General features: G+C 60.7%; 109 protein-coding genes, 6 tRNA genes and 1 other RNA gene (2 of these 116 running past the window's edge). 55 read left to right on the forward strand and 61 right to left on the reverse strand.

Annotated elements, in window-relative coordinates; genetic code table 11:
• A protein-coding gene (locus J0F90_RS17360) for a GNAT family N-acetyltransferase (RefSeq protein ID WP_033639723.1) crosses the window boundary here: on the reverse strand, positions 1-119 show its 5' end (the start). The gene continues 421 nt to the left of window position 1, outside the view; the window shows 119 of its 540 coding nt (coding positions 1-119); the start codon lies at positions 117-119; its stop codon lies off the left edge, out of view.
• 168 nt (positions 120-287) lie between these two features.
• Here J0F90_RS17360 and J0F90_RS17365 point away from each other — a divergent pair, with 168 nt between their 5' ends.
• From J0F90_RS17365 to J0F90_RS17375, 3 genes are all read left to right on the forward strand, one after another.
• Positions 288-1,532: a DUF1479 domain-containing protein gene (locus J0F90_RS17365; protein WP_016926816.1), complete on the forward strand. Its 1,245-nt coding sequence runs from the start codon at positions 288-290 to the stop codon at positions 1,530-1,532.
• A 91-nt stretch (positions 1,533-1,623) separates the two neighbouring features.
• Complete coding sequence (locus J0F90_RS17370; protein ID WP_033632451.1) at positions 1,624-3,315, forward strand: sensor histidine kinase; 1,692 nt, start codon at positions 1,624-1,626, stop codon at positions 3,313-3,315.
• Positions 3,312-4,046 carry a LytR/AlgR family response regulator transcription factor gene (locus J0F90_RS17375; RefSeq protein WP_004936341.1) on the forward strand — a complete coding sequence of 245 codons (735 nt, stop codon included), beginning with the start codon at positions 3,312-3,314 and terminating at the stop codon, positions 4,044-4,046. The genes J0F90_RS17370 and J0F90_RS17375 overlap by 4 nt, the downstream gene beginning before the upstream one ends.
• A gap of 4 nt (positions 4,047-4,050) precedes the next feature.
• Here the strand turns inward: J0F90_RS17375 and J0F90_RS17380 are convergent, their stop codons facing one another.
• A complete protein-coding gene (locus tag J0F90_RS17380) occupies positions 4,051-4,377 on the reverse strand; it encodes a DUF2502 domain-containing protein (protein ID WP_033639722.1) in 327 nt (108 codons plus the stop codon).
• Between the two features lie 397 nt (positions 4,378-4,774).
• Here J0F90_RS17380 and J0F90_RS17385 point away from each other — a divergent pair, with 397 nt between their 5' ends.
• On the forward strand, positions 4,775-6,004 hold the full coding sequence (locus J0F90_RS17385; RefSeq protein ID WP_016926813.1) for an L-lactate MFS transporter: 1,230 nt from the start codon (positions 4,775-4,777) through the stop codon (positions 6,002-6,004).
• A gap of 69 nt (positions 6,005-6,073) precedes the next feature.
• Here the strand turns inward: J0F90_RS17385 and glk are convergent, their stop codons facing one another.
• Complete coding sequence (gene glk, locus J0F90_RS17390; protein WP_033639721.1) at positions 6,074-7,036, reverse strand: glucokinase; 963 nt, start codon at positions 7,034-7,036, stop codon at positions 6,074-6,076.
• Between the two features lie 310 nt (positions 7,037-7,346).
• Here glk and J0F90_RS17395 point away from each other — a divergent pair, with 310 nt between their 5' ends.
• Positions 7,347-8,594, forward strand: coding sequence for an ion channel protein (locus tag J0F90_RS17395; protein WP_033639720.1), 1,248 nt, complete (start codon positions 7,347-7,349; stop codon positions 8,592-8,594).
• Here J0F90_RS17395 and J0F90_RS17400 read toward each other — a convergent pair.
• Together J0F90_RS17400 and J0F90_RS17405 are read right to left on the reverse strand one after the other, a co-directional pair.
• Positions 8,591-9,283, reverse strand: coding sequence for an aspartate/glutamate racemase family protein (locus J0F90_RS17400; protein ID WP_033639719.1), 693 nt, complete (start codon positions 9,281-9,283; stop codon positions 8,591-8,593). The two genes, J0F90_RS17395 and J0F90_RS17400, sit on opposite strands and share 4 nt — an antisense overlap.
• 66 nt (positions 9,284-9,349) lie before the next feature.
• Entirely contained in the window at positions 9,350-9,802 is a 453-nt protein-coding gene (locus J0F90_RS17405) for a multidrug/biocide efflux PACE transporter (protein ID WP_016926809.1), read from the reverse strand.
• Positions 9,803-9,901: 99 nt separating this feature from the next.
• Between J0F90_RS17405 and J0F90_RS17410 the strand changes: the two genes are divergently transcribed.
• Entirely contained in the window at positions 9,902-10,771 is an 870-nt protein-coding gene (locus J0F90_RS17410; protein ID WP_033639718.1) for a LysR family transcriptional regulator, read from the forward strand.
• Here the strand turns inward: J0F90_RS17410 and J0F90_RS17415 are convergent.
• The gene (locus J0F90_RS17415) at positions 10,768-12,429 is read right to left on the reverse strand and encodes an alpha-keto acid decarboxylase family protein (RefSeq protein ID WP_033641379.1); all 1,662 of its coding nucleotides are present in this window, start codon (positions 12,427-12,429) and stop codon (positions 10,768-10,770) included. The two genes, J0F90_RS17410 and J0F90_RS17415, sit on opposite strands and share 4 nt — an antisense overlap.
• A gap of 188 nt (positions 12,430-12,617) precedes the next feature.
• Between J0F90_RS17415 and mgrA the strand changes: the two genes are divergently transcribed.
• A complete protein-coding gene (gene mgrA / locus J0F90_RS17420; protein WP_016926806.1) occupies positions 12,618-13,607 on the forward strand; it encodes an L-glyceraldehyde 3-phosphate reductase in 990 nt (329 codons plus the stop codon).
• A gap of 222 nt (positions 13,608-13,829) precedes the next feature.
• A complete protein-coding gene (locus J0F90_RS17425; RefSeq protein WP_004936369.1) occupies positions 13,830-14,240 on the forward strand; it encodes a DUF2502 domain-containing protein in 411 nt (136 codons plus the stop codon).
• 41 nt (positions 14,241-14,281) lie between these two features.
• Here the strand turns inward: J0F90_RS17425 and J0F90_RS17430 are convergent, their stop codons facing one another.
• Positions 14,282-15,517: an Nramp family divalent metal transporter gene (locus J0F90_RS17430; RefSeq protein WP_004936371.1), complete on the reverse strand. Its 1,236-nt coding sequence runs from the start codon at positions 15,515-15,517 to the stop codon at positions 14,282-14,284.
• Between the two features lie 377 nt (positions 15,518-15,894).
• Here J0F90_RS17430 and J0F90_RS17435 point away from each other — a divergent pair, with 377 nt between their 5' ends.
• A complete protein-coding gene (locus tag J0F90_RS17435; RefSeq protein WP_004936373.1) occupies positions 15,895-17,082 on the forward strand; it encodes a NupC/NupG family nucleoside CNT transporter in 1,188 nt (395 codons plus the stop codon).
• A 118-nt stretch (positions 17,083-17,200) separates the two neighbouring features.
• Here the strand turns inward: J0F90_RS17435 and J0F90_RS17440 are convergent.
• A tRNA-Ala gene (locus tag J0F90_RS17440) sits at positions 17,201-17,276 on the reverse strand.
• Between the two features lie 60 nt (positions 17,277-17,336).
• Positions 17,337-17,412, reverse strand: a tRNA-Ala gene (locus J0F90_RS17445).
• 308 nt (positions 17,413-17,720) lie between these two features.
• On the opposite strand from J0F90_RS17445, the gene J0F90_RS17450 reads away from it, so the two are divergent.
• Entirely contained in the window at positions 17,721-18,506 is a 786-nt protein-coding gene (locus tag J0F90_RS17450) for a formate/nitrite transporter family protein (RefSeq protein ID WP_016926804.1), read from the forward strand.
• A 68-nt stretch (positions 18,507-18,574) separates the two neighbouring features.
• Here J0F90_RS17450 and gltX read toward each other — a convergent pair whose 3' ends face one another.
• Positions 18,575-19,990: a glutamate--tRNA ligase gene (gene gltX, locus J0F90_RS17455; RefSeq protein ID WP_033639717.1), complete on the reverse strand. Its 1,416-nt coding sequence runs from the start codon at positions 19,988-19,990 to the stop codon at positions 18,575-18,577.
• 294 nt (positions 19,991-20,284) lie between these two features.
• On the opposite strand from gltX, the gene J0F90_RS17460 reads away from it, so the two are divergent.
• The 9 genes from J0F90_RS17460 (at position 20,285) to J0F90_RS17500 (ending at position 25,205) form a co-directional block, all read left to right on the forward strand.
• Positions 20,285-20,360 (forward strand) — tRNA-Val (locus tag J0F90_RS17460).
• Between the two features lie 28 nt (positions 20,361-20,388).
• Positions 20,389-20,464 (forward strand) — tRNA-Val (locus J0F90_RS17465).
• A gap of 38 nt (positions 20,465-20,502) precedes the next feature.
• Positions 20,503-20,578 (forward strand) — tRNA-Val (locus J0F90_RS17470).
• A 7-nt stretch (positions 20,579-20,585) separates the two neighbouring features.
• Positions 20,586-20,661, forward strand: a tRNA-Lys gene (locus J0F90_RS17475).
• Positions 20,662-20,735: 74 nt separating this feature from the next.
• A non-coding RNA gene (locus J0F90_RS17480) (RtT sRNA) lies at positions 20,736-20,859 on the forward strand.
• A gap of 207 nt (positions 20,860-21,066) precedes the next feature.
• On the forward strand, positions 21,067-22,074 hold the full coding sequence (fepB, locus tag J0F90_RS17485) for a Fe2+-enterobactin ABC transporter substrate-binding protein (RefSeq protein ID WP_033639716.1): 1,008 nt from the start codon (positions 21,067-21,069) through the stop codon (positions 22,072-22,074).
• Between the two features lie 214 nt (positions 22,075-22,288).
• Positions 22,289-23,344 carry a Fe(3+)-siderophore ABC transporter permease gene (fepD, locus tag J0F90_RS17490; RefSeq protein ID WP_016926801.1) on the forward strand — a complete coding sequence of 352 codons (1,056 nt, stop codon included), beginning with the start codon at positions 22,289-22,291 and terminating at the stop codon, positions 23,342-23,344.
• Entirely contained in the window at positions 23,344-24,381 is a 1,038-nt protein-coding gene (fepG, locus tag J0F90_RS17495; protein ID WP_016926800.1) for an iron-enterobactin ABC transporter permease, read from the forward strand. Before fepD ends, fepG begins: the two co-directional genes overlap by 1 nt.
• Positions 24,382-24,398: 17 nt before the next feature.
• Positions 24,399-25,205: an ABC transporter ATP-binding protein gene (locus J0F90_RS17500; RefSeq protein WP_033639715.1), complete on the forward strand. Its 807-nt coding sequence runs from the start codon at positions 24,399-24,401 to the stop codon at positions 25,203-25,205.
• A gap of 28 nt (positions 25,206-25,233) precedes the next feature.
• Here J0F90_RS17500 and J0F90_RS17505 read toward each other — a convergent pair whose 3' ends face one another.
• The 3 genes from J0F90_RS17505 to budA form a co-directional block, all read right to left on the reverse strand.
• Entirely contained in the window at positions 25,234-26,820 is a 1,587-nt protein-coding gene (locus J0F90_RS17505; RefSeq protein WP_033639714.1) for an ABC transporter substrate-binding protein, read from the reverse strand.
• Positions 26,821-26,960: 140 nt separating this feature from the next.
• Positions 26,961-28,646, reverse strand: a complete 1,686-nt coding sequence (gene alsS / locus J0F90_RS17510) for an acetolactate synthase AlsS (protein WP_016926797.1) — start codon at positions 28,644-28,646, stop codon at positions 26,961-26,963.
• 32 nt (positions 28,647-28,678) lie between these two features.
• Complete coding sequence (gene budA, locus J0F90_RS17515) at positions 28,679-29,458, reverse strand: acetolactate decarboxylase (RefSeq protein WP_004936416.1); 780 nt, start codon at positions 29,456-29,458, stop codon at positions 28,679-28,681.
• Between the two features lie 450 nt (positions 29,459-29,908).
• Between budA and J0F90_RS17520 the strand changes: the two genes are divergently transcribed.
• Positions 29,909-30,811 (forward strand): LysR family transcriptional regulator, encoded by a 903-nt coding sequence (locus J0F90_RS17520; RefSeq protein WP_033639713.1) that lies wholly within the window; start codon positions 29,909-29,911, stop codon positions 30,809-30,811.
• On the opposite strand, the gene eutC is transcribed toward J0F90_RS17520, so the two are convergent.
• Together eutC and J0F90_RS17530 are read right to left on the reverse strand one after the other, a co-directional pair.
• Positions 30,790-31,581: an ethanolamine ammonia-lyase subunit EutC gene (gene eutC, locus J0F90_RS17525; protein ID WP_033639712.1), complete on the reverse strand. Its 792-nt coding sequence runs from the start codon at positions 31,579-31,581 to the stop codon at positions 30,790-30,792. The two genes, J0F90_RS17520 and eutC, sit on opposite strands and share 22 nt — an antisense overlap.
• Positions 31,578-32,963 carry an ethanolamine ammonia-lyase subunit EutB gene (locus tag J0F90_RS17530; RefSeq protein WP_033639710.1) on the reverse strand — a complete coding sequence of 462 codons (1,386 nt, stop codon included), beginning with the start codon at positions 32,961-32,963 and terminating at the stop codon, positions 31,578-31,580. Before J0F90_RS17530 ends, eutC begins: the two co-directional genes overlap by 4 nt.
• A gap of 159 nt (positions 32,964-33,122) precedes the next feature.
• On the opposite strand from J0F90_RS17530, the gene J0F90_RS17535 reads away from it, so the two are divergent.
• Together J0F90_RS17535 and J0F90_RS17540 are read left to right on the forward strand one after the other, a co-directional pair.
• Positions 33,123-33,671, forward strand: coding sequence for a nucleotidyltransferase family protein (locus tag J0F90_RS17535; protein WP_033639709.1), 549 nt, complete (start codon positions 33,123-33,125; stop codon positions 33,669-33,671).
• A 52-nt stretch (positions 33,672-33,723) separates the two neighbouring features.
• On the forward strand, positions 33,724-34,191 hold the full coding sequence (locus J0F90_RS17540) for a FlxA-like family protein (protein WP_016926792.1): 468 nt from the start codon (positions 33,724-33,726) through the stop codon (positions 34,189-34,191).
• A gap of 1 nt (position 34,192) precedes the next feature.
• On the opposite strand, the gene J0F90_RS17545 is transcribed toward J0F90_RS17540, so the two are convergent.
• Positions 34,193-35,113, reverse strand: a complete 921-nt coding sequence (locus J0F90_RS17545) for a LysR family transcriptional regulator (RefSeq protein ID WP_033639707.1) — start codon at positions 35,111-35,113, stop codon at positions 34,193-34,195.
• A 96-nt stretch (positions 35,114-35,209) separates the two neighbouring features.
• On the opposite strand from J0F90_RS17545, the gene J0F90_RS17550 reads away from it, so the two are divergent.
• A complete protein-coding gene (locus J0F90_RS17550) occupies positions 35,210-36,211 on the forward strand; it encodes a bile acid:sodium symporter family protein (RefSeq protein ID WP_033639706.1) in 1,002 nt (333 codons plus the stop codon).
• A gap of 26 nt (positions 36,212-36,237) precedes the next feature.
• Here the strand turns inward: J0F90_RS17550 and J0F90_RS17555 are convergent, their stop codons facing one another.
• The 3 genes from J0F90_RS17555 to zipA all read right to left on the reverse strand — a co-directional run bounded on the left by J0F90_RS17555 (position 36,238) and on the right by zipA (position 39,579).
• On the reverse strand, positions 36,238-36,453 hold the full coding sequence (locus J0F90_RS17555) for a DUF3820 family protein (protein WP_004936441.1): 216 nt from the start codon (positions 36,451-36,453) through the stop codon (positions 36,238-36,240).
• Positions 36,453-38,474: an NAD-dependent DNA ligase LigA gene (gene ligA / locus J0F90_RS17560; protein ID WP_004936443.1), complete on the reverse strand. Its 2,022-nt coding sequence runs from the start codon at positions 38,472-38,474 to the stop codon at positions 36,453-36,455. Before ligA ends, J0F90_RS17555 begins: the two co-directional genes overlap by 1 nt.
• A 79-nt stretch (positions 38,475-38,553) precedes the next feature.
• Positions 38,554-39,579, reverse strand: coding sequence for a cell division protein ZipA (gene zipA / locus J0F90_RS17565; RefSeq protein ID WP_033639705.1), 1,026 nt, complete (start codon positions 39,577-39,579; stop codon positions 38,554-38,556).
• A gap of 221 nt (positions 39,580-39,800) precedes the next feature.
• On the opposite strand from zipA, the gene cysZ reads away from it, so the two are divergent.
• From cysZ to crr, 5 genes are all read left to right on the forward strand, one after another.
• On the forward strand, positions 39,801-40,559 hold the full coding sequence (cysZ, locus tag J0F90_RS17570) for a sulfate transporter CysZ (protein ID WP_033639704.1): 759 nt from the start codon (positions 39,801-39,803) through the stop codon (positions 40,557-40,559).
• 185 nt (positions 40,560-40,744) lie between these two features.
• A complete protein-coding gene (gene cysK / locus J0F90_RS17575) occupies positions 40,745-41,713 on the forward strand; it encodes a cysteine synthase A (RefSeq protein WP_016926786.1) in 969 nt (322 codons plus the stop codon).
• A 399-nt stretch (positions 41,714-42,112) separates the two neighbouring features.
• The gene (gene ptsH / locus J0F90_RS17580) at positions 42,113-42,370 is read left to right on the forward strand and encodes a phosphocarrier protein Hpr (RefSeq protein WP_004936458.1); all 258 of its coding nucleotides are present in this window, start codon (positions 42,113-42,115) and stop codon (positions 42,368-42,370) included.
• Positions 42,371-42,416: 46 nt separating this feature from the next.
• Positions 42,417-44,144 carry a phosphoenolpyruvate-protein phosphotransferase PtsI gene (gene ptsI / locus J0F90_RS17585; RefSeq protein WP_015378671.1) on the forward strand — a complete coding sequence of 576 codons (1,728 nt, stop codon included), beginning with the start codon at positions 42,417-42,419 and terminating at the stop codon, positions 44,142-44,144.
• 49 nt (positions 44,145-44,193) lie between these two features.
• Positions 44,194-44,703 carry a PTS glucose transporter subunit IIA gene (crr, locus tag J0F90_RS17590; protein ID WP_004936467.1) on the forward strand — a complete coding sequence of 170 codons (510 nt, stop codon included), beginning with the start codon at positions 44,194-44,196 and terminating at the stop codon, positions 44,701-44,703.
• Between the two features lie 299 nt (positions 44,704-45,002).
• On the opposite strand, the gene J0F90_RS17595 is transcribed toward crr, so the two are convergent.
• The 10 genes from J0F90_RS17595 to J0F90_RS17640 form a co-directional block, all read right to left on the reverse strand.
• The gene (locus J0F90_RS17595) at positions 45,003-46,322 is read right to left on the reverse strand and encodes an ATP-binding protein (protein ID WP_033639703.1); all 1,320 of its coding nucleotides are present in this window, start codon (positions 46,320-46,322) and stop codon (positions 45,003-45,005) included.
• A 6-nt stretch (positions 46,323-46,328) separates the two neighbouring features.
• Entirely contained in the window at positions 46,329-47,009 is a 681-nt protein-coding gene (locus J0F90_RS17600; protein ID WP_033639702.1) for a response regulator transcription factor, read from the reverse strand.
• A 252-nt stretch (positions 47,010-47,261) separates the two neighbouring features.
• Entirely contained in the window at positions 47,262-48,143 is an 882-nt protein-coding gene (gene cysM / locus J0F90_RS17605) for a cysteine synthase CysM (protein ID WP_033641378.1), read from the reverse strand.
• 82 nt (positions 48,144-48,225) lie between these two features.
• Positions 48,226-49,314, reverse strand: coding sequence for a sulfate/thiosulfate ABC transporter ATP-binding protein CysA (gene cysA, locus J0F90_RS17610; RefSeq protein ID WP_025303786.1), 1,089 nt, complete (start codon positions 49,312-49,314; stop codon positions 48,226-48,228).
• Positions 49,304-50,179, reverse strand: coding sequence for a sulfate/thiosulfate ABC transporter permease CysW (gene cysW, locus J0F90_RS17615; protein WP_025303787.1), 876 nt, complete (start codon positions 50,177-50,179; stop codon positions 49,304-49,306). Before cysW ends, cysA begins: the two co-directional genes overlap by 11 nt.
• A complete protein-coding gene (cysT, locus tag J0F90_RS17620) occupies positions 50,179-51,018 on the reverse strand; it encodes a sulfate/thiosulfate ABC transporter permease CysT (protein WP_019453852.1) in 840 nt (279 codons plus the stop codon). The genes cysW and cysT overlap by 1 nt, the downstream gene beginning before the upstream one ends.
• Positions 51,019-52,041, reverse strand: a complete 1,023-nt coding sequence (locus tag J0F90_RS17625) for a sulfate ABC transporter substrate-binding protein (protein ID WP_033639701.1) — start codon at positions 52,039-52,041, stop codon at positions 51,019-51,021. It lies immediately after the preceding gene.
• A gap of 201 nt (positions 52,042-52,242) precedes the next feature.
• On the reverse strand, positions 52,243-53,142 hold the full coding sequence (locus J0F90_RS17630) for a Dyp-type peroxidase (RefSeq protein ID WP_004936493.1): 900 nt from the start codon (positions 53,140-53,142) through the stop codon (positions 52,243-52,245).
• Between the two features lie 177 nt (positions 53,143-53,319).
• Positions 53,320-53,907: an RpoE-regulated lipoprotein gene (locus J0F90_RS17635; RefSeq protein ID WP_004936494.1), complete on the reverse strand. Its 588-nt coding sequence runs from the start codon at positions 53,905-53,907 to the stop codon at positions 53,320-53,322.
• Positions 53,908-54,063: 156 nt separating this feature from the next.
• On the reverse strand, positions 54,064-54,528 hold the full coding sequence (locus J0F90_RS17640; protein WP_033639700.1) for a DUF2919 domain-containing protein: 465 nt from the start codon (positions 54,526-54,528) through the stop codon (positions 54,064-54,066).
• Positions 54,529-54,702: 174 nt separating this feature from the next.
• Between J0F90_RS17640 and J0F90_RS17645 the strand changes: the two genes are divergently transcribed.
• Positions 54,703-55,101 carry a YgiW/YdeI family stress tolerance OB fold protein gene (locus J0F90_RS17645; protein WP_019453857.1) on the forward strand — a complete coding sequence of 133 codons (399 nt, stop codon included), beginning with the start codon at positions 54,703-54,705 and terminating at the stop codon, positions 55,099-55,101.
• Positions 55,102-55,142: 41 nt separating this feature from the next.
• On the opposite strand, the gene J0F90_RS17650 is transcribed toward J0F90_RS17645, so the two are convergent.
• Positions 55,143-55,568: a GNAT family acetyltransferase gene (locus tag J0F90_RS17650; protein ID WP_004936504.1), complete on the reverse strand. Its 426-nt coding sequence runs from the start codon at positions 55,566-55,568 to the stop codon at positions 55,143-55,145.
• Positions 55,569-55,773: 205 nt separating this feature from the next.
• Here J0F90_RS17650 and amiA point away from each other — a divergent pair, with 205 nt between their 5' ends.
• The 3 genes from amiA to J0F90_RS17665 all read left to right on the forward strand — a co-directional run bounded on the left by amiA (position 55,774) and on the right by J0F90_RS17665 (position 58,096).
• A complete protein-coding gene (gene amiA, locus J0F90_RS17655) occupies positions 55,774-56,655 on the forward strand; it encodes an N-acetylmuramoyl-L-alanine amidase AmiA (protein ID WP_016926775.1) in 882 nt (293 codons plus the stop codon).
• A gap of 65 nt (positions 56,656-56,720) precedes the next feature.
• On the forward strand, positions 56,721-57,641 hold the full coding sequence (gene hemF / locus J0F90_RS17660) for an oxygen-dependent coproporphyrinogen oxidase (RefSeq protein ID WP_016926774.1): 921 nt from the start codon (positions 56,721-56,723) through the stop codon (positions 57,639-57,641).
• Positions 57,641-58,096 carry a YaiI/YqxD family protein gene (locus tag J0F90_RS17665; protein WP_028127767.1) on the forward strand — a complete coding sequence of 152 codons (456 nt, stop codon included), beginning with the start codon at positions 57,641-57,643 and terminating at the stop codon, positions 58,094-58,096. The genes hemF and J0F90_RS17665 overlap by 1 nt, the downstream gene beginning before the upstream one ends.
• 22 nt (positions 58,097-58,118) lie before the next feature.
• Here the strand turns inward: J0F90_RS17665 and J0F90_RS17670 are convergent, their stop codons facing one another.
• From J0F90_RS17670 to J0F90_RS17685, 4 genes are all read right to left on the reverse strand, one after another.
• Positions 58,119-60,359, reverse strand: a complete 2,241-nt coding sequence (locus J0F90_RS17670; RefSeq protein WP_033639699.1) for a TonB-dependent receptor domain-containing protein — start codon at positions 60,357-60,359, stop codon at positions 58,119-58,121.
• A 122-nt stretch (positions 60,360-60,481) separates the two neighbouring features.
• Positions 60,482-62,608 carry a S9 family peptidase gene (locus J0F90_RS17675; RefSeq protein ID WP_080286912.1) on the reverse strand — a complete coding sequence of 709 codons (2,127 nt, stop codon included), beginning with the start codon at positions 62,606-62,608 and terminating at the stop codon, positions 60,482-60,484.
• Between the two features lie 54 nt (positions 62,609-62,662).
• On the reverse strand, positions 62,663-63,460 hold the full coding sequence (locus tag J0F90_RS17680) for a TonB family protein (protein WP_033639698.1): 798 nt from the start codon (positions 63,458-63,460) through the stop codon (positions 62,663-62,665).
• Between the two features lie 102 nt (positions 63,461-63,562).
• On the reverse strand, positions 63,563-64,402 hold the full coding sequence (locus tag J0F90_RS17685; RefSeq protein WP_033639697.1) for a ChaN family lipoprotein: 840 nt from the start codon (positions 64,400-64,402) through the stop codon (positions 63,563-63,565).
• 177 nt (positions 64,403-64,579) lie between these two features.
• Between J0F90_RS17685 and mmuP the strand changes: the two genes are divergently transcribed.
• On the forward strand, positions 64,580-65,989 hold the full coding sequence (gene mmuP, locus J0F90_RS17690) for an S-methylmethionine permease (protein ID WP_033639696.1): 1,410 nt from the start codon (positions 64,580-64,582) through the stop codon (positions 65,987-65,989).
• Complete coding sequence (gene mmuM, locus J0F90_RS17695; RefSeq protein WP_033639695.1) at positions 65,979-66,917, forward strand: homocysteine S-methyltransferase; 939 nt, start codon at positions 65,979-65,981, stop codon at positions 66,915-66,917. The genes mmuP and mmuM overlap by 11 nt, the downstream gene beginning before the upstream one ends.
• 49 nt (positions 66,918-66,966) lie before the next feature.
• Here the strand turns inward: mmuM and maeB are convergent, their stop codons facing one another.
• From maeB to J0F90_RS17720, 5 genes are all read right to left on the reverse strand, one after another.
• Entirely contained in the window at positions 66,967-69,246 is a 2,280-nt protein-coding gene (gene maeB / locus J0F90_RS17700) for an NADP-dependent oxaloacetate-decarboxylating malate dehydrogenase (RefSeq protein ID WP_033639694.1), read from the reverse strand.
• Positions 69,247-69,460: 214 nt separating this feature from the next.
• Positions 69,461-69,634 (reverse strand): Rz1-like lysis system protein LysC, encoded by a 174-nt coding sequence (gene lysC / locus J0F90_RS17705; RefSeq protein ID WP_004936544.1) that lies wholly within the window; start codon positions 69,632-69,634, stop codon positions 69,461-69,463.
• A complete protein-coding gene (locus tag J0F90_RS17710; protein ID WP_033639693.1) occupies positions 69,615-70,004 on the reverse strand; it encodes a DUF2570 family protein in 390 nt (129 codons plus the stop codon). Before J0F90_RS17710 ends, lysC begins: the two co-directional genes overlap by 20 nt.
• Positions 70,001-70,381 (reverse strand): L-Ala D-Glu endopeptidase ChiX, encoded by a 381-nt coding sequence (gene chiX / locus J0F90_RS17715; protein WP_459076059.1) that lies wholly within the window; start codon positions 70,379-70,381, stop codon positions 70,001-70,003. The genes J0F90_RS17710 and chiX overlap by 4 nt, the downstream gene beginning before the upstream one ends.
• Before the next feature lie 10 nt (positions 70,382-70,391).
• Complete coding sequence (locus J0F90_RS17720; RefSeq protein WP_033639689.1) at positions 70,392-70,718, reverse strand: phage holin, lambda family; 327 nt, start codon at positions 70,716-70,718, stop codon at positions 70,392-70,394.
• 292 nt (positions 70,719-71,010) lie between these two features.
• Here J0F90_RS17720 and chiB point away from each other — a divergent pair, with 292 nt between their 5' ends.
• On the forward strand, positions 71,011-72,510 hold the full coding sequence (gene chiB / locus J0F90_RS17725) for a chitinase ChiB (RefSeq protein ID WP_016926761.1): 1,500 nt from the start codon (positions 71,011-71,013) through the stop codon (positions 72,508-72,510).
• Positions 72,511-72,595: 85 nt separating this feature from the next.
• Here the strand turns inward: chiB and J0F90_RS17730 are convergent, their stop codons facing one another.
• Positions 72,596-73,537, reverse strand: coding sequence for a LysR family transcriptional regulator (locus J0F90_RS17730; protein ID WP_033639688.1), 942 nt, complete (start codon positions 73,535-73,537; stop codon positions 72,596-72,598).
• A 404-nt stretch (positions 73,538-73,941) separates the two neighbouring features.
• Between J0F90_RS17730 and cbp21 the strand changes: the two genes are divergently transcribed.
• The gene (cbp21, locus tag J0F90_RS17735; protein ID WP_004936574.1) at positions 73,942-74,535 is read left to right on the forward strand and encodes a chitin-binding protein/chitosanase CBP21; all 594 of its coding nucleotides are present in this window, start codon (positions 73,942-73,944) and stop codon (positions 74,533-74,535) included.
• Positions 74,536-74,601: 66 nt separating this feature from the next.
• Here cbp21 and J0F90_RS17740 read toward each other — a convergent pair whose 3' ends face one another.
• The 6 genes from J0F90_RS17740 to J0F90_RS17765 form a co-directional block, all read right to left on the reverse strand.
• Complete coding sequence (locus J0F90_RS17740; protein ID WP_004936575.1) at positions 74,602-75,564, reverse strand: sugar-binding transcriptional regulator; 963 nt, start codon at positions 75,562-75,564, stop codon at positions 74,602-74,604.
• Positions 75,565-75,659: 95 nt separating this feature from the next.
• Positions 75,660-76,316 (reverse strand): dihydroxyacetone kinase subunit DhaL, encoded by a 657-nt coding sequence (gene dhaL, locus J0F90_RS17745; protein ID WP_033639687.1) that lies wholly within the window; start codon positions 76,314-76,316, stop codon positions 75,660-75,662.
• Positions 76,317-76,319: 3 nt separating this feature from the next.
• Positions 76,320-77,321, reverse strand: coding sequence for a dihydroxyacetone kinase subunit DhaK (locus tag J0F90_RS17750; protein WP_033639686.1), 1,002 nt, complete (start codon positions 77,319-77,321; stop codon positions 76,320-76,322).
• A 29-nt stretch (positions 77,322-77,350) separates the two neighbouring features.
• Positions 77,351-78,121, reverse strand: coding sequence for an SDR family oxidoreductase (locus tag J0F90_RS17755; protein ID WP_042705973.1), 771 nt, complete (start codon positions 78,119-78,121; stop codon positions 77,351-77,353).
• Between the two features lie 35 nt (positions 78,122-78,156).
• Positions 78,157-79,425, reverse strand: a complete 1,269-nt coding sequence (locus J0F90_RS17760) for an MFS transporter (protein ID WP_033639685.1) — start codon at positions 79,423-79,425, stop codon at positions 78,157-78,159.
• 66 nt (positions 79,426-79,491) lie between these two features.
• Complete coding sequence (locus tag J0F90_RS17765) at positions 79,492-80,604, reverse strand: MDR/zinc-dependent alcohol dehydrogenase-like family protein (protein WP_028127773.1); 1,113 nt, start codon at positions 80,602-80,604, stop codon at positions 79,492-79,494.
• A gap of 318 nt (positions 80,605-80,922) precedes the next feature.
• On the opposite strand from J0F90_RS17765, the gene rpiB reads away from it, so the two are divergent.
• From rpiB to tkt, 3 genes are all read left to right on the forward strand, one after another.
• A complete protein-coding gene (gene rpiB / locus J0F90_RS17770; protein WP_004936593.1) occupies positions 80,923-81,381 on the forward strand; it encodes a ribose 5-phosphate isomerase B in 459 nt (152 codons plus the stop codon).
• A 193-nt stretch (positions 81,382-81,574) separates the two neighbouring features.
• Positions 81,575-82,525 (forward strand): transaldolase, encoded by a 951-nt coding sequence (gene tal, locus J0F90_RS17775; RefSeq protein ID WP_016926754.1) that lies wholly within the window; start codon positions 81,575-81,577, stop codon positions 82,523-82,525.
• An 18-nt stretch (positions 82,526-82,543) separates the two neighbouring features.
• Positions 82,544-84,538: a transketolase gene (gene tkt / locus J0F90_RS17780; RefSeq protein WP_033639684.1), complete on the forward strand. Its 1,995-nt coding sequence runs from the start codon at positions 82,544-82,546 to the stop codon at positions 84,536-84,538.
• Between the two features lie 50 nt (positions 84,539-84,588).
• On the opposite strand, the gene nudK is transcribed toward tkt, so the two are convergent.
• Complete coding sequence (gene nudK, locus J0F90_RS17785) at positions 84,589-85,164, reverse strand: GDP-mannose pyrophosphatase NudK (protein ID WP_033639683.1); 576 nt, start codon at positions 85,162-85,164, stop codon at positions 84,589-84,591.
• A 358-nt stretch (positions 85,165-85,522) separates the two neighbouring features.
• Here nudK and narQ point away from each other — a divergent pair, with 358 nt between their 5' ends.
• Together narQ and J0F90_RS17795 are read left to right on the forward strand one after the other, a co-directional pair.
• Positions 85,523-87,199 carry a nitrate/nitrite two-component system sensor histidine kinase NarQ gene (narQ, locus tag J0F90_RS17790; RefSeq protein ID WP_033639682.1) on the forward strand — a complete coding sequence of 559 codons (1,677 nt, stop codon included), beginning with the start codon at positions 85,523-85,525 and terminating at the stop codon, positions 87,197-87,199.
• 161 nt (positions 87,200-87,360) lie between these two features.
• Positions 87,361-87,993, forward strand: coding sequence for a response regulator (locus J0F90_RS17795; RefSeq protein WP_004941753.1), 633 nt, complete (start codon positions 87,361-87,363; stop codon positions 87,991-87,993).
• Between the two features lie 32 nt (positions 87,994-88,025).
• Here J0F90_RS17795 and J0F90_RS17800 read toward each other — a convergent pair whose 3' ends face one another.
• Entirely contained in the window at positions 88,026-88,304 is a 279-nt protein-coding gene (locus J0F90_RS17800; RefSeq protein ID WP_016926751.1) for a winged helix-turn-helix domain-containing protein, read from the reverse strand.
• A 292-nt stretch (positions 88,305-88,596) separates the two neighbouring features.
• Between J0F90_RS17800 and acrD the strand changes: the two genes are divergently transcribed.
• Positions 88,597-91,734: a multidrug efflux RND transporter permease AcrD gene (gene acrD, locus J0F90_RS17805; protein WP_033639681.1), complete on the forward strand. Its 3,138-nt coding sequence runs from the start codon at positions 88,597-88,599 to the stop codon at positions 91,732-91,734.
• A 129-nt stretch (positions 91,735-91,863) separates the two neighbouring features.
• Here the strand turns inward: acrD and ypfM are convergent, their stop codons facing one another.
• Positions 91,864-91,923 (reverse strand): protein YpfM, encoded by a 60-nt coding sequence (gene ypfM / locus J0F90_RS24905; RefSeq protein WP_100396732.1) that lies wholly within the window; start codon positions 91,921-91,923, stop codon positions 91,864-91,866.
• Positions 91,924-92,139: 216 nt separating this feature from the next.
• Here ypfM and J0F90_RS17815 point away from each other — a divergent pair, with 216 nt between their 5' ends.
• Together J0F90_RS17815 and J0F90_RS17820 are read left to right on the forward strand one after the other, a co-directional pair.
• A complete protein-coding gene (locus tag J0F90_RS17815; RefSeq protein WP_033639680.1) occupies positions 92,140-92,619 on the forward strand; it encodes a tetratricopeptide repeat protein in 480 nt (159 codons plus the stop codon).
• Positions 92,620-92,628: 9 nt separating this feature from the next.
• A complete protein-coding gene (locus J0F90_RS17820) occupies positions 92,629-93,060 on the forward strand; it encodes a GNAT family N-acetyltransferase (protein ID WP_033639678.1) in 432 nt (143 codons plus the stop codon).
• A 7-nt stretch (positions 93,061-93,067) separates the two neighbouring features.
• Here J0F90_RS17820 and J0F90_RS17825 read toward each other — a convergent pair whose 3' ends face one another.
• Entirely contained in the window at positions 93,068-93,493 is a 426-nt protein-coding gene (locus J0F90_RS17825; protein ID WP_004941737.1) for a GNAT family N-acetyltransferase, read from the reverse strand.
• Positions 93,494-94,024: 531 nt separating this feature from the next.
• On the opposite strand from J0F90_RS17825, the gene J0F90_RS17830 reads away from it, so the two are divergent.
• From J0F90_RS17830 to J0F90_RS17850, 5 genes are all read left to right on the forward strand, one after another.
• Positions 94,025-94,576, forward strand: a complete 552-nt coding sequence (locus tag J0F90_RS17830) for a LuxR C-terminal-related transcriptional regulator (protein ID WP_033639677.1) — start codon at positions 94,025-94,027, stop codon at positions 94,574-94,576.
• Between the two features lie 252 nt (positions 94,577-94,828).
• A complete protein-coding gene (locus J0F90_RS17835; protein WP_033639676.1) occupies positions 94,829-95,215 on the forward strand; it encodes an ArsC family reductase in 387 nt (128 codons plus the stop codon).
• The gene (dapE, locus tag J0F90_RS17840) at positions 95,212-96,339 is read left to right on the forward strand and encodes a succinyl-diaminopimelate desuccinylase (RefSeq protein WP_016926745.1); all 1,128 of its coding nucleotides are present in this window, start codon (positions 95,212-95,214) and stop codon (positions 96,337-96,339) included. The genes J0F90_RS17835 and dapE overlap by 4 nt, the downstream gene beginning before the upstream one ends.
• Positions 96,336-97,010: a M15 family metallopeptidase gene (locus tag J0F90_RS17845; protein ID WP_033639675.1), complete on the forward strand. Its 675-nt coding sequence runs from the start codon at positions 96,336-96,338 to the stop codon at positions 97,008-97,010. The genes dapE and J0F90_RS17845 overlap by 4 nt, the downstream gene beginning before the upstream one ends.
• A 2-nt stretch (positions 97,011-97,012) precedes the next feature.
• On the forward strand, positions 97,013-97,198 hold the full coding sequence (locus J0F90_RS17850) for a YpfN family protein (protein WP_004941720.1): 186 nt from the start codon (positions 97,013-97,015) through the stop codon (positions 97,196-97,198).
• A gap of 30 nt (positions 97,199-97,228) precedes the next feature.
• Here J0F90_RS17850 and ypfH read toward each other — a convergent pair whose 3' ends face one another.
• From ypfH to dapA, 6 genes are all read right to left on the reverse strand, one after another.
• Positions 97,229-97,918 (reverse strand): esterase, encoded by a 690-nt coding sequence (gene ypfH, locus J0F90_RS17855; RefSeq protein WP_033639673.1) that lies wholly within the window; start codon positions 97,916-97,918, stop codon positions 97,229-97,231.
• A 120-nt stretch (positions 97,919-98,038) separates the two neighbouring features.
• Complete coding sequence (locus tag J0F90_RS17860; RefSeq protein WP_033639672.1) at positions 98,039-100,051, reverse strand: tRNA(Met) cytidine acetyltransferase TmcA; 2,013 nt, start codon at positions 100,049-100,051, stop codon at positions 98,039-98,041.
• 56 nt (positions 100,052-100,107) lie between these two features.
• Positions 100,108-100,977 (reverse strand): KPN_02809 family neutral zinc metallopeptidase, encoded by an 870-nt coding sequence (ypfJ, locus tag J0F90_RS17865; RefSeq protein WP_033639671.1) that lies wholly within the window; start codon positions 100,975-100,977, stop codon positions 100,108-100,110.
• 209 nt (positions 100,978-101,186) lie between these two features.
• Complete coding sequence (gene purC / locus J0F90_RS17870; RefSeq protein ID WP_004941708.1) at positions 101,187-101,900, reverse strand: phosphoribosylaminoimidazolesuccinocarboxamide synthase; 714 nt, start codon at positions 101,898-101,900, stop codon at positions 101,187-101,189.
• Between the two features lie 170 nt (positions 101,901-102,070).
• The gene (bamC, locus tag J0F90_RS17875; RefSeq protein WP_015378707.1) at positions 102,071-103,123 is read right to left on the reverse strand and encodes an outer membrane protein assembly factor BamC; all 1,053 of its coding nucleotides are present in this window, start codon (positions 103,121-103,123) and stop codon (positions 102,071-102,073) included.
• A gap of 16 nt (positions 103,124-103,139) precedes the next feature.
• Entirely contained in the window at positions 103,140-104,021 is an 882-nt protein-coding gene (gene dapA / locus J0F90_RS17880) for a 4-hydroxy-tetrahydrodipicolinate synthase (RefSeq protein WP_004941701.1), read from the reverse strand.
• A 110-nt stretch (positions 104,022-104,131) separates the two neighbouring features.
• On the opposite strand from dapA, the gene J0F90_RS17885 reads away from it, so the two are divergent.
• Together J0F90_RS17885 and bcp are read left to right on the forward strand one after the other, a co-directional pair.
• Positions 104,132-104,737, forward strand: a complete 606-nt coding sequence (locus J0F90_RS17885) for a glycine cleavage system transcriptional repressor (RefSeq protein ID WP_369783268.1) — start codon at positions 104,132-104,134, stop codon at positions 104,735-104,737.
• Between the two features lie 2 nt (positions 104,738-104,739).
• Positions 104,740-105,204, forward strand: a complete 465-nt coding sequence (gene bcp, locus J0F90_RS17890) for a thioredoxin-dependent thiol peroxidase (protein WP_015378709.1) — start codon at positions 104,740-104,742, stop codon at positions 105,202-105,204.
• Between the two features lie 44 nt (positions 105,205-105,248).
• Here bcp and J0F90_RS17895 read toward each other — a convergent pair whose 3' ends face one another.
• Positions 105,249-106,325, reverse strand: a complete 1,077-nt coding sequence (locus tag J0F90_RS17895) for an AI-2E family transporter (RefSeq protein ID WP_016926738.1) — start codon at positions 106,323-106,325, stop codon at positions 105,249-105,251.
• Positions 106,326-107,180: 855 nt separating this feature from the next.
• Here J0F90_RS17895 and J0F90_RS17900 point away from each other — a divergent pair.
• Positions 107,181-107,396, forward strand: coding sequence for a hypothetical protein (locus J0F90_RS17900; protein WP_016926736.1), 216 nt, complete (start codon positions 107,181-107,183; stop codon positions 107,394-107,396).
• 6 nt (positions 107,397-107,402) lie between these two features.
• Here the strand turns inward: J0F90_RS17900 and J0F90_RS17905 are convergent, their stop codons facing one another.
• On the reverse strand, positions 107,403-108,095 hold the full coding sequence (locus tag J0F90_RS17905) for a B3/B4 domain-containing protein (protein ID WP_033639670.1): 693 nt from the start codon (positions 108,093-108,095) through the stop codon (positions 107,403-107,405).
• 43 nt (positions 108,096-108,138) lie between these two features.
• Between J0F90_RS17905 and J0F90_RS17910 the strand changes: the two genes are divergently transcribed.
• Complete coding sequence (locus tag J0F90_RS17910) at positions 108,139-108,741, forward strand: XRE family transcriptional regulator (protein ID WP_016926734.1); 603 nt, start codon at positions 108,139-108,141, stop codon at positions 108,739-108,741.
• 43 nt (positions 108,742-108,784) lie between these two features.
• Complete coding sequence (locus tag J0F90_RS17915; protein ID WP_016926733.1) at positions 108,785-109,237, forward strand: GNAT family N-acetyltransferase; 453 nt, start codon at positions 108,785-108,787, stop codon at positions 109,235-109,237.
• A 2-nt stretch (positions 109,238-109,239) separates the two neighbouring features.
• Here J0F90_RS17915 and J0F90_RS17920 read toward each other — a convergent pair whose 3' ends face one another.
• Complete coding sequence (locus J0F90_RS17920; RefSeq protein ID WP_033639669.1) at positions 109,240-109,857, reverse strand: LysE family translocator; 618 nt, start codon at positions 109,855-109,857, stop codon at positions 109,240-109,242.
• Between the two features lie 193 nt (positions 109,858-110,050).
• Here J0F90_RS17920 and J0F90_RS17925 point away from each other — a divergent pair, with 193 nt between their 5' ends.
• Complete coding sequence (locus J0F90_RS17925; protein WP_004941672.1) at positions 110,051-110,512, forward strand: Lrp/AsnC family transcriptional regulator; 462 nt, start codon at positions 110,051-110,053, stop codon at positions 110,510-110,512.
• A gap of 34 nt (positions 110,513-110,546) precedes the next feature.
• Here the strand turns inward: J0F90_RS17925 and J0F90_RS17930 are convergent, their stop codons facing one another.
• Positions 110,547-111,755: an NAD(P)/FAD-dependent oxidoreductase gene (locus tag J0F90_RS17930; protein ID WP_033639668.1), complete on the reverse strand. Its 1,209-nt coding sequence runs from the start codon at positions 111,753-111,755 to the stop codon at positions 110,547-110,549.
• 162 nt (positions 111,756-111,917) lie between these two features.
• Positions 111,918-112,226, reverse strand: the 3' portion of a protein-coding gene (locus J0F90_RS17935; RefSeq protein WP_004941666.1) for an RrF2 family transcriptional regulator. 231 nt of this gene lie beyond the right edge of the window; only the last 309 of its 540 coding nucleotides appear in the window; its start codon lies off the right edge, out of view; the stop codon is at positions 111,918-111,920.

Here is a 112,226-nt window from a genome sequence, read left to right on the forward strand (position 1 = left end):
TCGCTGCGCGGATCGGAGATGTAACGGATCACCTCGGGATCTTGGTACAGGCGCAGAAACAGCGGCCAATCCTCGGCGGTTATCGACTGTAAGTACAAGCGTTCAGTGACCAGCTTCATGAAATCTCCGAAAAACGAAAAAGAGGAACTTACGAATGAAAGATATCTCTTTATTTTCCCCGATTGGTTGCCGATAATCATTTACGTTAAAACCACAAAACCATAACGTCTTGCCCGTTTCCCTACAACCGTCCGCCGCCGTGACTCACGCGGCATCAGGAGAACACCATGGCCTCTTTAGTCATCGACGATATTCCGCAGACGATCGTTAACGTCAAGCGCCAGCTGCGCCAGGCATTGCCGAACTACCGCGACGTTTTTCTGGCGCTGGAGGAGAACATCCGCGGCCAGGTCGACCAGATCCGCCGCGAACTGGCCGCCGGCCATAATCCGGTGCCGCAGATCGACGCGGAAGATATCCTGCAGCAACGCGTCAGCGATCAACAGATAGCGCTGATCAAACAGCGCGGCGCCTGCGCCATTCGCGGTGTGTTTCCCCGCGCCAAGGCCGAAGGCTGGAACCGGGAAATCGGCGACTATCTCGAGCGCAACAACTTCGTCGAGCGGTTGAAAAACGCCGCCGAAGACAACTATTTCGGCAAGCTGGCCGCCAGCAAGCCGCAGATTTACGGCATCTATTGGTCAAAACCACAGGTTGAAGCGCGGCAGGATGCGCGCATGCATGCGGTGCAGGTGTTCCTCAACAGCCTGTGGGCCACCGAAAGCAACGGCAAGCAGCATTTCGATCCGACCCGCGTCGCCACCTACGCCGATCGCACCCGCCGCCGCCCGCCGAACTCCTCATCGCTGGGCCTGTCACCGCACGTCGACAGCGGCACCATCGAGCGCTGGCTGGACGAGAATTTCCGCTATGTGTATCGCCACGTCTTCTCCGGCGACTGGCGGCAGTACGATCCCTTTGCCGCCGACGGCCGCACCGAGGTGCGTGAAATAGCCTCCCCGGCGGTCTGCTCGATGTTCCGCACCTTCCAGGGCTGGACGGCGCTGACGCCGCAGCGCACCAACGCCGGCACGCTGAACCTGGTGCCGATCGCCAACGCCATGGCCTATGTGTTGCTGCGCGCGCTGCAGGACGACGTCGCCGACGACGATCTGTGCGATGCGGCGCCGGGCCGCGCGCTGTCGATCTCGGAAAAATGGCATCCCCTTTTATTAAGCGGGATTTCCCCTATTCCCGATCTGGAGCCGGGCGACACGGTATTTTGGCATTGCGACGTGATCCACGCGGTGGAGAACGAACATAACGGCGAGTTCGACAGCAACGTGATGTACATCGCCGCCGCGCCGGGCTGCGAGAAAAACGACGCCTATCTGCAGCGCCAACTGCCGAGCTTTATCGACGGCAGAACGCCGCCGGACTTCGCCCCCGACGATTTCGAAGTGGATTTCGAGGGCCGCGCCACCGTCGAGCTGCTGACGCCGCTGGGCAAAGCGCAGCTCGGCATGCGCTGACCGCCGCCCCAGCCACGGGCCTCTCTCGCTGTGGTATACTGCCGTCATCCGTAGGCCGCAGCGAGAACCCGTCGTGCACCCTTTTTTTGAAATGCTGTTGGCGGTGTTTGATCGCGCCGCGCTGATGTTGATCTGTCTGTTTTTCCTGACCCGCACCCGGCTGTTCCGCCAACTGCTGCAAAAAGAAGACCATACGCCGCTTGAGCTCGGCATCGTCACGGCAATCTTCTCGCTGTTCGCGCTGTTCAGCACCTACTCCGGCATCAACGTTGAGGGATCGCTGGTCAACGTGCGCGTCATCGCCATCATGGCCGGCGGCATCCTGTTCGGCCCCTGGGTGGGGATCGTCACCGGCATCATCGCCGGGGTGCACCGCTATCTGATCGACATCGGCGGCATCACCTCGGTGCCCTGCCTCATCACCAGCATCATCGCCGGCATCAGCGCCGGCTACATCAACCTCAAGGTGAGAAAAGAGCAGCGCTGGCGCGCCGGCATCGTCGGCGGCATGCTGTGCGAATCCCTCACCATGCTGCTGATCGTGCTGTGGGCCAAGCCGACCGAGCTTGGGCTCGACATCGTGTCGCAGATCGCGCTGCCGATGATCCTCGGCACGGTGTGCATCGGCCTGATCGTGCTGCTGGTGCAGAGCGTCGAAGATGAAAAAGAGGTGATCGCCGCGCGCCAGGCCAAGCTGGCGCTGGATATCGCCCACAAGACGCTGCCCTATTTTCGCAACATCAACAGCGAATCGCTGGCCACCATTTGCGATATCATCCGCCAGGACATCCGCGCCGACGCGGTGGCGATCACCGATACCCATCAGGTGCTGGCTTACGTCGGCGTGGGGCGCGAAGCCTACCCGATCGGCCGCGAAGGGCTGAGCCGCGTTACCCGCGAAAGTATTCGCCACGGCAAAATCATCATCAAAAACAACCTGGAAAACCCGGCCGCGCCGCAGATCCATTCGCAGCTGGTGGTGCCGCTGTGGGAAAAGGGCGAAGTGACCGGCGCGCTGAAAATTTACTACTGCCACGCTCACCAGATCACCAACACGCTGAAGGTGATGGCGGTCGGGCTGTCGCAGATCATCTCCACCCAGATGGAGGTTTCGCGCATCGAGCATCTGCGCCAGATGGCGGATAAAGCCGAAATGCGCGCGCTGCAGAGCAAGATTAACCCGCACTTCCTGTTCAACGCGCTGAACGCCATCTCTTCCTCCATCCGCCTGAATCCGGACACCGCGCGCCAGCTGATCATCAATCTGTCGCGCTACCTGCGCTACAACCTGGAGCTGAACGACGAACTGATCGATATCCGCAAGGAGCTGCATCAGATCCAGGATTACATCGCCATCGAACAGGCGCGCTTCGGCGCCAAGCTGACGGTGATTTACGACATCGACGACGACGTCTCGGTGCGCATTCCGAGCCTGCTGATCCAGCCGCTGGTGGAGAACGCCATCGTGCACGGCATCCAGCCCTGCAAGGGCAAAGGGGTGGTGGTGATCGCGGTGAAAGATCAGGGCGATCGGGTGAAAATATCGGTGAAGGATACCGGCCACGGCATCAATCAGGAAACCATCGATCGGGTGGCGCGCAACGAGATGCCGGGCCACAATATCGGCCTGCTCAACGTACACCACCGCGTGTCGCTGCTGTACGGTGAAGGGCTGCATATCCGCCGCCTGGAGCCGGGCACCGAAATCGCGTTCTACATCAGCAAAAACGGCGGCAAGCTGCATCAGGAACCGAGCGCGCCGCCGGTCGGGGAGGCCTCATGAAAGCCATCATCGTGGAAGACGAATTCCTCGCGCAGGAAGAACTCAGCTACCTGATCAAGAAACACAGCAATATCGATATCGTCGCCACTTTCGAGGATGGCCTCGACGTCCTCAAATACCTGCAGACCCACCAGGTCGACGCCATTTTCCTCGACATCAACATCCCGTCGCTGGACGGCGTGTTACTGGCGCAAAACATCAGCAAATTCGCGCATCGCCCGTCTATCGTGTTCATCACCGCCTATAAAGAGCACGCGGTGGAAGCGTTCGAGATCGAAGCGTTCGACTATATCCTCAAGCCCTATCACGAGGCGCGCATCGTCACCATGCTGCAAAAGCTGGAGGCGCTGCATCATCGCCCCGCCGGCGCGGCGGAACCGACCAGCGCGCCGAGCCGCGGCAGCCACAGCATCAACCTGATCAAAGACGAGCGGATCATCGTTACCGACATCAACGACATCTATTACGCCGCCGCCGATGAAAAGGTGACGCGGGTCTACACTCGCCGGGAAGAATTCGTGATGCCGATGAACCTCACCGAGTTTTACGGCCGGCTGCCGGAAGAACATTTCTTCCGCTGCCACCGCTCTTACTGCGTTAACCTGGCCAAGATCCGCGAGATCGTGCCCTGGTTCAACAATACCTACATTCTGCGGCTGAGCGATCTTGAGTTTGAAGTGCCGGTCAGCCGCAGCAAGGTGAAAGAGTTTCGCAAGCTGATGCGCCTGTAAGCGCTTACCAGCGCGGGCCCGGACGGTAGTAATAGCCGGGCGGTGGCGGCATGCGGTAATGCGGCCGATCTCGCCAGTCGCGCCGCGGCGGCCCGTAGTAAATCACCCGTGGCGGCGGGCCGTAATAGTACCCGCGCGGGCGTTCATACCGGTGATGATCGGCCCACCAACGCGGATCGCGCCAGCGATAGCCGTCCCAGTAGTGGCCGCGATGATCGCGATCGCCGATATGCAACGACAGGCCCGGCACGTTCACGCCGATGGACACGTCGGCCTGGCTCGCCAGCGGCAGCGCCAGCAGCGCGGCCAGTAACAACAGCGTTTTTTTCATTTCATGGACTCCTGCAGAGCGGACCTCGTCCGATCGCAGATAACATAGTCCCGCGCTCGCCGCCGCTCTATAGGCGCAATGCCGATTTACGCCTTGCAGACGCATCCTTCACAATTTCACCACAATCATTCACCGGCGATTAACAATAAATCGTTGATATCTTTGATGTAGATCACGTGTCACCCCCGGCATTTCACGCGCTTTTCGGCGCAAAAACGGCAACTCACGCCGTATAAAATGCATTTCATTCCTTCCATCGTGCAACTCATTCCCGATCCGCCGCCCGCCGGGGGCGCCGGCCATATAATAAGCCCATACCGCGGGAACACAGATTCACCCCGCAAATTTCAGCCAACGGCTCACGCCCGGCAACGCACACACAGGAAGGAGACCGGCCATGAACACCAAACCGGCAAATCGCAGCTTAATCGTTCTCGGCACCATCATCTGTCAGATGGGTCTGGGCACCATCTACACCTGGAGCCTGTTCAACCAGCCGCTGGTCGACAAGTTCCACTGGGGGCTGGCGGACGTCGCCACCACCTTCTCCATCACCAGCTTCTTCCTGGCCTTCGCCACGCTGTTCGCCGGCAAGCTGCAAGAACGCTTCGGCATCCGCAATCTGACGCTGTGTTCCGGCATCCTGGTCGGCCTGGGTCTCATCGCCAGCGCCCACGTCAGCTCGCTTGACATGATTTACCTGCTGGCCGGCGTGGTGGTGGGCTTTGCGGTCGGTATCGCCTACATCTCCACCCTGTCCAACCTGATTAAGTGGTTCCCCGCCAACAAAGGCCTGATTTCCGGCATCTCGGTCGGCGCCTTCGGCAGCGGCAGCCTGCTGTTCAAATACGTCAACGCCGCCCTGATCGCTGACGTCGGCGTTTCCGGCGCCTTCTTCTACTGGGGTGCCATCGTGATGGGCCTGATCGTCGTCGGTTCCCTGTTGCTGAAAGAGCCGGTGCTGGCGGCCAACGCCGCACAGCAAGGCGCCAATGGTCTGGGCAACGACTTCAGCGTGCGCCAGATGCTGGCCACCAAAGAAGCCTACCTGCTGTTCACCATCTTCTTCGCTGCCTGCATGAGCGGTCTGTACCTGATTGGCATCGTGAAAGACATGGGCGTGCAGCTGGCCGGGATGGACTTGGCTACCGCCGCCAACACCGTGTCCGCCGTCGCCATCTTCAACACCGCCGGCCGCATCATCCTGGGTACGCTGTCCGATAAAGTAGGCCGCATGCGCGTCATCAGCTTCACCATGCTGGTTACCGTGCTGGCGATTGTCGCCCTGAGCTTCATGACCCTGAACCACACGCTGTTCTTCATCTGCGTCGGCGCGGTGGCCTTCTGCTTCGGCGGCAACATCACCGTGTTCCCGGCGATTGTCGGCGACTTCTTCGGCCTGAAAAACCACAGCAAAAACTACGGCATCATCTACCAGGGCTTCGGCCTGGGCGCGCTGGCCGGTTCGTTCGTCGCCAAATACTTCGGCGGCTTCCACGCCACCTTCATGGTGATTGGCGTCCTGTCCGCCGCTTCTTTGCTGATTACGCTGTTCATCAAAGCGCCGAAGGCGGTGGAAATGGAAAGCGAAGAAACCGCACAGGCGGCGGAGCTGGCCAAAGCCTGATACCCCGCGAAAACGACAAGGGGCGCAACCTGCGGGTTGCGCCCCTTTTTTATTGCCCTGCCGCGCGGCTTACAGCCGCATGCCCAGCGTCTGGCGCAGATGCGCGCCGGCCCCCAACAGGCCCGGTTGACCATGGGTTATCATGAACACCGGAATGTCGCGCACATAGTCGCGGAAGCGCCCCTTGTCTTCGAAGGCGGCGCGGAAGCCCGAGGCCTTGAAGAATTCCATAAAGCGCGGCACGATGCCGCCGGCGATGTACACGCCGCCAAAGGTGCCCAGATTCAGCGCCAGGTTGCCGCCGAAGCGCCCCATGATCACGCAAAACAGCGACAGCGCACGGCGGCAGTCGATGCAGCTGTCGGCCAGCGCCCGCTCGGTAATGTCCTTCGGCGCCAGTTTCTCCGGCAGGCGGTTGTCCGCCTTGACGATGGCGCGATACAGGTTGACCAGGCCCGGCCCGGACAGCACGCGCTCGGCGGAAACGTGCCCCACTTCACCGCGTAGCACCTCCAGAATAATGTCTTCTTCTTCGCTGTTCGGTGCGAAATCGACATGGCCGCCCTCGCCCGGCAGGCTGACCCAGCGGCGATCGACCTGCACCAGGTGGGCAACACCCAGCCCGGTGCCGGCGCCGTACACCGCGATCGGTTTGCCCGGCTGCGCATCGCCGCCGCCAAACTGCAGCACGTCGTCCGGCGAGAGCATCGGGATCGCCATCGAGACGGCGGTGAAATCGTTGATCACTTCCAGGTGACTCAGCCCCAGGCTGGCCTTCATTTCTTTGATCGAGAACGCCCAGCTGTGGTTGGTCATCGCGACCCAGTCTTCCGTCACCGGGCAGGCGATCGCGATGCAGGCGTCCTGCACCTCGATATCGCACGCTTTCAGATAGTGGCGGATCACCGCCTCCAGGCTGTCGAACTCCAGGCCGGAATAGGTTTTCGCCTGGGTAATCTCACCCGTCGCAACAGTGCACAACGCCAGGCGGGCATTGGTGCCGCCAACATCACCCACGAGGGCATAGGTCATTGATTTCGTCTCCGCAAAATGAAAAATAACACGCTGCCCACACTGTAAAATCCTGCTGCGAAAACAACAATCACCCGCCTCGGATCTGCACCTCAATAGCGATCCGGATCACAAAAAACGTTTCAGCTTGCCCGCTATGCCGCGATTTGAAACAAATTGCGGCAAAAAATGCCCCCCGGCGACTGTTAACCGCCATCGCAGCCGGGCAATATCAATGCGTGCCTGCGCGCCGATAGTCTGGCAAGCTGTGGCCACTGCCCAACCACCCGCTCTCCCTGCCCCGCAGGGAGGCATCGACAAGGGATTATTCATGCTGCATCCGCGCGCCAATGCCATGTTGGCCTTTGCTTTGCCTGCGCTGATTATCGGTTCCGCTTCCAGTATGGTGCTGCTGTTGGTGATGAAAATTGCCGCCGCATTGCAGCAATTACTGTGGGTGACGCTGCCCGATGCGCTAAGCCTGGACGCCCAGTCGCCCTGGTGGCCGGTTGCGATGCTGACGCTGACCGGCGTGGCGGTCGGCCTGATCGTGCGTTATATGCCGGGTCACGCCGGGCCGGATCCGGCGACGGAATCGCTGATCGGCATGCCGCTGCCGCTCTCCGCCCTGCCGGGGTTGGGGTTGGCGCTGATCGTCGGCCTGGCCGGCGGCGTCAGTCTGGGGCCGGAGAACCCGATCACCGCTATCAACATCGCACTGGCGGCGGCGGCCGGCGCGCGCCTGCTGCCGAAAGTGCCGCGCATGGACTGGATCATCCTGGCCGCGGCAGGCACCATCGGCGCAATGTTCGGCACACCGGTCGCCGCCGCGCTGATCTTTTCGCAAACCCTGGCCGGCAATAACGAAACGCCGCTGTGGGATCGGCTGTTCGCCCCGCTGGTGGCCGCCGCCGCCGGCGCGGTCACCACCCAGATGTTCTTCGTGCCCAATTTCGCCCTGCAGCTCGACGCCTACGACGTGACGCGGCTGCCGGACATCTTCAGCGGCGCCATCGTGGCGCTGATCGCCATCGCGCTCGGCATGGTGGCGCTGTGGTGTTTCCCGCACGTTCACCGCCTGTTCCATTCAATGAAGAATCCGGTGTTGATGTTAGGGCTGGGCGGCTTTGTGCTGGGGCTGCTGGCGCTGTTGGGCGGAGAGATTACCCTGTTCAAGGGGCTGGATGAGATGAAACGCCTGGCGGTGGACGACAGCTATTCGGTGCCGGCGCTGTTGACCATTACCCTGACCAAGCTGGCGGCGCTGGTGATCGCCGCCGCCTGCGGTTTTCGCGGCGGGCGCATCTTCCCGGCGGTGTTCGTCGGCGCGGCGCTGGGCCTGATGCTGCATCAGCACGTTCCGGCGGTGCCGGCGGCGATCACCGTCTCCTGCGCCATCATGGGGCTGGTGCTGGTGGTGACCCGCGACGGCTGGCTGAGCCTGTTTATGGCGGTGGCGGTAGTGCCGGATCTGCACCTGCTGCCGGTCTTGTGCATCGTGATGCTGCCCGCCTGGCTGGCGCTGGCGGGCAAACCGCTGATGCTGGTAAACCGCCGGCAACCGCCGCACGACGATTAGGCCAGCGCGAACGCCGCGGCGGCGCGGGCGTGGATCGCGGTGGTGTCGAACACCGGCACCGACGCATCCCGCTCGCTCACCAGCAAGCCTATTTCGGTGCAGCCGAAAATAATCCCCTGCGCCCCCTGCTGTTCCAGATCGCTGATGATCCGGCGATACTCGTCGCGCGAGGCGTCGCGAATTTTGCCGAGGCACAGCTCGTCATAGATGATGCGGTGCACAATGTCACGATCGGCGCTGACCGGCGTCACCACGTCGATGCCGTGCAATTCCTGCAGGCGGCCGCGGTAGAAGGTCTGATCCATGGTAAAACGCGTGCCCAGCAGCCCGACGCGGCGAATGTTTTTCTCCCGCACCTGCAGCGCCGTGGCATCGGCGATGTGAATCAGCGGCAGGCCGCTGGCCTGCTCGACCGCCTCCGCCACCTTGTGCATGGTGTTGGTGCAGATCACGATGGCTTCGGCGCCGGCGGCGCGCAACGCCACCGCGGCCTCGGCCAACAGCCGGCCGGCGCCGTCCCAATCGCCCTGGTGCTGCAAGCGCTCAATCTCCTGGAAATCGACGCTGTAGAGCACGATTTTGGCCGAATGCAGCCCGCCGAGGCGCGCCTTTACCTGCTCGTTGATGGTGCGGTAATACGGAATGGTGGATTCCCAGCTCATGCCGCCCAGCAGACCCAACACTTTCATCCTTCGATCCTCAGCATTTCCGACGATCCTCTGACCTTACCTGAGAATCGTCAGTCTGACGACGCCTTATTTGGCGCCGGAATTGATCGGCTGGCGCGCCTCGAACCAGCGCTGGCGCAGCGTGTCGTACAGCCAGTTATAGGCCATGGTGTACGGCAGGAAGAACAGGAAGAAACCGATTTCCAGCATAAACGCCTGCGCCCAGGAGATACTCAGCATCCAGGCGGCGATCGGCACGCCGATCAGGATAAAACCGGCTTCAAAGCCGACGGCGTGCAGCGCGCGCACCTTCAGGTTACGCACCACCCGGCTGACCGGCCACAGGCGGTCGAACACCGTGTTGTAAACCATGTTCCACAGCATCGCGACGGTGGACAGCATCACCGCCAACGCGCCGACCTGCACCATTGAGCGGTTCAGCAGCCACGCGCCCAGCGGGGCGCAAACCATCACGGCGATGGCCTCGAAACCGACGGCGTGGACGATACGTTCAATGAGAGACTTGTTTTGCAGTTGCATACATCACCTTTTTTTCAACAGTTGTTGCGAAAGCCTGGTGATTATCATCGCTTTTTTGGGTAGATTAAAAATAGGTTCCATCGATAAAGTAGATATATCATGCATTATTCCCCGGAAGCGTTGCAGGCGTTCGTGGAAGCCGCCGCCCTCGGCTCATTTTCCGCCGCCGCGCGCAAACTGCGCAAAAGCCAATCCACCGTCAGCACCGCCATCGCCAATCTGGAGGCCGACCTGGCATTGACGCTGTTCGATCGCAGCGCGCGCCAGCCGGTGCTCACCGCCGCCGGCCGCAAAGTGCTGGGGCACGTACAGGCTATCCTCGCGGCCAGCGAACGGCTCGACGCCCTGAGCATTCAGCTGGCGGGCGAGGTTGAACCGCGCCTGAGCATGGTGTTTTCCGATACCTACCAGCCCAAGCATCACGATCGGTTGATGCAGCTGTTCGAACAGCGCTACCCGGAAATTGAGCTGGAATGGATGATCGCCGAGGAAGGCGACGTTATCGATCTGCTGCAAAGCGGCCGCGCGCATTTGGGCATGGTGGAAGTGCAAAAAAGTTATCCGCCGGATATCGCCTTCTCCCGGCTGCCTGAGCAGACCGAAATGGGGCTGTTCGTCGCCCATCAGCATCCGCTGGCCCAGGTCGCCGCGCCGACGCCGGAGCAGTTGTCCAGCACCCGCCAGCTGATCCTGAATACCTACACCGGCGCCGAGGCGGCCAGACAGGGTGGACTGGTCTGGTCGGCGCCCAGCTATCTGCTGTTGCTGGAGATGGCGGAACAAGGATTCGGTTGGGCGGTGTTGCCGCACTGGCTGGTACAGCAATACGGCCACGGCAGACTCACCCAGCTGCGGCCGCGCGGCTGGCCAAAACTGATTTCGGTGGATGCGGTATGGTCCAAACTGACCCCGCCGGGCCCGGCGGGGTTCTGGATGCTGGAGCGCCTGCTGGGCGACACCCAGCCCTAAGCGGCGGCGTTGCGCGCCTGAATAGCGCGAGAGACGGTATCGAGGAGTTCCGGAATGTCCATCTTCGGCAGCATCACTTCGATGAAGGCCAGCCGCTCGTCGTCCGCGACCTCGCGCAGCGCCTGACGCAATCCGTCCGGATCGCAGACCCGCAACGCCTTCACCGGCCGCTCACCGGCCAGCGCCGTCGGCAACTGCGTCCAGTTCCAGCGCGCGATGTCGTTATAACTTTGCTCCGGCCCGTGGATCGCGCGCTCAACGGTATACCCCTGATTGTTCAACACGAAGATCACCGGTTTAAGCCCGTCGCGCAGCATCGATCCCAGTTCCTGCACGGTTAACTGCGCGGCGCCGTCACCGATCAGCAATACTGCCCGGCGCTGCGGTTCGGCGGTCTGCACGCCGAACGTCGCCGGCAGGGTATAGCCGATCGATCCCCAGAGCGACTGCACGATCAGGCGGCAGCCACGCGGCAACGTCAGCGCCGCCGCGCCGAAACAGGCGGTGCCCTGATCGGCCAGCACGATATCCCCCGGCCGCAGGAAATCCTGTATCTGCCGCCAGAAGGCGTGCTGATCCAGCCGTTCCCCATCGCCTTCCGGCAGCGCCGGGCGAACGATCGGCGGCAATGGCCAACGCGACGCCAGCGACAGGCTCAGGCGGTGCAATGCCTGCACCGCCTCGCGCATCGGAATGCGGCTAAAGCGCCGCCGCCCGACCCAGGCTTCGAACGGCTGAATATCGATGCATTTTTCCACCGGCAGATGATGCGTGAAACCGGCGGTAATGGTGTCGGTCAAGCGTACGCCGACGTTGATCACCACATCGGCGTTTTCGATCAATTGTTTCACCGCCGGATCGCTGGCGCCGCCGCAGTAGGTACCAACGAAACCGGCGCGGTTCTCGTCCAGCACGCCCTTGCCGAGCAGCAGCGTCGCGTGCGGCATATCGACCTCCTGCAGCCACTCGTCCAGCGCCGCTTCGGCGCCGAAGCGATCGGCCAGGAAGTCCGCCAGCAGCGACACCCGCCGCGCCGACAGCAGCTTTTCGCGCGCTGCGGCGATAAACGCCTGCAATGCGCTCTGCGACAGTTTGGCCTGACGCAACATCAACGGCGCCGGTTTATTCGGCAGCGGCGCCTGCGCGACGTCGCTGGGCAACATCAGGTAAACCGGGCGATGTTCCAGCAAGACGACGCCGATCAGGCGGTCTATCTCCACGGCGGCGTTATCGGCGGTCAGGTTAGCCTGTGCGACGGTCACCTCTTTGGCTATCCGGGCGAAGTGGGTGAAGTCGCCATCCCCCAGCGAATGGTGCAGCAAATCACCGGCGCGCTGGGCGCGCTGCGCCGGCGTGCCGACCACGTGGATCACCGGCAGGTATTCGGCGTAGCTGCCGGCCACCCCGTTCAACGCGCTCAGCTCGCCGACGCCAAAGGTGGTGAGCAGCGCGGCCGCCGGTTTGCAGCGCGCATAGCCATCGGCTGCGTAGGCGGCGTTCAACTCGTTGGCGCAGCCTACCCAGGTGATTTGCGGATGCGCGAGGACGTGATCGAGAAATTGCAGGTTGTAATCCCCCGGCACGCCGAAGAAATGACGGATGCCGATTTGGGCCAGACGATCGAGCAGATAATCGGCCACCGTATAGGTCTGAGTCATGATCATCACCTGTCTGCAACTGTAGCGATTATCTTAAGTATCGAAGATGCCGTTCAAATTTCGAACAATCACCCCTGCGTCGAACGGCAACCTGGCGTTACATGCCGGCGCCGTGATCCCTCCCGCGGCAGCGCGAGGTGAAAACGTATACACTCAAAGCACTTCACCTCTCGCCGACAAGGATAACTATGTCTTACCCAGCCTCCCCTTCGCGTTATCAAGATATGGAATACCGGCGCTGCGGCCGCAGCGGGCTGAAGCTGCCCGCCGTCTCACTCGGGCTGTGGCACAACTTCGGCGACGCCACGCTGTACGACAACGCCCGCGGCCTGATCCGCTGCGCCTTCGATCGCGGCATTACCCATTTCGATCTGGCCAATAACTACGGCCCGCCGCCCGGCGCCGCCGAGGAGAACTTTGGCCGCATTCTCAACGCCGATCTGCGGGCCTGGCGCGATGAGCTGATCGTCTCATCCAAAGCCGGTTACACCATGTGGCCCGGCCCCTACGGCGATTGGGGCTCGAAAAAGTACCTGGTCGCCAGCCTCGATCAGAGCCTGAAGCGCATGGGGTTGGAGTATGTGGATATCTTTTATCATCATCGGCCGGATCCGGACACGCCGCTGGAAGAAACCATGGCGGCGCTGGATCTGCTGGTGCGCCAGGGCAAAGCGCTGTATGTCGGCCTGTCCAACTACCCGGCCGAGCGCGCGCGACAGGCGTTCGACATTCTGCAGCGGCTCGGCACGCCGTGCGTGATCCACCAGCCGAAGTATTCGATGTTGGAACGCGGGCCGGAGACGGCGTTGCTGGATACGCTGGAGGAACATGGCGTCGGATCTATCGCCTTCTCGCCGCTGGCGGGCGGCCTGCTGACCGATCGCTACCTGCACGGCATACCGCAAGATTCTCGCGCCGCCAGCGGCAGCCGCTTCCTGCAGCCGGAGCAGCTGACCGCCGAGCGACTGGACAAGGTGCGCCGCCTCGATGCGCTGGCGCGGCAACGCGGGCAGAAGCTGTCGCAGATGGCGCTGGCCTGGGTGCTGCGCGGCGATCGCGTTACCTCAGTGCTGATCGGCGCCAGCAAGAATGCGCAGATAGAAGACGCGGTGGGCATGCTGGCCAATCGTCACTTTAGTGAAGAAGAGCTCGCGCAGATCGAGACAATATTATTGTAATCGTTTACAAATTCCGCCGTTCAATCGAGCGGCGCTACCCCAGAAAAATCTCAAATCTTAACCTCCTGCATCATTTTCAGAGTGGCTCTCAGATTCAACCCTATGCGCCGGCGCTATGATGCCGATATTGCAGCAAAAATAACGATAAGGCCGCTTTTAAACTGATGAACGCGCTTCATAAAGTGACAAACGGCCAGGCCGCGCAAGCGGGAAGGAGAAGCCATGTTTAAACCTCTGCTCTTGGCCGCCATTTTGGCGGCGACGGTACTGCCCGCCGCACAGCAGGCGCATGCCGAAGGGATCAGCATCGATCTGATGCCGGGCGTTTCATTGCGCATCGGCGATCAGGATAACCGCGGCCGCTATTGGGATGGTTACGATTGGCGGGATCGCGACTGGTGGCAAGGCCATCAGGGGCGTTATCTCGGCGACCGCAGCCGTCGCGGTTACTACTGGGACGGCTATCGCTGGCGCGATGGCGACTACTGGCGTAAACACTATTACTACCATGAAGGACGCTATCGTAAATACGACAAACACTACGATAAGCACCACTGGAAGAAAGAGAAAAAGCACCACCACGATCATGACCGCGATCGCTGGCGCCGCCACGGCGATGACGACCGCGATTAACGACGACGGGCCGGCGCAACGCCGGCCCGCACTGTTTTTGCTTACAGCACGCTGCCGATCAGCAGGTAGCCGTTCAATCCCACCACCACCAGCACGATCAGCTTGCCCAGGTTTTGCACCAGCGGGCCGTTGACCATTTCCCCCATCAGCGCCCGATTGCCGGTGAAAGCCAGCAGCGGCACCAACGCCAGCGCAATGCCGAAGCTGAGCAGCACCTGGCTCAGCACCAGAATGCGCGTCGCATCCATCCCCAACATGATGACGATAAACGACGGCAGCATGGTCACCGCGCGCCGCAGCCACAGCGGAATATGGAAACGCACGAACCCCTGCATCACCACCTGCCCCGCCAACGTGCCGACCACGGTAGAAGAGAGGCCGGCCGCCACCAGGCTCAGGCCGAACACGGTGGCGGCGGCGTGCCCGAGCAGCGGTTGCAGCGTCAGGTAAGCCACGTCGAGATCGGCGATGCCGCTGTGGCCGCTGAAATGAAACGCGGCGGCGGCGGTGGCCATCATCGCCAGATTGACGAAACCGGCGATGGTCATGGCCACGGCGACGTCGACTTTGGTGGCGGCATAGCGTTCCGCCTTGTCGTGCTCGCCGCCGATTTGGGTGAGCGACGAATGCAGATAGATCACGTGCGGCATGATGGTGGCGCCCAATACCCCGGCAGCCAGGAATACCGCATCGCCGTTAGGCAGATCGGGCAACGCCATGCCTTTCAGCAGCGGCGCAAGCTGCGGCTGGGAAAACGCCAGCTCGACGATGTAGGCGGCGGCGACGAACAACAACAGGCCGCCGATCACCAGCTCCAGCGGCTTTTGCCCGCGCTTTTGCAGCATCAGAATTAAAAAGGTGGCGATGCCGGTCAGCACTGCGCCCTGCAACAAAGAGACGCCGAGCAACAGCTTGAAACCGATCGCCGCGCCGATAAACTCGGCCAGATCGGTCGCCATGGCGATGATCTCCGCCTGTACCCAATAGGCCCACACCGCCGGCCGCGGAAAGCGATCGCGAATATGCTCGGCCAGATTTTTCCCGGTGGCGATCCCCAGCTTGGCGGACAACAGCTGGATCAGCATCGCCATCACATTGGCCCAAACCACCACCCACAGCAGGCTGTAGCCGAATGAGGCGCCGGCCTGGATGTTGGTGGCGAAGTTGCCGGGATCGATATAGCCGATAGCGGCGATGAAGGCGGGCCCCATGAGCGAGAGTTTGATTTTTCTGGCGGAGCGACCGGAGGTGGTTTCAACCACGCGACTGTTCAGCATATGTTGAACCCTTACTGAAATTACGTTTATCTCCACTCTATATAAATGATAATAATTATCAAGCGCATTTGGAGCGGTAAAACTTATCTCTGTAATAGCCAACATTAACGGTTTTATCGAAGGGTTCAGCACGAAGCTTGCCGATTTCCGTGCTTTTGGGATGGGATTTTGGCTGCAATACCCCTGAAAGACAGGTTAGCACAAGAATACGAATTTCCTATTGCTGCTTTAACATCTTGATTTTTTATGCTTTTGCGCAACACTTTAGGAGAACTCCCACTATGATTTTCCATATTTGCAATAGAAGTCTCGTTTTTAAACGTAGCGTTACATAAAATGACAGCCGAAATTCAGCCTGCCTCAAATTTGGAGCAAACATGTCCCATATTGCGCACTTTGCGTTGGCGATAGTGGTGGTGGCGATCCTGGCCCTGTTGGTGTGCCGCGATCGTAAAAGCATCCGCATTCGCTATGTTATTCAACTACTGGTTATCGAAGTACTGCTGGCCTACTTTTTCCTGCATTCGGAAGCGGGTTTGGGCTTCGTAAAAGGATTCGCCGCGCTGTTTGACAAACTGCTCGGGTTTGCGGGACAAGGGACTGATTTCGTGTTCGGCGGCATGGGCGACAAAGGCCTGGCGTTCTTCTTCCTGAAGGTGCTGTGCCCAATCGTCTTCATTTCGGCGCTGATCGGTATTCTGCAGTACATCAAGGTGCTGCCGTTCATCATCCGCATTATCGGCACCGTGCTGTCGAAAGTGAACGGCATGGGCAAGCTGGAGTCGTTTAACGCCGTCAGCTCGCTGATCCTGGGGCAATCCGAAAACTTCATCGCCTACAAGGATATCCTGGGCAAGATGTCGGAAAAGCGCATGTACACCATGGCGGCGACCGCGATGTCTACGGTTTCCATGTCCATCGTCGGCGCCTACATGACCATGCTGGACGCCAAGTTCGTGGTGGCGGCGCTGGTATTGAACATGTTCAGCACCTTTATCGTGCTGTCGCTGGTCAACCCGTACGACACCAATAAAGAAGAAGAGCTGCACCTCGGCAACCTGCACGAAGGCCAGAGCTTCTTTGAAATGCTGGGTGAATACATCCTGGCGGGCTTCAAAGTAGCGATTATCGTCGCCGCGATGCTGATTGGCTTCATCGCCCTGATCGCCGCGCTCAACGGTGTGTTCAGCGCCATTTTCGGCCTGAGCTTCCAGGAAATCCTCGGCTACTTCTTCTATCCATTCGCCTGGATCATGGGCATCCCTAAACACGAAGCCCTGCAGGTTGGCAGCATCATGGCGACCAAACTGGTTTCCAACGAATTCGTGGCCATGATGGAACTGCAGAAAGTCTCTGCCGAGCTGTCGCCGCGCAGCCTGGGGATCCTGTCGGTGTTCCTGGTGTCCTTCGCCAACTTCTCTTCCATCGGCATCGTGGCCGGTGCGATCAAGGGCCTGAACGAACACCAGGGCAACGTGGTGTCACGCTTTGGCCTGAAGCTGGTGTACGGCTCTACGCTGGTCAGCATCCTGTCCGCTTCCATCGCGGGTCTGGTGCTGGGCTAAGCCTCGAACCGGCCAGGATAACAAGGCGCCTGCGGGCGCCTTTTTTATTGGCTGGCCTTCGGCGAAGGTGGAATAATGCAAAGCAAAAAGCCGACCCTAAGGTCGGCTTTTTAAATGGTGGTGGAGCTAGACGGGATCGAACCGTCGACCTCTTGCATGCCATGCAAGCGCTCTCCCAGCTGAGCTATAGCCCCACAAAAGTGGTACGCGTTGACCGGCGTTACGGTATTCCCCAACCTCTCTGAGAAGAAGGTTGGTGGAGCTAGACGGGATCGAACCGTCGACCTCTTGCATGCCATGCAAGCGCTCTCCCAGCTGAGCTATAGCCCCGTTCCACAATCACTTTGTGCTGTGAACGGGGCGCATAATATGAAACCCGCTCAAAGCTGTCAACGGCTAAATTGAATTACTGAATCAAGCGTTGAAAAAGCCGCCAAATCAGCATCTTTGGCGCCAAAAAATCATCACTTTGCGCAGAGTTCATCCATTTTGCGCGCTACATCTCAAAATGGCGAAAGACCCTGCATATCACGTTGATTTTTAATTAACGGAATGTTAGCGAAATGCGCTTGAGTCGGACTCCCGAGCGGCATAGACTGCCCGCGCCATAAACTTCATTACTATAAACCGAGTCCGTCATGTCTTTGCATTCACCAAAAGAAATCGCCGCCCTCGCCGTTCAGGCCGGGGTAAACAAAAGCCGCGCCCCGCTCGCTAATCTGCTGATTCTGGGCTTTCTCGCCGGCGCCTTTATCGCCACCGGCTTCCTGCTGGATATTCACGTCATCGGCACCCTGCCGGCCGAATGGGGCTCTTTCGGCGCGCTGTTGGGCGCAGCGGTCTTTCCTATCGGCCTGATCCTGACCATTCTGGCCGGCGGCGAACTGTTGACCGGCAACATGATGACCTTGCCGATGGCCTGGTTTGCCCGTGAAATTCCCGCTATCGCCGTGCTGCGCAACTGGTTTTGGGTCACCCTGGCCAACCTGGCCGGCAGCGTGGCCGTCGCCTACTTTTTCGGCCACCTGCTGGGCCTGACCGAAGGCGCGTTTTTGCATAAGACGCTGGCGATCGCGCAGGCCAAAGTGGATGCGGACTTCCTGCACGCCTTCATCTCCGGCGTCGGCTGCAACTGGCTGGTGTGCCTGGCGGTGTGGTTAGCCTTCGCCAGCAAGGATGTGCCGGGCAAAGTGATCGGCATGTGGTTCCCGGTCATGGCTTTTGTCGCCATCGGCTTCCAGCACGTGGTGGCGAACATGTTCATCATCCCGGCGGCCATCTTTGCCGGCGGCATGGGCTGGGAGCAGTACCTGCCTAATTTCGTCGCGGTATTTCTCGGCAATGCGCTGGGCGGCGCCGGCTTTGTCGGGCTGATGTATTTCCTCGCCTACCGTCCGGGCTTACCGGCCGGCGAGCAAGCCTGACAGCAAGCAATAAAAAAAGCCCCGGGATTGCTCCACGGGGCTTTTTCATTTATGGCGTATCAACCTAATCAGGCTTGCGCTTCACGCTCGGCGATGTAAGCCAGCGCCATGTCGATGCGCTGCAGCGAACGCTTCTGGCCGATCGCATGCACAGTCACGTCCATGCCTGGCGACTGGCCGGCGCCGGTCACCGCGACGCGCAGCGGCATGCCGACTTTACCCATGCCGACACCCAGCTCATCCGCCGTGCCCTGAATGGCGTCATGCACATTTTCCGGCGTCCAGACGGTGATGGCGGCCAGCTTGGCGCGCACCGCTTCCAGCGGCTGACGCGCGACCGGGCGCAGGTGCTTCTTGGCGGCGTCGGCGTCAAACTCGCTGAAATCTGCGTAGAAGTAACGGCAAGACTCCGCCATCTCTTTCAGCGTTTTGCAACGCTCGCCCAGCAGCTTGACGATGTCTTTCAGTTCCGGGCCGTTGCGGGTTTCAATGCCCAGTTGCTCAACGTGCCATGCCAGATGCACCGCCACTTCTTCCGCCGGCATATGGTTGATGTAGTGGTGGTTCAGCCACTGCAGCTTCTCGGTGTTGAACGCGCTGGCGGATTTGTTGATCGCTTCCAGCGTGAAGAACTCTTTCATCTCATCGATGGAGAAGATCTCCTGATCGCCGTGGGACCAGCCCAGACGCACCAGGTAGTTCAGCAGCGCCTGCGGCAGATAGCCGTCGTCGCGATACTGCATGACGCCCACCGCGCCGTGGCGCTTGGACAGTTTTTTACCGTCGTCGCCGAGGATCATCGACACGTGCGCGTATTCCGGCACCGGCGCGCCCAGCGCTTTGAGAATGTTGATCTGGCGCGGGGTGTTGTTGATGTGGTCTTCACCGCGGATCACATGGGTGATTTCCATGTCCCAGTCATCGACGACGACGCAGAAGTTATAGGTTGGCGAACCGTCGGTGCGGCGGATGATCAGATCGTCCAGCTCCTGGTTGCTGAATCCGATCGGGCCGCGAATTTTGTCGTCGAAGATCACCGAGCCTTCCTGCGGGTTACGGAAGCGCACCACGTGCGGCTCGTCGTCGGTGTGGCTGCACTGGCTGTCGCGGCAGTGGCCGTCGTAACGCGGCTTCTCGCCGTTTTCCATCTGCTTCTCGCGCAGCGCTTCCAGACGTTCCTTGGAGCAATAGCATTTATACGCCGTGCCCTGCTCCAGCATCTCATCGATGACCGCGTTGTAGCGATCGAAACGCTTGGTCTGGAAATACGGGCCTTCATCCCAATCCAGGTTCAACCAGTTCATGCCATCCATAATTGCGTCGATCGCGTCCTGGGTCGAACGTTCCAGATCGGTATCTTCGATACGCAGAACGAACTCACCGCCCGCATGGCGGCTGAACAACCAGGAATAAAGTGCGGTACGCGCGCCGCCGACGTGAAGATAGCCGGTCGGGCTCGGTGCAAAACGGGTTTTGATTTTCATTGGGTTCACTGCCTTATTACGCAACGCGTGTCGGCGGTTGCCGACGATTGCTCGGAATTGAAAAAAGAGTGGACGACATTGTATCACCACGCGCTAATTCCTCAACGCCGACACGATATTGCGCCGGTCGATTTCGCGCGTTTTGCGGCGAGTTTCGCATAGCATCGCGCAAAGAATCGGCGCTGCTGGCGATAATTATCGCGCCCTGCCTAAATTTGCGGCGAACGATTGAAATCATTTTAAAAAGCGTTGACTCACTTTGAACTATCCCTATAATGCGACTCCAACAAGACGGGGCGATTAGCTCAGTTGGTAGAGCATCTCCTTTACACGGAGGGGGTCGGCGGTTCGAGCCCGTCATCGCCCACCATCTTGTTGAGAAAAATGAGAACGAATGAGGGTGATTAGCTCAGTTGGTAGAGCATCTCCTTTACACGGAGGGGGTCGGCGGTTCGAGCCCGTCATCACCCACCATCATTCTCTCGTTTAGCAGTGCCTGGAAGTCCTGAAGTGGGTGATTAGCTCAGTTGGTAGAGCATCTCCTTTACACGGAGGGGGTCGGCGGTTCGAGCCCGTCATCACCCACCACTTCTGCGGGTCGTTAGCTCAGTTGGTAGAGCAGTTGACTTTTAATCAATTGGTCGCAGGTTCGAATCCTGCACGACCCACCAATTCAGAAAAAAGCGCCTTTTGGCGCTTTTTTCGTTTCTGCACCATCCGACTCTGACTTCATCTCTCGCCGACAGAGTTCACCGGGTCGTGCAGGATGAAGAACCGTAGAGGTTCGAGCATCGCGCAGCGATACGACAACGCGCAGCGTTGCCCGTAGGGTGAGGCCACAGGCCGAATCAATCCTGCACGACCCACCAATTCAGAGAAAAGCGCCTTTTGGCGCTTTTTTCGTTTCTGCCTCACTCACTGCCCCTATCTCCTTATTCTTTCTGTATTCACTACGCGCTGAGATACGAATGGTTATCATTTTGGCGGCTTGAATGGTAAATTAGCGGGCATACACCACGCAGCCAATCCGCCGCCGGATTGATACGCCTTAGTTCAAGGAAAGAAAGAGCCCGCTCATGACCCTATCCTTACGCCAGCTGTTCATTGCATTTATCGCCACTTCCAGCCTGCTGCTCAGTGGCTGCGGCCCGGACGACAAGAGCGACGGGCAGAAACCGTCCGCCCCCGCAACCGACAGCAGTTGGCCGCGCACCATCGACAGCGTCAAAGGGAAATTCACGCTGGAAAAACCGCCGCAGCGCATCGTGTCCACCAGCGTCACCATCACCGGCACGCTGCTGGCTATCGACGCCCCGGTGGTCGCCAGCGCCGCCACCAGCCCAAATCCCCTGGTGGCCGATAAACAAGGTTTCTTTACCCAATGGAGCGAGGTGGCCAAGCAGCGCCACGTCGAGCGGCTGTACCAGGTGGAGCCCAATGCCGAAGCCGTCGCGGCCGCCGCGCCGGATTTGATCGTCGTCGCCGCAACCGGCGGGGATTCGGCGTTGAAACTGTATGACCAGCTGTCCGCCATTGCGCCGACGCTGGTGCTCGATTATGGCGACAAAAGCTGGCAGCAGCTGGCCAGCGAGCTCGGCGAGATCACCGGTCATGAAGCCGGCGCCAAACAGGCGGAAGATCGTTTCGAACAGCGCGTGGAGCAAGTGAAGCAGGCGATCGCGCTGCCGCCGCAGCCCACCACTCCGCTGGTGTATGCCGACAACGGCCGCGAGGCCATGCTGTGGACGCCGGGTTCCGCCCAGGGCAAACTGCTGACCCAGCTCGGCTTCCAACTGGCCACCCCGCCGGAAAGCGCCAAAGGCAACACCAGCATGGGGAAACGCCATGACATCATCCAGATCTCCGGCGAAAAAATGGCCGAAGGCCTGAATGGCAAAACCCTGATCCTGTTCGCCACCAATGAGCGCAAAGTGCAAGAGGTGCTGACCAACCCGTTCCTCAAACATCTGGAGCCGGTGGAACAGCGGCACGTCTACGCCGTCGGCAACGACACCTTCCGCCTCGATTACTACAGCGCCACCAACATGCTGAACCAAATCGAACGGTTGTTCAAAAAGCCCTGAATCATGCCGTCGGCAGGCCAGCCCCCTGCCGACGCTTTCCGCAAACGGGGCAAGCATTCACATTCAATCAATTGAAATATCAATAGTTATTAACATCATCATTGCACCTGCGCCGCCAACCGGCGGGTGCATGCGGGCGTAAACTCGTGCTACTATAAGCGCCCGCATGAACGCAAATAACAATGAGAATAAAAATCATACAGGAGTTACCGGTGTGAACGTACCCACTCCGACTGAGCGGACGCTTTCGTCCGCACCGCACGCAGCTTACGCCAGTGGCTTCAAACGCATCGCCGGGTTCGGTATCGGTTTGGCGCTGTTGTTGCTGTGCATCATGGCCAGCCTGATGCTGGGTTCCAAAGCCATCCCCTTCCATACCGTCTGGCTCAGCCTGCAGGGCGCCGCGAGCGGTTCCGACAGCACCATCATTCTCAATGCCCGGGTACCCCGTACGCTGGCGGGCATCCTGGCCGGCATGGCGCTCGGCGCCGCCGGCGCGCTGATTCAGGCGCTGACGCGCAACCCGCTGGCCGATCCCGGCGTGCTCGGCATCAACGCCGGCGCCAGCTTCGCCGTAGTCATCGGCATCATGTTTTTCGGCGCCGCCACCACCGAAAGCTATATGGCCTATGCCTTTGTCGGCGCGGCCCTCACCACCCTGCTGGTCTACCTGATCGGCACGCTGGCGGGCGGGCGCATCAACCCGGTGCGGCTGACGCTGGCCGGCGTGGCGATCGGCGCGGTGCTGCTCGGCATCACCACCGGGCTGTCGCTGATCGATCCGCAAACCTTTGACCAACTGCGCTTCTGGCAGGCCGGCACGCTGGATATCCGCACGCTGTCCACGCTGCCGGTCACCGCCCCCGCCATTTTGCTCGGCTGCCTGCTGACGCTGCTCATCGCCCGGCCGCTGAATACCATCGGCATGGGGGAAGATTTGGCTATCGCGCTCGGCGCGCGCGTGGTGCTGACTCAGATCGTCGCGGTGATCGCCATCACGCTGCTGTGCGGCGCGGCGACCGCCACCGTCGGTCCGATCAGTTTCATCGGCCTGATGGTGCCGCATATCGCCCGTTGGTGGGTCGGCCCCGACCAACGTTGGATCCTGCCCTATTCCATGCTGCTGGCGCCGATTTTACTGCTGTGCGCCGACGTGGTCGGCCGCTTGCTGGCGGCCGGTGAACTGCGGGTTTCCATCGTCGCCGCCTTTATCGGCGCGCCGGTACTGATCTGGCTGGTGCGCCGCAAGAAAACGCTGGGGGGCTTGTGATGAGTCTGCCGCACACGCTGCATATCGGCCGTCCGGACGGCGTCATCAACTGGCGCGTGCCGCTGCGCCTGCTGTTGGTCAACCTTTCGCTGCTGGCGTTATGCCTGGCGATGGCGGTTGCCGCGCTGTGCTACGGCACGCTGCAGCTCTCGCTGGAGCAAGTCTTTGCCGCGCTCAGCGGCGAGGCGCCGAAAAATCTGGTGACCGTGGTCACCCAATGGCGCTTGCCCCGCATCGCCATGGCGCTGTTGTTAGGCGCCGCGCTCGGCATGAGCGGCGCCATTTTCCAGTCGATTATCCGCAACCCGCTCGGCAGCCCGGACGTGATCGGCTTTAACATGGGGGCCTACACCGGCGCGCTGATCGCCATCACCCTGTTCAACGGCGGCTACTATTACATCGCCGGCGGCGCGCTGGCCGGCGGCATTCTCTCGGCGCTGGCCATCTATCTGCTGGCCTGGCGGCAAGGCATCGCCGGCTTCCGGTTGATCATCGTCGGCATCGCCATCAGCGCAGTGCTGGTTTCCACCAACACCTGGCTGATCATCACCGCTTCGCTCGAGCGCGCCATGGACGCCGCCATGTGGCAGGCCGGTTCGCTCAACGGCATGACCTGGCAAAAAGCCCAGCCCGCCACGGCGTTCATCGTGCTGGCGGCCGCGGCCGCGCTGCTGATGGGCAAACGGCTGCAGCTGCTGGAAATGGGCGACGACACGGCGCGCGCGCTGGGCGTCAACGCCGAAGGCAGCCGGCTGTGGCTGATGCTGTTTGGCGTTACCCTCACCGCCGCCGTCACCGCCACCGCCGGGCCGATTTCCTTTATCGCGCTGGCGGCGCCGCAGATCGCCCGTCGCCTGGCCGGACAATCCTCGGTCACCCTGACCTCCTCGGCGCTGATGGGCGCGGCGTTGCTGCTCGGCGCCGACGTGGTGTCCCAACATCTTTTCGCGCCGATCCAACTGCCGGTCGGGGTCGTGACCGTCTGCATCGGCGGCCTGTACCTGATTTGGCTGCTCATCCGAGAGGCCCGCAGATAATGAAGAGTGATAATGCCATGAGCCACCGCCTGCACGCCTCGCACCTGAAGCTGGGCTACGACAATAAAATCATCGCTGACGATCTGAGCGTGGCGATCCCCGACGGCGCCTTCACGGTGATCGTCGGGCCGAACGCCTGCGGCAAATCGACGCTGTTGCGCGCCCTGTGCCGCCTGCTGAAACCCAGCGCCGGCGAGGTGATGCTGGACGGCAAGAACATCAGCAGCTTCGCCACCAAGGCGCTGGCGCGCGAGCTTGGCCTGCTGCCGCAAACTTCAATCGCGCCGGACAGCATCACCGTGGCGGATCTGGTGTCGCGCGGCCGCTATCCGCATCAGAGCCTGCTGAAACAGTGGACGCAGGCCGACAAACAGGCGGTGGAAGCCGCCATGGCGGCCACCAACGTCAGCCAATTGGCGGACCGCAGCGTCGACGAACTGTCCGGCGGGCAGCGCCAGCGCGTCTGGGTGGCGATGGCGCTGGCGCAGCAAACCCCGCTGCTGCTGCTGGATGAGCCGACCACCTACCTCGACATCGCGCACCAGATTGAGCTGCTGGATCTGTTCCGCCAGCTTAACCGCGAGCGCGGTCAAACCATGATCGCGGTGCTGCACGATCTCAACCACGCCTGCCGCTATGCCGATCACATCATCGCCATGCGCGACGGCAAGATCGTGGCGGAGGGGAAACCGGCGGAAATCATCACCGCCGAACTGGTGGAGCGAGTGTTCGGCATGCCGTGCATGATCATCGACGATCCGCTGTCCCACACGCCGCTGGTGATCCCGCGCGGCCGCTACCACTGCGACGCGCCGCAGGCATGAAAAAGGCCGGGTTACCCCGGCCTGTGCCTTATTTCTCCAACGACACCTGTTTGAAGATGTGTTTGCCGAACGGGTCTATCTCGTAGCCTTTCACTTCCTTGCGCACCGGTTCGAAGATGGTCGAGTGCGCGATCATCATCGCCGGCATCTGATCGTGCATCATCACCTGCGCCTGCTGGTACATCGCCACCCGTTTGGCGTGATCGTTCTCTTCACGCGCCTGCAGGATCAGCTGGTCGAACGGTTTGTAGCACCATTTCGCCGAGTTGGAGCCGCCGAGCGAAGCGCAGGTGAACAGCGGGCCGAAGAAGTTGTCCGGATCGCCGTTGGCGGTGGTCCAGCCCATCAGCGCGGTCTGGTGCTCGCCATTTTTAATCCGCTGTAAATACTCGCCCCACTCGAAGGTGACGATTTTGGCACGCACGCCGATCTTGGCCCAGTCGGCCTGGATCATCTCCGCCATGCGCTTGGCGTTGGGGTTATAGGGCCGCTGCACCGGCATCGCCCACAGATCGATGTCGAAACCCTGCCCCAGCCCGGCCTCCTGCAACAGCTGCTTCGCCCGCTCCGGCGAATACGGGTAGTCTTCAAGCTGCGCGTTGCTGCCCCATTGGGTCGGTGGCAGCAGATTTTTGGCCGGCTGGCCGGCGCCGTGGAACACCGCATCGATGATCGCCGGTTTGTTGACCGCCAGCGCCAACGCCTGGCGCACCTTGACGTTATCCAACGGCTTCTTCTGGGTATTGAACGCCAGGAAACCGATATTCAAACCGGATTTTTCCATCACCTGAAGGTTGCCGTCCTGCCGCATGCGCGCCAGATCCGCCGGGTTGGGGAACGGCATCACCTGGCACTCGTTCTTTTGCAGCTTGGCGTAACGCACCGTCGCATCCGGCGTGATCGAAAACACCAGCCGGTCGATCTTCGGTTTGCCTTCCCAGTAACGATCGAACGCCTTGTAGAGGATTTTCGCGTCCTTCTGGTACTGCACCAGCTGGAACGGCCCGGTGCCGATCGGATCGTTGTCCACCCGCTGCGGCGTGCCGGCCTTCAGCATCGCGTCGGCATATTCCGCCGATAAAATGGTGGCAAAATACATGCCCAGATCGGCGACGAACGGCGCCTCGGCGCGGGAGAGCTCAAAGCGCACGGTGTGGTCATCCACCTTGACGATCCGGTCAATCAGCGTGCCGAACTCCATCGACTCGAAGTTGGTGTAGGCGCCGTTGGAGACCTTGTGATACGGGTTGTTGGCGTCCTTCTGGCGCATAAACGAGAAGATGACATCATCGGCGTTGAAATCGCGGGTGGGGGTAAAATATTTATTGCTCTGGAATGCCACGCCCTTGCGCAGATGGAAGGTATAGCGCTTGCCGTCTTCGCTCACCTCCCAGCTTTCCGCCAGGCTGGGTTGCAGCTCGACGGTGCCGGGTTTGAAATCCACCAGCCGGTTGTAGATCGCCGCCGAACTGGCGTCTACCGTGGTGCCGGAGGTGAACAGCTGCGGGTTGAAGCCTTCCGGTGAACCTTCGGAACAGTAGACCAGCGTATTGGCTCGCGCGCCGCCGGCAATCGCCAACGCCAGCAGCCCGATCGTTATTGCTTTTCTTTTCATTGCGCTATCCCCAGTGGTGAAAAAACAGCCCAACGGATAGCAATAAATCATGCAGTTAGCGATGTAAAGGACAAATTCCGCGCATAAAAACGGGCAGGCGCGCAAGCGGCCTGCCCCGGTGAAACAGCGCGATGATGAAATTAAATCATCTGGCTGAAGTTCATCTGCGCCATCAGCTTATAGTTGTCGGCGTAGTCAACCGGAATGGCCACCACTACCGGTCCCTGGATCGCCATCGCCTTGCGCAGCATCGGCCGCAGGTCGTCCACCGACTGCACGGCGAAACCGACCGCGCCGCAGGATTCCGCATAGGCCTTGAAGTCAATCGGCCCAAACTCCACGCCGGATTTGCGCTGGTATTTATTCACTTCCTGCATCTCCACCATGTTGTAGGCGTTATCGACCCAGATCACGTGCACGATGTTATTTTTCAACCGCACCGCGGTCTCCAGCTCCATGCTCGACTGCATGAAGCCGCCATCGCCGGAGATCGACACCACCTTATCGCCGGGGCGCACCAGCGCCGCGCCGATGGCCCACGGCAGCGCCACCCCCATGGTTTGCTGGCCGTTGGAGATCAACAGCTGGCGGGCGCGGAAGCTGTAAAGGTAACGGGCGATCCAGATGTGGAAGCTGCCCATGTCCACGCACAGCGTCACGTCGTCGCTGACGATGTCCTGCAGCTCCTTGACGATGCGCAGCGGATGGATCGGCATGCCGCCGCGGCGCGCGGCGCGTTCCGCCAGTTCTGTGCGCTGACGGCCGAGATCGGAGAGGATCAGCTCCACCTCCGGCGGCACGCAGACCGCCTCATTGAACGCTTCGGTCATCATGTTCAACGTGGCGCTGATGTTGCCCACCAGTTCGACATCCGGCCGATAGCAGGTGTCGATATCCGCCGGCAGCACGTCGATGTGCACCAGCTTCAGCCGCCCGTGGCTGTTCCACATGCAGGGATCGTATTCGATCGGATCATAGCCGACGCTCACCACCAGATCGGCCTTCTGCAACAGCTGATCGGCCGGCTGGTTGTTGAACAGGCCGACGCGGCCGGCGAAACGGGCGAAGTGGTTGACGTCGATCACCCCCGCCGCCTGATAGGTGCCGACCACCGGCATATGGGTGCGGTACAGCAGATGGCGCACCGCCTCGCTGTTCTCCGGCCGGCTGGCCTGCAAACCGAGCAGCAATACCGGGCATTTGGCCTGGCGAATCAGCTTCACCGCCGCCTGGATGTCGTCCGCCGCCGCGGCCCCCATGCGCGGCAAGCGGCAGCCGGCCAGCACCGGCGCGCTGACCGGTTCATTGACGATATCCATCGGCAGGCTGACGAATGATGCTCCCGGCCGGCCAAACTCGGCGCGGCGGAAGGCGTTGGCGATCACCTCGGAAATCGCCGAACCGGCATGCACTTCGGCGCAATACTTGGTCACTGGCCGGAACATGCTGACGGTATCCATGCTCTGGTGCGTCTGCTTCAGGCTGTCGGCGCGCTTCACCGCCCCGCCAAAGGCCACTACCGCGTCCCCCTCCGAGGTGGCGGTGGCCAGCCCGGTGATCAGGTTGGAGCTGCCCGGCCCGGAGGTGACCAGCGCCACCCCGGCCTTGCCGGTCAGGCGGCCGACCGCCGCCGCCATAAAGGCCGCGTTGGCCTCATGCCGCACCACCACCGTGTCGATCGATGGCGCGTCCTCCAGCGAGTCGAACACCCGGTCGATCTTGGCGCCCGGAATGCCGAAAACGTGTTTGACGCCCTGCGCTTCCAGGTTTTTCACCACCAAATCGGCGCCGCATTGCCAATCATTGCCTGTTTTTTCCTGTGCCATGGTTCCACCTCCTAAGAAAACGATCGCCGGGGTTAGCCCTCGGCGGAACGAATCGCGCGATCCAAATCCTCTGGGCAGAGGTTGGCGCGCAAGAAATCCGCATCATGCGGCAACTGAAGATTGAGACGGGTGATGACGCCGAACTGCAGGCGGCCATGATCGAGCTGGTAGTCCAGCACGTGGCCGCCGCCGCTGCGGTCGTCGGTAACGAAGTGTTCGTGATAGCCGGCCACGCCGATGCCCTGCATGTAATCCGGCGAGCGGAAACCGACCAGCGTGCCGCGCCGTTGATGAAACGAGAAGGTCGGCTGCTCTTCTATCGCTTCCAACATCGGGCGGTAGGGCCGCTCCTGGCGCGGCACGGTGCGGGTTTCCACGTGACTGAACTCACCGTCGACCCGTACCGCGCAGAACAGGTTCGGCGAGGCGACCTGTTCGTCGATGCACTGATGCAGTTGCGCCTTGGTAATCGGCCGGTCGAACTGTTGGCTGATGCTGGGCTGGAAAAAGGTGACGACGGCGAAAGGGGTTTTCTGTTGCAAACCGGCTGGGCGGGCGCTGCCGTCGGCGCGCAGCTGGTGTATTTCCTGGTCGAAAGCGATCAGTTCGCCGTCCAGGTGATTGAAGGTGCCGAGGCCGAAATCGCCGTGTTTGAGCAACTCGGCAATGGTGGTTTCACCCTCGTAGACCCCGTCGATGAGCGCGCTCATCAGCGAGATTTGATAGATTTCGCCCTCCCCGGCGTTGATCGACTGCCTGGCAAAACCCTGCGCCAAATGGCGCGCACAGGAACACCCGTGTTTTTCGTTCATGCTGACTCCTCCACCAGCGCGGAACTGCGGTTCCACGCGTTCAAAAGACCCGCCGACGGCGGGCCAAGATGCCCCCTAAGGCGCGTTCATCAGTTGGAACGATTCAGCCTGAGGCGACAAAAAAACCGGCACGGCTGGCCGGCCGATATCCAGAACCCACGGCAAGATGTGTGAAAGTAAAGGCTCACTAATCATTAATGCTGAGTCGGATATCAAATTGAACGGTTAATCTGGTGTTGGAGCGACAATCAACTCCGCAGGCGGCTCATGCAGCCTGGGAAAAACATCTGTTATTTAGTGCTAAGCGCCGCGAGGTTTATACGTTTTTTCTCTATACGGCCGGGATGCGGCGGCGTTGAAGCCCGCCGTCAACCCGCAGCCAGAGTAGCCGCAGCGCCGCCGACAGAGAAGCGGGTATTCATAAGAAACGCTTTTGCATATAATGCAAAAATGAATGACGCCCGTTATGTTGAACATCTGCCGATCTTTCTCGACGTGGCCCGCCTGGGCAGCTTTTCCGCCGCCGCTCGCCGACTGGGCATGGTGCCCTCCTCGCTGGTGCGCCATATCGACGCATTGGAAAGCGCGCTCGGCGCCGCGCTGTTCGTCCGCTCCACCCGTGGGCTGCTGCTGACCGACGCCGGCGAGCTGCTGCTGACGCGCGCCGCCTCGCTGATGGCGGACATTACCGGTATTCACGCCGAGCTGAGCGCGTTAAACGAAACGCCGCAGGGCACGCTGCGCATCAGTTGCCTGCCGACCTTCGGCAAAACCTATGTGCTGCCGCTGCTGCCGACGCTGGCGGAACGCTATCCGCAGCTGTCTGTCGATCTCGATCTGACCGAACGCCAGACCGATCCGACCCAGGAACGGCTGGACGCCGCCCTCCGCATCGGCGAACAGAAGGACAGCGCGCTGTACGCCAGCCGTATCGCCACGCAACGCTGGGTGATGTGCGCCAGCCCCGCCTACGTCGCCCGCTATGGCCTGCCGAGCGATCTGGAAGCGTTGCCGCAGCATCGGCTGATCGCCCGCTATCACAAACAGCAGCCGGCCTGCTGGGCACAGATCCTCGACGCGGCGCTGATGAGCCGCTGCACCATGGCGCTGCGCTGCGACGACTTCACCGCGCAGCGCCAGGCGGCGCTGCTCGGCCTCGGCATCGCCTTCCTGCCCAACTGGGTGGTGGGGCCGGACGTGCAGAATGGGCAACTGGTTCAGATGCTCGAAGATCCGCGCCATGAGCAGCAAGGCATCTATCTGCTGCGCCCGATGGCGAAGGTGTCCGCCCGGCTGGCGGCCTTCACCGCCCTGCTGCAGCAAACCCTCGGTCAGCCGCCCAGTTGGGGGTAAAGCGGTGTCACCCGGTTGTGCAGCGCCGGATTGTCGCTCTCGTCCTTCAGCTCGATGCCGCTCAGCCGCCGCAGGAACGCCTGCTCCAGCAGCCAGGCCAGACGGAACGCCGCCTGCGGGTAATCCAGCCCCTCCGGCCGCACGTTGGAGATGCAGTTACGCTCGGCGTCCGTTCTGCGCGCATTCGGCTCCCAGGTTAAATAAATGCCCAGGCTGTCCGGCGACGACAGCCCCGGCCGTTCGCCGATCAGCACCGCCACCGCCCGGGCCTGCAGGCATTCGCCGATCTCATCCCCCAGCGCCACCCGCGCCTGATGCGCCAGCACCACCGGCGTCACGCTCAACCCCAGCGTATCGAGATAAGGTCGCAGCGCCTGCAGCAGCGGCAGCGCCTGACGGTGCACCGCCTTGGAGGAGAGGCCGTCCGCCACCGCCAGCAGCAGATCGACACGGCGCGATGGTGAGCCGAGCAGCAGGCTGCGGCTGTCCGGCGCCAATCGCCGCCCCAGATCCGGTCGGCGCAGGTAGGCGGCGCGGTCGGCGGCCTGGCTGTGCACCGCCAGCGTGGGCCAACCGGCCTCGTGCAAATCCGCCGCCAGCCGCTCGCTGTCGAAAGGCTGATGCACCGCGTCGCGCGCCTGGGCATGGGCCAAGCCGAAGCGCAGCAGCTCGTCGGTCGGCAGGCTGGCGCCGGTGCGCCCCAGCGCGATGCGCGCGTCGGTAAAGGCGCGCAGCGCGTTCCAACTGTTGACGTGAACCGGTTTGCTCATGTCCGTTCTCCCTGCAGCGCCAGCAACAACGGGTGATTGGCGGCGGCGTCGCGCAGCCGCCCGCGTTCGTCGGTGATGTTCATCGCCGCCAGCCAGGCGGCGAACTCCGGCGCATGCTTCAGCCCCAGCAGCTCGCGGATATAGAGCGCGTCATGGAACGAGGTGCTTTGGTAGTTGAGCATGATATCGTCCGCGCCCGGCACGCCGATCAGGAACGTCAATCCGGCGGCGGCCAACAGCGTCAGCAGCGTGTCCATGTCGTCCTGATCGGCTTCGGCATGGTTGGTGTAGCAGACGTCGCAGCCCAGCGGCAGGCCGAGCAGCTTGCCGCAGAAGTGGTCCTCCAGCCCGGCGCGGATAATTTGTTTGCCGTCATACAGGTATTCGGGGCCGATAAACCCCACCACGGTGTTGATCAGCAGCGGTGAGAAATGGCGCGCCACCGCATAGGCGCGCGCCTCGCAGGTCTGCTGATCGACGCCGTGATGCGCGTTGGCCGACAGGCAACTGCCCTGCCCGGTTTCGAAGTACATCACGTTATCGCCCAACGTGCCGCGCCTAAGGCTCAGCGCCGCCTGCTGCGCTTCCGCCAGCAGCGCCAGACTGATGCCGAAACCGCGATTGGCCGCTTCGGTACCGGCGATCGACTGAAACACCAGATCCACCGGCGCGCCGCGCTCCATCAGCCGCAGCGTGTTGGTCACATGGGTCAGCACGCAGGATTGGGTGGGAATGGCGAAGCGCTGGATCACCTCGTCCAGCATGTAGTTGAGCTTTTCCAGCAGCGGCAGGCTGTCGCTGGCCGGATTGATGCCAACCACCGCATCACCGCTGCCGTACAGCAGGCCGTCCAGCATGCTGGCGGCGATGCCCTGCAGGCTGTCGGTCGGGTGATTGGGCTGCAACCGCACGCTAAGGTGGCCCGGCAGGCCAATCGTGTTGCGAAAGCGCGTCACCACCCGGCACTTTTTCGCCACCAGGATCAGATCCTGATTGCGCATGATCTTGCTCACTGCCGCCGCCATCTCCGGCGTAATGCCGGCGGCCACCTGCGCCAGCATGGCGCTGTCCGCCTGCTCGCTCAGCAGCCAGTCGCGAAAATCGCCGACCGTGAGGTGCGAGATGGGCTCAAAGGCGGCGGCGTCGTGGCTGTCGATGATCAGGCGCGTCACCTCGTCCTGTTCGTACGGCACCAGCGCCTGCTGCAGGAACGCCTTGAGCGGCACATCCGCCAGCGCGATGCGCGCCGCCATGCGCTCTTCGGCGCTTTCCGCCGCCACCTCCGCCAGATAATCGCCGGAACGCGCCGGCGAAGCTTTCGCCATCAGTTGACGCAGATCGCCAAAGCGATAGCCGCGTTGGCCCACCGTTGCCTGATACATAGCCCCCTCCCTTGCCCCGGGTGACGAGATAACAGCCTTGCACCAAGTGTAGTCAGTGGGAAAAGAAAATTATTTTTCACGCGATCGCCGCCATCACGCTTTCCCCCATTTCACCCGTTGCCGCTTCGGGTTACAGTAGCCGCGAAAACAGGAGGGGTGATGGATCCGCAACATCAAATTATCAAATGGCTGCAACAGGATAACGCGCGCATGGCCGCCCTGCGCACCGTGCGCCGGCTCGGCCTGAATGACTGGTGCCTCGGCGCCGGCTTTGTGCGCAATCTGGTGTGGGATCGGCGCCATGGCTATACGGAACCCACGCCGCTCAACGATATCGACGTGATCCACTTCGATGCGGAGCGTGCGGACGCTGAGCGCGATCGCATGCTGGAGGCGCGGCTGCAACAGTGGCTGCCGCGGCCTTGGTCGGTCAAGAACCAGGCGCGGATGCACCTGCGCGGCGGCCGGGCGCCTTACCGCGACAGCGAAGAGGCCATCAGCTTCTGGACCGAAGTGGAAACGGCGATCGGCGCGCGCCTGAATGCCGACGACAGCATCACGCTGGTGGCCCCCTTCGGGCTCGCGGCGCTGTTCGACGACACCATTACCTTCAACGCGAAAAACGGCGATCGCGCGGCCTATGCCCAGCGCGTGGTCGACAAAGGCTGGCTGCAGCGTTGGCTGCATCTGCGGCAGGTAAAGATTTAGCCGCCGCTGCCGATACCCTGAACAGCGAGATCCAGACTCAGGGAGAGCAACCATGTCGACCACCATCACCATGATCGTACCGATCAAAAATACCGTCCCCGGCGTCAGCAACGTGTTCAGCGCGCCGGGCCATCAGGGCGAATTGCTGATGGCCAAGCCGGTCAACAACCAGCCGCAAGGCGGCAAGATGGAGAAAAACGAACGCGCCAACGGCAATGACGAACCGGTTAATCTCAACGAAAGCCGCGCCTCGGCGCGCATCAAGGCGCTTAACCGGCAGATTCAGGCGCTGCAGCAAAAGCTGGTGGAACTGAAGGACTCCGACGCCGATCCTAAGGAAATCGAAAAGCAGAAACAGCTGATCGAAGCGCAGATCAAGATGTTGCAAGCCGAGATCGCGCGCATCCAGAAAGAAGAAATGGAAAAGCAGCAGCAGGAGCAAATGGAAAAAGCCGCGGCGCGAGCCGGCGACGGCGTCAACCGCCCAACGCCGCTCAACGCGGTGGACGTCTATATCTGACTCAATATTCCGCGTTTTCCCGCCGGCGCTGTTGCAGTAGCGCCGCCTGCTGACGCGCCACCTGCCAGATGGCCTCCGCCGCCGGCGTCAGCGAGCGGTTCTTGCGGCGCACCAGCATCAGCGCGCGGTTAACTTCCGGCACCAGCCGCCGTACCCGAAGCCGCCCCCCTTCCGGCAGCGGCAGCGCCAACGCCGGGAAAATGCTGATGCCGATCCCCTCCGCCACCATCGGGAACAGCGTCGCCGGATGGCCGATTTCCTGCACCACCTGCGCTTCCACACCCTGCTGCCTCAGCGCGCTGTCAATCAGCGGCCGGCTGCCCGACGCATAATCCTGCAGCACCAGACGGCAGCCGTTCAATGCCGACCAACGTACCGCCTGCTGCGCAGCAAACGGGTGATCGTCGCGGCACAGCAACAGGAACGGTTCATGCAGCACCGCTTCGCACTCCAGATCCACCGCTTGCACCGGATCGACCACGATGCCGAAATCCACCTCGGCGTTACGCACGCTGTGCAGCACCTGCTGCTGCGCCTGATCGCGCAGCATGATGCGGATCTCCGGGTATTGGCGCTCGCCGGCGGCGATGCACTGCGGCATCAGATGGGCGGAAATGGTCTGGCTCGTCGCCACCCGCACTGTGCCGCTGCGCTGTACGCCAAAGCTGCGCGCATCCAGCAAAGCAGCCTGCAGTTCGTCCAGCAACCGTTCAACCCGGTTGGCCAGCCGCAGGCCGGCGTCGGTCAACACCACTTCACGCGTGGTGCGATCCAACAAACGCACGCCGACCTCCGCCTCCAGCTCTTTCACGCTGTGGCTGACCGCCGATTGCGTCAGGCCGATCGCCTCGCCGGCGCGGCTGAAGCTGCCGTGGCGGGCGACAACGACGAACACCCGCAGCTGTTTGAGTGAGTAATTCATGTGTTTTATTCATAGATGAATTAAATAAATCAATTTAATTATTATATCCCCGCGCGGGAGAATAGCCCCATCGATTTTCTACCCGAGCGCATCGCCATGAGATTCCTGCCCGATCGTTTTACCCTGACGCTGATCGCCACCGTGCTGCTGGCGTCGTTCCTGCCGGCGCGCGGCGAGTTCGTCGGCTGGCTCAACGCCCTGACCATCGCCGCCATCGCCCTGCTGTTCTTCATGCACGGCGCCAAGCTGTCGCGCGAGGCCATCCTGGCCGGCAGCAATAACTGGCGGCTGCATCTGTGGGTGATGTTCAGCACCTTCATCATTTTTCCGGCGCTGGGGATGCTGTTCGCCTGGTGGGCGCCGATCGACGTCAGCCCCGAGCTGTACGCCGGTTTCATCTACCTGTGCATCCTGCCCGCCACCGTGCAGTCGGCCATCGCCTTCACCTCGCTGGCGGGCGGCAACGTGGCGGCGGCGGTGTGCAGCGCCTCCGCCTCCAGCCTGCTGGGGATCTTCGTGTCGCCGCTGTTGGTCGGCCTGCTGATGAACGTGCACGGCGATACCGGCAGCCTGCGGCAGGTGGGCTCGATCGTGCTGCAGCTGCTGGTGCCGTTCGTCGCCGGCCACCTGCTGCGGCCGCTGATCGGCGGCTGGATCGAGCGCCATCGCCCGCTTATCGGCAAAACCGACCAGACCTCGATTCTGCTGGTGGTGTACGCCGCCTTCAGCGAAGCGGTCACGCACGGCATCTGGCATCAGGTAGGGATCGGTTCGCTGGCGTTTATCGTCGGCGGCAGCATCGTGCTGCTGGCGATCGTGCTGGTGGTAAACACTTACATGGCGCGCTGGCTGGGGTTCAGCAAGGCAGACGAAATCACCATCGTGTTCTGCGGATCGAAGAAGAGCCTGGCGAACGGCATTCCGATGGCCAATATCCTGTTCCCGGCGGCGACGGTGGGGATCATGGTGCTGCCGCTGATGGTGTTTCATCAGGTGCAGTTGATGACCTGCGCAGTGCTGGCCAAAAGATACCAGCGCAAGCAGCAGACGCAGCAGACGCAGCAGGCGGTACCCAACGCGCAGGCGTCGCGCGGGTAAAAAAAGACGGGCCGAGGCCCGTCAGATCAGCTTTTCTTCAGCGGCTTGACCAGGTGGTCAAGCCCTTCGATTTTAATCGCCAGCGTCATCTCCATCAGCATGCCGAGCTTGCCTTTGGGGAATTCGCCCTTACGGGCGAACCACAGCAGGTACTCTTCGGGCAGGTCGATCAGCACCCGCCCCTGGTACTTGCCGAACGGCATCACGGTATTGGCGATCTCCAGCAGGTTTTCCTTTTCCATCAGTCACCCAGCAGGCGGATCATTTCCGCTTCGTCGATCACGGCGATACCCAGCTCCTGCGCCTTCGCCAGCTTGGAGCCGGCCGCCTCGCCGGCGATCACCAGATCGGTTTTCTTCGACACGCTGCCGCTGACCTTGGCGCCCAGCGCCGTCAGGCGATCTTTGGCTTCGTCGCGCGACAGCTGGCTCAGCGAGCCGGTCAGCACCACGGTTTTTCCGGCGAACGGGCTGTCTATCTCTTCCGCTACCACCACCACCGGCGCCGGCCAGCGGATGCCGATCTCGGCGCCCACCAGCTCGTTGATCACCTGCTGATTGAGCGCTTCATCGAGGAAATTGCGGGTGTGTTTGGCCACCACTTCGCCGACGTCCGGCACTTCTTTCAGCGCCTCGATATCGGCGGCGAACAGCTTCTCCAGCGAACCGAAATGCGCGGCCAGGTTGGCGGCGGTCGCTTCACCGACCTCGCGAATGCCGAGCGCATACAGGAAACGGGCGAAGGTGGTCTGCTTGGATTTCTCCAACGCGTTGACCAGATTCTGCGCCGATTTCGGCCCCATGCGATCCAGACCGGTCAGAATGCCGGCGGACAGGCGGAACAGATCGGCCGGGTTCTTCACGTACTCCTTGTCCACCAACTGCTCGATGATCTTGTCACCCATGCCCTCGACGTCCAGCGCGCGACGGGAAACGAAGTGCTTCAACGCCTCTTTGCGCTGCGCGCCGCAGATCAGCCCGCCGGTACAGCGCGCCACGGCTTCGCCTTCCACGCGCTCAACGTCGGAGCCGCACACCGGACAGTGCAGCGGGAACACCACTTCGCGCGCATCCTGCGGCCGACGGTCTTCCAGCACCCCCACCACCTGCGGGATCACGTCGCCGGCGCGGCGCACGATCACCGTATCGCCGATGCGCAGCCCCAACCGCTCAATTTCATCGGCGTTGTGCAAGGTCGCATTGCTGACGGTCACCCCGGCCACCAGCACCGGCTCAAGGCGGGCCACCGGCGTAATCGCGCCGGTGCGGCCAACCTGAAACTCCACTTCGCGCACCACGGTGATCTGCTCCTGCGCCGGGAATTTGAACGCCGTCGCCCAGCGCGGCGCACGCGCCACGAAGCCCAGCGTTTCCTGCAGATCGATATCGTCAATCTTGATCACTACGCCGTCGATGTCGAAACCGAGCTGTGCGCGGTCCTGCTCGACCTGACGATAAAACGCCAGCACTTCCTCGCTGCCGGTGCGGCGCTGGGCGCGATCGCTGACCGGCAGGCCCCAGGCCTTGAACTGCATCAGGCGCTCAAAGTGGCTGCGCGGCAGCTCGCCGCCTTCCAGCAGGCCGACGCCGTAGCAGAAGAAGGTCAGCGGGCGTTTGGCGGTAATGCGCGGATCGAGCTGGCGCAGCGAGCCGGCGGCGGCGTTGCGCGGGTTGGCGAATACCTTGCCGTCTTTGCGCCGCGCCTCTTCGTTCATCTGTTCAAAACCGGCCTGCGGCATGAACACTTCGCCGCGCACTTCCAGCCGGCGCGGGATATTGTCGCCGGTCAGGCGCAACGGGATGGCGCGAATGGTGCGCACGTTGGTAGTGATGTTCTCGCCGGTGGTGCCGTCGCCGCGCGTCGCCGCGCGCACCAGTTCGCCGTCTTCATACAGCAGGCTGACCGCCAGGCCATCCAGCTTCAGTTCGCAGCAGAAGGTCAGCGGATCGCTGCTTTTGAGCCTGTCCTGCACGCGCTTGTAAAACGCCAGGAAGCTTTCTTCGTCGAATACGTTGTCCAGTGACAGCATCGGCACTTCGTGACGCACCTGGTCGAACGCCGCCAGCGGCGCCGCGCCCACGCGCTGGGTCGGTGAATCGGCGGTGATCAGCTCCGGATGCGCGCTCTCCAGCTCGCGCAGTTCGCGCATCAGGCGGTCATATTCCGCATCCGGCACTTCCGGCGCATCCAGTACATGATACTGGTATTCATGATGGCGCAGTGTGGCTCGTAGTTGATTGATTTGTTGGATTATCGATTCCATGGCTCACCATCAAAGATAAAAAACCCCCGGCTAGCGGGGGCTTTGTTGTTACGGATGTTCAGTGCGCGCGGCAACCCGGTCAGGCGTTGTTTTCCAACACTTCACGGATACGCGCTTTGTAGGTTTCCAGCTTCTGCGGCGTCATCATGCGGCGCTCGTCGTCCAGCACCACGCCGCCCACGTCGTCGGCGATGCGCTGCGCCGACTGCAGCATCAGCTTGAAGTTCTGATTGGCGTCGCCGTAAGACGGCACCATCATGAACATCGACACGCCCGGCGTGGAGAAGTCGGACATCATGTCAGGATCGAACGACCCCGGCTTGACCATGTTCGCCAGGCTGAACAGCACCGGGCCGCTGCCGGCCGGGCTGATATGGCGGTGGAAGATGCCCATCTCGCCAAACTGGAAGCCCGCTTGCAACACGCTCTGCAGCAGCACTTCGCCGCCGATCACGCCGCCCTGATGGGCCGCGACGTGCAGCACCAGCACGGTCTCTTTCAGTTTAGCCTGAACTGGCGCAGCGGCCGGCTGTTGCGGCTGCGGTGCAGGTTCCGACGCAGGCTTGACTTCCGGCGCTTGCTGCACAGGGGCGGGTTCGGCGTGGAATGCCGGTTCCGCCGCCAGCGGCGCCTCATGTTCATGCGGCAGATCGTCAACGCGCGGCTCGCGGCGCGCGGCCGGTTGCGATTGCTGCGGCTCGGCCGGTTCTTCGTCCGGCGCGTAGTTGTTCAGCAGGATGTCATCATACTCCGGCCGCTGAGACAGCGGAGGCGGCGTCTGATGAGCGGCCGGCTGAACGGCGCGGGGCGCAGGCGCAGCCGCCGGAGCGGGCTTCGGCGCGGCCACGGGTTCTTCGCGTGCGGCATCGAAATGGCCGAATGACGGCTCGTCTTGCGGGTGAGCGGCGCGTACGCGCACCTCACCGACGCCTTCTTCGAGATCGTCGATCGGAGTTTGTTCACGTTCCTTTTGGGAACGTTTGGCTGGGCGATCGCGGAAGAGCGCTGACCGTTCTTTGCGACTGGTCCACAGACCGTGCAATAACAGCGCTATTATGGCGATCGCGCCAACAACGATTAATATCAGACGCAAATCCTGCATCATTGCTATCTCTGTTGTTCCAATACATTGCCACCGCGGCAAACATTCACTCTTTAACTCTATTTGCCCGCGCACACAAGTGCAAGTCCGTGCTGAACTTTATGCCAATAAAGATGATTATACTGCCTTTTTCTGCTGGTTTTTCAGCCAACCCTACCCTAGCCAGTGGAAAATCATCCCTATATGATAATGATGCCTGTTCAGACAACGAGATAACTTAAGATATGTCCTATACGCAGCCCCCTCCCCGATCGACCAGCGGCATTCACTATTTCGCCGAAGGCTGGCGCCTGATTTCACGCCCGGGGATTAAACGCTATGTGGTCCTGCCGTTGCTGGTCAACGTGCTGCTGATGGGTTCCGCTTTCTGGTGGCTGTTCAGCCGCCTCGGCGACTGGATCCCGGCGATGATGAGCCACGTTCCCGACTGGCTGCAATGGTTGAGCTACCTGCTGTGGCCGCTGGCGGTCATTTCGGTGCTGCTGGTGTTCAGCTATCTGTTCAGCACCATCACCAATCTGATCGCCGCGCCGTTCTGCGGCCTGCTGGCCGAGCAGCTCGAAGGCAGCCTGACCGGCAAACCGCTGCCGGACACCGGCCTGCTCGGCATCGCCAAAGATCTGCCGCGCATCATGGCGCGCGAATGGCGCAAACTGATGTATTACCTGCCGCGCGCGCTGCTGCTGCTGGCGCTGTACTTCGTGCCCGGCATCGGTCAGACGGTGGCGCCGGTGCTGTGGTTCCTGTTCAGCGCCTGGATGCTGGCGATTCAGTATTGCGACTATCCGTTCGATAACCACAAGGTGAGCTTTGCCGACATGCGCCGCGCACTGCGCCAGCACAAAACCGACAACCTGCAGTTCGGCGCGCTGGTCAGCCTGTTCACCATGATCCCGATCCTCAACCTGGTGATCCTGCCGGTCGCCGTCTGCGGCGCTACCGCGATGTGGGTCGATCGCTACCGCTCGCAATTCGTCCGATAACCGCCGTTTTTTGCCGCCGACAGCGCGGAAATTTTCGACAGGGCGCGCATTTCGCGCCCTTATCATTGTGCTTAAAACTTATTTCCTAATAACATATAGATATACCAATTCTTTACTTCCCTGCCGGTACTGTTAGCGTATGCTTTCGATGTTCCCCACATTTTCATAGAGTTAAAGGACGGGCTATGAGCAAGATATATGAAGACAACTCATTAACAATCGGCCATACGCCGCTGGTTCGTCTGAACCGTATCGGCAACGGACGCATTCTGGCCAAGGTTGAATCACGCAACCCGAGCTTCAGCGTCAAATGCCGCATCGGTGCCAATATGATTTGGGATGCGGAACAACGCGGCGTGCTGACCGCCGGCAAGGAACTGGTGGAGCCGACCAGCGGCAACACCGGCATCGCGCTGGCCTTCGTCGCCGCCGCGCGCGGTTACAAGCTGACGCTAACCATGCCGGAAACCATGAGCATCGAGCGCCGCAAGCTGCTCAAGGCGCTGGGCGCCAATCTGGTGCTGACCGAAGGGGCGAAAGGCATGAAAGGCGCCATCGCCAAAGCGGAGGAGATCGTCGCCACCGATCCAAACCGTTACCTGATCCTGCAACAGTTCAGCAACCCGGCCAACCCGGCCATCCATGAAAAAACCACCGGCCCGGAAATCTGGGAAGACACCGATGGGGAAGTCGACGTGTTCATCTCCGGCGTCGGCACCGGCGGCACATTGACCGGCGTCAGCCGCTACATCAAGAACACCAAAGGCAAGGCCATCACCACCGTGGCGGTCGAGCCGACCGACTCGCCGGTCATCAGCCAGGCGCTGGCCGGTGAAGAGCTGAAACCGGGCCCGCACAAGATCCAGGGCATCGGCGCCGGCTTCATTCCAGGCAACCTCGATCTTGACCTGGTGGATCGCGTCGAAAAAATCTCCAACGACGAAGCCATCAGCATGGCGCGCCGCCTGATGGACGAAGAAGGCATCCTGGCAGGCATCTCCTCCGGCGCAGCGGTCGCAGCGGCGGTGAAACTGGCCGAAGAACCGGCGTTCGCCGACAAGACCATTGTGGTCATCCTGCCCTCTTCCGGCGAACGTTATCTCAGCACCGCGCTGTTCGCCGATCTGTTCACCGAGCAGGAATTGCAGCAGTAATTCCGCCACTGCACAAATCGCTAAAAAAGCACCCTGTGGGGTGCTTTTTTGTGGACTGGATCAAACTTTATAGCAGTCCAAGATTGCTTTTGCCCGTCGCCTTTAGTATTTAACGGTGCATTATTTCGATGCGCAAAATTAATCACTCTCCGAGCCTGGTCGAGGCTGAATCGATTTACTCATCTGTCGCCGACGCGGCGAATCGGGCATAATGGGGAGCGGATTGGAACGACGTCTAAAGCCGAGTTTTTTGATCTGAAGTGCCTAACGCGTCGTTTTCTGTTGCATCAACGTTCGCCCCTGTCCATAGTCAGGCGCTATAACCAGACAAGTTAAAGTCAGGCCCCTGGGCTAAACTTTAACTCCACAACATTAATCCAATAAGTTGGGGAAACATCAATGTTCCAGCAAGAAGTTACTATTACCGCTCCGAATGGTCTGCATACTCGCCCTGCCGCTCAGTTCGTTAAAGAAGCCAAAGGCTTCACGTCTGACATCACCGTGACCTCCAACGGCAAAAGCGCCAGCGCTAAAAGCCTGTTCAAACTGCAAACTCTGGGGCTGACTCAAGGGACCGTAGTGACCATCTCAGCTGAAGGTGAAGACGAGCAGAAAGCCGTTGAGCACTTGGTAAAACTGATGGCAGAGCTTGAGTAATCGGCCCGTCTTTTTAGTTAACACCAGTCAAGAGTAAGGTAGGGTTATGATTTCAGGCATTTTAGTATCACCGGGCATCGCTTTTGGTAAGGCTCTCTTGCTGAAAGAAGACGACATCGTCATCAACCGGAAGAAAATCTCTGCTGATCAAGTAGAGCAGGAAGTCTCGCGTTTTCTGGCCGGCCGCGCGAAAGCGTCCGAACAGCTGGAAGCGATCAAGACCAAAGCTGGCGAAACCTTCGGCGAAGAGAAGGAAGCTATCTTCGAAGGCCACATCATGTTGCTGGAAGACGAAGAGCTTGAGCAGGAAATCATAGCCCTAATCAAAGACGATCTGGCCTCCGCAGACGCCGCCGCCTACACCGTGATCGAAGGTCAGGCGAAAGCGCTGGAAGAGTTGGACGACGAATACCTGAAAGAACGCGCCGCCGACGTGCGCGACATCGGCAAACGTCTGCTGCAGAACATTCTGGGCATGCCGATCGTCGATCTGGGCTCCATTCAGGACGAAGTGATCCTGGTGGCCACCGATCTGACCCCGTCCGAGACCGCACAGCTGAACCTGGACAAAGTGCTGGGCTTCATTACCGATCTCGGCGGCCGCACTTCCCACACCTCTATCATGGCGCGCTCCCTGGAGCTGCCGGCGATCGTCGGCACCAGCGACGTGACCAAGCAGGTGAAGAACGACGACTATCTGATTCTGGATGCGGTCAACAACAAAATTTACGTTAACCCGACCGCTGATGTGATCGATCAGCTGAAAGCCGCCCAGAACCAATACATCACCGAGAAAAACGATCTGGCCAAGCTGAAGGATCTGCCGGCGATTACGCTGGACGGCCATCAGGTTGAAGTCTGCGCCAACATCGGCACCGTGCGCGACGTCGCAGGTGCAGAGCGCAACGGCGCGGAAGGCGTCGGCCTGTATCGTACCGAATTCCTGTTCATGGATCGCGACTCGCTGCCGACCGAAGACGAGCAGTTCCAGGCTTATAAAGCCGTGGCGGAAGCCATGGGCTCGCAGGCCGTGATCGTCCGCACCATGGACATCGGCGGCGACAAAGACCTGCCGTACATGAACCTGCCGAAGGAAGAGAACCCGTTCCTCGGCTGGCGCGCCATCCGCATCGCGATGGACCGCCGTGAAATCCTGCACGCCCAGCTGCGCGCCATCCTGCGCGCCTCGGCGTTCGGTAAACTGCGCATCATGTTCCCGATGATCATCTCCGTGGAAGAAGTGCGCGATCTGAAAGGCGAAATCGAGACGCTGAAGGCGCAGCTGCGCGAAGAAGGCAAGGCGTTTGACGAGAGCATCGAAGTGGGCGTGATGGTGGAAACACCGGCTGCGGCGGTCATCGCTCACCACCTGGCGAAAGAAGTCGACTTCTTTAGTATTGGGACAAACGATCTAACCCAGTATACTCTGGCGGTAGATCGCGGCAACGAGCTGATTTCTCATCTCTATAACCCGATGTCCCCATCAGTGCTTGGCCTGATCAAACAGGTTATTGATGCATCTCACGCGGAAGGCAAGTGGACCGGCATGTGCGGCGAACTGGCTGGCGATGAGCGTGCTACACTGTTGTTATTGGGCATGGGGCTGGATGAGTTCAGCATGAGTGCGATTTCAATCCCGCGCATCAAGAAAATTATTCGTAACACGAATTTCGAAGATGTGAAGGCGTTGGCAGCGCAGGCCTTGGCACAGCCAACGGCACAAGACCTGATGAATTGCGTCAATAAATTCATCGAAGAAAAAACGCTCTGCTAAACTTCCACGACACTGGAACGCCGCCCAATTTAATGCTTAGGAGAAGATCATGGGTTTGTTCGATAAACTGAAATCTCTGGTTTCTGATGACAAGAAAGACACGGGCACTATCGAGATCGTCGCTCCCCTTTCTGGCGAAATCGTCAATATCGAAGATGTGCCGGACGTAGTGTTCGCTGAAAAAATCGTTGGCGACGGTATCGCCATCAAACCGGCCGGCAACAAAATGGTTGCTCCGGTTGACGGCACCATCGGCAAGATTTTCGAAACCAACCATGCATTCTCTATCGAATCCGACAGCGGCATTGAGCTGTTCGTCCACTTCGGCATCGATACCGTAGAACTGAAAGGCGAAGGCTTCAAACGCATCGCCGAAGAAGGCCAGCGCGTCAAGAAAGGCGACGTGGTTATCGAGTTCAACCTGCCACTGCTGGAAGAGAAAGCCAAGTCTACCCTGACGCCGGTCGTTATCTCCAACATGGACGAGATCAAAGAGCTGATCAAACTGTCGGGCAGCGTGACCGTTGGCGAAACCCCGATCATCCGCATCAAGAAGTAATCGCGGATGAGCAAGAAAAACGGCGCCCTCGGCGCCGTTTTTTTTATCCCCTTCGTCTTTCGAACCGCAGCGTTGTTGGCCGCACGTGCTCACCCCGGTCACTTACCGGAGTAAGCTCCCGGGGATTCCCCCGCTTGCCGCCTAGCTGCAATTCGAAATCCTTTGGGTATGCCGCGGATAATAGACGTTATCGGCGCAGGCAGTTTGAACATGGACAGCGCGCAACCTTCGGAGCGTACACGCAGTACGTGACGAAGGCGAGCACTGCCCTAGTTCAAAATGGCAAGTAAGATAGTCTATTATTGCCAGCGCGGGATACGCAGGGTAATGACCAGCCCCTCTTTGTCGCCGTTGCGCGCCTCAACCTGGCCACCGTGCGCCAACACCACCTTACGGGTAATCGCCAGCCCCAGGCCGTAGCCCTTGCCCGACTGCGCCGACTTCACGCGCACGAACGGATCGAAGATGCTCGACAGCTTCGCCTCTTCGACCCCCGGCCCCTGATCGCTGACGGCGATCTGGAACTGGTTATCGACGCGCGACAGCGCCACCGTCACCCGCTGCCCGTGGCTGGAAAAGCGCAGCGCATTGCGCACGATGTTGTCCACCGCTCGCCGCATCAGCTCCGCATTGCCCTTGACGGTATACTCCACGTCCGATTCGGCCTGCAGCACGATATCCACGCCGGGCACCTGCGCCTCGTAGCGCGCATCGCTCACCACCGCATCCACCAGGCCGTACAGATCGAAATACTCTTCGTCCGGCAGGCTGCTGTGTTCGGTACGCGACAGCGCCAGCAGCTCGCCGATCATTTTGTCCAGCCGCCCCGACTCATGTTCGATGCGCTTGAGCGAGGTTTCGACGTTGCCGGCATTCTGTCGCGCCAGTCCGATCGCCAGCTGCAGGCGCGCCAGCGGTGAACGCAGCTCGTGCGAGACGTCGTGCAACAGCTGCTCGCGGGCGCTGACCAACAGCTCCAGGCGTTCGGCCATGGTGTCGAAATCGCGCGCCACGTCGGACAGCTCGTCATGGCGGCGCCGCATCGTCGGAAACAGCCGCACCGAGAGATCGCCCTGCGCCACCCGATCCAGGCCGCCGCGCAGCTGACGCATCGGCCGGGTCAGGTTCCAGGCCAGCACGGCGCTGAACAGCAAACCGCCCAGCCCGCCGACCCACAGCATCGGCGCAGGAATGTTGAAGAAGTGGGAACGCCGCTCCGGCCGATACTCTTCCCGCAGCCCGCGCACGTCATAGCTCAGCCAGTAACCCTGCCCTTCCCCGGTCTGCACCCAGGCGGAAATCGCTTTCGGCATCCGCCGCCCTTCAAACACCGGTTCTTCCGGCGCAGGCGGCGGTTGGGTCATCGGCGTCACCGACAGCAGACGCCGATCGTCCTCCGGCCAGTCGCGCATCAAGGCTTCCAGCGCCGGCATGCCGCCACTGCGCAACTGGGTGGCGGCGGAGGTCAGCTGCAGGCCGATCGCCCGTCGCGCCATGGCGTTCTCCGGCGGCACATAGCGATCGCCATAAAGAGAAAACGCCACCCACAGCGCCTGCGTCATGATGAGAAAGGTCAGCCAAAAGCCGAGTAAAATTTTCCAGAACAGTCTTCCGCGCATGTCAGGTTACCGAATGCGATAGCCGATGCTGCGCACCGTCTCGATGCTGAGCTTACTGCCGGCCAGCGCGCCCAGCTTCTGGCGGATATTGCTGATATGCACGTCCACGCTGCGATCATAGGCCTCGCGCGGGCGCCCCAGCCCCTTCTCGGACAGTTCGTCCTTCGATACCACGCGATCCGGCGCGCGCAGCAACAGCTCCAACAGATTGAATTCCGAAGCGGTCAGATCAAACGCCTTACCGCGCCATTCGCTGCTGCGGGTTGAAGGGTTCAGCGTCAGCTCGCCGAAGCTGATGGCGGCCTCCTCGTCCGCCTCTTGCGGCCGCTCTTCGAAACGGCGCAGCACCGCGCGCAGACGCGCCACCAATTCGCGCGGGTAGCACGGTTTGGGCATGTAATCGTCAGCGCCCATCTCCAGGCCAATCACCCGATCGATGTTGTCGCCTTTGGCGGTCAGCATGATGATCGGCAGCCGGCTCTTTTTACGCACATCGCGCAGCACGTCGATGCCGCTCATGTCCGGCAGCATGATGTCGAGGATCATCGCGGTATAGTCGCCCGACAGCGCGCCCTCAACCCCCGCCTTGCCGGTCAGCACCAGCGTGGCGTCGAAACCTTCGCCCGTCAGGTATTCGCTCAGCATGGTGCCAAGCTCCAGGTCATCGTCGACCAGTAAAATTTTCATGCCTTGCTCCTTCACCGATTTTCGTTATTTTCCCGCCAATTCCGCCGGCCCGCAGCCGGTTTTACTCAATCCTTACACATCGCTCTTTGCGTCTCGCCACCGTTATTGTGGTCGCTGCCGCGCAATTTCTCTACTTCAGTCATGGCATTGGCGCACGAGCAAGCGGCAGCAACCACGCAAGCGGGGCTGCCGTCTGTCGGAAGGAAAGTGGGAAAGATTCTCCCGACGGAACACACCGCCGGGAAGGAGCGATCAGTCGAACACGCCGGTAGAGAGGTAACGGTCGCCGCGATCGCAGACGATCGCCACCACCACGCTGCCAGGATGGGCCGCCGCGATGCGCAAGGCGCCGGCTACGGCACCGCCGGAGCTGACGCCGCAGAAAATGCCTTCACGCTGCGCCAACTGGCGCATGGTCTGCTCGGCATCGCCCTGTTCGATATCCAACACCTGATCCACCAGCTCCGGGCGGAAAATCCCCGGCAGGTAAGCGGGCGACCAACGGCGAATGCCGGGGATGCTGCTGCCCTCCGCCGGCTGCAGGCCGACGATCTGCACCTGCGGATTCTGGCTCTTCAGGTAACCGCCCACGCCGGTAATGGTGCCGGTGGTGCCCATGCTGGAAACGAAGTGCGTGATGCGCCCTTCGGTCTGGCGCCAGATCTCCGGGCCGGTGGTGGTGAAGTGGGCATAGGGATTGTCGAAATTGTTAAACTGATCCAGCACTTTGCCCTGCCCCTGGCGCTGCATCTCCAGCGCCAGATCGCGCGCCCCTTCCATCCCCTGCTCACGGCTGACCAGGATCAGTTCCGCACCGTAGGCGCGCATCGCCGCCTGCCGCTCCAGGCTCATGTTCTCCGGCATCAGCAGCTTCAGCGCATAGCCTTTCAATGCAGCGATCATCGCCAGTGCAATGCCGGTGTTGCCGCTGGTAGCCTCGATCAGCACGTCGCCTGGCTTGATCTCCCCGCGCAGCTCCGCCTGCTGGATCATCGCCAACGCGGCGCGATCCTTCACCGATCCCGCCGGGTTATTGCCTTCCAGTTTGACCCATACCTCGCTGCCCGCCTGGGCGGCCAGCCGTTGCAGTTGTACCAGCGGGGTATTCCCGATGCATTGTTCGAGCGTTGTCACGATCTTTGCCTGTGTGTTGGTGTGCGTAAAGTAAAAAGGCAACCCCGGGGTTGCCTTAAAGAAAAGGACTGGCTAAAACCTATCAGGCGCTTTTGGCTAACGCAACAGGTTGCAGCAGTTGATCGCCGGCATACAGCCGCGCATTGAGGCTGCCGACGTAATAACGGCCGCCGCGCACCGGCGTGGCGTTGCCTTCCGGCAACACTATGCTTATCGGTTCCTGATGCCAGCCGATCGGCTGCACCGTCAGCTGCCAGAAATGGCCGCGCGGGCTGACTTCCAATACCTGAACCGGCAGTGGGCAGCGCTCGCTGCTCTCGGTCGCCACTTCCATTTCCCACGGGCGCAGGAACAGATCGACGCTGCCCTGGTGCATCGGCTGGAACGACAGCGGCCACTGGTGCGCGCCGACGAACAGCTGGGAGCCGCGAATTTCGCCGTTCAGACGGTTCACTTCCCCCATAAACTCCAGCACGAAACGGCTGGCCGGCTCGCGCATAATCTCCTCCGGCGAGCCAACCTGTTCAATATTGCCTTGGCTCATCACCACGATGCGGTCAGCCACTTCCATCGCCTCTTCCTGATCGTGGGTGACGAATACGCTGGTGAACTTCAGCTCTTCGTGCAGCTGGCGCAGCCAGCGACGCAGCTCTTTACGCACCTGCGCATCCAGCGCGCCAAACGGCTCGTCCAGCAGCAGAATTTGCGGTTCCACCGCCAGGGCGCGCGCCAGCGCCACGCGTTGTTTCTGGCCGCCGGACAGCTGCGACGGGTAGCGATTGGCCAAATGGCCAAGCTGCACCATGTCCAGCAACTGAGTGACTTTCTGTTTGATCGCCGCGGCGTTCGGCCGCTCGCGGCGCGGCAGTACGGTCAGGCCAAAGGCGATATTGTCGAACACCGTCATGTGGCGGAACAGCGCATAGTGCTGAAACACGAAGCCGACACGTCTGTCGCGCGCATGCATGTGGCTGACGTCGGTGCCGTGAAAACCCAGCTTGCCGCCACTCTGGCTCTCCAGCCCGGCGATGATGCGCAGCAGCGTGGTCTTGCCGGAACCGGATGGCCCAAGCAGCGCCACCATCTCGCCGGAAGCAATATCGAGCGAGATATCGTTCAATACCTTGGTGCGACCGAAGTACTTGTTGATGCCGTTAATCTCAATGCTCATGATTTTCCTCCCGCTCGAGACGCGCGTTTTGACGTTCCAGGCGCCACTGCAGCGCACTCTTCAAAAATAGGGTAACGATCGCCATCAGGGTCAACAGCGCGGCGGCGGTAAAGGAACCGACGGTGTTGTAATCCTGCTGCAACAGCTCGACCTGCAGCGGCAGGCTGTAGGTTTCGCCGCGAATCGAACCGGACACCACCGACACCGCGCCGAACTCGCCGATGGCGCGCGCGTTGGTCAGCACCACGCCGTACAGCAGCGCCCAGCGAATGTTGGGCAGCGTCACGCGGCGGAACATCTGCCAACCGGACGCCCCCAGCAGAATGGCGGCCTCATCTTCCTGGCTGCCCTGGCTGAGCATCATCGGCACCAGCTCGCGCACCACGAAAGGACAGGTGACGAAGATAGTCACCAGCACCATGCCCGGCCAGGAGAACATGATCTGGATGTTATGCGCATCCAGCCAGCCGCCCAGCAGGCCGTTGCTGCCGTAAAACAGCAGATAAATCAGCCCCGCCACCACCGGTGAGACGGCGAACGGGATATCGATCAGCGTCAGCAGCAGCTGGCGGCCGGGGAAGGTGAAACGCGTCACCAGCCACGCCAGCAACGTGCCGAACACCAGGTTAAACGGCACGGTAATCAGCGCGATCAAGACCGTCAGCCAAATGGCGTGCAGCATGTCCGGATCGAGCAAATTGCTCCACATCGCGCCGAATCCTTTGGAAAAGGCCTCGGCGAAAATCGACATCATCGGCACCACCAGCAGCAGCACCGAGAACAGCGTACCGATGGCGATCAGCGTCCACTTGCCCCAGTTGACGCGCGGGCGCTCGGCGCCGTTGAAGGCGGAAACATCAGCCATCAGTGCCCTCCTCCCAAACGTCTGCCAAAGCGGCTTTGCAAGACGTTAATGCTGAACAGCAGCAACAGCGACGCCGCCAGGATCACCGAGGCGATGGCGCTGGCCGCCGGGTAATCGAACTCCTGCAAACGCACAAAAATCATCAGCGAAGTCACTTCCGTCTTCCAGGCGATATTGCCGGCGATGAAAATCACCGCGCCGAACTCGCCCAGACTGCGGGTAAAGGAAATGGCGGTGCCGGCCAGCAGCGCCGGCGCCACCTCAGGCAGCACCACGCGGCGAAAACTTTGCCAACGCGTGGCGCCCAGCGTCTCGGCCGCCTCTTCGTATTCCGGCCCCAGCTCTTCCAGCACCGGCTGCACGGTGCGCACCACAAACGGCAGGCTGGTGAACGCCATCGCCACCGCGATCCCAAGCCAGGTGAAGGTGACCTTGATGTCAAAGTGCGCCAGCCACTGGCCGTACCAGCCGGTGGTGGAAAACAGCCCCGCCAGCGTCAGGCCGGCCACCGCCGTCGGCAGCGCGAACGGCAAATCGATCAGACCGTCCAGCAGCGAACGGCCGGGAAAGCGATAACGCGTCAGGATCCAGGCCATCAGCATGCCGAACACCGCGTTGAACAGGCTGGCGACGCCAGCCGCCAGCAGCGTCACTTTATACGCCGCCACCACCTGCGGGTTGGAAATCACTTCCCAGTACTGCGCCAGGCTCATCTGCGCCAACTGCATCACCAGCGCGGTGAGCGGCAGCAGCAGGATCAAACAGGTATAAAACAGGCTGCTGCCGAGGCTGAGGCCAAATCCGGGCAGCACCCGCTTACTGGACGACAACGCCAACATTTACTTGCGCCCTGCCGCTAACAGCTGATCCAGCTCGCCGCCGGTGGCGAAGTGGGTTTTCATCACCTGCGGCCAGCCGCCGAACTGGTCTTCCACCCGGAACAGTTGGGTGTCCGGGAATTTCCCCTTCGCGGCAGCCATCGCTTTCTGGTCATAGACGCGGTAGTAGAAGCTGGTGATCACCTGCTGCGCCGCCGGGCTGTAGAGATAGTTCAGATAGGCTTTGGCCGCCTGTTCGGTGCCGTTGCGCTCGACGTTTTTGTCGACCCAGGCCACCGGGAACTCCGCCAGAATATCGACCGGCGGCACGATCACTTCGTACTTGTCTTCACCGTATTGCTTGCGGATATTGTTCACTTCGGACTCGAAGCTGATCAGCACGTCGCCCAAACCGCGCTCGACGAAGGTGGTGGTCGCGCCGCGGCCGCCGGTATCGAACACCAGCACGTTTTTCAGGAAGCGGGTCATGAAGGCGCGGGTCTTGGCCGCATCGTTGCCGTCAGCCTGGCTGGCGGCGCCCCAGGCGGCCAGATAGGTGTAACGGCCGTTGCCGGAGGTTTTCGGGTTCGGGAACACCAGTTTCACGTCGTCGCGCACCAGATCGTTCCAGGTGTGGATACCCTTCGGGTTGTCCTTGCGCACCAGAAACGCCATGGTGGAATAGAACGGCGAGCTGTTGTTCGGCAGGCGCGCCTGCCAGTCCGCCGGGATCAACTGCCCGCGATCGTGCAGGATCTGCACGTCGGTGACCTGGTTGTACGTCACCACGTCGGCCCGCAGGCCCTGCAGGATCGCCAGCGCCTGCTTCGACGAGCCGGCGTGCGATTGTTTGATGGTCAACTTGTCGTTCGGATGCTGTTGATTCCACTGCTGTTCAAAGCCGGGATTCAGCGCGACGAACAATTCACGGGAAACGTCATAAGAGCTGTTCAGCATTTCCGCCGCCGATGCGGCGCCGCTCGCCAACAGCGCAGCCGCCAGCCAACCTTTCAGCACGAGATTTTTAACCCGGTTTTGTTTCATTCTGCACCTTATCACTGAGTCATTCCTTCAGGCTTTCGCCTTATTGACGACCAGTGTATTTATAACTCGGTGCGGAGCTGTAACGCTTTTATATACCGTTTAGTGATTTACAAGCATCAAACGCTATAAGGCAGGGAATGCGAGGCGTTTTCGGGACGGGAAAACGGACCGAAGCCGGACGCGCCGGCTTCGGCGACGGCGTCAAAGTGACAGCAGGCGCGTCAGCGATGGCGCAAAGTAGTAGCTGCCGGTCACTGCACGGCTGAAGCGCAACATCGCGTCACGTTTGCCGTCCAAATCGCCGAACATGCTCAGCAGTTGCTGCTCGATATTGTGCAAGCGCGCGCAATAGGCGATGAAGAACAGGCCGTGCTTGCCGCTGGCGGTGCCGTAAGGCAGGCTCTGGCGCAGAATTTTCAGGCCCTTGCCGTTCTCTTTCAAATCGACGCGGCTGACGTGCGAGGTATCCGGGCGCTGATCGGCCGGCAGCTCTTCGCTATCGTGCTTGGTGCGGCCGATGATCTGCTCCTGCTGTTCGGTGGTAAAGCGCTGCCACTGGCGCAGGTTGTGCTCGTAGCGTTGCACCAGCACGTAGCTGCCGCCTGCGTCCTCTTCGCCTTCGGCGATCGTCGCCACTGCCGGGCGCTGATCGCCCTGCGGGTTTTCGGTGCCGTCGATGAAGCCGCTCAGATCGCGCTCTTCCACCCAACGGAAACCGTGGGTTTCTTCTTCAATCTTGATGACGTTGCCGAACGCCGCCAGCGCGGCCTGCGCCAGCGTGAAATTGACGTCGTGACGCAGCGACTGGATGTGGATCAGCATATCGCGCTGGGTGGCCGGCGCCAGCCCTTTGCCGAGCGGCGTGAACGGCTTCAACTCTTTCGCGCCCTGGCCGCTGGAGAGATCGTGCCAGACGTCGTAACCGAAAGCGATCACCGCGCCGAGGCGCGCATCGGGGAACTGCTGCTGCAGCTCGCTCAGGGTCTGACAAAACTGCTTGCAGCCCTGGCGCAAGTCGGCGAATTCGCCCTGTACGCTGGCTTCCATAAAAATGGCGAAACGGCAGTGCTCCAGCAGAATGCCGCTCTGAACCTGTGTCATGTTGTTATCCTCAATACCAAAACCAGGCAACAGGTATGGCGGTTGACGCGCGGGTTCCCTGTTACAAACGCGCGCTATCATACCGCAAGCGCGGGCGATTGCCTTGCAGCAGCGCAAAGAAAATAGGGGTAATGGCTTGAAAAGGCAGGCGCCGCGAACCGGCGCCCGTTGAACGCATTACTGCTGCGGCTTGGCGTGCCAGATGATTTTGCTGACCGTCCAGCTTTTCAGGGTGTCGTCCGGCGGAATGATATCCTGCGCCCCGGCCCACTTGCCGCTGAAGATGTAGGTGACGTACTTGCTCTGCTCCGCCACGCACTCCACTTTACCGGCGTCTTCGCCGCTGCCCGGCTTACAAGAGCCGAACGCCTTGCTGTACATATCGCCGAACGGCGTGCCGAGCTTGTTGCCCCACTCCGTCGCCACTTTCGGATCCAGCACGTCCACGCGCTGCAGGCGCCCTTTCGGTTCGCCGGTGATCACCAGTTTCACTTCGTCGCCGGACAGCGCCTGGTAATAAGAGACGATCTGGCCGTTGTTGGTCGCCATGCCGCCGCGCAGGCGGTAGTTGCCGTCCAGCCCGTCATTGATGGCGCTTTCCGACATCGGCGTGCCGGCGTTGAGCTTGCCGACGCCCTTGGCGCCGACCTCCAGGCTGCTGCCGAACCAGTTGAACGGCGACAGGCTGGACCAAGAGAAATTGGACATGCTCGAACAGCCGGTCAGTAACAGCGGAAGCCCTAACAACAGGGGGCGAATATTCATCTCTAGCTCCTTAAACATCAATGGCACGGGGCGGTAACCCGCCCCTGCCGCACTCGGCGTTTTGCTGCATGCCAGCCTCTCACAACGGCCCGCACTACGCCAACGGTTGCCAGCTTGGAGTGCGGAAAATGCGAAAAGTGCCGCACTTCTCGGCAATTAGTCGGCGCGCCCCGCCGGCGCGAAACAGGCTTTCAGACGCGCATTCAGCAACAGATAGCTCAGCGCCAGCGCGTCGAGTAACGCCAACGCCAGCTCCAGCCCCGGCGCATCGCCGTCCTGGCGCCACAGGCTGAACAGCGAGCCGCCGAGCGACGCCAGCAGCGAGACAGCCAGCCCCCAGCGCCAACCGCGCCACAGCCGCGGCCATTGGTGGCGACGGCCGCTCAGCAAAAACGCCAGCGCCGCCGGCAGACCGAGCAGCATGCCGTACCAAAAGCGTTGGGTATCCGGATAAAACAGCGCCAGCAAGCTTTCGCCCTGCTCACGCGAAACGCCGGCCATCACGAACAATAGCCAAGTGCGCGCCTGCAAAATCAGCACGGCCCAAAATCCCAGCGGCAGCCGCAGCGCGCCGTGCTGGTCGTAATCATCCGGGGAAAACCGGGGTGAGAATGGCTTCAACGATCGTTCCTTGCCAACAGAATAAAGACTATGGCTACAGATGGGCGCCGGCGATGGGAATTTCAATGCGTCGGCTTAAGAAGCTCTTAAGATCGGCGTGTTTTAATCCTTATCACTAAGCAAGCCCCCGATATCAGCGGGATGTGATTTTCAATAACGATAAGGAAGCGCAACATGAAAAAACTGACTCTGGCCGCTCTGATCGCGCTGTGCAGCGCACCGGTACTGGCGCAACAAGGCGGGTTCCTCGATCCGGCCGCGCCGCAGGCGCAAACGCAACCCGCTCCGCAGGGCGGTTTCTCCGGCCCCAGCGCGGCGCTGACCACCGTGGACAAGGTGAAATCGCTGAGCGACGACACCTGGGTGATGCTGCAGGGCAACATCGAGCAGCGCATCGGCGACGAAACCTATACCTTCCGCGACGCCACCGGCACCCTGACGGTCGATATCGATCGCAAACGCTGGAACGGCCAGACCGTTACGCCGAAAGACAAGGTGCAGTTGGAAGGTAAAGTGGATAAAGACTGGAACAGCCTCGAAGTGGACGTGAAAACCGTCAAAAAGCTGCCGTAATGCGATGCGGCGGGCGGGCTATACCGCCGTCCGCCGCTCGATCAATATTCCTGATCTTCGATCAGCCGCTTGCCCAGGCTGGTGATGCCCTGGATTTCGTAGCCGAGCTTCTCGTACATCTCAACCACCGTGTCGTTGTCTTCGCGCACCATAATCTGGATCTTCGGGCAGCCGCGGGCGATCAGCTTCTTCTCCAGACGGTTGATCAACGCATTGGCGATGCCGCGCCCGCGATAGTCGGGATGCACCCCGAGGTAATACGCCGAGCCGCGGTGGCCGTCATAGCCGCCCATCACCGAACCGACCACTTCGCCGCCGACTTCCGCCACCAGGAACAGCTCCGGATCGTGGTTCAGCTTGCGCTCGATGTCCATTTCCGGATCGTTCCAGGGCCGCAGCAGATCGCAGCGCTCCCACAGGGTAATGACTTCTTCAAAGTCGTCTTGTCGAAATACGCGAATTTCCATCGATGTTGGCCGCTGTTAATTAAGGTGTTTATCTGATTATCGCGTGATTATTCACTTACGCAATATCAAACTGCGATTTAGCGCGCTATTTTGCCCGGAAATCGCCGGTAACAGGCGTAATAAATGGAAATAGTTATCGGGTCGATTAATGATTATCAATACGATATAACGTCGCAAAATAGAAACGTCGACGGAGCGTTGCGTAATGAAAAAGCAGGGTAAACAATTCCTCAATTTTAAGCCGCTTGCCGTTTCCCCGACGCGACGCCAACTGTTGCTTTCCGGCCTGGCGGTGGCGCTGTTCGGCGTGAAAAGCCACAGCGCCAAGGCGGAAGGCCTGCTGCGCAATCAGCACAGCAAACCGGCGGCGAAACCGGCCGGCGGCAAAAAGCGGGTGATGATCGATCCCGGCCACGGCGGCATCGACTCCGGCGCGGTCGGCCACGAAGGCTCGCAGGAAAAACACATCGTGCTGGAAATCGCCAACCACGTGCGCCGTTTCCTGCATGAGCACGATCACGTCGAGGCGCGCCTGACGCGCGAAGAAGATGAGTTCATTCCGCTGTTCCAGCGGGTCGAGATCGCCCACCAGCACCAGGCCGACCTGTTCATTTCGATTCACGCCGACGGCTTTACCAGCCCGTCGGCCTCCGGCGCTTCGGTGTTCGCCCTCTCCAACCGCGGCGCCAGCAGCGCCATGGCGCGCTACCTGTCCAACCGTGAAAACGCCGCCGACGACGTGGCGGGCGGCAAGTACAAGGATCAGGACAACTACCTGCAGCAGGTGTTGTTCGATCTGGTGCAAACCGACACCATCAACAACAGCCTGACGCTCGGCCGCCACGTGCTCGGTCAAATTCGCCCGGTGCACCATCTGCACAGCGACAGCACCGAACAGGCGGCGTTCGCGGTGCTGAAATCCCCGTCCATCCCCTCGGTGCTGGTGGAAACCTCGTTCATCACCAACCCGAATGAAGAGCGGCTGCTGGGCACCACCGCGTTTCGCGAGAAAATCGCCCGCGCCATCGCGGACGGCATCGTCAACTTCTTCGACTATTTCGACGCACACCAACGCAAACCCCGCTGATGCCGCGGGCGGCGAATAAGAGTATACTCAGCGCCTTGTTCAGCCAGACGCTATAAAGACCCCGCATGAGTTTACCTAACATCGCTGAAGTAAAATCCTTCCTGCTGGCGCTGCAGGATCACATCTGCGCGCAGCTCGCCCAGGCCGACGGCGGCGCCGTGTTCACCGAAGACCAATGGACGCGTGAAGAAGGCGGCGGTGGCCGCAGCCGCGTGCTGACCAACGGCGCGGTGTTCGAACAGGCAGGGGTCAACTTCTCGCACGTCTCCGGCGCCACCCTGCCGGCCTCGGCGACCGCGCACCGTCCGGAACTGGCCGGACGCAGCTTCCAGGCAATGGGCGTCTCATTGGTTATCCACCCGCTCAGCCCCTACGTGCCCACCAGCCACGCCAACGTGCGCTTCTTCATCGCCGAAAAACCGGGCGAAGCGCCGGTGTGGTGGTTCGGCGGCGGTTTTGACCTGACGCCGTTCTACGGTTTCGCAGAGGATGCCGTGCACTGGCACCGCACCGCGGCCGAGCTGTGCGCGCCGTTCGGTGACGAGGTCTACCCGAAATACAAGCAATGGTGCGACGATTACTTCTTCATCAAGCATCGCAACGAAGCGCGCGGCATCGGCGGCCTGTTCTATGACGATCTGAACACCCCGGATTTCGACCATTGTTTCGCCTTCACCCGCGCGGTGGGCCAGGGCTTCCTCGACGCTTATCTGCCGATCGTCGAAAAACGCAAGGCCTTGACCTGGGGCGAGCGCGAGCGCCAGTTCCAGCTGTATCGCCGCGGCCGCTATGTGGAGTTCAACCTGGTGTGGGATCGCGGCACGCTGTTCGGGCTGCAAACCGGCGGGCGCACCGAGTCCATCCTGATGTCGATGCCGCCGCTGGTGCGTTGGGAATATAACTACCAGCCGGAGGCCGACAGCCCGGAAGCGGCGCTGGCGCGCGATTTCCTGCCGGTGCGCGACTGGCTGCAGGAGTCGAAATGATGCAGATTTGGGTCGATGCGGACGCCTGTCCGAACGTGATCAAAGAGGTGCTGTTCCGCGCCGCCGATCGCACCGCCATCACCGTCACGCTGGTGGCGAACCAGCCATTGCGCACGCCGCCGTCGAAGCACATCCGTTCGCTGCAGGTGGCGGCCGGCTTCGACGTGGCCGATAACGAGATCGTGCGCCGCTGCGAAGCGGGCGATCTGGTGATCACCGCCGACATCCCGCTGGCGGCGGAGGTGATCGAGAAAGGTGCGGTGGCGCTGAACCCGCGCGGCGAACGCTACACGCCGGACACCATCCGCGAGCGCCTCAACATGCGCGATTTTATGGATACCCTGCGCGCCAGCGGCATTCAGACCGGCGGCCCGAACGCCCTGAACCAGCGCGACCGCCAGCAGTTCGCCAACGAGCTGGACAAATGGCTGCTGCAAGCGAAACGGGCGCAGTGACTGCGCCCTGCTCTGCTGCGGTTTAGAAGCGCAACTCCCCCCCGAAGATATAAGTCCGCCCACGGGCGGTGTTGGTCGGCGTGAAATCTTGTGACTGCGAAGGCAGCGAATTCATCTTGTTCAGCGCGTCCGAGTAGTCCTTGTCCATCAGGTTTTGCACGCTGAGCTTCAGCAGCAGATTGCGATTCACCTGATAGGTGCCGTACAGATCGATAATGGTCGGAATATGCGGCGCCGGCTCCTTCATCAACTGTTCGTTTTCATCGAGAGTGGAATCAGGCGACAGGCGCACCGATTTGCCGGTGTATTTCACCACCCCGCCCAGCGTCAATGTCTCGTCCAGCAGGCGCACCCCGCTGTCCAGCGTGAAGTAGAATTCCGGCAGTTCGCTGACATCACCCGCGCCGAACACGTTGCTGGCCTGGTTGGTCGGCTGGGAAGTATGCTCCTTGCTTAACGACAGTTTGGTAAACGCGAAACCGGCGTCGTACAGCGCTTCGATCTCCACACCGCGCATTTTGACCGGTTCGGGGGCGTTGCTGTACATGGTCATGCTGACGTTGACGTCCGCGTTATCCCACTCTTCCTGCGTCGCCTGCGAACGGTTGCACTTCTGGCGGTCTTTACACACCAGGTAGGTTTGGCTGGAGATGTAGTTTTTGATCCTGGTTTCGAAATAGACCGCTTTCAGTTGGAAGCTGTCCTGCTTGAACAACAGATCGTGGGCATTGGCGTTGAACCCGCCCTGCCAGATCTCCGCTTTTTCGCCCTTGAGGAACGGGTTCATCGACTGGCCGCCGCTGTTGGCGAAGAACACCTCCTGGATATTCGGCCCGCGCATCGACTTGCTGTAGCTGACGAACGGCTGCAGCCACGGCGTCACCTGCGCCGACAGCATGACCGAAGGGTTGAAGCCGTGTTCGTTACGGTTGATATTGCCGGCGCCTTGCGGGAAGCACTCTACGCGCTCGTCACAGGCCGGCTTATAGCCGGAGAGGCGATAGGCGGTGTAGTTCAGATCGAAATTCCCCTGCCAGATGCCGTAGTTGGCCTGCAGGCCGCTGTACAGGCTGGAGATATCCTGCTTGCCCGACATTCCCACCGGCATGCTTTCCGCCTGATTGTCATCCGTCACCAAACCGGAGGCCTTTTTCTTATACTCGTTGCGCACCAGCTTGCCGCCGTAGCTGAACGCGAAATCGACGTCCTGCAGGCTGAAACGGCTGGTGTTGTTGATATCCAGCGCATCGGAGATGTTTTTCGCCGTGCTGTCGCTGAATCCCGCCATGTTGTCGGACATGAACTTCTGCTCGCCGCGGCTGGTGCTGGCGGTCAGGTTGAAATCGATCAGTTCGGAGAACGGCGCGTAGTGGTATTTAAGGTAGAAATCGTCGCTGTCGATGTGGCGGCGGGTGATTTTATTCTGGTAGCTGCGCGCCGACAGTTCGATGCTGTTGAAGGCATCCGGCTTGATGTCCACCTTGAACAGCTGGGATTTCGGGTTCTGGCGGTAGGTTTTATCGACGTTGAACATCTCGCTGTCGAAACCGGCGCCGTTTTTGTAGTTGGAGGTGATGGAGCTGCCGCTGATCGCCGCCATCGCCCCCAGACTGCCGCCGTCGGCAAAAGCGGCGGTTTTGGCGCCCACGGCGATCATGCCGCTGCGGCCGATGCCGTTATTGCCCACCGAGAATTTGGTGCGCACGCCGAACGGGTTATCGGAAAACACCACATCGTCCACGCCGATGGTGCGGAAGTTGGCGCTGCCCGCCAGGGCGTTCACCCCGTCGGAACCGGTGGCGTTGCCGCGCGCCACGTCGACGCCGACGATAAAGTTAGGATCGATCAGCGCCCCGAACTGGCTGGTGGGCAATCCCCCGTGCGCCGCGTCGCTCGGCGAGTTGCCGTAGTAGTTTTGCGTGATGCCGTCGACCATGGTGTTGACCCGGCCAAAGCCGCTCAGGCCGCGAATATTGACGCTGACCGATCCCTGGCCGGGATCGATCTGGGTATAGGTGCCCGGCATGCTGCGCAGAATGCTGTCCACCGACTCCAGATTTTTGTTTTCGTCGCGCGAGCTGAACGCGCCCGGCCTGGCCAACGCCTCTTTTTCGCTGCTCTTGCCGCCGTCGGCGGCCGAGACGTTGAGCGGGCTGAACGCCACGCTGCCTTTATTATTTTCCGCCTGTTCCTGCGCGGCCGCAGCCGGCCCGTACAGCGCCAGTCCCGCGCCGATCAGGCTCGCTATCATTTTGATTTTCATATATCCCCAGAAATAGCCAATAAGGTTTGATGGCCGACAATGCCCAGCAAAAAGTCCGCCGAAACGCGCGGTAAAAGATTGTTATTGTTTTATTGCGCCGCAGCGTGCCGCGGCGCTGAAGGTTATTTCTGCGCCTGCCGATCCGCCGCCAGAATAAAGGCGTACTCCAGCGCGCCGTTTTCCAGCCTCGCCAGGCGGCCCGATTTGCCGCCGTGGCCGGCGGTCATGTCGGTGGAGAGCAGCAGCAGCGAATCGCCCTGTTTGAAACGCCGCAGCTTCGCCACCCATTTGGCCGGCTCCCAATACTGCACCTGCGAGTCGTACAAACCGCTGGTGACCAGCAGGTTCGGATAATGCTGCCTGCGCACGTTGTCGTACGGGCTGTAGGATTTCATCAGCGCATAGGCGGCCGGCTGGTGCGGGTTGCCCCACTCCTCGTATTCGCCGGTGGTCAGCGGAATGCTGTCGTCCAGCATGGTGGTCACCACGTCGACGAACGGCACCTGCGCCACCACCGCGTTGTACAGCTGCGGCGCCTGATTGATCACCGCCCCCATCAGCAAGCCGCCGGCGCTGCCGCCCATGGCGTAGATGCGCCCCGGCTGGCCATAGCCGTCGTTGATCAGCGCTTGGGTGGCGTCGATGAAATCGTTGAAGCTGTTCGGTTTGTGCGTCAGTTTGCCCTGTTTGTACCAGCGCTGCCCTAGCTCGCCGCCGCCGCGCACGTGGATCAGCGCATAGACGAAGCCGCGGTCCAGCAGGCTGATGCGGTTGGCGCTGAACGCCGGATCCATGCTCATGCCGTAAGCGCCATAGCCATACACCAGCAGCGGGTTATGCCCGTTTTTGAACAGCGATGTGCGGTACACCAGCGAGACCGGCACCTTCACGCCGTCGCGCGCCGCGATCCAAATGCGTTCGCTGTGATACAGGCTGGGATCGACGCCTTTCACTTCCTGTTGCTTGAGCAGGGTGCGCTCGCCCTTGTTCAGATCCCACTCATAGGTGCGGGTCGGCGTGGTCATCGCCGAATAACCGTAGCGCAACCGATCGCTGTCCGGCTCCGGGTTATAGCCCAGCCAGGCCATGTAGCTGGCGTCGTCGAACGGGATGGCGCGCTCGGTTTTACCGTCCCAGCTGATTTGCCGCAGCTGCACCAGCCCGTTGGCGCGTTCCTGCACCACCAGCCAGTCGCGGAACAGGCTGAAGCTTTCCACCTCGTGCTGCGCCTGCGGCGCAATCAGCGTCTGCCAGGGTTTGCCCGCCGCCGCCGTGCGGTACAGGCCGAAGTTCGGATCCTGATGGTTGGAACGCAAATAGAACTCGCCGCGGTAGTGATCGAGATAATACTCGCGGCCTTTTTGCCGGGCGGCGAACAGCTGCGGCTCGCGCTGCGGCTGGCTGGCGTCGATCAGGCGCACTTCGGAGGTGGTGTTGCCGCTGATGGTGAGTATCAGGTAGTCACGCGAAGAAGAACGGCTGAGGCTGAGGTAGAACGCCGGATCGTTTTCCTGATACACCAGTTTATCTTCCGCCGGCGGCGTGCCGTACTGATGACGGTAGACCTGATACGGCAGCAGCGTTTGCGGGTGGTTGCGCACGTAGAACAGGGTTTGGTTGTCGTTGGCCCACACCATGTTGCCGGAGGTGTTTTCCAGCGTTTCCGGCGACCAGCGTTCGCTGCCTAACTCGCGCAGGGAGATGCGGTATTGGCGGCGGCCCTGCAGATCTTCGGCCACCGCCAGACGGCGGTTGTCCCGGCTAATGTCCATCGCCCCCAGGCGATAGTAAGCGTGGCCGGCGGCGCGCTGGTTGGCGTCCAGCAGGGTTTGCCACGGCGCGTCGGCGGTGAGCGCCTGGCGCTGATACCGCGCGAACTCTTTACCGGCGGCGTAGCTTTCCTGATAGCGATAACCGTTGAGCTGATACGGCACCGAACGATCGTCAGGGTTCATGCGGCCCAGCATCTCCTGATACAGCGTGGCGCGCAGCTTCTGGTACGGCGCCATCATCTGCTCGGTGTAGCGGTTCTCCGCCTTCAGGTAGTCCAGCACCTTCGGCTCTGTTCGGCTGTCGTCGCGCAGCCAGTAGTAATCGTCGGTGCGCGTCTCGCCATGCGCCGTCAGCGCTTTCGGCGCGCGTTCCGCCAACGGCGGCTGCGGTTGCGCCAGCGCGGCGCCGGCGAGGCCTAAAGAAAGCCAGAGCGCGGCCGCGATGCGACGGCGCGGGGTGAATAACAGCGGATTCATAATCCCTCACGAAGTTTGAAGAGGCGCACGACGGCGATGCGGCGCCTGCGGGCATTAACGGCGGGCATTCAGCTCCGCCAGATTGAAATCGATCGGCATCGTCACCTTGACGGCCCCCTGTTGCAGCATCTCCGGCGGCGGCGGCGGCAACGGCTGGGCGCGCGACACCACCGCCACCGCTTCCCGATCCAGCGACGCGGTGCCGGAACGCACCTGCAGCATGACGTTCGAGACCCGTCCCTGCGCGTCAACGCTGAAACTGACCTGCGGCATGCCGCTGCGCCGCCGGCTGCGGGCATCCAAAGGGTAATCCTTGATGCGGTTCAGTTTGCCTTTCACCAGGCTCTCCCACGACAGTTTGGCCTGCGCATTGCTGTTGGCGTCGCTGTTGATCGGGGCGGCGGTCTGGTGGGAGATCGTCTGCGCCTGCGGCGCGGCGGCGCTGGACGCGGCGGCATTGCGCGTCTCTTTGGCCTGTTCTTGCGGCTTCGGCTGCGCTTTTTGCGGGGGACGGTGTTCAGCGCGCTTCTTCTGCGCCGTCACGATTTTTGCTTTATCGGCGCGCGCCAGCTTGGGCAGATCCGGCTGTTGCTGCTGCTCCGCGGGCTGCGCCGCGGCGGACTCCGCCTGCTGCACGCCCAGCGGCAGCGGCTTGCTTTCCGGCGCTTCAATCTGCGCCGCCCAGCTCATCATCACCGCCGGCGGCGGCAGCGCCACCGGCTCCCGCGCCGTCTGCGGCCAATAAAACAGCAGCACCAACGCCGCGTGCGCCGCCAGGGCGAGCAGCAGGCCGCGCGCCCAGCGCGGCTGCGGCAGCTCAAAGGCCGGAAGGGAATAAGACTGACTTAACATAGGGGCATTAGCTTGCTTAATTGCGAATGATTGCAGATCACATTTACTAATGATAATCATTTGCAACTATAATTAACACCCCTTTTCACTGCCTTAACGTATTCATTTCACTGATGGTGTGATCCACAGGTAGTCTGCGGTGTTCGCATCGACCTGTACGCCCGGCTCCGCCAGCATCAGCACCGTCGCCGCCGCCGCCGGTTGCAGATCCCGCACGTGCAGCGGCACGCCCACCGATTTGGCGGCGTGATAGCCGCCGGCGATCAACAGCGCGGGCGTGGGCGCCGCCAGCAAACGCTCCGCCATGCGCCGATCGCGCTGCTGCTGGATCGCCAGCATCGCGCGCAGTTGGTCGGCCTCAATCTTGCCGCCGTGCGAAGTGCGGATGGTCTCTTCCAGCGCCTTGCGCACCGCCGGCTGCGCCGATAGCTGCCCCGCCGGGAACTGCGGCTGTTGATAGAACGCCGTAATCTCGCTGCGATCCAGGTTGGCTGACCACAGCGGGTATGGCGCGCGCATCGCCGCCATCGTCACCCCGCCATACAGTTCCCACTTCCAGCCCGGCTGCCAGGCGATCAGCTCCGCCACGCGGCCGTCACGCACCGTGGGGTCGCTCTGCAACCACTGTTTGACCTTGTCTACCTGCGCCTGCTGGTTCGGGTTGATCATCTCCATCAGCACGCTGCCCTGCGGCCGCCGCTGCGGCAGTTGCTGCACCAGCCATTGCTCAATCTGATGGTGGTAAGGATTGTCATGTTTTTCCCCGACGATCACCCGCGGCTGCTGCGCCAATCGCGTCAACAGCTGCTCCGGCGTCAGGCTCGCACCGCTGTGCAGATCGGTGATGCTCCCCAAACTCGCGACGTCATTGGCCGGCGCCTTCACCGGCGTTTGGCTGCAGGCGCCGAGCGCCAAGGCCGCCAATAAAATCAAATATCTCATCATGTTGCCCCATTATCGAAAATGGCAACATTATAGATAATAATTATCATTTGCATATAGATCCGGCTTAACGATTTTTTTACGCGGCTATCGCCGGTGGCGCATTGCGTTAAAAAGGCATTACGGGTATAACCAATAGCCATTCAGATATTTAGACGTCTATACGGATAGATTATTATGCACGCATCGGCGCCCGCCGCAGGGCAGTTCAAACGCAGCATGAAGGCCCGGCACCTGGTGATGTTGTCGCTGGGCGGCGTGATCGGCACCGGGCTGTTTTTCAACACCGGCTACATCATTTCCACCACCGGCGCGCTCGGCACGCTGCTGGCCTACCTGATCGGCGCGCTGGTGGTGTATCTGGTGATGCTGTGCCTGGGTGAGCTGTCGGTGGCGATGCCGGAAACCGGCGCCTTTCACGTCTACGCTTCGCGCTATCTGGGGCCGGCCACCGGCTATGCCGTCGCCTGGCTGTATTGGCTCACCTGGACAGTGGCGCTGGGCTCCAGCCTGACCGCCGCCGGATTCTGCATGCAGTACTGGTTCCCGCAGTCGCCGGTGTGGCTGTGGTGCCTGATCTTCTGCGCGGCGATTTTCCTGCTCAATGTGGTGACCACCCGCTTTTTCGCCGAAAGTGAATTCTGGTTTTCGCTGATCAAAGTGGTGACCATTCTGGCGTTCATCATTCTGGGCGGCGCCGCCATGTTCGGCCTGCTGCCGATGAAAGACGGCACCCCGGCGCCGTTCCTGCATAACCTGACCGCTTCCGGCTGGCTACCGCACGGCACGCTGCCGATCCTGATGACCATGGTGGCGGTGAACTTCGCCTTCTCCGGCACGGAACTGATCGGCATCGCCGCCGGTGAAACCGAGAACCCGGAAAAAGTCGTGCCGCTGGCGATCCGCACCACGGTGATCCGCCTGATGCTGTTCTTTATCGGCACGGTCTTCGTGCTGGCGGCGTTGATCCCGATGGATCAGGCGGGGATCGTCAAAAGCCCGTTCGTGCTGGTGTTTGAACGCATCGGTGTGCCTTACGCCGCCGATATCTTCAACTTCGTGATCCTGACCGCCATCCTGTCGGCGGCCAACTCCGGCCTGTACGCCTCCGGGCGCATGCTGTGGTCGCTGGCCCACCAGCGCACCTTGCCGGCCTACTTCGCCCGCGTCAATGCGCGCGGCATTCCGATCAACGCCCTGACCTTCAGCATGCTCGGCGGCGTGCTGGCGCTGCTGACCAGCGTGATCGCGCCGGACACGGTGTTCGTCGCCCTGTCGGCGATCTCCGGCTTTGCGGTAGTGGCGGTGTGGCTGAGCATCTGCGCGGCCCACTATGCTTTCCGCCGCGCCTACCTGCGCAGCGGCCAGCCGATAAGCGGCCTGAAATACCGCGCTCCCGGCTATCCATTGACGCCGATCCTCGGCTTTGCGCTGTGCCTGCTGGCCTGCATCGGGCTGGCGTTCGATCCGGAGCAGCGCATTGCGCTCTACTGCGGACTGCCGTTCGTCGCCCTGTGCTACCTCACCTATTTCCTGACCCGGCGCGCCGGGCAAAAAAATGCTTTGGGAGAACAACATGTCGGTTAACAACCCCGTCGCCCGCCTGCTGGCCGAACAGCCGACGCTGATCCTGGACGGCGCGCTGGCCACCGAACTGGAAGCACGCGGCTGCGACCTGACCGATCCGCTGTGGTCGGCCAAGGTGCTGATTGAAAATCCCGAGCTTATCTATCAGGTGCATCTCGATTATTTCAACGCCGGCGCCCAGTGCGCCATCACCGCCAGCTATCAGGCCACGCCGCAGGGCTTCTTGCGCCGCGGCCTGGATCAGGATCAGTCGCTGGCGCTGATCGCCAAAAGCGTGCAGCTGGCGCAGCGGGCGCGCCGCGATTATCTGGCCGCGCACCCGCAAGCGGCGCCGCTGCTGATCGCCGGCTCGGTGGGCCCGTACGGCGCCTATCTGGCCGACGGCTCGGAATACCGCGGCGACTATCGGCTGGCGCAGGATGACTTCATTGCCTTCCACCGCCCTCGCCTCGCAGCCCTGACCGCCGCCGGCGTCGATCTGCTGGCCTGCGAAACGCTGCCGTCGTTCGCCGAACTGCAGGCGCTGCTGACGCTGCTGCAGGAGTTCCCGACGCTCGGCGCCTGGTTCGCCGTCACCCTTCGCGACAGCCAACATCTCAGCGACGGCACGCCGCTGACGGAGGTCATGTCCGCGCTGCGCGGCAACCCGCAGGTGCTGGCGATCGGCATCAACTGCATCGCGCTGGACAAGGTCGCCCCGGCGTTGCGTCAACTGAACGCGCTGGCCGACAAGCCGCTGCTGGTCTACCCAAACTCCGGGGAGCACTACGATGCGGTCAGCAAAACCTGGCACGCCTGCGACGGCGAACACGGCAGCCTGGCCGATCAGGCGGCGGAGTGGCGCGCGCTCGGCGCGCAATTGATCGGCGGCTGTTGCCGCACCACACCGCAGGATATTCGCGCCATCGCCGCGCGCTGCAAGGCATAAAAAAGCCCCCGGCGCCAACGGCGCAGGGGGCCAGTCACTCAACCCGGGCTTACAGCGGTTCGGTCTGGGCTTCCACCACCGCCAGCGCCACCATGTTGACGATGCGGCGCACCGAGGCGATCGGCGTCAGGATGTGCACCGGTTTGGCGACCCCCATCAGCACCGGCCCGACGGTCACCCCTTCCGAGCAGGAGACGCGCAGCAGGTTGTAGCTGATGCGCGCCGCTTCCATGTTCGGCATGATCAGCAGGTTGGCCGAGCCTTTCAGCGGGCTGTCCGGCATCAGATCGTGGCGGATGCTCTCCACCAGCGCGGCGTCGCCGTGCATTTCGCCGTCGATCTCCAGCTCCGGCGCCAGCTCGTTCACCAGTTCCAACGTTTTACGCATCTTGCGCGCCGCCGGGCAGTCAGACGAGCCGAAGCTGGAATGAGACAGCAGCGCCACCTTCGGTTCGATGCCGAAGCGGCGCACGGTTTCCGCCGCCATCAGGGTGATCTCCGCCAGCTGTTCCGGCGTCGGAGCGTCGTTGACGTAGGTGTCGGCGATGAAAGTGTTGCCGCTCGGCAGCAGCAGCGCGTTCATCGCGCCGGCGACGTGCGCGCCTTCACGGAAGCCGAACACGTTCTTCACCACGTCGTAATGCTCGTGGTAGCTGCCGATGGTGCCGCAGATCATCGCGTCCGCTTCGCCGCGATGCAGCATGATGGCGGCGATCAGCGTCGGGTTGCCGATCACCGCGCGGCGCGCCTGCTCTTGCGAAACGCCGCGGCGTTTCATGATCTGGTAGTACTCGCCCCAGTATTCGTTGAAGCGCGGATCCGACTCGTTGTTCACCACTTCGAAATCTTTGCCCGGCGTCAGCTGCAGGCCCAGCTTTTTCAGGCGCATCTCGATCACGCTCGGGCGGCCGACCAGGATCGGGAAAGCCAGCCCCTGCGACACCAGCTCCTGCGTGGCGTGCAGCACGCGCTCTTCCTCGCCTTCCGCCAGCACCACCCGCTTCACCTCTTTGCGCGCCTGCGAGAAGATCGGTTTCATGAACAGGTTGGTTTTGTAGACGAACTCCGCCAGCTTCTCCACATAGGCGTCGAAGTCTTCGATCGGGCGCGTCGCCACGCCGGAATCCATCGCCGCCTTGGCCACCGCCGGCGCGATCTTGACGATCAAACGCGGATCGAACGGTTTCGGAATGATGTATTCCGGCCCGAAGGAGAGATCCTGATCGTCATACGCGGAAGCCACCACGTCGCTCTGCTCCGCCAGCGCCAGATCGGCGATGGCATGCACGCAGGCCAGCTTCATCTCTTCGTTGATGGTGGTGGCGCCCACGTCCAGCGCGCCGCGGAAAATGAACGGGAAGCACAGGACGTTGTTCACCTGATTCGGGTAGTCGGAACGGCCGGTACAGATGATGGCGTCCGGGCGCACCGCTTTGGCCAGCGGCGGCAGAATTTCCGGTTCCGGGTTGGCCAGCGCCATGATCAGCGGATCGCGCGCCATGGTTTTCACCATATCCTGCGTCAGGACGCCCGGGCCGGAGCAGCCGAGGAAGATGTCGGCGTTCGGGATGGCGTCGCCCAGCGTGCGCTGGCCGTTATCCTCGATGGCGTAGGCGGCTTTGGTCTGCTCCATGTTGGCGTCGCGGCCTTTATAGATGACGCCCTTGGAATCGCAGACGGTGATGTTCTGCTGACGCAGCCCCAGCGCCACCAGCAGGTTCAGACAGGCGATGGACGCCGCGCCGGCGCCGGACACCACCAGCCGCACGTCGGAGATGTTCTTCTTCACCACGCGCAGGCCGTTGAGCACCGCAGCGGTGGTAATGATCGCCGTGCCGTGCTGGTCGTCGTGGAATACCGGGATCTTCATGCGCTCACGCAGTTTCTGTTCGATGTAGAAACACTCCGGCGCCTTGATGTCTTCCAGGTTGATGCCGCCGAAGGTCGGTTCCAGCGCGGCGATAATGTCGATTAACTTGTCAGGGTTATGCTCATCCACTTCGATATCAAATACATCGATACCGGAAAACTTCTTGAACAAAACGCCCTTGCCTTCCATCACCGGCTTACCGGCCAACGCGCCGATATTGCCCAGACCCAGTACCGCCGTGCCGTTGGAAATCACCGCCACCAGATTGCCGCGCGCGGTGTATTTGTAGGCCGCCAGCGGATCTTCGGCGATCTCGAGGCAAGGCGCGGCGACGCCCGGCGAATAGGCCAGCGCCAGATCGCGCTGGGTCGCCAACGGTTTGGTAGGGGAAACCTGGATCTTCCCTGGGACAGGAAACTGATGGAAATCAAGGGCACTCTGTTTGAGCTGTTCGTCCATTATGGATTCCTTTGTTTTTTGCTTTTATGTTGAGGTAAGGCTTTGAGGCTGCGCCCTGCCGTGGGCCATGGCGCCCAATTACAATGACAGGGCACAGCCTTGAAGTATAGTGAGAGAAACATCACAAACTTTGAAGCGCGCCATAACCTTGGTCGAAAGAGCGTTTTAAAAGTAAAAAAAGAAGATCTGCGAGGCGAGCAGAGAAACGCCGCCGTCAGCGCGGCGGCAGCGTGGCGCGCCAGGCGTTGAGCGTCTCCACCTGGCCGGCGCAAATGTGTAACGAGGTTTGTAACGCCAGGGCATAGCTTACCGCATCGCCCCAGGTCTCCCCCTGCAACTGCGGCTGCTCACAGGGAGCGAATACCGACTCAGGGGGCAACAGCGGCACGGCCTGCGGCGCCGGCGGCCGGGCGCAGGAGCTCAAACACAGCGCCAGGCAGAGGCTGAGCGGCGCAGGGATCGTTTTTAATCGCTTCACGGTATTTCCTCTGATAAGCCTCGTGTTGTTGGCGCAACTGCCGTTCCTGCCGCTGCTGCGCCGCCATCAGCGCGCGATTTTGCGCATCCTGTGTCTGCAAGGTGGCGATAAGCCCCGCCTGCTGCGCCAGGCTTTTTTGCAGTTCCGCCGCCTGTTGCCGCGCAGACGCCAACTGGTGCGACAGCAGCGAGCTATAGCCGCCGAGGCAGATGGCCGCCAGCAGCAACAGCAGCAACAGCAGCAAGCCGCCCTGCATCAGTTTTTGCAGCCAGCCGCTCATGCCGGATAGTCCCGGAACGGCAGTTGGAAGTGCGGGCCATCCTTGAGGGTTTTCCATTCGCCGCCCCATTCGACGTTGATGCCGCATTCACGCGCCGCGCGCCGCACCGCCACCGCAATCTGCGCGTAGTAATCCCACTCCCAGGAGGCCACGCCCGCCGGCATCGCCACCACGTCCACCGCGTGCCCGGTCAGGTGGCGGCTGCGCAGCGTTTGGCTGTTGCCGGCGCGCACCATTTCCCGCTGGCGCGCCATGCTGCGCAGCCCCTCGCTGACGGAAAACGGCACCAGCGAATAACGCAGCGCCAGGCGAATAACGCGCACCAGATCCGGGTGCACGCCGCGCAGGTTCTCTTCGCTGCGGGCGGTAAAACGAATCTCTTCAATGTCATTTAACATTTTTAAACCCCGTCTTTTTGCCGATGAATTTTTTAATTAAGGCGTTGATGTAATCCGCCCCCATAAAACCAATCAGTACGCTGGCCAAATTCGCCCACTTTAATTCCAGGCCCATCAGCGCCAGCGCATCGCGCACCGTCCAGGCCAATAACGCGCACATCGCCGCATTCAATAAACGGCGCCGAATGCCCACGTTGCGGTAGGCGCCATGTAATAGCGCCATCACGCCGGCCAGAATGGCGTTCAATACCGGCTGAAGATATTCACATACTCGCTGGACTATTAAGCCAACAGCGTCAGGCCCTATGCTGGACATAGCTCATCTCCTTTTTATTTTTAATTAAATACCAATCACGGCCGGCGGGACATCGGATACTCAGAATCTAGTTAAGGATGCTATTACAAAGCAAATGAATAAATACAGGCCCTATGGTCGAATTCATTCACGCTGAACGTTGGCACAACGCATAAAACGCCAATGCATGCGGCAGTTAATAAAAATTCATTCTTATGGTGATTTATTTCGACTTTTATTCTCGAGGAAAATAAACATTAATGGCGACGGGGAATATTCCCCCATTGAAAAACATCCACTCTGGAGAAATACCATGTCCACACGCAAAGCCGTTATTGGGTATTATTTTATTCCGACCAACCAAATCAATAATTACACCGAGACCGATACGTCTGTCGTGCCGTTCCCGGTTTCCAACATCACGCCGGCCAAAGCCAAACAGCTGACGCACATTAACTTCTCGTTCCTGGATATCAACAGCAACCTGGAATGCGCCTGGGATCCGGCCACCAACGACGCCAAGGCGCGCGATGTGGTCAACCGTTTAACCGCGCTCAAAGCGCACAACCCCAGCCTGCGCATCATGTTCTCCATCGGCGGCTGGTACTACTCCAACGATCTGGGCGTGTCGCACGCCAACTACGTCAACGCGGTGAAAACCCCGGCGGCGCGCACCAAGTTCGCCCAATCCTGCGTGCGCATCATGAAGGATTACGGCTTCGACGGCGTGGACATCGACTGGGAGTATCCGCAGGCGGCGGAAGTGGACGGTTTCATCGCCGCGCTGCAGGAGATCCGCACCTTGCTGAACCAGCAAACCATCGCGGACGGCCGCCAGGCGTTGCCGTATCAGTTGACCATCGCCGGCGCCGGCGGCGCCTTCTTCCTGTCGCGCTATTACAGCAAGCTGGCGCAAATCGTCGCGCCACTCGATTACATCAACCTGATGACCTACGATCTGGCCGGCCCCTGGGAGAAGATCACCAACCACCAGGCGGCGCTGTTCGGCGACGCGGCCGGGCCGACCTTCTACAACGCACTGCGCGAAGCCAATCTGGGCTGGAGCTGGGAAGAGCTGACCCGCGCCTTCCCCAGCCCGTTCAGCCTGACGGTCGACGCCGCCGTGCAGCAGCACCTGATGATGGAAGGCGTGCCGAGCGCCAAAATCGTCATGGGCGTGCCCTTCTACGGCCGCGCCTTCAAGGGCGTCAGCGGCGGCAACGGCGGCCAGTACAGCAGCCACAGCACGCCGGGCGAAGATCCGTATCCGAACGCCGATTACTGGCTGGTGGGCTGCGACGAGTGCGTGCGCGACAAGGATCCGCGCATCGCCTCCTATCGCCAGCTGGAGCAGATGCTGCAGGGCAACTACGGCTATCAGCGGTTGTGGAACGATAAGACCAAAACCCCGTATCTGTATCATGCGCAGAACGGGCTGTTTGTCACCTATGACGATGCCGAGAGCTTCAAATACAAAGCGAAGTACATCAAGCAGCAGCAGCTGGGCGGCGTAATGTTCTGGCATTTGGGGCAAGACAACCGCAACGGCGATCTGCTGGCCGCGCTGGATCGCTATTTCAACGCCGCAGACTACGACGACAGCCAGCTGGATATGGGCACCGGCCTGCGATACACCGGCGTCGGCCCCGGCAACCTGCCGATCATGACCGCGCCGGCCTATGTGCCGGGCACCACTTACGCCCAGGGCGCGCTGGTGTCCTACCAAGGCTACGTCTGGCAGACCAAGTGGGGTTATATCACCTCGGCGCCCGGCTCAGACAGCGCCTGGCTGAAGGTGGGCCGCCTGGCGTAAGCCGTAAAAAAACCCCGTAGCCGAATGCTGCGGGGTTTTCATTGAGTTAACCGTTTGATTTTCGCGTCCCTTCGTCTCTATTCCTTCAGTTGTGGCACCACGGATAGCCGCCATCCCGCACCACTTCGCGGCCCATCAGGCTGTAGACATCGCTTTTGCGCGTCAGCCGCTCATGCCACCAGTTAAACCCGGCGCCCTTGCTGGCCGGATGCCACGCCAGCCAAATCATTTCGTCGCCCTTTTGCATCTCCACCGGCACCGTCACCAGTTCACCGCTGGCCAGTTCCTTTTCAATCAGCGCAGGTGGCAGAAAAGCGTGGCCGATGCCGCGCTTGAGCAGCGCCAGATTGCTTTCCACATCGCATACCACCAACTGACGCTGCAAGGGCAGCGTGCCGTGATTGCGTTTAGGCAGCTCATGGCTGCTGTCGGCGATCGCGACCACGATGTCGTTCAGCCGCTGCTTCTTGCATACCGGCGTTCTCTGCGCCGCGAACGGGTGAGAAGGCGACACGCACAGCACAAAGTCGAGCTTGCCGAGCATCAGGGTTTTGGCCTGCACGCTGTCGGGGATTTGGCCGATGGCGATGATCAGGTCCGCCCGGTTGTTCTTCAGCGCATCCCAGGTGCCGTTCAACGCTTCCCGCTGCACCGAGATATTGGCGTTCGGGCAATGCTGAATATAGTCGCGGATATCCTGCGTCAGCGTTTCCAGCGGGAAGAAGGTGTCTACCGCCAGGCGGATATTATTGTCCAGCTTGGGAATGTTGCGCACCCGGCTTTCCAGATCCTGCACCGCATTTAATATCCAGCTGCCCTCCTGCAGGAGAAACTCCCCTTCATCCGTCAGGGTAATCATGGGGCCATTACGATGAAAAAGTTTCACGCAGAGTTTGCTTTCAATATTGGAAACCCGATAAGAGATCGCCGAAGGCGTTTTATGCAGCGCCTCCGCCGCCATAGAGAAAGATCCGGTGTTCTTGATGGTGCTGATTATTTTAATCGCGTCCAGGGATAATCTAGTCATACAAATTCCTCTTTAAAATAAAATAAGAAAAATGACACTAAATTCCCAAGGTGGTGGCGCACAAAAATCGATCAAATCAAACAAGGGTACTCAACGCAACAAGCAATATACTTCATAAATGAGAGCGCTATCTTAAATACTATTCATCACTACTTGATATAAATTTCATCATAGCGCCGTGCTTTTACACTGTGACAGTTAAATAAATTCGGCCTAACGATCAAAGATCGTCATCATAATATTTTTCGTTAATAGCCGGTAAAACATTCCAATCTACGGCCAAACCAGAATGGTAAAAATAAAACAAGCCGACAAGAAGGGTTATTTCCAATTGCGTTATTAGTCTCTCATTTTGTCGGTGAAATACGCTCAACTTACAACATAATTTCAGTCAGGAGTGACTTATGAACAAAACTTCCCGTACCCTGCTCTCTCTGGGCCTGCTGAGCGCGGCCATGTTCGGCGTTTCGCAACAGGCGAATGCTCACGGTTATGTCGAATCGCCGGCCAGCCGCGCCTATCAGTGCAAACTGCAGCTCAACACGCAGTGCGGCAGCGTGCAGTACGAACCGCAGAGCGTCGAAGGCCTGAAAGGCTTCCCACAGGCCGGCCCGGCTGACGGCCACATCGCCAGCGCCGACAAGTCCACCTTCTTCGAACTGGATCAGCAAACGCCGACGCGCTGGAACAAGCTCAACCTGAAAACCGGCCCGAACTCCTTTACCTGGAAGCTGACCGCCCGTCACAGCACCACCAGCTGGCGCTATTTCATCACCAAGCCGAACTGGGACGCTTCGCAGCCGCTGACCCGCGCTTCCTTTGACCTAACGCCGTTCTGCCAGTTCAACGACGGCGGCGCCATCCCTGCCGCACAGGTCACCCACCAGTGCAACATACCGGCAGATCGCAGCGGTTCGCACGTGATCCTTGCCGTGTGGGACATAGCCGACACCGCCAACGCCTTCTATCAGGCGATCGATGTCAACCTGAGCAAATAATCGGTCAAATGAGGAGATCGTTGAGGGTTCAGCCTGGCGCTGAACCCTTTTTTTTTGCAGGTGCCGCTATTGCGACATGTTGAGGATAGTGCGCACATTGAGCGCGCTGGTGGCGATAATGTCGATGGCGCCAGTGCGCAAAGCGCCCAAAATCGCCAACGCCTTGGTATTCTCGGAAGCAATGGCGATCACGCAAGGGATTTTGCGCAGCTCATCAATGCTCAGCCCGATCACTCTGTCATTCATCACCGTGTCGACATGCTGCCCCTGAGCATTGAAAAAGTCATAGCCGGCGATGTCGCCGATCACGCCCTGATTAAGGCTGGCGTCGATAATCTCGTGCGGCGTAAACCACCCCAATTTCACCATATAGCTGTTTTCATTCATGTCGCCAATGCCGACTAACGCCACATCGGCCTTACGCGCGCGGTCCAGCGTTTCCTTGATCGTACCGTTCTGCATGAAGGCGTCTTTCAGCGCGCGATTTTCGACGTAGGCCGGCGCGTAAAGCGTCTCGCTGCTGCCGCCGAACTTCTTCGCCAAGCGCCGACTGATATGGTCGGCGTTGATCGCATCGCCCGGACGGTGGGTGCCGCCGATGCCGCAGATGAACTTGCAGTTGCGTTCCGTCACGCTGCCGACGTGATCGGCGATCGCGGCCACGTTGCGTCCCTGGCCGACCGCCAACACCATATCGTCTTTCAGCGACATCGCCAGATAGTTGGACACCAGCGCCGCCACCTGCCGACGCTGTTCCTCTTCGTCCTGATGGTCGAGCGCGATCAACGCGCGGCTGATGGGAAAACGTTCCATCATCTGCTGTTCCAGCCGGGTGCTGAATACCGGGTGATAACGCACGTTGATCTCGACGATGCCTTCTTCCTTGGCGCGCTTGAGCAAACGACCGACTTTGATCCGTGAGATGCCGAATTTTTTGGCGATCTCTTCCTGCGTGATCTCATCCTGATAATAAGCAACGGCGATTTCGGTCAGCAGTTCGTTATCCTGGGACACAGTTTGTTTTTCCATCCGTTAGACGTTTCCCCACGGCAGGCCGGTTGATGATGGCGGAGGGACGATACACGCCCCTCCGACAAGGCTGAATGCCCGCTAGTATAACGCGTTCAAGCGGCAACGGTATTCAGTCGTTGTTCCACCTCGTCCGCCAATCGAGTCAAGAGCAGGCAGCAAGATACCGCGCCGGCGTCCAGTACGCCGCGCGAACGCTCGCCCAGACGGCTGGCGCGGCCGATTTTCGCCACCAGCTCGCGCGTGGAATCGCGCCCGCGTTCCGCGGCAATCCTCATCTTTTCCAGCGCTGCGGCGAAGTCGTCACCGCGCCCGGCCGCCTGCTCAAACGCCGCCACCGCCGGTATCAGCGTATCCATCAGACACTTGTCGCCCACGCCCGCGCTGCTGATGTCCTGCAGTTCGCTCAATCCGCCGTGCAACATCGCCAAAAATGCCTGCTTATCCAGCACGCTGCGCTCACGGACGCTCTCCGCCATGCCCATGAACAGGCTGCCGTACAGCGGCCCCATCGAACCGCCGATGCCCTCCATCAGCGCATCCGATACCGCATCGAACGCCTGCGCCAGCGTGAGCTCGCGGCCGCGAATGGCATCGCCGCACATCGCGAATCCCTTCGACATATTAATGCCATGGTCACCGTCGCCGATGGCGCCGTCGATTTCGCTCAGGTATTCGCGGTTGCTGACAATGGTTTCTATCAGCCCCGTAACGATCTCACTGCCGTACCGGGTTGAAATTTGTTCCGTCATGATTCACTCCACCTGGGTTAAGCCTAAAGATTGCGCCGGCATGTCCAGCAGCGTTTTCAGTTCGTCATCCAGCGTCATCAGCGTCAGCGTCACGCCCATCATTTCCAGCGACGTGAAGTAATTGCCGACGTAGCGCCGATGCACCCGCACGCCTTTCGCCGTCAACCGGCGCTCTATTTCGGCATAATAGATATACAGCTCCATCACCGGCGTGGCGCCAAGCCCGGAGATCAGCAACGCCACCTCCTGGCCTTGTTCCAACGGCATATCGTTGAGCACAAAATCGAGCATGGTGCCGGCCATCGCCGACGCCGACTGGATCGGCGATACCTCAATGCCCGGTTCGCCGTGATGGCCGATGCCGATCTCCATCTTGCCGTCTTCGATATGAAAATTGGGTTTGCCGACCGCGGGAATGGTGCAGGAACTGAGGCCGACGCCGATCGAACGACACCGGTCGATGGCTTTTTGCGCCGCGCCGATCACGCCGTCCAGATCGTATCCCTTGGCCGCCGCCGCCGCGCCGACCTTCCACATCAGAATTTCGCCGGCCACGCCGCGTCGCTTGTCCCTCTCACTGGCCGGCGCCGAGGCGACGTCATCGTTGGCCACCACGGTTTTCACCCGTATGCCGGCCGCCGTGGCCTTCTTGATCGCCATCTTGACGTTCATGTTGTCGCCGGCGTAGTTGCCGTACAGGCAAGCGACGCCCGCACCGCTGTCCGCCGCCTTGAAGGCGTCGAGAAAAGCCCCCGCCGTAGGCGATGAAAAAATCTCGCCAATCGCGACGGCATCCAGCATGTTTTTGCCGACATAGCCCAGGAACGCCGGCTCATGGCCGGAGCCGCCGCCGGTGACGATGCCCACTTTGCCGGCGATCGGCGCAGGCGGATATTTCAACACCCGCGCATTGTCGGTGGCGGCGTAATAGTTCGGGTGGGCCAGCCTGTAGCCCTGAATGGCGTCTTCCACTACGTGATCGGGATCGTTAATGATTCTGTTCATCGCGGCCTCTCTGTCGCCTGAATAAGAAATTATTGAATGGTGTAACCGCCGTCGACCACCAGGTTGGCGCCGGTGATCATCGCCGCCGCGTCACCGGCCAAAAACAGGGCGCTGGCGGCGATATCTTGCGGCTCAGCAAAGCGCCGCAGCGGGATTTTCTGCTTCATCTGCTCAGCCACCTCGCCAGACCAGGCCTTACGGCCCAACTCCGTCAAAACCACGGTGGGTGAAATGGCGTTGACCCGCACGTTGTGCGGCCCCCACTCCAGCGCCAGCACCTGGGTCAACCCGATCACGCCCGCTTTGCTGGCGCAATAGGCCAGGTGATTAGGCAAAGCCACCACCCCGGCCTGCGAGGCGAGATTGATGATGCTGCCGCCGCGCTGACTAATGAAACGGCGCCCTACCGCCTGGCAGGTAAGAAACACGCCTTTCAGATTGACCGCCAGGGTTGCATCCCACGCCGTTTCCGGCAGCTCCTCGGCCGGATGCAGCGCGACGATGCCGGCGCTGTTGACCAGCACGTCCAGCCGCCCGAAATGCGCCTCAATCTGCGCCACCGCCCGCTCCACCGACGCGGCATCGGTGACGTCGGCCACGACGCCCAGCGCCGCCTCGGCGTCCAGCTGTCGCGCCACTTCCGCAACCTGCGGCGCCCGATCGAGCAGCGCCACGCGCGCGCCGTTTTGCAGATAGCGTTCGGCAATCGCGAGACCGATCCCTGCAGCGCCGCCGGTAATCAGCGCCACCTTACCCTGCAGCGAGAGCTCGCGCGGCGCCGTAGTTTGATGATTAATCATAAATTTCCCCTTAAAACTGTGAACTTCACGATCGGTCAGGATATTTTCGCCAAACTCGCGCCGCGTTCTTCCTGCGCCGTCGCGCTTTCTTTCGGCAGCGTGACAAATTTCATCAGCACGCCGCTGAACAGGTACAAGCCGGTAAAGATCCAGATCACGCCAACGGCGCCGAGGCTGCCGATAAACAGCCCCACCACCGCCGGGCCGACAAAGGTGCTCAGGCCGGCGCCCAGATTGAGAATCGACATCGCCGCGCCCTTATTGTCCGGCGCCAGCGACGGCATGATGGCCGACAGCGGCACGAACGCCGCCAGGCAGGCGCCGAACAACCCGGCGGCGCACACGGTCAGCAGGTAGTTGGCGCCAAAGAATTGCGGCACGTAGTAGAACATCAGCGTGGTCAAGGCGCAGCCGACGCAGCCGAACCACATCACCACATTGCGCCAGCCGAGCCCGTCGCTGATCACGCCGAAAATCAGGTTGAAAATGATGTTGACCGTCCACAGCGCAGCGTACATCTGCAGCCAATGCGTGCGGGTGAACCCCATATCCATCATGTACATGGGCATGAATACGACGAAGCCGTAAGCCGCAGAGGTATTAATGGTGCGCACGATGCCGCCCAGGCCAATCTTCGGGTTTTCAAACGCGATGGTGATGCCCTTCAAGACGTAACCCAGCGACGCTTTTTCCCGGTTGCCGCGCTGTGCCGCGCCGTCGTCGCGATTGAGCATCAGCGCAATCACCGCGCCCAGCACGACGAAAATCAGCGCGCTCCACAGCGTGTGGATCTCGCCGAGATAAGGCAGCATGATGCTGGAATACAGCACGCCCAGCACGCTGAGCCCGCCGCTGTAGACGAACCAGAAAATCCCCACCGCCGACCCCAGCCTTTCCGGCGGCGCCTCATACGCCACCCACACCAGAAAACCGTAGGCAAATAGCGGATAGCCCAAGCCGCGCAGCGCATAGGTCGGCACCATGATCGCCAGGTTGTTGCTCGGCAGGCCGAACGTCAAAAAGCACACCGAACCGAACAAGAACAGCAGCAGGCCGGCCAACATCACCCGCCGGGCGGTAAAGATTTCCGCCAGCACGCCGGAAAACCAGGCGGCGATCGCGGCCGCAAAGCCATAAACGCTGAACAGCAGCGCCGATTCCTGAATGCTAAGCCCTTTGCCAATCAAATAAGGCGACAGCCATCCTTGTTCCAGCCCTTCGCCCATCATGAACACCAACACGCCGGCATAGCCCAGCAGCAGTTTCGGTGACAGACCAATGCGATGAATCAGTCCATGCAACATAGAACACCCCAGCACATGTGATTATGGAGGCGCAGGCTCGCCCGCACCCGAGGAACGACGCAGGTTTCAGAGGTTTGGATTAAGCACCACTTTGATTGAACCGATGCCGCGCTTCATCAGCTCGAAACCTTCGGCGAACTGTTCCAGCGGCAACGTATGCGTCACCACGCCTTCGGTCGGCAGATCGCCATTGGCGATGCCTTCGATCACCAGCGGGTAGCAGTAAGGGCCGAGGTGCGAACCGAGCACGTCCAGCTCCTTGCGGTCGCTGATGATGCTCCAATCGACGGTCACCGGATCCTTGAACACGGAAAATTCGACGAAGGTGCCGAGCTTGCGGATCAGCGTCAGGCCCTGTTCCACGGACTTCTGTGCGCCGGTCGCCTCGATGTAGATGTCGCAGCCGTAGCCGTCGGTCATCGCTTTAACCGCGGCGGGCACGTCGTCACGGGTAGGATTCAGCGTCACATCCGCGCCGAAGCGCTTCGCCAAGGCCAGACGTTCGTCGGACAGATCCAGCACCACCAGCTTCGAAGGCCCGGACTTTTTGATCGCCCCGATCATGCCCAGCCCCAGGGTGCCGGCGCCGGCCAACACCACAACATCGCCCAGTTTGATATTGGCGCGTTGCACCGCATGGAAGGAGCAAGCATAGGGTTCGATCAGAATGGCTTTTTCGATCGGCAGGTCGGCCGGCACATGGTAGTTAATCGCCTCTTTGGTGAACTTCATGTACTCGGCCATGCCGCCGTTAACGTTTTTCTGGAAACCGTACAGGTCATGCTTTTCGCACATCCAATACTGACCGCGGTTGCAGAAGCGGCATTGCCAGCAGGGAACGATTTGTTCTGATATCACGCGATCGCCGAGATTGAAGCCCTCGACGCCTTCGCCATACCCCACGACATGGCCGATAAATTCATGGCCGGGGATCATCGGCGCCTTGATGTATGCCGGTTGTTTTTCATCGCCCCAGAAGCTGGGCGCCCCTTCGAACGCTTTAACATCACCGGCGCAGATGCCGCAGGCCTCGATCTTCACCAGGATCTCTTTCGGGCCGATCTTCGGTACCGGCACCTGTTCCAGGCGGTAATCTTTCGGGGCGTACGCCACAACCGCCTTCATGATCTCGGGGATACCGGCCGCCATTTTCGCCTCTGTTATGCAGGTCTGACACATAGCACTCTCCTCTGGTAGGGGAACTTATTTTGATCATTAATACAAACAAAGAACAAATGAACACTAACGCCGCGCGTTCAATTTGCCCACAGTGAACTTATCAAAGTGTGATATCGCTCAAAAACCCGTCTCAACTAGGGTAAATAACGATTGAAAGCCCTTTTTTAGTGACTGACATCACCTTTTACAGTGGCAAACTGAAAAATCCAGCAAAAAACAAAAGAACATCAATTGAACATTTGATTAAACAGGGATACGGTAATGAACGTGGCGCCACCGAGGATCGCCACCCTTTTCGTTACCAATCAGGAGACCGCTATGCTGCCTATCGCCATCGGCGCCGATGATGCCGCCATTGAACTGAAGGATCTGATCGTTGCCCACCTGCAACAACGGGACATCCCCGTCATTGACTACACGACGGATCGCGCCGCAGAAACGGGGATCTATCCCGATATCGCCTATCGCGTCGCGCAGGCGATACGGGAGGAAAAACATCGGCGGGGCATCCTGCTGTGCGGCACCGGCATCGGTATGAGCATCGTGGCCAATAAAGTGCCCGGCATTCGTGCGGCGCAATGTCACGATACCTACTCCGCCCAACGGGCGCGCAAAAGCAATGATGCTCAGATCATCACGCTGGGCGCGCGGGTCATCGGTGCCGAACTGGCGAAAACCATCGTCGATGCCTGGCTGGAATCGGAGTTTGAAGGGGGAGGATCGGCGCCGAAAGTCGAGCGAATCGGCTATTACGAAAACGCGGCCGGACGGCGTTAAACCGCCTGCAGTCTCGATGGCGGTCGCGCGCAAGCCGCGCTCCGCCTGGGTTTATTCGGCATTCATTGTTATTATCCATCGCAACAATCAGAAAAAGCGCATTTTCATTCTCGATCCGATGATGCAGTGTGTTCCCCCTATGATGAAAAAGGTTCTCATTTCCCTACATTGAGCTTGGTCAAGGAGCTTATCAATGAATCAATTAGACGCACTCAAGCAGCTGACCACGGTGGTCGCCGACAGCGGCGATATCGAATCCATCCGCCAGTTCGAACCCCAGGACGCCACCACCAACCCTTCGCTGATCCTGAAAGCCGCCGCGCTGCCGCAGTACAAAGCGCTGATCACCGAAGCGCTGGAGTATGCCCGCCGCCAGGGCGGCAGCAAGGAAACCCAGCTGATCAACGCCAGCGATAAACTGGCGGTCAACATCGGCGTCGAGATCCTCAAAAGCGTGCCGGGCCGCATCTCCACCGAAGTGGACGCCCGCCTGTCGTTCGATCGCGGCATGTGCGTCGCCAAAGCGCGCAAACTGATCGGCATGTATCAGGAACAGGGCATCGACAAATCGCGCATCCTGATCAAACTGGCTTCCACCTGGGAAGGCATCAAAGCCGCCGAAGAGCTGGAAAAAGAAGGCATCAACACCAACCTGACGCTGCTGTTCTCCTTCGCCCAGGCCCGCGCCTGCGCCGAAGCCGGCGTGTATCTGATCTCGCCGTTCGTCGGCCGCATCTATGACTGGTACCAGGCCAAACAGCCTGCCGCCGACTACGACGCCGATCAGGATCCGGGCGTGAAATCGGTGCGCACCATCTATGAATACTACAAGCGTCATCGTTACCAGACGGTGATCATGGGCGCCAGCTTCCGCAAGGTTGAGCAGATCCTGGCGCTGGCCGGCTGCGATCGCCTGACCATCGCGCCGAACCTGCTGGAACAGCTGAAAAACAGCGAACAGCCGGTCGAGCGCAAGCTGACCCCGTCGACCGAGGGCTTCCACCAACCTGCCCCGCTGGCCGAAGCGGAGTTCCGTTGGCTGCACAACCAGGACGCCATGGCGGTGGAAAAACTCGCCGAAGGCATTCGCCTGTTCGCCGTCGACCAGCAGAAGCTGGAAGACATGTTGGCCGCTCAACTGTAATCGCACTGGAGTTTCGTTATGTCTTCTCGTAAAGAGCTTGCCAACGCTATCCGCGCACTCAGCATGGACGCCGTACAAAAAGCAAATTCCGGCCACCCGGGGGCTCCTATGGGCATGGCGGACATCGCCGAAGTCCTGTGGCGTGACTATCTCAACCACAACCCGACTAACCCGCACTGGGCTGACCGCGACCGTTTCGTGCTCTCCAACGGCCACGGCTCCATGTTGATTTACAGCCTCCTGCACCTCACCGGCTACGACCTGCCGATGCGCGAGCTGGAGAACTTCCGTCAGCTGCATTCCAAAACCCCGGGGCACCCGGAGTACGGCTACACCCCGGGCGTTGAAACCACCACCGGCCCGCTGGGCCAGGGCATCGCCAACGCCGTCGGCTTCGCCATCGCCGAACGCACCCTGGCGGCGCAGTTCAACCGCCCCGGCCACGACATCGTCGACCACCACACCTACGCCTTCATGGGCGACGGCTGCATGATGGAAGGCATCTCGCACGAAGTCTGCTCCCTGGCCGGCACCCTCAAGCTCGGCAAGCTGACCGCCTTCTACGATGACAACGGCATCTCCATCGACGGCCACGTCGACGGCTGGTTCACCGACGACACCGCCCTGCGTTTTGAAGCCTACGGCTGGCACGTGGTGCGCAACGTCGACGGCCACAACCCTGACGCCATCAAGGCCGCGATTGAAGAAGCCCGCAAGGTGACCGACAAGCCGTCGCTGCTGATGTGCAAGACCGTTATCGGCTTCGGTTCGCCGAACAAGGCCGGCACCCATGACGTGCACGGCGCCGCGCTGGGCGCCGCCGAAGTGGCCGCCACCCGCGAAGCGCTGGGCTGGAAATACGCTGCCTTTGAAATCCCGCAGGACATCTACGCTCAGTGGGACGCCAAGGAAGCCGGTCAGGCCAAGGAAGCGGCCTGGAACGACAAGTTCGCCGCCTACGCCAAGGCCTTCCCGGAACTGGCCGCCGAGTTCAAGCGCCGCATGAACGGCGAGCTGCCGGCCGACTGGAAAGCCGACGCCAAGGCGTTCGTGGAAAAACTGCAGGCCAACCCGGCCAACATCGCCAGCCGCAAGGCGTCGCAGAACGCGCTGGAAGCGTTCGGCAAGGTGCTGCCGGAGTTCCTGGGCGGCTCCGCCGACCTGGCGCCGAGCAACCTGACCATGTGGTCCGGCTCGAAAGCGCTGAACGTTGACCCGGCGGGCAACTACATTCATTACGGCGTGCGCGAGTTCGGCATGACCGCCATCACCAACGGCATCGCGTTGCACGGCGGCTTCCTGCCGTACTCGGCGACCTTCCTGATGTTCGTGGAATACGCTCGCAACGCGGTGCGCATGGCGGCGCTGATGAAGCTGCGCAACGTGTTCGTCTACACCCACGACTCCATCGGTCTGGGCGAAGACGGCCCGACTCACCAGCCGGTGGAGCAGCTGGCGAGCCTGCGCGTGACCCCGAACATGAGCACCTGGCGCCCGTGTGACCAGGTGGAATCGGCGGTGGCGTGGCAGTACGGCATCGAGCGCAACGACGGCCCGACCACCCTGGTGTTCTCGCGCCAGAACCTGACCCAGCAGCCGCGCACCGCAGAGCAGCTGGCGAACGTGTACCGCGGCGGCTACGTGCTGAAAGACTGCGCGGGCACGCCGGACGTGATCCTGATCGCCACCGGCTCCGAAGTGGGCATCACGGTGGAAGCGGCGGACAAGCTGACCGCGGCGGGCCGCAAGGTGCGGGTGGTGTCGATGCCGTCGACCGACGCGTTCGACAAGCAGGATGCGGCGTACCGCGAGTCGGTGCTGCCGGCGGCGGTGACGGCGCGCGTGGCGGTGGAAGCGGGTATCGCGGACTACTGGTACAAGTACGTGGGGCTGAACGGCGCCATCGTGGGCATGACCACCTTCGGTGAGTCGGCGCCGGCGGAGCAGCTGTTCGCCGAGTTCGGCTTCTCCGTGGACAACGTGGTGGCGAAGGCGCAGGCGCTGCTGAAGTAAGCGGCCTGGCGCAAGCCGATAAAAAAGCCGGTCATCATGACCGGCTTTTTTTATTCCATCACCCGATGAATCTGCAAATACTGCAGCAGCATGATGGTCTTGCCGTCTTTAATCCGGCCGTCGGCGATCATCGCCACCGCGTCGCTGAACGGCAGTTCAATCACCTCAATATCTTCATCTTCAATGCCGCCGCCGGCCGCGCGCCGCTCATCGTCATGGTATTCGGCGATAAAGAAGTGCACGATCTCGGTCACGCCGCCCGGCGACATGTAGGCTTCGAAGATTTTCTTGACCTCGCCCACCTGAAAACCGGTCTCTTCCACCGCTTCGCGGCGCGCGCACTGCTCCGGCGAATCGGCGTCCAGCAGGCCAGCGCAGGCCTCGAGCAGCATGCCGCTTTCGTTGCCGTTGACGTAGGTCGGCATGCGGAACTGGTTGGTCAGCACCACCGTGCCCTTGGCGCGGTTGTACAGCAAAATGGTGGCGCCGTTGCCGCGATCGTAAACCTCGCGCACCTGTTGCACCGAACCGCCGTTTTTGCGTTTCAGATCGAACGTATACTTGTTCAGCACATACCAGTTGTCCGACAACAGCTCTTTCTTCACATTCTCAATTTTCGACGACATGACCCTTTTTCCTTGAGTTGCAACGTGAAAATCATACCGCGATTACGCTGCGCCGCAGCAGACGATTTGCAACAAAAATCACAACGCCTCTCCGGGCAAACCAGGATTAAAAAGACATCGTGGGCAGACGCATAATCTGACAGACGAATCGCATCCGCAAAGACAAATCCTCAGTGGAAACCGGGCGGCGGCTGAACATCGGCGGGCATTTCGCTATTCATTTGATTACACGACGACAATTGTTCCCGTTTTGTTGACAACTTGATACAAATCGCGGTGCAATTTAGTTGCAAAAGTTATAGTTTTGCTTTCGAATGAAACTGGCGCAGCCCTCACCTGAGAGAAAAGGATTCCGTGATTGCTTGTTAAACGTTCCGTGACCGGCAGCCTGGCCAGGGCGCTGTTCGGCATCGTGATACTGTCGGTGCTCGCCACCGGGTTGGCGTTGACGACCGTCGCCGGCAGCCAGAGCGATGCCGAGGCGATCAACATCGCCGGTTCGCTGCGCATGCAAAGCTACCGCCTGGCCTTTGATCTCGATCGACAGAGCCCGGAGCTGGAGCTGCACCTGCAGCAGTATCGGCAATCTTTGCAGGCGCCGGCGCTGCAAAAGCTGGCGCGCTTTTACGTCCCGGCCGAGGTGCGCAACCACTATCTGGCGCTGCAACGAACATGGCAAACGATGGAGCGGCAGATCCGCGACGGGCAAGCCGCCGCCTACCGGGCGGAGGTCGCCGGCTACGTCAACCGCGTCGATCATTTTGTTTCCGCTCTGCAGCGTTATTCCGAGTTGAAACTCACCCTGGTGGCCGCCGTCAGCGTACTGGGTTACGCCGCCATCATCGGCCTGGTGCTGTTCTGCATCCGCTTTATGCGCCGCCAGGTGGTCACGCCGCTGCAGCACCTGGTCGACGCCAGCCAGCGCGTGCAACAGCGCGACTTTCGCCACCCGCAGCTGGACGTGGCGCTGCCGAACGAGCTCGGCGTGCTGTCGCAAACCTTCAGCGCCATGTCGGACGAGCTGGCCCGGCTCTATCAGTCGCTGGAGCTGAAAGTGCAGGAAAAAACCCAGCGCCTGCAGCAGGCCAACGAAACGCTGGAGGTGCTGTATCGCTGTTCACAGGCGCTGAGCGTGCGCCAGATCGATCAGCAGGCATTCGAGAATGTGCTGCGCATCGTGCGCCAAAGCGAACGACTGCGCTGCATACGGTTGAACGTGGCGGACGATCATGGCCAGTGGCAATTGAACGAAGGAGAGCCGGCGCCGACGCAAACCTGGAGCGCGCTGCCGATCACCCAAGGCGATAAACTGTTGGGTGAATTGCGATGGCAGCCCGAAGCGCAGCCGCCGCATCCTCACCTGATGCAGAGTCTGGCCAACATGCTGGGGCGCGGCGTCTACTTCAACCGGGCGCAAAAGCAGCACCAATATCTGCTGTTGATGGAAGAGCGTGGGACCATCGCCCGCGAGCTGCACGATTCGCTGGCGCAGACGCTGTCGTTCCTGCGCATCCAGCTGACGCTGCTCCGGCGCGCCGCCGACGATCCGGCGGCGCAGACGATTATCGACGATTTCGATCGCACGCTGGCCGATGCCTATCGCCAACTGAGAGAATTGCTGGCCACCTTCCGCCTCAACATTCAGGAGGCGGATCTGAATGCCGCGCTGGAGCAACTGTTGCAGCCATTAAAGGCGCTAACCCCCGCGCGGATTCAGTTACACTGTCGGCTGCCCTCGCAGGCGCTCAACGCCCAACAGCAGGTGCACGCGCTGCAGATCGTGCGCGAAGCGGTACTCAATGCCGTCAAGCACGCCGGAGCGAACGAGATCGCGGTGTGTTGCGAGGTCAATGCCGCAGGCGACAACGTATTCAGCATTACCGACGACGGTTGCGGCATCGCCAGTCTGGAAGAACCGGAAGGGCATTACGGCTTGACCATCATGAGCGAACGCGCGGCGCGACTGGGAGGAACGCTGCGCATCCGGCGCAGAAGCGGCGGCGGCACGGCGGTCTGCCTGACATTCTCGCCCTGACCTTGCGGCTGTTCACTCTGCGTTACGGTTGCCGCCGGGCAGAAGGCCGCCCGGAGAGGTTTGCGGTGCAGAATGCCGCTATTTTTGAAGAGACAGTCCCACTGTGAAGCACGCCTCCGGGCGCGTTTGAGTGGCTTTACTTGCTACAGGGAGCATTTTTCATGGTGATGAAGCAATACCGAGTCATGATCGTTGACGATCATCCGTTGATGCGGCGCGGCATCAAACAACTGCTGGGACTGGATGCGCGATTTGGCGTGGTGGCGGAGGCCGGCAACGGCAGCGAGGCGGTTGCGCTGGCGCTGCAGCACGCGCCGGACGTGATCTTGTTGGATCTGAACATGAAGGGCATGTCCGGGCTGGATACGCTGCGGGCTCTGCGCGACGAAGGCGTGGACGCGCGCATCATCGTGCTGACGGTCTCCGACGCGCGCAGCGATCTGTATGCGCTGATCGACGCCGGCGCCGACGGCTATCTGCTGAAAGACAGTGAACCGGAGCAGCTGCTGGAACACATCAGCGCCGCCGCCGAGGGGCAAAACGTGATCAGCGACGCCATGGCCGACTATTTGCTGGCGCGCAGCGAGCAGCGCGATCCCTTCACCGCCTTGACCGAACGCGAACTGGACGTCTTGCAAGAGGTGGCGCGCGGCCTGTCCAACAAACAGGTGGCGGCGCAGTTGCATATCTCTGAAGAAACCGTGAAGGTGCACATCCGCAACATACTGCGCAAGCTGGACGTGCGTTCTCGCGTGGCGGCGACGGTGATGTACCTGGAGTACAAAAGCCACTGATCGCCCCGCCCCGGCCAATACGCCGGGGCCGCCTACTCGATGGCGCCGAGCAGCGCCTGATGATGCTGATGCACCCAGCTCTTGTTGAACGGCCCCCAGCTTTCCAACTGATAAAAACCGTCGTTGTTGCGCACGCCCTGCTGCACGAACTGCAGCTCGACGCCCATGCCGGGCAGCGCCTTCAGCACATCCTGCAACGTGCGGCGCGGCCAACCGGTCAGCGCCATCAACCGCGGCACATTGGGCCGTTCACTGTGGCTGATCAGCCAGCATAAATAAAGCCGACGGGCAAATACCGGGTTAATTCCCATGCCAAGCTCCTGCTGTAAGGTGAATCAAGTTTTTACTTTCGGTTGCCTGCGGCGAAGAGATGCGCAAGGCCTTTGATAGTAATAAAAATGTCTTAATAGCGTCCAATTATCGGCGTCGGTGCATCCGCGCCGTTTTCCGCTACCGTTATTTACACTATCTCCTTTTTTTCTCCACGCTTTCCTCGACTATCCCGAGTAAAGTGCAATAGCGCCGGAATCCTTCCCTGCCGCTGAAATGCATATTTCCGATGCGTTTTAAAGATAGAACAAGTCATAACGAGGTTCGCGCTGCATGGCCAATTTTTTTATTGATCGCCCGATTTTCGCCTGGGTGCTGGCAATTATTCTTTGCCTGACCGGGGCATTGGCGATTTTTTCTTTACCGGTAGAACAATACCCGAATTTGGCGCCGCCGAACGTGCGCATCAGCGCAACTTACCCAGGCGCTTCGGCGCAAACGCTGGAAAACACCGTCACCCAAATCATTGAGCAAAATATGACCGGCCTCGACAACATGATGTATATGTCGTCGCAGAGCACCAATACCGGCCAGGCGACCGTCACGCTGACGTTCGAAGCCGGCACCGATCCCAACGAGGCGATGCAGCAGGTGCAAAACCAGCTGCAGGCGGCGATCAAACGTTTGCCGCAGGCGGTGCAGAATCAGGGGGTCACGGTCTCGAAATCCGGCGACACCACGCTGATGATGGTGGCGTTCGTCTCCACCGACAACAGCATGGACAAGCAGGACATCGCCGATTACATCGTCTCCAACCTGCAGGATCCGCTCAGCCGCATCAACGGCGTCGGCAGCATGGACGTGTATGGCTCGCAATACGCCATGCGCATCTGGCTCGATCCCAACAAGCTCAACAGCTACCAGCTCACGACCCAGGACGTGGTCAAGGCCATTCAATCCCAGAACGCCCAGGTGGCGGTCGGCCAGTTGGGCGGCACGCCATCGGTCGATAAACAGGCGTTGAACGCCACCATCAACGCCCAGTCGCAGCTCCAGACGCCGGAACAGTTCCGCCAGATCACCCTGCGGGTCAATCAGGACGGCTCGCTGGTGACGCTGGGCAACGTCGCCACCGTCGAACTGGGCGGCGAGAACTACAACTACCTCAGCCGCTACAACGGCATGCAGGCCGCGGGCATGAACATCAAGCTGGCCTCCGGCGCCAACGAACTGCAAACCGACCAGTTGGTGAAGGACAAGATCGCCGAGTTGTCGCAATACTTCCCGCACGGGCTGGAGGCCAAAGTGGCCTATGAAACCACCCCGTTCGTCAAAGCCTCGATCAAGGACGTGGTGAAAACGCTGCTGGAAGCCATCCTGCTGGTGTTCCTGGTGATGTATCTGTTCCTGCAGAACTTCCGCGCCACGCTGATCCCCACCATCGCCGTGCCGGTGGTGCTGATGGGCACCTTCGCCATCCTTTCCGCCTGCGGCTTCAGCATCAACACCCTCACCATGTTCGCCATGGTGCTGGCGATCGGCCTGCTGGTGGACGACGCCATCGTGGTGGTGGAGAACGTCGAGCGCGTGATGAGCGAGGAAGGCCTGCCGCCGCGTGAAGCCACGCGCAAATCCATGGGGCAGATCCAGAGCGCGCTGGTCGGCATCGCCCTGGTGCTGTCGGCGGTGTTCGTGCCGATGGCGTTCTTCGGCGGCACCACCGGCGCCATCTATCGCCAGTTCTCCATCACCATCGTCTCCGCCATGGTGCTGTCGGTGCTGGTGGCGATGATCCTGACCCCGGCCCTGTGCGCCACGCTGCTCAAACCGATCGCCAAAGGGCACCATCACGGCAAGCGCGGCTTCTTCGGCTGGTTCAACCGCATGTTCAACCGCAACGCCGAACGCTATGAACGCGGCGTGGGGCGCATTCTGCACGCCAGCGGCCGCTACATGGTGATTTATCTGCTGTTGCTCGGCGGCATGGCGCTGCTGTTCATCAAGCTGCCGACCTCGTTCCTGCCGCAGGAAGACCGCGGCATCTTCACCGTGCAGGTGCAACTGCCGGCGGGCTCGACCCTGCAGCAAACCTCCAAAGTGGTGGAAAAGGTCGAGCGGTACTTCCTCACCGAAGAGAAACAGGACGTATTGTCGGTGTTCGCCATCATCGGCTCCGGGCCCGGCGGCAACGGCCAAAACGTGGCGCGCCTGTTCGTGCGGCTGAAAGACTGGGACCTGCGCACCTCGGGCGCCAACAGCTCGTTCGACATCATCGATCGCGCCACGCTGGCATTCAACAAGATTAACGAAGCCCGGGTGATCGCCAGCAGCCCGCCGGCGATCACCGGTCTCGGCAACTCCTCCGGCTTCGACATGGAGTTGGAAGACCACGCCGGGCTCGGCCACGCCAAACTGATGGCGGCGCGCGATCAATTGCTGCAGCTGGCCGGGCAAAATCCGCTGCTGTCGCGCGTGCGCCACAACGGCCTGGACGACAGCCCGCAGCTGCAAATCGATATCGATCAGCGCAAGGCTCAGGCGCTGGGCGTATCGATCGACGACATCAACAATACCCTCTCCACCGCCTGGGGCTCGACCTACGTCAACGACTTCGTCGACCGCGGGCGGGTGAAAAAAGTCTACGTGCAGGCCGCGGCGCCGTTCCGCATGCTGCCGGATGACATCAATAAATGGTATGTGCGCAACAGCGCGGGCGGCATGGTGCCGTTCTCGGCCTTCGCCACCTCGCACTGGGAATACGGCTCGCCGCGGCTGGAGCGCTATAACGGCAGCTCGGCGCTGGAGATCGTCGGCGAGGCGGCCAACGGCGTCAGCACCGGCACCGCCATGGCGGAAATGGAAAAACTGGTCAGCCAACTGCCGACCGGTTTCGGGCTGGAATGGACGGCGATGTCCTATCAGGAACGGCTGTCCGGCTCGCAGGCGCCGGCGCTGTACGCCATTTCGCTGCTGGTGGTGTTCCTGTGCCTGGCGGCGCTGTACGAGAGCTGGTCGATACCGTTCTCGGTGATGCTGGTGGTGCCGCTGGGGGTGATCGGCGCGGTCGCCGCCACCTGGCTGCGCGGTCTGGAGAACGACGTCTATTTCCAGGTTGGCCTGTTGACCATCATTGGGCTGTCGGCGAAAAACGCCATTCTGATCGTCGAGTTCGCCAATGAGCTGAACCATAAAGGACAAGATCTGATGTCGGCGACGCTCGACGCGTCCCGCATGCGCCTGCGGCCGATCCTGATGACCTCGCTGGCGTTCATCTTCGGCGTGCTGCCGATGGCCACCAGCAGCGGCGCCGGTTCCGGCAGCCAGCATGCGGTCGGCACCGGGGTGATGGGCGGCATGATCTCCGCCACCCTGCTGGCGATTTTCTTCGTGCCGCTGTTCTTCGTGCTGGTACGGCGCCGCTTCCCGGGTAAAGCGCATCCGGCAGGCAGTACGCCGGCCAGCGGGGACTGATCCGCGGAATATAAAAAAAGCAGCGTCGGGTTACCGATGCTGCTTTATTTCGAACGAAAATCTCGTTCCCAAGGTGTTTCTTCAGTGACGTTCCAATGACTCAACCTTGCCATCTGCTTCAACGCTGTGTCAGTTGCCCAACATCTCATCAATGAAGTCTTTCCAGTTTCCTAATTCACGATCAACCATAATACTTTACAACCTCAATTATTTGACGAAGCGGATTCTACGCCTGTTTTTTGACCATGTGAAGGGAAACGGGAACGATGCCGGGCCCGGAAACCGGGCTTAGCGCACATTTTCGTATTTATCTGATCAATGTTTAGTGCCGCTATTCCCTTGTGATATCAATTTCTCCGCGGTAGCGTGTAAAAGGTATAAAAATACGCCAATGGAGCGTCGATCATGCCCAGCTCTTTGTCTCTCTCGCAGTTGAAAACGCAGGGCCGCTATCAGGAGGCGACCGCGCTGGCGCTCAGGCAACTGACGGCAGAGCCGGAAGCGGCGATGTTGCACTTTCAGCTGGCCTGCCTGTATGACGTACAGGGCCTGGAGCAACAGGCCATTCCCTGCTACCTCGCGGCGTTGGCTCGCGATTTGCCGCCCGCCCAGCGCCGCGAGGCCTGGCTGGGTCTCGGCAGCACCTACCGCGCCCTGGGAGAATATTCGGCGTCGCTACGGGCTTTCGACGACGGCCTGGCCGAGTTCCCGCAGGCCAACGAGCTGATGCTGTTTCGCGCCATGGCGCTGTACAACCTGGGTGAAAATAAACGGGCCGTGACCGATCTGTTGCTGCTGCTGGCGGACACCTCGTCAGACCCCGACATCCGCAGTTATCAACGCGCCATTCGGCACTATGCCGCCGATCTCAGTCTTATCGGTTAGAGGAAAACGATGGAAATTATCACCGATCCGAGCCGCCGCGCCATCGACTGGCAGCGGCTGTGTGAATTGCTGGAGGCCGCCGGGCTGGGCAAGCGCGATCCGCACACCGTGCGGCGCGTTTACCAACACAGCCAGTTTTGCTATTGGGGGTTTATCGGCGACGAATTGATCGCCACTGCACATGCCATCAGCGATCTGACATCGGTCGCCTACCTGGCGGACGTGGCGATCGATCCGCGCTTTCAGGGCCAAGGGCTGGGGCGCAGGTTGATGGATCGGGTGATGCAAGATCTGGCGCCGCTCGGCAAGATTTTCATCTATTCGGTGCCGGAAAAGCTGGCCTTCTATAAAAAGTACGGCTTTCACGATTTGACCACCGGCATGGTGTATGCGGACGGCGCTGCGCTGCAGCGCCTGCAACAAGGAGGCTACGTGCGTTAAACGCGCATCACAAGGTTTTGCTCATAAAGATACGGCGGGTTCCCGGCGGCAAGCAAGGCACTTCACCCATACGCTGCCAGCCATGCCGTTGATAAAAATCCGGCGCCTGAAAGCTGATGGTGTACAACACGGCGGAAAGGCAACCGCGCCGGCGGCCTTCCTGCTCGAAACGGCGCAACAGTTCGCTGCCCAACCCCGCGCCGCGCAGCGCTTCCGGCAGATAAAAGAGCTCGAGAAACAGCAGCCCTAACGATGAGCGTCCGGTAATCCCTCCCAGAACTTCCCCACTGTCGGGATCTCTTACCACCACCGCCAGCGGCAGACGATCGCCGTAGCCGATATGTTGATCATTAAAACGATCCAATCCCTCCGCGATACAGGACGTTATTTCCTGCGTTACTCGCTCGGAAATTTCGATATGACATTTTTTCACGTCGGCTCTCCGTATCAATCCTCCACGTTCACACTCTGATTACAGCTTAAAACATCGCATTTTCTTTGTTTAGAATTATCTTTCTCTCAATTTCAACGTTAATATTTTCATGACTTCAGCGCCGACTTTAGTGACGTTCAAAATAAGGCCACTCATCGTGACAAAACCAAGAAAAATCTTAATTATTAATCCGTTAAGCTAAAACAGCCACCACTTAATGATCGTCAAAACCGATCGTTTATCCTATTTTGATAGCCTTAATCTATGTTAATTCCTTTTAATTACCGCGGTATTAATAGAAGATGTCTATTCTATTAACCTTACCTTGCTTAAAAATTCGGTTGAAAAAAAGATTTACTCTTTATAAATCATGCTAGTATATAACCTTCCCTTCAAAGCTGGCGCCCAGATAACGCTCATTCGTTTGCGACGCAAGAAAAGTTCAACATGAAATTATTTAGATTATTTCTTTTTTTATGTTTTAAGATAGCCATCCTCACCGGGAAATAAAAAGTAAAGGATTATAATAAAATGGAAATTGATATTTTCAGCGAGTGCGCCTATACCACCGTCGGCATCCGACAACTCATTAACCAAACCTGGGCGGAAAAACGCGCGCCGGCCGGCTTTAGCCGCAAAAGGGTCTGCTTTATCGATGTCACTATCGCCAACTTTGAAGCGCGTTACCGCGATGAATATGCCAACCCCAATACCTACAAAATAATCATTATCACCGACTGCCTGCATGAGATGGTGATTGTCGACAATAAGACCATTATATTATCAAACCTTATATCATTGAGCCGCTTCAGCCACCTGATCGGCGACTTATATAAGCGTTACAGTCACTATACCGAGCCGCCGCAACTCTCTCAGCGCGAATCGCATTTTCTCTCGGAGTGGTCGACGGGAAAATCGCTGGCCGATATCAGCAATGCCATGAATATCAGAAATAAAACCGCCAATCATTACAAATCACGAATCATGAAAAAACTCGGCGCCAGCAGGATAAAACCGCTGTTGCATATTACCCGCGTGCGTTGCTTGACCGAGCGTTTAAACATAAGAATCAATAAAGAGTAGTGCTCCCTCCCCGCTCCGCATTGGCGGCAGAACGCGTTCGCCGGCGTCTTTTAAGCGCACCGCCGGCGAAGGTCGCCGTTTCATCAGTTTGCCAACCCCTCACCCTGGCGCCCAATCGTGTCTCGCACGCATCGTTGTCTGGATCTCGCCGCCGCTTTACTGGCATTATCTCTGCTATCGCCGGGCGGCGAGAAGGCCTAAGACCGCGCCCGCCGCTCAGTATCGACTCGACGAGACAGGTAGCTTTACGCCATGGCAAACAAACCGCAACAAACAACGCTGACGATGTACGGCATCAAAAACTGCGACACCATCAAAAAAGCCCGCCGCTGGCTGGAAGATCGGGGCGTGGCCTATCATTTTCACGACTACCGCGCCGACGGCCTGACCGGACAGCAACTGCGCGGTTTCGTCGCGCAACTGGGTTGGGAGCCGCTGCTCAATACCCGCGGCACCACCTGGCGCAAGCTGGATGAAGCGCAGCGCAACGCCTGTGATAACGCCGACGCCGCCATCGCGCTGATGCTGGCGCAGCCGGCGATCATTAAACGTCCGCTGCTGGACGACGGCAACGGCCACGCCCTGCTCGGTTTTAACGCCGACGCTTACCAACAATTTATCGCCGAGGTTGCCGTATGACTTGCCCGGTTATCGAACTGGCCCAGCAGTTGATCAAGCGCCCTTCCCTCAGCCCGAATGACGAAGGCTGCCAGCAGCTGATGATCGACCGTTTGCAGGCGATCGGCTTCACCGTCGAAGCAATGGACTTCGAAGACACCCAAAACTTCTGGGCCTGGCGCGGCGAAGGGCAAACCCTGGCGTTCGCCGGGCACACCGACGTGGTGCCGACCGGCGATGAAACACGCTGGGAAAACCCGCCTTTTGAACCGGCGATCCGCGACGGCATGCTGTATGGCCGTGGCGCGGCGGACATGAAAGGCTCATTGGCCGCGATGGTGGTGGCCGCGGAACGCTTTGTCGCCGCCAACCCGAATCACCGGGGCCGCCTGGCATTTCTGATCACTTCAGATGAAGAAGCCAGCGCCACTCACGGCACGGTTAAAGTGGTCGAAGCGCTGATGGCGCGCAACGAGCGGCTGGATTACTGCCTGGTCGGCGAGCCGTCCAGCACCGAACGCGTCGGCGACGTGGTGAAAAACGGCCGTCGCGGCTCCATCACCGCCAACCTGCATATCCACGGCGTACAGGGGCACGTCGCCTATCCGCATTTGGCGGACAACCCAGTGCACCGCGCCATGCCGGCGCTGAATGAACTGGTGGCGATCGAATGGGATCGCGGCAACGAGTTCTTCCCGCCGACCAGCATGCAGATCGCCAACGTGCAGGCCGGCACCGGCAGCAACAACGTGATCCCGGGCGATCTCTACGTGCAGTTCAACTTCCGGTTCAGCACCGAACTGACCGATGCGATGATCAAGCAGCGCGTGGAAGAGCTGCTGGAACGCCATCAGTTGAATTACAGCATCGAATGGCGGCTGTCCGGTCAACCGTTCCTCACCTCGCGCGGCGCGCTGGTGGATGCGGTGGTCAACGCCGTCGAGCACTATTCTGAATTGACGCCGCAGCTGCTGACCACCGGCGGCACCTCCGACGGCCGCTTCATCGCGCAGATGGGCGCGCAGGTGGTGGAACTGGGGCCGGTCAACGCCACCATCCACAAGGTCAACGAATGTGTCAACGCCGCGGATCTGCAGTTGCTGAGCCGCATGTATCAACGCATCATGGAGCAATTGGTCGCATGATCAACGCAGAGATGCTCACCGGCCGCTCAACCGAACACCTGGCGCCGCTGAGCGGCAACCACCGCCTGCAGCCGCAGGCGGTCAACGCCTTCCTGGCGATGCAGCAGGCGGCGCGTGAGGCGGGATTCGATCTCCAGCCCGCCAGTACCTTCCGCGATTTCGACCGTCAGTTGGCGATTTGGAATGGCAAATTCTGCGGCCAGCGGCCAGTATTAGATAAGGACAGCCAACCGATCGACGTCGCACCGCTGTCCGCCGCCGGGCGCTGTGAGGCGATCCTGCGCTGGTCAGCCTTGCCTGGCGCCAGCCGCCATCACTGGGGCAGCGATTTGGACGTGTACGATCCGTCGCTGTTGCCGGAAGGGCAAAAGCTGCAGCTGGAGCCGTGGGAATATGAAGAAGGCGGGTACTTTGCGCCACTCAACCAGTGGCTGACGGCGCATATGGCCGAGTTCGGTTTCTATCGCCCCTTTACCGAAGACAGCGGCGGCGTGGCGGTGGAGCCGTGGCATCTGAGCTACCGGCCGCTGGCGCAAGAGGCCGAACATTTGCTGACCCCGGCGCTGTTGCTGGCGGCCTGGCAAGACAAGGAGGTCGCCGGTGCCGAATGGCTCGAACGCCATCTGCCCTCGATTTTTTCGCGTTTTATACGCAGTGAAGGAAAGGAGTAGCTATGCAATGGTTAGCTGATTACTGGTGGATTATCCTGCTGGTTCTGGTGGGGATGGTCGTCAGCGGCATCAAGGAACTGCGCCGCGTCGACGTGAAAAGCTATCTGGCCAACAAGCCGGAGATACCGCCGCACCGCGACAACAATGCCCAGTGGGATGACGAAGACGACTGGCCGAAAAAGAAATGACATCAGGGCGCTCATCGGCGCCCTGAATTTTTAGCGAAAGGCGATCAGCTCGCCGCGCTTGCCGGACAAGGCTTCGTCCCAATAGCGCTGCGGCACATAATAATGCAGCCTTTCCAACGCGGCGTTCATCATGCCCTGGTTGATTGCGTGCCCGACGTTTTCCTCCACGTCCAGCGTGAAATCGGCGCCGTTGGCCCGCAACGCCTCCGCCGCCGCGTGAGCGTGTTGCACCGCGATCACCGCGTCCTCTTCACCGTGGATCAAATGCACCACGCTGTCGCCGAAAGCCTGCTCAGGCAACTGGGCGAAACGCCCGCTGAACGCGACCACGCGCCCGGCCAGTCGGGTTTCCGCTTTTAACGCTTCCAGCGCCATGATCGCCCCCTGCGAGAACCCCACCAGCGCCGTGCCGGCATAGCCTACGCCGCTCAACTGCTGCCAATGGCGCACCACCGCCACAAACTGCGGCATCACGTCTGCGATGCGGGCCGCACGGTTCTCTTCGGTCACGTCCTGCACTGAAAACCACTGGCGCCCGGCGCCGTTGCCAAACGCTTCGGGGCCACCGATGCTCACCACCTGGGCCTGAGGAAACTCTTTGGCGAAGTAACTGCCGATCTCCCCCATCGCCACCGGGTTGTCGCCGACACCGTGAAACAGCAAGATCAGCTGCGCCGCCGGGGTCGCCGGGCTTTGGACAACGAAATGCTCATGTTTCATCGATGACTCCTTAGTTGTAACCAGACCTGGTGCGGCGACAGTCGCCGCCGCACCGCTGACAGTGACTATACGCCATTGAGAAATCGGGAAAATCGGGTTTTATTGAGCGAGTTATTCAATTTATTGCAATGACTGCGCCCAGTCGCGCCAGTAGCGACAGTGCTGCGCATTCAGCTGTTCCAGCGCCTGCGCCGTTTCGTGCCGCCAGTAGCGCAGCAAGGCTTTCTGGCCGCTTACGCCCGACTGCTCCACGCAGGCCGCCGGGGATTGCCGCCGCTGCAGATGGCCGCGCAGCGCGGACAGCGGCAGACTGCTGGCCAACAGCAAACGCTGCAATGCCCCCAGGCTGGCCTCCAGCGGCCGATGGGCGAAAGCGAACCCGGCCAGCTCGCGCCAGTCCTCTTCACCGAGCGACGTATCGCCGTCGTCGCCCGGGATCGCCAGCGTAAGCTCGATACGCTGCCGCAGCCAGGGCCAGTCACGCGCCAGGTGCTTGTGCGCCGCATGCCGCAGCGCCTCCCCTTGCTCGCTCAGGGGCAAGATAGCCATCGCGGTATAGCAGCCGCTGCTGGCCTCCGGCTTGCTGCCGATCCGCACCAGCTCGAAACCGCAGGATTGCCAAAAGCGCCACAGCGGCTCGGTATAGCCGAAGCTGACCGACAGGAAGTCCAGACCCTGAGCCTGGCAGCGTTGCCGCTCGACCAGCTGACGCGCGATACCCTGCCGCCGCAGCGTCGGCAGCGTCGCGATGCGGGTAATGCGCCGTGACCGCAGCGTCGGCGCCCACCACTGGCCGCCATGCGCCGCCAGCGACTGCGCCACCAGGTTGCCGCGCGGTCGGCGGCGGCCGGCCCACACGTCGTGCGCCAACTCGGCGCTCAAGCCGCCTTCGTCCACCAGCCACACGGCGCCCACCACCTCCTGTCCGGCCTGCGCCAGCCCGAAATGCATGCCTGGCGCATCCATCAGCCGGCGTAAGTCCAGCGGCGAGGTGCGGTAATGCGCGCTGCTCAGCAGAGCATAGAAACGCGCCAGCCGCTGCGGATCGGCGCACAGTTCACGCTGCTCCGCCTGGCTGTAATCGATCGCCTGGCCGTCCGCCGGCCAGGCGGGCAGCTCGTTGAACAACAGCGCATTGTCCGTTATCCGTTCCAGCGCATCCCCCTGCGCCCAGCGCATCGGCTGTTGCAGGCTCAACGCCTGATAGGACGGCAGCCCGGCGCAAAACTTCAGCAGAAAACCGCGGCCGGTGCCTTCATAGCCCTGCACCGTGGTGGTCAACAGCACGCGAGGAAAATAACCGATCAACTGCTGCAACAGCGGCGCGGGGATCGCCGCCGCCTCATCCACCAGCAGCCAGCCCACCTCACTGACGTCGCCTTCCCGGCACTGCGCCAACAAGGCATCGGGCGCCCAAAACTGCGCGCGCCCCTGCGCCCATTCCCCGGCCACCTCAGTGGCGGCGCGGCTCGGCCCGGTGATCCAGCAGGTCAGCGGCGACTGCGCCACCAGCATGCCGGCCAGCGTCGATTTGCCGCGGCCACGGGCGGCGGTCAGCACCCACACGCCGGACTCGGCCTGCAGCAGCGCCGTCAAGATCGCCTGTTGTTCCTCGGTCGGGCGGCCATCCGGCGGCTGCCACCCCTCACGCGCCGGCAGCGCGGCCAGCGTCAGGGGCTCATCTTGCCGCCAGATCGTCACTTCGCTGTCATCGGCCAGATGCTGCTGCAGATGATGAATGAAATGCGGCGTGGTGATCGGCTGCGGACAATCGCTCCAGCGCAGGCTGTCGCCATCCGGCAACTGAGGCCATTGCCGCCAGGGCGGCGTCAACAGCAGCAACCAACTGCCGGCGCGCAATGCGCCGCACAGCGCCGCCAACGCCTCCACGTCCAGCGACTGACCGGCGTCGAACACTGCGTGCAGCCGCTCCTGCCCCAGCAATTGGCGCACCGCGCGGCTCGGCAAAGCCGTCAGGCCGGGCGGCGGGTTTTCCCCCACCCACGGCCAGTCGCCCGGCAGCGTCGCCGCCAGCCGCTGCGCCTGTTCGCGGCACCAGTCAGGTTCACCGCTGAGCACCAGCAGGCGCCGGATGCCCTGCCGCCGCATGAGTTGTTGCGCTGCCTGTAACATAAGGCTGTATCTCAATCCGAAAAAAATGCCGGAGTCAGGCTCCGGCACTTGAGGCGTTAACGGGATGCAAAGGTGTTGCAGGTATTGGGATCGCCGCTGTCGAAGCCTTGTTTAAACCAGGTGTAGCGCTGCTGCGAGGTGCCGTGAGTGAAGCTGTCCGGCACAACGCGGCCCTGGCTCTGCTGCTGCAACCGATCGTCGCCAATCGCCTGCGCGGCGTTCAGCGCCGCCTGCAGGTCGCCCTCTTCCAGCATCTGCTGCTTCTCGGCGTATTTACCCCACACGCCGGCGAAGCAGTCCGCCTGCAGCTCCATTTTCACCGACAGGCGGTTCACTTCCGCCTGGCTGGTGCCTTGCTGCATCTGGCGCACCTTCGGCTCGATGCCCAACAGGTTCTGCACGTGGTGGCCGACTTCGTGCGCCACCACGTAGGCCTGAGCGAAATCACCGCCGGCGCCCAGCTTGGTCTTCATGTCCTGATAGAAAGACAGATCGATATACACCGTTCTGTCGCCCGGGCAGTAGAACGGCCCCATCGCCGACTGACCGGTGCCGCAGCTGGTGCGCGTCACGCCGCGATACATCACCAGCTTCGGCGGTTGATAGGTTTTGCCCATGCGCTGGAAAATCTCTTTCCAGTTGTCCTCGGTCGAAGCCAGCACCACCGAGGTGAATTTGGCCAGCTCATCGTCTTTCGGACTGATGCTGGCGCTCTGTTGTTGACCCTGCGGCGCGACGTTACCGCCGTTCAACAGCGGCGACAGATCGATGCCGTAATAACCGGCCACCAGCACCACCACCAGAATGACGATGCCGCCCTTGCCGCCCACCGGCACGCGGAAACCGCCGCCACCGCCGCCCAAACCTGAAGACTGCCCGCGACGATCCTCAACATTGTCACTTTCCCGACGCCCTTGCCAACGCATAAATACACTCCAGATATTTCCCCTGCTCGTTGAAGTTGCGCCGCGATCGTAAGCGCAAAGGCAGCTTCAAGCCTGAGTGGGATAGGTTTTAGTCATCTCGCATCCATCATTATAAATGGTCTGCCGCGGAGGAAATGTAGAAATTTTCTGGAAAAACGCAGAATAGCGGGACGATCCGGCCGGATCGCCCCGAATGGCGGTGCCGACGCTTAGTCGAGTTTCACGCCGATGCGGCGCGCCACTTCTTCGTAGGCTTCGATCAGGCCGCCCAGGCTTTGACGGAAACGGTCTTTGTCCATCTTGTCCAGGGTGTTTTTGTCCCACAGGCGGCTGCCGTCCGGCGAGAACTCATCGCCCAGCACCACTTCACCGTTGAACAGGCCGAACTCCAGTTTGAAGTCGACCAGGATCAGGCCGGCGTCGTCGAACAACTGGGTCAACACGTCGTTGGCGCGGTAGCTCAGCTCGCGCATGCGCGCCAGATGCTCTTTGCTCACCCAGCCAAAGGTTTCGCAGTAGGATTCGTTCACCATCGGATCGTGCATGGCGTCGTTTTTCAGGAACAGATCGAACAGCGGCGGGTTCAGCACCAGGCCTTCTTCGATGCCCAGACGCTTCACCAGCGAACCGGCGGCGCGGTTGCGGATCACGCACTCCACCGGCACCATGTCCAGCTTCTTCACCAGCACTTCGTTGTCGGACAGCAGACGCTCCATCTGGGTCGGGATGCCGGCTTCTTCCAGTTTGCTCATGATGAAATGGTTAAACTTGTTGTTCACCATGCCTTTGCGATCGAACTGCTCAATGCGCTGACCATCCAGTGCTGACGTATCGTTGCGGAACTCCAACACCAACAGATCGGGATTCTCGGTGGTGTAAACGGTTTTTGCCTTTCCGCGATACAGCTCAGCTAGCTTTTGCATCTTACTTACTCCAGTGATGTATCCCCGTTGTCTCCCGAGCGCGGCCCGAAATTAGGGGGTATAGAATTGACCTAATGAATTCTTTGGCGTGCCGGACACTATTGTGCCAAACCTGCGACGCAAACGATACCGTATAGACAAAACAAAAAGGGGCCGAAGCCCCTTTTTGATTAGTTAACGCTGGTTTTGCTGAAGGCTGACTGGAATGCCGCCACCAGTGCGTCGTTTTTCGACTGGGTGAGCGGTTTGCCTTTCGGATCGATGAATTGCAGGCTGGTGCGGTTGTTGAGATCGCCGACCTGCAGTTTGTAATCGCCTTCCGTCAGTTCAGGATCCTTGACGCCCAACGCATCCCAATCGCTGCTGCTCAGGGACTTGTAGGTCACGGCGACGGTGCCCTGCGGACGGCTGCGGTCACCCACTTTCATCCCCAGTTTTTCGAGCGCCGGCGGCAGGCGATCCCACACGACGGTGTACGGGCCGCGCACCACCAGCATCGGCAGGCCGGTGTCATCGGCGCCGCTCTGCACGTCCAGCGCGCCGAAGCGGCTGGCCGTCTGGCTGCTCGCCAGGTTATCCTGCTTGTCCAGGCCTTCGATCAGGGTGTTGATCATCATGCCGTTGTAGCGCTGGATCTCAGACTGATCGGTCACCTGCTCGGTCTTGCCCTGCTGCTGCAGGCCAACGCTTTTCACCACCAGCGCCTGCTGGTAGCCCTGCTGCTGCACGCTGATCTGATAACGGCCTTCGTACTGGTTGTCTTCGTCCAGACGGTTCCACTTCACCCAGTCGGTGGTCAGGGTCTGACCGGCGTCCTGGCGGGAAGCGATCGCGATGTTCTTCGCCTGCAGCAGGCTGACCACGCGCGACCACAGGTTCTGGTTCTGCGGGCTGTTTTCCAGCAGCAGCGTGCCGCTGTCGCCGGCGTATTGCGCACGCGAACCGCTCAGCAGCGCCAACGGCTGCACCGGCGGACGAATGTCCAGCTGCTTGCCGACGTTGCCTTGCACCGTTGTGGCCGGCACGTCATAGTTGCCGCTCTGCACCGGCAGGATCATGCCAGACGGCGCGTTCAGCGCCTTGAGCGGAGCCGCGTCGAGGTAGGCCTCGTCGCCGCTGACCTGGCGCTTGTAGCGCTGATCGCTGCTGCAGGCTGCCAGCATCATCACCAATGAGATGCCCACTACTTTTGCTACCGTCGACTTTTGCAATGAATAAGCCATCAAATTTCCCTTAGAGTTACAGCAAACCGACGCTTTTCAGCGCGCGCTCCACCACCGGGCGGGCGGCTTCGCTCAACGGCGTCATCGGCAGACGCAGCGTATCGGTTGCCATCAATCCCAACGCCTTACAGGCCCACTTCACCGGAATTGGGTTTGCTTCTACAAATAGATCCTGATGCAACGGCATCAAGCGCTGATTTAAGCGGCGCGCTTCGGCAAATTTGCCCTGCGCCGCCAGCGCGCAAAGTTCCGCCATCTCGCGCGCGGCCACGTTGGCCGTCACGGAAATCACCCCTTTGCCGCCCAGTTGCATGAAGTCCAGCCCGCTGGCGTCGTCGCCGCTCAGCAAAATGAAATCTTCATCGTCAACCAGCACTTGGATCTGACTAACGCGACTTAAGTTCCCCGTCGCTTCTTTTACAGCAACAATATTCTTGATTTTCGCCAGCCGAGCGATGGTCGGCGGCAGCATGTCGCAGCCGGTGCGCGAAGGCACGTTATACAGGATCTGCGGCAGTTCGGTGCTCTCGGCGATCGCCTTGAAGTGCTGATACAGCCCTTCCTGCGTCGGCTTATTGTAGTACGGCGTCACCGTCAGGCAGCCCACCACGCCGGTGTTGGCGAAGCGGGTGGTGAGCGCGATGGCTTCGGCGGTGGCGTTGGCGCCGGTGCCGGCGATCACCGGAATGCGGCCGTCGGCCAACTCCAGCGTCTGCAGCACCACGTCAACGTGCTCGTCATGGGCAAGCGTTGCGGACTCGCCGGTGGTCCCTACGGAAACGATCGCCGCGGTGCCACTGGCTACATGATAATCGATCAATTTTTTCAGGCTCGCGCGATCGACAGCACCTTTGTCGTCCATCGGCGTAACCAGTGCAACAATACTTCCCGTAAACATTGGCCGTCCCCTCCACAAACAAGTCACTCATGGTACTTTTGCTGCCTATCCAAAAGCAAGCGCACAACCGCGTTGTAAGCGCTTGGCAGGCGGTTTTTTTTATGTTTACCATGGTAACCCCATTGAGCACGACAGGAAGCGCTATTTTGCCTCAGTCAGACGAACACTATCTCGTGATTACCGCGCTCGGCGCCGACCGCCCCGGAATCGTCAATACCATCACCCGCCACGTCAGCAGTTGCGGATGCAATATCGAAGATAGCCGTCTGGCCATGCTGGGAGAGGAGTTCACGTTCATCATGCTGCTGTCCGGCAGCTGGAACGCCATCACCCTGATCGAATCCACCCTGCCGCAAAAAGGCGCGGAGCTGGATCTGCTGATCGTGATGAAGCGCACAAACTCGCACGAAAGGCCGCCGATGCCGGCCACGGTGTGGGTGCAGGTGGAAGTGAAGGACTCGCCGCACATCATCGAACGCTTTACCGATTTGTTCGACTCCAGCCAGATGAATATCGCCGAACTGGTCTCGCGCACGCAGCCGGCGGACGGCGACCTGCCGCCGCAGCTGTATATCCAAATCACCGCCCACAGCTCCGGCGATCGGGACGCCTCAAATATTGAGCAAGCCTTCCATCGCCTATGTACAGAATTGAACGCGCAAGGCAGTATTAGCGTGGTGAACTATCCACAGCATGACGAGAAAGATGGAGAGTAGTGATGAGCCCATTGAAAGCCGGTGACACAGCGCCGAAATTTAGTTTGCCTGACCAGGACGGTGAGGAAATTAATTTGGCCGACTTCCAGGGACAGCGAGTATTGGTCTATTTTTATCCGAAGGCGATGACGCCGGGCTGCACCGTGCAAGCCTGCGGCCTGCGGGACAACATGGACGAATTGAAAAAGGTCGGCGTCGAAGTGCTGGGCATCAGCACCGACAAACCGGAAAAACTGTCGCGCTTCGCCGAAAAGGAGCTGCTCAACTTCACGCTGTTGTCTGATGAAGATCATCAGGTGTCACAACAGTTTGGCGTGTGGGGCGAGAAAACCTTCATGGGCAAGACCTACGACGGCATTCACCGCATCAGTTTCCTGATCGATGCCAATGGCAAGATTGAAAAAGTGTTTGATGATTTCAAAACCACCAATCACCACGACATCGTTCTGAACTACCTGCAGCAGTAATTCTCACGAAGCGCAGCGGCCTGCTGCGCTTCGTTTCTTCCCAGTCAGTCGGCCTTGTCTTCCACCTCGACCCGCAGTTCATCCGGCCAGGCATGGATCACCGCCTTCACCAGCGTCGCCAGCGGTATGGCGAAAAACACGCCCCAAAAGCCCCACATCCCGCCGAACACGATCACCGACAGGATAATCACCAGCGGATGCAGGTTGACCGCTTCGGAGAACAAAATGGGCACCAACAGGTTGCCGTCCAGCCCCTGCACCACCAGATAGGCGACGATCAGCGTCCAGAAATCGGCGCCGACGCCCCACTGGAACAGCGCCACCACCACCACCGGTATGGTGACCAGCACCGCGCCGATGTAGGGGATCAACACCGAGAAACCCACCAGCACCGCCAGCAGCAGCGAGTAACGCATGTCCAGCACGGCGAACACCAGGTAGGTCGCCACGCCGACAATCACCATCTCCAGCACTTTGCCGCGAATGTAGTTGGTGATCTGCTGATTCATCTCGTTCCAGACCTGCCCCGCCAGGCCGCGATTGCGCGGCAGCACGCGGCGCACCGCGTTCAGCAGTTGCTCTTTGTCCTTCAGCAGGAAGAACATCATCATCGGCACCAGGATCAGGTAGATAGCCAACGTCAGCAGGCCGACCAGCGACGCCAGCGAGAATTTCACCACCGATTCGCCCATGCCGGACAACCGGCTGCGCAGGTTTTCCGCCATCATGTCGATGATGCCGGCATCCACCAGCGCCGGATAACGCTTCGGCAGCGTCGCGGCGAAGTTATAGAACTGGTTGAGCATGCCCGGCAGATCGCTCATCAGATTGATGCCCTGCTGCCAGGCGGTCGGCGCGACGACGAACACCAGCAGCATGGCGACGCCCGCGAACACCAGCAGCATGACGCTCGCCGCCCAGGTGCGCGAACAGCCGATGCGCTGCAGGCGCGCGGTCGGCCACTCCAGCAGATACGCCAGCACGATGGCGACCAGCAACGGGGTCAGAATGCCGTGCAAAAAATAGAGAATAAGGAACCCGGCAACCAGGATCACCAGCAGCGCGATGGCCTGAGGATCGGTGAAGCGGCGGCGGTACCACTGTAATAACATCTCCAGCATCAGAGCGGGCTCCTTGAGATTTGGCGGGCGGGCATGGCGATTCCTGTGATGGACCTGATTAAAGCATAGATAGAATGGGCGCACGCGGGATGTGCAAAGCACTCAGAGTACTCAAAGTTCGCCATACATCAACAGCGATCTGGCTGATTTTATCGCGCGGGCAGGCGATCGACGCAAAAATCCGCAGACGCGGCGACTGGCGCGATGAGCGGCCCCGAACGGGGCCGCGGAAGATTACAGCGAAGTAACGATGGAAAGGGGCGAACCGACCGCCAATGCGAACAACAACACACAGCCAATCGCGATCGCCGCCGCCAGATCATTTTTCATTGTCCCGTCCCCTGATGCTTAAACTGGTTATCGTCACGAACTCTGTCGGTTCTACGTTCACGGCCTTTTCTGATGCACGTCATTAAAAACCCCCGCCGCAGCGGGGGAGAAAACGTTCTGGTGCATCAAGTGTTACAAGGAGGTCATGAGGGATTGCTAACCCTAAATGACTATTTCAAGCTAGGATTATTCTCAGAGCATGGCAAGCGATCGCGTCGAGGTTATCCGCACTTTGAGATAAACCTCATAAAAAAATCCCGCACGGCAGCGGGATGAAGGGATGATAACGTCATGAATTTTTTATGCGGACAATGAGGCGGTATTGTCGTCATTTGGCGACAATACCGCGCCGGCACGGTGGTCACAAGGGAAATTTGGCCACGGTGAGGAAATCAGAATTTCGCCAATGCCCGCGCTCGTGCGCCCGTCAGCACCAACGAAAAAATGGGATTTTCGTCAGACAGCCGCCGGGCAAAAACCGGTAGCATAGCCGATATCATCCCAAACGCCGTAGGGGGAAAAAAGATGAACAGCAAACCGTGTGAATTTGATGAAGCCATCTGTCTGGCGATCGGGCGTGGCGTTTGCGAAGTCGTGAAGATAGGGGATGAAATCAGCGTCTTCTCCCTGTTGGAAGCTATCGAGTGCTTCATCGAACGGCAGGCGCTCAGCGAAAGCGAAATCGCGGCGGCGGACGACGCGCTGGATTTGATCAGCGGTTTGGTCCGCCGCCAGTGCTGAAGCCTGTTACGAGGCGCAGCCGATGAGCCGTTGCTCTACCGTGACGCCGGGCATCATTTGCCGTAAACCGGCAATCAATTCGTCGCCCGCCTCGTGCAGCGCCGCCAACGGCATCGCCGGCAGGCTCTCCAGGATGAACCACATCCGCTCGGCCTCGGCGCTCAACCGGGTTCTGACCCCCTGGCGCCAATTCCAGCGGCGGCAGGTCACGCCGCGATCGTCGCGCCAAACCACCTCCCCCGCCTCCGGCGATTCATGGATCAGCGCCCCCTCTTTGACGGTATCAAACAGTTCGCTGCCATCCGCGACGATCAGCCGCGGCTCGCCGACATAGGCCGCGATATTCTCGCCCCCCACCGGCACGGCATAACGAATGCTGACGGCGTTATAGAGATCGACGACCGGATCGATGCTGGGCATCGTGCCGTCGCGCAGCGCGCGCTTGCGCAGGGCGTCGGCGGAACAGGGCGTACGCTTGGGTTTGGCGCCAAACTGCATGAACACCTCGCGCCAGGCCGTGAGATGCGCCTCTGCCCAGGGTGCGTCTTCCTCGCCGAGGGCGCGACAGGCTTGCGCCAACGCCAATGCCCCCACGTCCGGATGGGTTATGGGAGCCGCAACCGCGGTAATGCTTAACGCCCGGAAACCGGGTGCCAGCGCAGCGACGGCCGGATCGATTGACGGATCGACTAAAATCATTGAATAATCCTATATTGACCATTTTATTTCATAATATTGACCGATGAACGCCAAAGTCAACAGACCGACCGAGTTCGGCGCCGACGTGCAAACCGTCAGCGAAGCGGTGTCGCACCGCATCAAGCAACAAAGAAAAAGCCAAAAGCTATCGCTGGATGAACTGTCGCGCCGGGCGGGCGTCAGCAAAGGCATGCTGGTGGAGATCGAGAAAGGCGCCGCCAATCCCAGCATCGCCATCCTGTGCAAGCTCGCGGCGGCGCTGGGTCTGTCGGTGGCGGACATCGTCAACGTCACCCGCGCGCCCGCCGCCTTCCTGATTGAAAGCCAAGATATTCCCACGCTGTGGCATGGCGATCGCGGCGGCTCGGCCCGTTTGCTCGCGGGCACCCAAGGCCCGAACATGATAGAACTGTGGCGGTGGGAAATGGCGCCGGGGGAGGCCTATGCATCGGGCGGCCACCCGACGGGCACCTTCGAGCTGCTGCACGTTGAGCAAGGCGTCTTGAGCCTGGCCGTCGAACAGACCGAGCTCATGATTGCGCCGGGCTGTTCGGCAGTCGCCAAAACGGACGGCCCGCACCGGTACGCCAACGAAGGCGAAGACACGCTGATTTTCACCATGACGGTCGCCGAATTGCACGCCTGAACGGCGGCCCTGACCTGAACGCTTGCACAGGAGAAGAACCATCATGACAACCCCTGCCCCACGGGAGTGGCGGCGTGCGGACTATCTCGTCAGCACCGATCCCGTTCTGCTGGATCTCGATGCCATCCACGCTTTTCTGACCCGTTCGTCATGGGCGGAGGGAATCGATAAAGAGACCGTCCGCCAGTCGCTCGCCCACAGCCTGTGCTTCGGTTTGTATCACGAGGCCAGGCAGATCGGTTTCGCCCGGCTGGTCACCGATTACGCCACTTTCGGCTATCTGTGCGACGTGTACGTGCTGGAAACGTACCAAAAGAGCGGGCTGGGCCTATGGCTGGCAGAATGCTGTCAGGCCCATCCGCTGATGGCGACGCTGCGGCGAGTCATGCTGGTCACCAGCACCGCCCCCTGGCTCTACGAAAAAGTGGGCTATAGCGCCATCAACCGCCCCGACTTTGTCTGGCAGATCGCCCGGCCGGACATTTACCGACGGTAGCGCTATTTCAGCGCTTGCTCGGCCAACAGCCCGAGGGCGATCACGATCATCGCCGCGCCGGAGATGCGCCCCACCACCTTCGCGGCCTGCGGGCGCGTGCGCAGCACCGACTGCGAACCAAACCCCACCAGCAGATACACCAGGCCGCAGCTGATCAAATGCACGACGCCCAACGCCAGCATCTGCATCGGCACCGACCATTCGGCTCGGGCGTCGGTAAACTGCGGCAGCAGCGCCAGAAACAGCAGAAACACCTTGGGGTTCAAGCCGCTGACGCACACGCCCTTGCTGGCCCAGCGCAGCCAGGAATCGGAACGCTGATCTTCACCGGCGCCGGGCACCGGCGGGTGCAGCAGCATGTTGAAACCGATCCACAACAGATAAGCCGCCCCCAGCAAGGTGAGCGCCGTCAGCGCCAGCGGGTTGCCGACCAGCAGCGCGCCGACGCCCGCCACCACGATCGCAATCATCAGCAGATGGCCAAACAGCAAGCCGGCGACGGCGGGCACCACCACCCGGCCGCGAATGCCCGCCGAGATCACATAGGCCCAATCCATACCTGGCGTGATCACCAACAAAATCGACACCGCCCAAAACGCGGCGAAAAGAGCGAGCGTCATGCCGGCGCCCTCTCAAACGCGCCGCGCCACACCGAACAGAGAACCATTGCGCTTTCCTCGTGGAAGAAGAACGGCCTCCGCCTGCCGCGGCGGCCGTAAAACCGTTCAACAGATGGCAAGAATATCCTCATGACGTTAAAATGTGCTTTCAATTACTTGCCTGAAATCGGCATAAACGGGGAAATTTTTCCAAATGGATAAGATTGATCGCAAGATTCTTGCTGAACTGCAGGCCGACGGCCGTTTGTCGGTGACCGAGCTGGCCGAGCGGATCGGTTTGAGCGTGTCCCCCTGCCACCGCCGGGTGCGGGCATTAGAGGAGTCCGGGGTGATCAGGGGTTACCGCGCCCAGCTCGATCCCGGCAGCCTGGGCTATAACTTTTCCGCCCTGGTGTTCGTCACCATGCGCGAAGGCGATCGCCGCGCCGTTGAAACCTTCGAAAACGCCATGGTGGACATTCCGCAGGTGGTGCAGGCACAACGGCTGTTTGGCGACCCCGACTATCTGTTGCACGTGATCGCTCGCGATCTGCCCGCCTTTCAGCAGCTTTATGACGAGAAACTCTCCGCCCTGCCGGGCGTGCAACGCCTGAGCTCCACGCTGGTGATGAAAACCGTGGTGCCGGAGCGTTCATTCCTGCCGTTGGGAAAATGACGACGGGAACGTTGCCGCTCCCGTTTTGACGACCTTAAGGCACAATCACGAAATCCGGATTGGCGATGGCGAACAGCGCCTCGCGATCCGCCGCCGGTGGATAAATCCACTGCGTGTTGATCTCCTGCTTAATCTTTTTGCCTGCCTGACGGGTAAAGCGCACCTGGCGCTCCCAGCCTTCGGTGTACAGCGCGCCCCAGGGGCCCAGATCCAGACAGGTCACATACTTCGGCTGGCTGTACGGGTGCGTCGGCAAGCCCGTCAGCTCCGCCGCCGCATTGTGGCCGGCCACGCGGCCAAGGCTCATCGCATGCTGGCAGGTCATCAGGTTGTGATTACCGAGATCGTCGGTCGCCGCCTTCACCGTATCGCCGGTCACGAAAATGCCCGCCGCCGCCGGCGCGCGCAGGAAGGCGTCGCCGATCACCCGGCCGCTGCCGTCGCGCTCGCCAGGGATCTGCTCGGTCAGCGGATGCGCCCGCACGCCCGCCGCCAGGATCACCGTGTTGGCGGCGATGCGCTCACCGTTCGACAGCATCACACCCTCAGCGTCGATGGCCGAGACGCGCAGGCCGGCCCGCGCTTCCACGCCGCACTCCGCCAACGCCTGGCGAATCACCGCCCCCGGCTCTGCCCCCATCCCCGCGCCCACTTCCGGCGCGCTATCGACGATCACCACGCGCACGTTCTCGTCTTTGCCCAGCGCATCCCGCAGCCGCTGCGGCATCTCCGCCGCGCTCTCCAGCCCGGTCAGCCCCGCGCCCACCACCACAGCGGTGTTGCGCGCCGGCGTCGAGGGTTTGGCCGCCAGCGCGTTGATATGGGCGCCCAAACGCTGCGCGCTTTCCAGCGTATCGACGTTGAAGCCGTATTCGGCAAAGCCCGGCACCGCAGGCACGGACAGCCGGCTGCCGGTGGCCCACACCAAACGATCGTAGGCCAACTCCAGAAGTTCCCCCGTCGTCGGCGCCACCGTGAGCGTTTTAGCAGCGGCATCGATACGCTCTACAACCCCGGCCAGGTGCCGCACGCCGACGGCGGCGAGCTGCGCGGAAATGTCCGGGTTCATATTTTCCAACACGGCTTCATACAGGCGTGGCCGGATGGTGACCGTGGGCGTCGGTGAAACCATGATCACCTCGATCTCGTCATGCTTACCGGCGATGGCAATGGCGCGCATGGCGGACACGGCGGCCCAAAAACCGGCAAAACCGGAACCGGCAATCACTATTTTCTGCGTCATGGGATGACTCCTTCATACAGGGTTAACCGGGCGACAAGGCTGCCCGCAGTTTTTTCGGATGAACGATGCCGTTCCGCTCCCGTAACAGGGTGCAGAAGGCCCGCCCGCCCCTTCCGAAGAGGCGGGAAAAGTGTGTTTCGCTTTTTTAAGGAAAGGCGGTGATTAGGTTTTGGCCCGCGCCGTTTTGCCGCTGCGCGCGGTGCGTTCCGTCATGCGCTCGTCGAGCCAGAGGTTGACCTCGCCGAAAAAGCCCTGCGGCGCTTTGCGGCCAAAGCGGGCGGCGACGGCGCCGAGGGTCTGCGCCGCCAGCGCATCGCGCATCGCCTTCTCCGCCTGCAGCATCACCGCATGGATAGCGCATTTGCCGGAGACCGCCCAATCCGGCGGGGAATCATCGAACACCGCACAGCGCCCGCGCACCTCCTGGCAATCGAACAGCGGCTTGTGCCCCTCGATGGCGTCGATAATTTC

Source organism: Serratia marcescens subsp. marcescens ATCC 13880 (assembly GCF_017299535.1).
In the GTDB taxonomy this organism is placed as follows: domain Bacteria; phylum Pseudomonadota; class Gammaproteobacteria; order Enterobacterales; family Enterobacteriaceae; genus Serratia; species Serratia marcescens.

Bases quoted from the DNA above. Each gene is read 5' to 3' on its own strand.
- J0F90_RS17530 (WP_033639710.1), bottom strand. From the start codon at position 32,963: ATGTATCAGGCAACGGTGGGCCAACGCGGCTATCGCTTTGGCGATCTG.
- gltX (WP_033639717.1), bottom strand. From the start codon at position 19,990: ATGAAAATCAAAACCCGTTTTGCACCGAGCCCGACCGGCTATCTTCAC.
- J0F90_RS17500 (WP_033639715.1), top strand. From the start codon at position 24,399: ATGAGCCACCGCCTGCACGCCTCGCACCTGAAGCTGGGCTACGACAAT.
- ypfH (WP_033639673.1), bottom strand. From the start codon at position 97,918: ATGAAACATGAGCATTTCGTTGTCCAAAGCCCGGCGACCCCGGCGGCG.
- cysK (WP_016926786.1), top strand. From the start codon at position 40,745: ATGAGCAAGATATATGAAGACAACTCATTAACAATCGGCCATACGCCG.
- J0F90_RS17925 (WP_004941672.1), top strand. From the start codon at position 110,051: ATGGATAAGATTGATCGCAAGATTCTTGCTGAACTGCAGGCCGACGGC.
- J0F90_RS17410 (WP_033639718.1), top strand. From the start codon at position 9,902: ATGCATTATTCCCCGGAAGCGTTGCAGGCGTTCGTGGAAGCCGCCGCC.
- purC (WP_004941708.1), bottom strand. From the start codon at position 101,900: ATGCAAAAGCTAGCTGAGCTGTATCGCGGAAAGGCAAAAACCGTTTAC.
- J0F90_RS17845 (WP_033639675.1), top strand. From the start codon at position 96,336: ATGATCAACGCAGAGATGCTCACCGGCCGCTCAACCGAACACCTGGCG.
- acrD (WP_033639681.1), top strand. From the start codon at position 88,597: ATGGCCAATTTTTTTATTGATCGCCCGATTTTCGCCTGGGTGCTGGCA.
- J0F90_RS17905 (WP_033639670.1), bottom strand. From the start codon at position 108,095: ATGATTTTAGTCGATCCGTCAATCGATCCGGCCGTCGCTGCGCTGGCA.
- J0F90_RS17850 (WP_004941720.1), top strand. From the start codon at position 97,013: ATGCAATGGTTAGCTGATTACTGGTGGATTATCCTGCTGGTTCTGGTG.
- glk (WP_033639721.1), bottom strand. From the start codon at position 7,036: ATGACCTATGCCCTCGTGGGTGATGTTGGCGGCACCAATGCCCGCCTG.
- J0F90_RS17425 (WP_004936369.1), top strand. From the start codon at position 13,830: ATGTTTAAACCTCTGCTCTTGGCCGCCATTTTGGCGGCGACGGTACTG.
- J0F90_RS17395 (WP_033639720.1), top strand. From the start codon at position 7,347: ATGCTGCATCCGCGCGCCAATGCCATGTTGGCCTTTGCTTTGCCTGCG.
- mgrA (WP_016926806.1), top strand. From the start codon at position 12,618: ATGTCTTACCCAGCCTCCCCTTCGCGTTATCAAGATATGGAATACCGG.
- crr (WP_004936467.1), top strand. From the start codon at position 44,194: ATGGGTTTGTTCGATAAACTGAAATCTCTGGTTTCTGATGACAAGAAA.
- J0F90_RS17505 (WP_033639714.1), bottom strand. From the start codon at position 26,820: ATGAAAAGAAAAGCAATAACGATCGGGCTGCTGGCGTTGGCGATTGCC.
- alsS (WP_016926797.1), bottom strand. From the start codon at position 28,646: ATGGCACAGGAAAAAACAGGCAATGATTGGCAATGCGGCGCCGATTTG.
- mmuM (WP_033639695.1), top strand. From the start codon at position 65,979: ATGTCGGTTAACAACCCCGTCGCCCGCCTGCTGGCCGAACAGCCGACG.
- nudK (WP_033639683.1), bottom strand. From the start codon at position 85,164: ATGTCGTCGAAAATTGAGAATGTGAAGAAAGAGCTGTTGTCGGACAAC.
- J0F90_RS17800 (WP_016926751.1), bottom strand. From the start codon at position 88,304: ATGGGAATTAACCCGGTATTTGCCCGTCGGCTTTATTTATGCTGGCTG.
- J0F90_RS17535 (WP_033639709.1), top strand. From the start codon at position 33,123: ATGGATCCGCAACATCAAATTATCAAATGGCTGCAACAGGATAACGCG.
- amiA (WP_016926775.1), top strand. From the start codon at position 55,774: ATGAAAAAGCAGGGTAAACAATTCCTCAATTTTAAGCCGCTTGCCGTT.
- J0F90_RS17435 (WP_004936373.1), top strand. From the start codon at position 15,895: ATGTCCCATATTGCGCACTTTGCGTTGGCGATAGTGGTGGTGGCGATC.
- maeB (WP_033639694.1), bottom strand. From the start codon at position 69,246: ATGGACGAACAGCTCAAACAGAGTGCCCTTGATTTCCATCAGTTTCCT.
- J0F90_RS17450 (WP_016926804.1), top strand. From the start codon at position 17,721: ATGTCTTTGCATTCACCAAAAGAAATCGCCGCCCTCGCCGTTCAGGCC.
- J0F90_RS17900 (WP_016926736.1), top strand. From the start codon at position 107,181: ATGAACAGCAAACCGTGTGAATTTGATGAAGCCATCTGTCTGGCGATC.
- J0F90_RS17760 (WP_033639685.1), bottom strand. From the start codon at position 79,425: ATGTTGCATGGACTGATTCATCGCATTGGTCTGTCACCGAAACTGCTG.
- J0F90_RS17430 (WP_004936371.1), bottom strand. From the start codon at position 15,517: ATGCTGAACAGTCGCGTGGTTGAAACCACCTCCGGTCGCTCCGCCAGA.
- rpiB (WP_004936593.1), top strand. From the start codon at position 80,923: ATGCTGCCTATCGCCATCGGCGCCGATGATGCCGCCATTGAACTGAAG.
- budA (WP_004936416.1), bottom strand. From the start codon at position 29,458: ATGAACGAAAAACACGGGTGTTCCTGTGCGCGCCATTTGGCGCAGGGT.
- J0F90_RS17895 (WP_016926738.1), bottom strand. From the start codon at position 106,325: ATGCTGGAGATGTTATTACAGTGGTACCGCCGCCGCTTCACCGATCCT.
- J0F90_RS17405 (WP_016926809.1), bottom strand. From the start codon at position 9,802: ATGCAACTGCAAAACAAGTCTCTCATTGAACGTATCGTCCACGCCGTC.
- dapE (WP_016926745.1), top strand. From the start codon at position 95,212: ATGACTTGCCCGGTTATCGAACTGGCCCAGCAGTTGATCAAGCGCCCT.
- cysZ (WP_033639704.1), top strand. From the start codon at position 39,801: ATGTCCTATACGCAGCCCCCTCCCCGATCGACCAGCGGCATTCACTAT.
- J0F90_RS17665 (WP_028127767.1), top strand. From the start codon at position 57,641: ATGCAGATTTGGGTCGATGCGGACGCCTGTCCGAACGTGATCAAAGAG.
- J0F90_RS17835 (WP_033639676.1), top strand. From the start codon at position 94,829: ATGGCAAACAAACCGCAACAAACAACGCTGACGATGTACGGCATCAAA.
- J0F90_RS17555 (WP_004936441.1), bottom strand. From the start codon at position 36,453: ATGGAAAAGGAAAACCTGCTGGAGATCGCCAATACCGTGATGCCGTTC.
- bcp (WP_015378709.1), top strand. From the start codon at position 104,740: ATGAGCCCATTGAAAGCCGGTGACACAGCGCCGAAATTTAGTTTGCCT.
- J0F90_RS17365 (WP_016926816.1), top strand. From the start codon at position 288: ATGGCCTCTTTAGTCATCGACGATATTCCGCAGACGATCGTTAACGTC.
- J0F90_RS17720 (WP_033639689.1), bottom strand. From the start codon at position 70,718: ATGTCCAGCATAGGGCCTGACGCTGTTGGCTTAATAGTCCAGCGAGTA.
- fepB (WP_033639716.1), top strand. From the start codon at position 21,067: ATGACCCTATCCTTACGCCAGCTGTTCATTGCATTTATCGCCACTTCC.
- J0F90_RS17545 (WP_033639707.1), bottom strand. From the start codon at position 35,113: ATGAATTACTCACTCAAACAGCTGCGGGTGTTCGTCGTTGTCGCCCGC.
- J0F90_RS17815 (WP_033639680.1), top strand. From the start codon at position 92,140: ATGCCCAGCTCTTTGTCTCTCTCGCAGTTGAAAACGCAGGGCCGCTAT.
- J0F90_RS17595 (WP_033639703.1), bottom strand. From the start codon at position 46,322: ATGCGCGGAAGACTGTTCTGGAAAATTTTACTCGGCTTTTGGCTGACC.
- J0F90_RS17755 (WP_042705973.1), bottom strand. From the start codon at position 78,121: ATGATTAATCATCAAACTACGGCGCCGCGCGAGCTCTCGCTGCAGGGT.
- J0F90_RS17910 (WP_016926734.1), top strand. From the start codon at position 108,139: ATGAACGCCAAAGTCAACAGACCGACCGAGTTCGGCGCCGACGTGCAA.
- J0F90_RS17795 (WP_004941753.1), top strand. From the start codon at position 87,361: ATGGTGATGAAGCAATACCGAGTCATGATCGTTGACGATCATCCGTTG.
- cbp21 (WP_004936574.1), top strand. From the start codon at position 73,942: ATGAACAAAACTTCCCGTACCCTGCTCTCTCTGGGCCTGCTGAGCGCG.
- J0F90_RS17650 (WP_004936504.1), bottom strand. From the start codon at position 55,568: ATGGAAATTCGCGTATTTCGACAAGACGACTTTGAAGAAGTCATTACC.
- J0F90_RS17820 (WP_033639678.1), top strand. From the start codon at position 92,629: ATGGAAATTATCACCGATCCGAGCCGCCGCGCCATCGACTGGCAGCGG.
- hemF (WP_016926774.1), top strand. From the start codon at position 56,721: ATGAGTTTACCTAACATCGCTGAAGTAAAATCCTTCCTGCTGGCGCTG.
- J0F90_RS17885 (WP_369783268.1), top strand. From the start codon at position 104,132: ATGGTAACCCCATTGAGCACGACAGGAAGCGCTATTTTGCCTCAGTCA.
- ptsI (WP_015378671.1), top strand. From the start codon at position 42,417: ATGATTTCAGGCATTTTAGTATCACCGGGCATCGCTTTTGGTAAGGCT.
- J0F90_RS17750 (WP_033639686.1), bottom strand. From the start codon at position 77,321: ATGAACAGAATCATTAACGATCCCGATCACGTAGTGGAAGACGCCATT.
- J0F90_RS17370 (WP_033632451.1), top strand. From the start codon at position 1,624: ATGCTGTTGGCGGTGTTTGATCGCGCCGCGCTGATGTTGATCTGTCTG.
- chiB (WP_016926761.1), top strand. From the start codon at position 71,011: ATGTCCACACGCAAAGCCGTTATTGGGTATTATTTTATTCCGACCAAC.
- tal (WP_016926754.1), top strand. From the start codon at position 81,575: ATGAATCAATTAGACGCACTCAAGCAGCTGACCACGGTGGTCGCCGAC.
- ptsH (WP_004936458.1), top strand. From the start codon at position 42,113: ATGTTCCAGCAAGAAGTTACTATTACCGCTCCGAATGGTCTGCATACT.
- J0F90_RS17710 (WP_033639693.1), bottom strand. From the start codon at position 70,004: ATGAGCGGCTGGCTGCAAAAACTGATGCAGGGCGGCTTGCTGCTGTTG.
- J0F90_RS17540 (WP_016926792.1), top strand. From the start codon at position 33,724: ATGTCGACCACCATCACCATGATCGTACCGATCAAAAATACCGTCCCC.
- J0F90_RS17415 (WP_033641379.1), bottom strand. From the start codon at position 12,429: ATGACTCAGACCTATACGGTGGCCGATTATCTGCTCGATCGTCTGGCC.
- J0F90_RS17685 (WP_033639697.1), bottom strand. From the start codon at position 64,402: ATGAGATATTTGATTTTATTGGCGGCCTTGGCGCTCGGCGCCTGCAGC.
- J0F90_RS17730 (WP_033639688.1), bottom strand. From the start codon at position 73,537: ATGACTAGATTATCCCTGGACGCGATTAAAATAATCAGCACCATCAAG.
- J0F90_RS17930 (WP_033639668.1), bottom strand. From the start codon at position 111,755: ATGACGCAGAAAATAGTGATTGCCGGTTCCGGTTTTGCCGGTTTTTGG.
- fepG (WP_016926800.1), top strand. From the start codon at position 23,344: ATGAGTCTGCCGCACACGCTGCATATCGGCCGTCCGGACGGCGTCATC.
- J0F90_RS17630 (WP_004936493.1), bottom strand. From the start codon at position 53,142: ATGACACAGGTTCAGAGCGGCATTCTGCTGGAGCACTGCCGTTTCGCC.
- J0F90_RS17670 (WP_033639699.1), bottom strand. From the start codon at position 60,359: ATGAAAATCAAAATGATAGCGAGCCTGATCGGCGCGGGACTGGCGCTG.
- J0F90_RS17860 (WP_033639672.1), bottom strand. From the start codon at position 100,051: ATGTTACAGGCAGCGCAACAACTCATGCGGCGGCAGGGCATCCGGCGC.
- J0F90_RS17385 (WP_016926813.1), top strand. From the start codon at position 4,775: ATGAACACCAAACCGGCAAATCGCAGCTTAATCGTTCTCGGCACCATC.
- tkt (WP_033639684.1), top strand. From the start codon at position 82,544: ATGTCTTCTCGTAAAGAGCTTGCCAACGCTATCCGCGCACTCAGCATG.
- J0F90_RS17375 (WP_004936341.1), top strand. From the start codon at position 3,312: ATGAAAGCCATCATCGTGGAAGACGAATTCCTCGCGCAGGAAGAACTC.
- J0F90_RS17635 (WP_004936494.1), bottom strand. From the start codon at position 53,907: ATGAATATTCGCCCCCTGTTGTTAGGGCTTCCGCTGTTACTGACCGGC.
- eutC (WP_033639712.1), bottom strand. From the start codon at position 31,581: ATGAGCAAACCGGTTCACGTCAACAGTTGGAACGCGCTGCGCGCCTTT.
- ypfJ (WP_033639671.1), bottom strand. From the start codon at position 100,977: ATGCGTTGGCAAGGGCGTCGGGAAAGTGACAATGTTGAGGATCGTCGC.
- mmuP (WP_033639696.1), top strand. From the start codon at position 64,580: ATGCACGCATCGGCGCCCGCCGCAGGGCAGTTCAAACGCAGCATGAAG.
- J0F90_RS17915 (WP_016926733.1), top strand. From the start codon at position 108,785: ATGACAACCCCTGCCCCACGGGAGTGGCGGCGTGCGGACTATCTCGTC.
- J0F90_RS17920 (WP_033639669.1), bottom strand. From the start codon at position 109,857: ATGACGCTCGCTCTTTTCGCCGCGTTTTGGGCGGTGTCGATTTTGTTG.
- dapA (WP_004941701.1), bottom strand. From the start codon at position 104,021: ATGTTTACGGGAAGTATTGTTGCACTGGTTACGCCGATGGACGACAAA.
- cysT (WP_019453852.1), bottom strand. From the start codon at position 51,018: ATGTTGGCGTTGTCGTCCAGTAAGCGGGTGCTGCCCGGATTTGGCCTC.
- J0F90_RS17680 (WP_033639698.1), bottom strand. From the start codon at position 63,460: ATGTTAAGTCAGTCTTATTCCCTTCCGGCCTTTGAGCTGCCGCAGCCG.
- ligA (WP_004936443.1), bottom strand. From the start codon at position 38,474: ATGGAATCGATAATCCAACAAATCAATCAACTACGAGCCACACTGCGC.
- J0F90_RS17645 (WP_019453857.1), top strand. From the start codon at position 54,703: ATGAAAAAACTGACTCTGGCCGCTCTGATCGCGCTGTGCAGCGCACCG.
- zipA (WP_033639705.1), bottom strand. From the start codon at position 39,579: ATGATGCAGGATTTGCGTCTGATATTAATCGTTGTTGGCGCGATCGCC.
- J0F90_RS17625 (WP_033639701.1), bottom strand. From the start codon at position 52,041: ATGAAACAAAACCGGGTTAAAAATCTCGTGCTGAAAGGTTGGCTGGCG.
- J0F90_RS17600 (WP_033639702.1), bottom strand. From the start codon at position 47,009: ATGAAAATTTTACTGGTCGACGATGACCTGGAGCTTGGCACCATGCTG.
- J0F90_RS17765 (WP_028127773.1), bottom strand. From the start codon at position 80,604: ATGTGTCAGACCTGCATAACAGAGGCGAAAATGGCGGCCGGTATCCCC.
- cysA (WP_025303786.1), bottom strand. From the start codon at position 49,314: ATGAGCATTGAGATTAACGGCATCAACAAGTACTTCGGTCGCACCAAG.
- J0F90_RS17550 (WP_033639706.1), top strand. From the start codon at position 35,210: ATGAGATTCCTGCCCGATCGTTTTACCCTGACGCTGATCGCCACCGTG.
- J0F90_RS17400 (WP_033639719.1), bottom strand. From the start codon at position 9,283: ATGAAAGTGTTGGGTCTGCTGGGCGGCATGAGCTGGGAATCCACCATT.
- J0F90_RS17380 (WP_033639722.1), bottom strand. From the start codon at position 4,377: ATGAAAAAAACGCTGTTGTTACTGGCCGCGCTGCTGGCGCTGCCGCTG.
- bamC (WP_015378707.1), bottom strand. From the start codon at position 103,123: ATGGCTTATTCATTGCAAAAGTCGACGGTAGCAAAAGTAGTGGGCATC.
- cysW (WP_025303787.1), bottom strand. From the start codon at position 50,179: ATGGCTGATGTTTCCGCCTTCAACGGCGCCGAGCGCCCGCGCGTCAAC.
- dhaL (WP_033639687.1), bottom strand. From the start codon at position 76,316: ATGACGGAACAAATTTCAACCCGGTACGGCAGTGAGATCGTTACGGGG.
- J0F90_RS17830 (WP_033639677.1), top strand. From the start codon at position 94,025: ATGGAAATTGATATTTTCAGCGAGTGCGCCTATACCACCGTCGGCATC.
- J0F90_RS17740 (WP_004936575.1), bottom strand. From the start codon at position 75,564: ATGGAAAAACAAACTGTGTCCCAGGATAACGAACTGCTGACCGAAATC.
- J0F90_RS17520 (WP_033639713.1), top strand. From the start codon at position 29,909: ATGAATGACGCCCGTTATGTTGAACATCTGCCGATCTTTCTCGACGTG.
- J0F90_RS17675 (WP_080286912.1), bottom strand. From the start codon at position 62,608: ATGAATCCGCTGTTATTCACCCCGCGCCGTCGCATCGCGGCCGCGCTC.